This window comes from Flavobacterium sp., from assembly GCF_039595935.1.
Lineage (GTDB): Bacteria > Bacteroidota > Bacteroidia > Flavobacteriales > Flavobacteriaceae > Flavobacterium.
In genome coordinates this window covers 1,557,128-1,672,470 of the sequence record NZ_JBCNKR010000006.1, presented here as the reverse complement: position 1 = coordinate 1,672,470, position 115,343 = coordinate 1,557,128, and the positions used below count along the sequence as shown (strand labels likewise).

Below are 115,343 nucleotides of genomic sequence, written 5' to 3'. Positions count from 1 at the left end.
TATGTTCAGGATATTATGGGACCAATGTGTTTCGATTACGGATTTGGTCCTTTCCGCTGGGTTTGTACTTCTGGGAAACCGGAAGATTTACTAAAAACGGATGCGATTGCCTGCGAAGTTTTAGAAAAAATGGCTGAAACTGCTCCAAATGAAATTCAGCAGCAAATGCAGGATAATATCAAATGGATTAAAGGCGCACAGGAAAATAAATTAGTTGTAGGTTCTCAGGCAAGGATTCTTTATGCTGATGCAGAAGGAAGAATTAAAATTGCCGAAGCATTCAATCAAGCCATTGCAAAAGGTGAAATTGGTGCTGTGGTTTTAGGTCGCGATCATCATGACGTTTCTGGAACCGACTCACCTTACAGAGAAACTTCAAACATTTATGATGGATCTCGTTTTACGGCTGATATGGCGATTCATAACGTGATTGGAGACAGTTTTAGAGGAGCAACCTGGGTATCAATTCACAACGGCGGCGGAGTTGGCTGGGGAGAGGTTATAAACGGCGGATTTGGTATGGTTCTTGATGGTTCTAAAGAAGCTTCAAAGCGTTTAGCATCAATGCTTTTCTGGGATGTTAACAATGGAATTTCAAGAAGAAGCTGGGCTCGAAATGAAGGTGCTGTTTTTGCCATAAAAAGAGCAATGGAAGTTGAGCCTTTATTAAAAGTAACTTTGCCTAATTTAGTTGATGAAAATCTACTATAATTAAAAGTTACTCAGCAAAATAGAGAACATTAAATTTCTAATAATATGAAAACATTCAAGTTAGTTCCGTTTTTTCTGCTTTTGCTATTAGCATCATGCAGCACTGTTACTGTTTATTCTGATTACGACAAAAATGTCGATTTTGCGCCTTATAAAACTTACGCTTTCTTTAAGCCCGGAATTGACAAAGTTGAAATTTCTGATTTGGATAAAAGACGTATTCTTCACGCTATTGATAATGAAATGGCGGCAAAAGGTTTCACAAAAAGTGATAATCCGGATTTGCTCGTAAACATTTTTACTAAATCGAGAGAACAGGTAAACGTAAATCAATTTAGTGCCGGCTGGGGTTACGGCTGGGGCTGGGGTTGGAATCCTTACATGATGTACGGAGGACAAACTACCGTTTCGACTTCTACAGAAGGAACTTTGTACATTGATTTAATCGATGCTAAAAAGAAAGAAATGATCTGGCAAGGCGAAGGAATTGGTACTTTGACTAAAAACGTTGATAAAAAAGACGAAAAAATCGGCGAGTTCGTGAACAAAATTTTGGCTCAATATCCGCCGGTAAAAAAATAGTTTTCAGTCGCGGTTTTCAGTTTTCAGTTTTTTTACAAAACAGCTGTTCACTACTTCGAAAAAAATAAGTACATTTGTTACTCTATCAGTTAAAAATGAAAAACTATACTAACATTATTATCGCTATTATCAGCATTATTGCAATTCAGCAATGATGGCGAGGTGTTATATAAAAAAGTAAAATATAATTTATAAAAACCTCCCACAACGGGAGGTTTTTTATTTTAAAAAAGATTAAAAACAAAATATATTTTTGCCACAGATTAAATGGATTATAATGATTTTTTAATCTGTGGAAATCCTTTAAATCTGTGGCGAAAACAAAAAACAAAACCATCATGAGTTTATTTAACGAAGTACTTAATGCAAAAAAGCACCTTGAAGATGTCGTTGCGGCGACACCTCTAACCCAAAATTTAAATCTTTCAGACGAGTTTAAATCGACTATTTTATTAAAAAGAGAAGATTTACAAATTGTCCGGTCATACAAAATCAGAGGTGCTTATAATAAGATTTCTTCCTTAAATGAAAAAGAAAAAGCAAACGGAATTGTTTGTGCCAGCGCTGGAAATCATGCTCAGGGAGTTGCTTATTCCTGTAATCTACTGCATATAAAAGGCAAAATTTATATGCCGAAAACAACTCCAAAACAAAAAGTAAAACAAGTACAATTATTTGGAAAATCGTTTGTAGAAATTGTTTTAACGGGAGATACTTTTGATGACGCTTACGGATCGGCAACTGCTGATGCGATTAAAAATCATAAAACTTTTATTCATCCTTTTGATGATGAAAAAGTTATTGCCGGACAAGGAACTGTTGGTCTTGAAATTTTGGAAAGTTATACAAAACCAATTGATTATGTTTTTGTACCAATTGGCGGCGGCGGACTGGCTTCGGGTTTATCTGAAGTTTTCAGACATTTAAGTCCGAATACTAAAATCATCGGCGTTGAGCCAAAAGGCGCTCCTTCGATGAAAACTTCCATTTCAGAAAATAAAAATACACCGCTCAAAACAATCGACAAATTTGTTGACGGTGCGGCGGTAAAACAAGTTGGCGATAAAACTTTTGAAATCTGCCGATATAATCTTGAAGATATTATTCTGGTTCCCGAAGGAAAAGTCTGCACGACAATTTTGAGATTATACAATGAAGAAGCCATGGTTGTAGAACCTGCAGGTGCTTTGACCATTGCCGCTTTGGATTTTTATAAAGATAAAATTAAAGGCAAAACCGTAGTTTGCGTTGTCAGCGGAAGTAATAACGACATTGAAAGAACGGCTGAAATAAAAGAGCGTTCGTTACTTTACGAAGGTTTAATGCATTATTTTATGATTCAGTTTCCTCAGCGTCCGGGAGCTTTAAAAGAATTTGTAAATAATATTTTAGGTCCTGATGATGATATTACCTATTTTCAGTTTGCCAAGAAAAACAGTCGCGAAAAAGGTTCTGTTGTTGTTGGTTTAGAATTAAAAAAGAAAAAAGATATTCTGCCTATTAAAATGAAAATGACACAATATGGTTTTGAATTTCAATACCTAAATGACAATCACGATTTATTTACTCAATTAATTGGATAAAAATAAAAGGCTGCCAAAAAATCTGACAGCCTTTTAAACATCAATATAAAATTACTAATTGAATTCTCGATTTGTAATTATTGCTTTAATACTTTTTTAGAATAAGAACCTGTATTATCGGTTACTCTTACAATATAAACTCCTTTTGGCAATCTCGAAATTTCGATTTCAGATTGATTTCCTTTTACAAAATTGATATTCTTTTTCAGGATGCTTTGTCCTGCGATATTGTATACTGTTACATCAGCATTTCCTTCATGGTTTGTATCAATTTTTAAATAATCATTTGTTGAATTAATAAAAATTGCCATATCGTTTTTACTTTCAGCTTCGTCAGTTATTGTTAAAGCTTTTTTTGCTGTTGATTCAACCTGAACAAACTGCCATTGCTGATTTAATCCGCCTGTATAATCCCAAACCTGAATATTAGCTCCATTTGCTGTAGAAACATTTTCAACATCAAGAGATTTACCTGTATTTACATTGGTAATTTTATAATATCCTCCGCCAAGACTTGCAACTGTCCATTTAAATTCATTCGAATTAGAGAAGGTTCTTTGCTGAACTTTCAAACCATTTGCTGTTCCGTTATTTTCAACTGCAAGATACATTCCGGTCGATTTTACTATGATGTAATAATTTCCGGCTCCGTCCGAAACAAATTTCCAGCGCTGGTTGCTGCCTCCGCCGCCAGTAACATCATATTGTTGAATCCTTCCTCCGCTTACTGTTGAATTATCTGCAACATCAAGTCCTTTATTACTGTTTCTTGAAATGATATTATAATATCCCGGAAAACCTGTTGGAGGCGGCGTCCCTGCTCCCCATGTAAAAGTAACTGCTGATGAACCCGGAACTGTATAATTAAATGCAGAAGATCCTGAAACTACTTTGATAGTATTTTGCCCTCCTGAATTGTAGATTACAAGGGCAATAGATCCGTCAGGATTTTTAAATCCAACAGATAAAATACTTCCGCTTGTGCTTGAAGAACCAATTCTTACTGCTCCCGGTTTTACATATTTAGAAATCTGACCAATAATATAATATGCTACATTCTTGGTATAACTTGTACTATTATTAACCGTAATGGCCCCTAAACAAGTATTACATCCGCCCGGAGTACGAGGCCCTAAACTAGAATTATTTGCTGCATTCCATTCTAAAACTGTTTTAGACCAGTTGTTTGTACTTCCAATAACAACGTTTTGCATGTGCCAGCCAAAATCTCCTCCAAAGTTTCCACCAGAACCTGTATATTGTTCTGTAAAGTAAACATTTTTGTTTGTTTGGTTTTTTACAGTTGACATCGCTGAGATATTTCCTAAATACAAATGAAACGCAGCTCCGTCAACATAACCGCTGTTGTTTAAAACATCAATTGGGTATGCTGTATTATCGCAGTTATGGTCGAAAGCAATAATTTTTACACCACCAAAACCTGCCGCAGCCAATTGAGGTCCAAGCTGTTGATTGATAAAATTCTTTTGCTCTGTAGAATTCATTAACATACTTGGTTCATTGTTTGGATTTTCAGGTTCGTTTTGAGGTGTAATTGCCCAAATCGGAATGCCCTGTGCCTGCATCGCTTGTATATATTTTACAAAATATCTTGCATAAGCCGCATAATATTGTGTCTGCAGACTTCCGCCAACCCAAGATCCGTTTGTTTTCATCCAGCGTGGTGCTGTCCAAGGAGTTGCTAAAATTTTAATGTTTGGATTAATTTGCTGAATCTTTTTGATAATCGGAATCAGGTAGGTTAAATCCGGTCCGTTTAAACTAAAGTTATTCATATTAGTATCTCCGGAAGTTTCGTTATAACTATAAGAATAACTGCTTAAATCTGAAGCCGCAATACTAATACGAATTACACTTGCATTTAATCCTGTAGTTGGATTATACAAGTCGTTCAATAATTGATTTTGCTGCGTTGCCGCCATTCCGCTGATTACTTCAGCACTTCCTTCGGTAAGAGTATAACCAAATCCGTCCATAGTTTGGTAAGTCGTTCCTGCATTAACTGTAACTGTAGAAGGATTTGTTCCAGAGTTTGTTCCAAAACTTACAGTTCCCTGCTGTTGTAGTAATCTTGATTGATCGCCTGATGTTATATAAGGCGTAACCGTCTGTGCATTTGTTTTTGTAATACATAAAAGCATTAATACAATGATTTGTGTCATTAAAGCTTTTACTCTGTTTGTAGGTTTTTGAGTAGTTTTGTGCATAATTTTGTGGTTTTTGTGGTTTTTTGATAGTTAAAGTTTTCTCATTTTATTATGATTATTTTTATTAAAACACATCAAAAATATATCAAATTTCACGAAATCGATATAATTAGAACTTTACAAATACACATCATTTGTAAAATTTACCTTAACAAAAACTTATCTAATAAAAAATCAAATCATTGATTATCAAGTTACTAATTAAAATAAAAACACAAAAAATCTTACTTTTATTTTAAATCAACTACAACATTATAAAAAATCAGGTTTACCGCATTGTTATATTGATTTCGATTGAAATATCTTCTTGTTAAATGACAAATATCATGAGATGCACTTTGTGTTATGTTGTATTTTTGCTGATACATTTATTACTCTGAAAACATGGAAACACTTAAAGATATTTCAACCCTGGAAGATATTAAACAAATGGTCGACAGCTTTTATGCGAATGTTCGCAAAGACGATTTAATTGGTCCTATCTTTAATGATAAACTGCAGGACCGCTGGGAACCGCATTTGCAAAAAATGTATGGTTTTTGGCAGACTATTTTGTTTGATGTTAGAGCATATTCAGGAACTCCGTTTCCTCCGCATAAACAATTACCGGTAGATAAAACTCATTTTGACCGCTGGATCCAGATTTTTAATACGACAATCGACGCTCAGTTTGCCGGGGTAATTACAGATGAAGCTAAAATGCGTGCTGCAAATATGGCTTTTATGTTCAGCCATAAAATTGAATATTTTAGAAATGCTGAAAATGAATTAAGAAACTCAGCAAATAAATCTTAAATAATTTAGAAATTTACATTAGAAGATTTCACCTTTTATGTTTTATTTCCAAAAATCTATAAAAACGCAATAAAATTCAGTTTCGAATAAAAATTTTGTGATGAACAGCAAAAAATAGCGACCTAAATTCGTAATTTTACATTCTTAATCTACAACGTTTTCGAAATGAATGCATCTATAGAAACCAATCCGTTATTAGAACGATTGCCGAAACATTTACAGCAATTTATTAAACCTCAGGATTATAGTGATTACACTCCTATTAATCAGGCGGTTTGGCGATATGTTATGCGTAAAAATGTAGATTATCTTTCAAAAGTTGCGCATCATTCATATTTGGAAGGTTTACGCAAAACCGGAATCGAGATTGATTCTATTCCGAGTATGTACGGAATGAACCGAATTCTTACCGAAATTGGCTGGGCTGCAGTTGCCGTAGACGGATTTATTCCGCCAAATGCTTTTATGGAATTTCAGGCTTACAATGTTTTAGTTATTGCTTCGGATATACGACAACTGGAACACATTGAATATACGCCTGCTCCGGATATCATTCATGAAGGTGCCGGCCACGCTCCTATTATTGCCAATCCTGAATATGCTGAATATTTAAGACGTTTTGGTGAAATTGGCTGCAAAGCAATTTCTTCTCACAAAGATTATCAAATGTATGAAGCGATTCGTTTACTTTCTATTTTAAAAGAAGCCGAAGATACTCCGCAAGACAAAATCGACGAAGCAGAAAAAGCGGTTGCTGATTTGCAAAATGATATGGGCGAATTGTCTGAAATGGCGCAAATTCGTAACCTGCATTGGTGGACAGTTGAATACGGTTTGATTGGAACGGTAGAAAATCCTAAAATTTATGGTGCCGGATTACTTTCTTCTATTGGAGAAAGTGCACATTGTATGACCGATAATGTTAAGAAAATCCCTTATGATATTTCGGCTGCGAATCAAAATTTTGATATTACGCAGTTACAGCCGCAGCTTTATGTAACACCAACATTTTCTCATTTAAGTTTAATTCTGGAAGAATTTGCTAATAAAATGGCTTTAAGAACCGGAGGACTTTCGGGAATTAAAAAATTAATCCAGTCGAATGCTTTAGGAACTATTGAATTGAGTACTGGTTTACAAATTTCCGGAGTTTTTACGAATGTTATTGAAGAAGAAGGAAAACCGGTTTACATTCAGACAACCGGAAAAACAGCTTTGGCTTACCGTGAAAAAGAATTAGTTGGCCATGGAACTTTAACGCATCCGCACGGATTCGGAAGTCCGATTGGGAAACTTAAAGGTTTTAATCTGGCTATTGAAGATATGAGTCCGAAAGATTTACAGGCTTACAGCATTGTAGAAAATGAAACTGTAAAACTGGAATTTGAAGGTAATATTATTGTTGAAGGTGAAATTATTACCGGTTCGAGAAATTTACACGGAGAAATTATTCTGATTAGCTTTAGAAATTGTACCGTAACACACGGCGAAACAATTTTGTTCCAACCAGAATGGGGAAATTACGATATGGCTATTGGTAAAAAAGTAATTTCTGCTTTTTCAGGTCCTGCTGATGTGAATAGTTTTGATTTGATCAATATTGTTCCTTCAACTAAAACTATTAAAGCAAAACATACTGAAGAGCGCGACGAATTAGAAAATTTATACGCTTTAGTTAGAGAAATCAGAAAGAATAAAAGTTCTAAAAGTGAACTGAAATCTGTTTTTGAAAAACTAAAAAACAGTCATTCAAACGATTGGTTATTGTCTGTTGAAATTGTTGAGCTTTTAAATAATTCTGATGAAAAACAGCTTTTACAGGAAGTATTAGTTCATTTGGATCAATTGAAAGAAAAACGTCCTGAAGTGGGACATTTAATTTCTGGTGGTTTGGATTTGATTTTTAATAAAGAAAAGGTTTAAATTTTATTGCACACAGATTTTACAGATTTAAGCTGATGTACGGAGATTTTTAGTTATATTTTTAAATTGCCTCCTGCTTTAGCTGGAGGAAAATAAAATCAGCTAGAGAGGCTTTAGCCAAAAAAACATGTTTTGGCTAAAGCCTTTTTAAATTTCTTTATATATACCTCCAGCTAAAGCAGGAGGCAATTAAACAAATCATTTTAATCTTTTAATCTGCAAAAACATATACTTCATTTGAACCTTAAAACTAAAGCTTCAAATCCTGAGTCAATTCAGTTTCAGATTCAATTGTTTTTCCGTTGTACTGCAGTTTCCAGCCCATTGAGTTTGTCATAATTAAAATCTTAGATAACTCACTTATTAAACGGTTTTGGGCGTTTGTTTTTAGGGTTGATGTTTCGATTTTTTTAGCAAGATTCGCTTTTACCGATTTATTGATTTTATTGTAATCGTCTCCCGTAAACGGATTCAGTTTGCTTTGTTCTACGTCGTAAAACTGAATGTCCGGATTAATCGTGATTTCTTCTTTTGGAATATTTAGAATTGTGATGGTTTTGTTTTTTTCGTCGATATCGTATTTCATTTTATGCAAATCGTAGGCAACAGTAACATTTGCATTTACAACTATCAGCGCTTTTTTCTCAAAGGAAATCATATCCATTAAATATTTCTGCTGATTTTTATACGTAATAACTTCCGAGAAATGTCCTTCGGTGACCACTAGTTTTCCAACGTTTAGAATTTGCTGCTGAATTAAATTGGTATTGTAATCGATAGAAGAATCGTCGTCTTTTTTGAACTGACAGTATTTAAAAGCCAGAACAATAAGTAAAACAATAACACCAACGCCAATAATTCTTTTGATTAAGTTTTGCATTCCAATAAATTATTTAGACGAATTTACTTCTTTTTTTAGTTTTTTTCGCCACGAATTCACGGATTTTAATTTGTGAATTCGTGGCGAAAAAAATCGCAGCAAATACTAGAATGGATATCCAATCGCTATATTTAAAATCAGGTTATCTTTTCGCCAAGGACCGCTTCCGAAGTTAATATCGTCAATAACCCATCTTTGTCCGTCCGGTAATGCGGGATTTCGAAGCGGCATCGCCAAATCGGTTCTTAAAATTAAAAAAGACAAATCAAATCGTAATCCAACACCTGCGCCAACAGCTAGTTCTTTCATAAAATCTTTTGAGATTTCGGCTCCGGGTTTATTTGGATCGGCATGTAAAAGCCAAATGTTTCCGGCGTCTAAAAACACGGCTCCCCTTACAATACTAAATAGTTTAGCACGATATTCTGTATTGAATTCTAATTTTAAATCGGCAGACTGATCTGGTGTATAATTGTTGTTTGTCGTTGGCGGAATTACATAACTTCCCGGGCCTAAAGTTCTGGCTCTAAAGGCTCGAATACTATTAGTCCCTCCTACTACAAATTGTTTGGATGTTGGCAGTGTATTTGAATTTCCGTAAGCAAATCCTGCACCAACAATTAATCGGCTGGCTAGTTCGCTTTCTTTTCCTAATTTCAAATAATGCCTGAAATCTGACTTGATTTTTACATACTGACTAAACGGAACATCAAATATGGTTTTTACATTGTTTGGATAATCTGCACCGCTGACCAGTCCGGTAATATTTCCTGCCAAATCTAATTCACCATTAAAATAGATTGTATTTTTTCGGCGTTTCTGCATCGTGTTGGTATACGTATAGCTGTATGTCGGGCCAAAAATCAATTGTTTTTCAATTACTTTTTCTAATGCTGGATCTTGCTGAATATCTTCTAAATATTCTTCCGTAACATGGTTTGGACTGACATAAGTAATATCCATCACATTTAACTGATGTTCTTTTCGAATATTTTCTTTCCATAAATATCCAAAAGAAGCATTAAAAGAATTTAAGGCATACAATTGTGTTCTTTTTTGATATTCGTATCGAAGCGTTGCTTTTGTTCTCGGTACATATTCACTGTTTCCCTGAATATGAAACGGTGTTATAAATCTTGGCCAGGTCAAACTGACTTCTCCTCCAAGTTTATAAATATTTTTCCCTTTATTAACTCCTCCAAGCTGGAAATCGGCACCGCCAAAAACAGAAACCGTAAATAGTTCTGCACCTTTAAAAAAGTTTCTGTTATTCCAGTTTACATTGACTTCAGTTCCGGTATAACTGGCAGAATTTGTTTTTCCTAAAACCTCAACACGAATAAATTTTTTCGGCAGAAGCGTTAGAAAATAATACGAATCTAGCGTTTTTGGAATACTGTCTGAAGGTTTGAATTCGTTTTTTACAAAACTAAAAGTCCCCAGATTTACAAAACGGTTTAAGGTAAGATTATGGTCTTTTCGGTTATACAAATCTCCTTTTTTAAAATAGATAGTTCGATCATAAACTCTTGGTTTAAAGGTTTCTGTTGTATCTATGATAGTAAAATCTTTGTATTGCGTAATGTTTCTTTTTCTGTAAACCGCACTATCATTGGTAAGCGAATAATTTGGGTAAACAAATATCTTGTTGATTTTATAAGCTGTAAGCGCTTTTGGCGGCGTATCTGGTTTTATTACGATTCTCACTTTTACTTCATGATCGCCTTTGCTGCTGTCTACCTGAGCCAAAAGATAATCGGGATTAAAATAAAAATAGCCTTTTTCTTTTAGTCTGGCATCGATTCGTTCTCTCTCGGCTTTTATGACATCGAGATCATACGGTTTCCCTACTTTTAATAAACTTCTTCGGCTTGATCTTCCTATAATTCTTGACATTGCCAGAGAATCGTCCGGGAAAGTTACACTCTTTATAATGTATTGTTTTTTGGGTGTTACTGTATATTCTGCCGTAACTCTTTTGTTGCGAACAGTAGAATCGGCACTTACTCGGGTTTTAAAATAACCGCGATTTTCGGTAAAATTGCGCAGTACTGCCGCATTATAATCTAAATCAACCTGACTGAAAAGTACTGGCGGTTCTCCCACTTTATTTCTAAGCCAGTATCTTGTTCCTTTTTGTTTTTTAGGTTCTCCGGCAATATTATAAATCCATAATTTTGGTCGTAAACCCAGAAATTTTTTATTTGGTTTCGGGCGCAGTAAGCCTTCTAGTTCTGTTTCGAGTGCTTTTCTTTCTTTCTTTTTCATGATCGAATCTTTCACCGTTACAGAACCTCCTGTGTAAAGCAAATCGCCTTCCGGAAGATATTTTGTGTTACTGCATCCTAAAACAAAAAACAAGGAAAACAGCACCATACACTTTAAAGTAATTTTTATATGATTATGTTTTTTACTCATTTCCTTCAATTTGATTTTCCTGCTGTTCTTCTTCAAGTTTTTCCTTTTCTTTAGCCTCTTTCTTTTTTTGTTTTTCTTTTTCTTTTCGAATCTTTTCTTCTCTTATTAATTCTTTTTCTTGTTCTGTTCGATGAAAAAGTTCTCTGAATTTGTTGTAACTCATGGTAATAATAAAGGCAACTCCGGTTTCAATTACCTGACCTTCAACGGCAACCTGATACTGATTTTTTCTGTAAGCACGCACCATATAACGGCCATCCTTAGTAAGCTGATAATCAAGTGCAACGTCTCCGGCAATATTGGTACTTTCCTCATTGGCACGTTCCTGACCTTCAACGCCAAAACTGCTTCCAACAGTAACTTTCAAGCGGTCGTCGAGTAGTTTTTTAGAAACCTCAACGTTAAGATCGGTTCTGTTTTGCATGGTTCCTGTTGTATAATCTTCTGTAGATTCGAGGTCAAAATTGACTTCAAATCCGGTAATTAATTCGCCCGCCAGATTGTTTAATTGCTGCGAAAGTATTTTACTCACACTTTGTCTTGCCAAAGATTCGGGATTTGTACCGCCGCTTTCACTAGAAAAAGGATTTTCGCCCACAAATCGGTTTAATAATAAAAGGGCAAAAACCTGTTTATTTAATTCTGCAGGATCTTGTTCTAATTGTTTTAGCTTAGATTGTGTAAGTTCGACAACATCCGAAGAAACATCGTAATTTCCTTCAGGAAGCACGATTCCAAAAGAAATATCCGGTTTCAATAACTCTCCGTTCATTTTCAATAAAGTCTGAAACGGAAGTTTTTGTTTGTATCTGTTTCTTGTAGCTGAATCATCGCTTCCCAGCTGATTTCCAAGTAAATCAATTGGTGCTGCATTTACTTTATAAATTGCTGTAATATTTAAATTTGCCATTGTCGGCTCGCCATTCCAGGTTATGTAACTTCCTTTCTGGATATTGAATTTTCTTTTTATTCCGTTAAAATTCATTTCATACGCACCATCCGTAAACTCATATTTCCCGGTTAATGTTGTTTTACCAGATTTATCAATTCCGCCCACTAATTCTGCTTCGCCTTTTAAATTCAGATAATCGCCATTGGCTTTATCAATTAAAAGTGTCAATTCTGCTTCTTTATCAATCGAAATCGCGACATTAACGTCCATTCCTTTTACATCAGACTGATTAAGCTGATTCTGAAGTTCAACGGTTTGTCTTAAATACATATTGTCTTCATCCACAAACTCAACAATTCCTTCACGATCTGCGATGGAAGGATCTGACTGCGGCAGAACAACTGTAAATTTGGTTTCTTTATTGATTTTAATCGTTCCGTCGACAGAAGGGCTTTCGAGATCTCCTTTAATATTTAGTTTAGTGTCTAAAAACAAATCCCCATAAAACAAATCATTATCTGCCGCTTTTGAGTTTATTGCCCTGAAATCATTGGCTTCAACAAGCAAATCAAAATTGTATTTTCTAAAATCAGCCGATTTGATATTTCCGTTTACATACAATTCATTATCGTTTTCATCAAAAAGAGAGAATTTATCAAATGTGATGGTTTCGTTATCAAATGTGATTTTTTCTTTTTTGATTTTAAAATACGAATTGAGCTGCGTTACCCTAAAAGCTGCATCATTAAAGTTAAGTTCTCCGTTAATTTTTGGAGTCGAAGTATTTCCGGTAACTTTAAAGTTTCCTGATAAATATCCGGTTCCTTCTTTGATATTATCCATGCTAAAGCCCTGAATACTTTTGATATTCAACTTATTAATCAAAACATCAAAATCAAAATTTCCGGCTTTAATATTGTAATCTCCTGAAAGTTTTACGTCATTTCCATCGTCGCTTAGACTTACATTTGCTGCCAGAAGATCGGCTGTTTTGTTATCGACTTTTACTTCAAGATCTCCTACTTTTTCGCCTTTAAAAGTAAAATCATCCACTTTTATATCCGACGTAAAAGTTGGGTTTGTCATAACGTTTTCTACAACGGCATTTCCGTTAATTAAACCCTGCATTAAAAGTTTATCTTTTTTAACCATATTCATAATGGTTTCGATTTTGAAGTTTACAAAATCGATCTGCAAAGGCGCATTGTTTTGCGTTCCCTGCGACTGAACTTTTAATTCGTTTCCACTATTACTCAGGAAAAATTTATTGACATACAATCGTTTATCTCCAAATTCAACTGCATTTTCAGGATCAATTGTCCATCGGTCATAATTTAAAATGAAGTTCTCTGCATCAATTTTAAAAATGTTTTTAGAATCTTCTGTTTTAAATTCTCCTGCAATAAAATATTGTTGTTTGTCTTTTGCATCCTGAACTTCAAGTGCATAAGTCAAAATATTGTTCTGAACCTGTCCTGTTAAACTTGTAAAAGGAATTTTTAAAGATCCACTTTCAATCGTAGCAATAGAAATTGAATATTCTAAAGCATTTTCTTTGGCTTCGATATTAATTTTTCCATCGGCAATGGTGTTATCTGCGTAAACGATTCGCGGAATTGTTCCTCTTATTTCTAAAGAATCGGTTACGTTATTGTATTTTCCTGTGATTTTAATTGGTTCTAAACCTGTCAATTTCGGAATCAGTTTAAAAAGAATCGGATCGTTATCAACCGTTAAAGTAAAAGCTAATCTTTGCTCGTCTGATTCTCCATTTGCTTTTGGATTTTTTAAATCAATATATTTTGACAATGATTTTTTTATGGCCGCGGCTAAAGTTGTCAATTTATATTTTCCGTCAACTTCGGCTTTTAAAAACTGAGAAGAAATTTTTATATTATTTCTGGTATTGTCTGAAAATGCGATAACACGAACCGAATCCAGAACAATTGGTTCTTTATCCTGCAAAATCTGAATGTTTGAAAGAAATACTTTTCCGTTTAAAAAATCCGGATTACTATTAACAATATCAGCATCAACGTTTCCGCGAAGTTTCATTGGTCCGGCATGCAGGTTCAGTTTTTCGAGATCGGCAATATCAAGATTCAGTTTTAATTTTACTGCAGGATATTTCTCTTGTGTATTTCCGCTTGCTGTTAAATTAAAATTCAAATTTGGATCCTGCATTCCGGATTTTACTGCAAATGAGCCGTTTGCAATATTTCCTTTTAATGCTAAATCTCTGTAGGTATATCGGTTGAAAACTGCTTTCTGCACAATTCCGTCTAATTCTGCCTGTGCCGTTTTTGGGTCTAAACCCTTTCCTTTAACTTTCGCTTTAAGCGTAATTTTTCCGATTGAATCATTTTTGATTAATCTTCCTAAATCAAAATCAAGCAAATAAACTGTTGCATCGTATTTCTCTTTTTTCTTCACTCGCTGATCGAATAAAGCATCGACTTTTGCATTTCCGAAACTGCTGTTTAAAGCGAGATTGGTTTTAAAATTCTGAACCGAACCTTTGAATTTTCCCTGTAAATTAATCTGCGATGGAAGCTGAATATTTTTCGGAATTGTTCCGGCCGGCACGAACATATTTATATCTTTTGAAGTGCTTGATATTTTCTTGATATCTAAATCGTAATAGGCTTTTTGGGCATCAGGAAGTCCGATTATTTTCCCCGAAAGGGAAACTTTTGTGGTTCCTATTCCGCTCATTTCAAATTTAGGAATATTCAAATCTTTTACTTTTCCGTTTACACGGCTGTTTACATATACAATGGCGTTTGGGTTACTTTTAAACGGATTTGTTTTCTGTAAATCTGGAACAAACATTAAAATGTCTTTAAATCCTATTTTTGATTGTTTTAAATTGGCATCGACAGAAAGATTGACAATGTCTTTTTTAAGCGCAGCAAGTGATTTGTATTCTACTTTAATTTTATCTTGTACAAGTGTTTGCGGTGTTTTTAAATACAAATTTTCTAAAGATGCATTTTTGGGTCCGTAGAAAAAGTCTGTTTTTAGGGATTGAATGTTTAATCCTCTTTTTTCAGCTGCGGCCAGCGATTTTATATTTCCCGAAATGGTATCATTTGCATAATATAATTTCTCTGCTTCGAGATTAAATTTACTCAAATCCAGATGACTGTAATCGATTCCTTTTGCGGTTGGTTTCGACTGCATATCATCAAATTTGAAAGCGATATTTTGAATATTGACTTTGTTAAGTTTTGCTTTCCAGCCGGCTTGTTTTATGGCAGTTGTATCTAAATTTGGTGCATCGATTTGTTTGTCTTTTGCTCCTAATCTTAAATTTCCGCTCAGATTTTTTAATTCGAATGTGTCGAAATCTAAAAGCTGTTTGTTTATATCAACCTCATTAACAGATAAATTTAGATTTCCTAATCGAATGCCCGAATTTAATTTTGAGTCTTTATTGTCGTATAAAATATCGATTTTAGATAATGAGATTTTTTCTAATGCAAGTTTAAAATCCGGTCGTTTTGAAATAGTATCAACTGTTTTTACCGAAACTTCTGCAATTTTCTCTACAACATCCTGATCTAAAACCAGTTTTAATCCGTTTAAATTAATATTCGGAATATCAAAATCCATTTTATCCAAATCGAATTTATTGAATTTGGTATCAAAATGAGTCAGTTTAACGGCAATGTCATTTTTAGAATAATCGTCTTTAAAATTGAATTTAACGTTATCCAGATTTACTTTTACAACTGATATTTTAAATGGTTTAGCATCGGGATCTTCAACTTTTGGTTCTTTTGATTCGAATGCTTTTATAATATAATCGAAATTGAAAACACCTTCTTTATTTCTGGAAATATTGGCTTTTACGTTTTCAAGTTTTACAGAATTGATTTCGAGTTCGCTGCTTACGAGTTTAAAAAGGTCAACATCTACTTCTAAACGATTACCGGCCAGTAGTGTATCTTTTTTTTGGTCTTCAAAATAAAAACCTTCCAGAACTACATCTTTTGGGAATTTTATGGCAATTCTGTTTAAAGTAACTTTGGTTTTTATTTTTTTATGAAGATAGGTTATCGCTTTGTCTTTGGCGAAATTCTGAACTGACGGAACCTGAATTAATATAACAAAAAGTAATAAAAGTGCAACTATAGAAACCACGCACCATAACAGTACACGAAGTGTTTTTTTTACGTAATGAATGGTTTTCTTATTCATAGGTCAATAAAATACAGGATTTAATTGCTTCTGAAAAAAGCAGGGTTACACATCTTACAAAAATGTAAAATTTAAACCCTTAACAATTTACATAATTATTGGGAAATATTCTAAAATTACACTGTTAAATAGTTAATTTCTTACTTTATTTATTTCGTGTTTTTGAGATGATTTATAACGCAAAGTGCGCTAAGATTTTCTAAAAGTAAATGCGAAGTTTATTTTAAGATGTTATGGAAGAAAGTTCGCAAAGCTATCGTTTTATAAATAAGACAAAACCAATATCGAAGGAATTTTAGAATTTAATGTGGGGTAATTTTTCTCCTAAAAGATTTATTTTCTGCTGAAGTTTGGCTAAGAATTTTTGGTGCTGTTCAGATTCTGGATTGAAACTTCTGTGACGCAGACTTTTTTGTATTTCGTCTACTTCCTGCATTGTTGAAATGCTTTCCTGTGAAATGTAATTTTCACTGAACAATTTCCAGATATAATCAATCGCAATTTGGTTAGGATGCAGCATATCTTCATTGTAAAAACGATAATCACGAAGTTCGTCCATCATGATTTCGTATGAGGGAAAGTAATTATGAGTTATAAGTTTTGAATTATGAGTTTTTATTACTTGATGTAATGCTGAAAATAGATGTGATTTGCTTAATTGATTTTCTACAAAACCGTCTTTTATATGACGAACGGGAGAAATCGTGAAAATGAAATTTATGTTTGGATTTAAAGTCTGAATTAAATCTATTGTATTTTGAATACTTTTTTGAATTACTTCAATTGGTAATAATTCTTTTGAGAATTGCTTTTGAGGAACTTTGTGACAATTGGCAGCGACTTCAGCACTTTGTAAATTTCTATAGATCCATGAAGTCCCAAAAGTGATAATGATATGTGTTGCTTCTTTGATTTTTTTATTTGTTTCTGAAATGGCTTTATTAAGCGTTTCCAATAATTCTTGTCGGTCAGCATTGCTTAAATCTGAATGAACTTCAAAACTATGCCAGCGTTCATTATGAAAAAAAACATCTTTTTCCTGAAACCATTCTTCTTTACAAACTCTGCCAAATAATTTTTCAATTGAAACCGGATTAAATATTATTCCAAACGGATTCGTTTCATTTTGGAACTTAAAATAGTCAAATTTCTCCGCCATATTTTCTGCAAAACAAGACCCTACAGAAAGTATTTTCGAACTATAGTCGATTGGGTTATTACTTTTTGAAATCGGAATTTGGGTTCTGAATTGCATGAAATTGTTTTTTTGTAAATTTCGGTTATTTTTCAAAAACAAAAAAGCCAGAAGTTTTTGCTCCTGACTTTTGATTAACAATTGTAATTTATTTTAGTTAGTAGAAATATTCTGAAGTATAATGAAGTCCTTCCGTATCATCTACACTTGTTTGAGGGTATCCGTCTGCATTATAAGTATATGTATAAGTCGACCACGTTTCTCCTTCTGAAATATCAGAAAGTTCATTGTGAAAAACTCCTACTCCTTCACCATCAACAAAAGCAATTTTATCAAGACCTAAAACATTTTTCGCTGCATTGTTTTTAGAATCATATGTATATTTATGATCTGGAGAATTTGTACTTGTTATTTCACTTACTTCACCATTAACGAATTTAATTATAGATGTATCAGATTCAAGAGTTTGAGTTTTGTCATCTCCACTATACAATTTCACTGAAATTGTTCCATCTGCATTATAAGTATAAACTTCTTTATGTCCTCTTAATTGATCGTCATCTAACTCAACTCTTAAAAAAGTGGCTAATTTTCCATCTGTTCCATATGTATATGTGTTTGTCTGCTCTACAGAACCATCAGGAAGTCTAAATTCTAGTTTAGTAATTAGATCTCCTGTATAGGTATAATGCATATTGATTTCTTTAGTATCATCAACAATACTTACGATTTTATTTCCATCGTATGTATAGTTTACTGTGGTTTTTCCGCCTTCTCCAGTCAAAATAACTTTCTTAAGTAAAACAGAATCCGAAGAATTATCATCGCTGGAACAAGATGCTAAAGTAAGAGCTAAAGCTCCGAAAAGAAGTAAAAGTTTTTTCATTTTTTTGGATTAAAATATTAATAGTTCAGAATAAATGTAATTGAAACATTATTTATTTTCCAACTAATTTTTAACCTATTTTATTACAAAAAAAACTTATTGTGGATACATGACAATTTTATTTCACTTTTGAAAAATACAAATATCTAAAAACCAAAGTTGTAAGTAAATTATAGCACTTTAAAACAAAAATGAATAAAATTGAAGAGTACCGTATAAATACCTAGCTCTTTTCTTAAAGTTTATGATTGCATTATCTAAAAAAAACCGATGTGGCAATAATGTAAAACTGCAATGTTCGCAAATGCATTTTTATTTGTATTGTATTCATATTTAGAAATACTAATAACATCATAATTACTCTTTTTAAGTTCTAAGCGGGAAGGAAACATTTTCATAAAAATGTTTTTCCACTAAAAGTTTTAATTATATCAGAATAAGACATACTTACAAACAAGATGTATTGTCTTACTTTTTTTTAACTTAAAATTGTATTCTCTAATTATGAATTATGAAAAAAATACTCTTTTTGTTAAATAGTATGATCCTGGTTTTATCATCTTGTAACTCTGATGAAGGCAATAACTCAAAATCGCTTTCACCTGAAAATATAGTATGCACTTTTGATTTCATAAAGAATACTTCAATTCCGAAACCCGGATCAGTAATCATAAATTCACCTCGCTGGGAAACAGGCCAAACTATAAAAATCAAATTTTTGGACGGAACTGCAGCTGAACAGGAAATAGTAAAAAAATATGCTGATGAGTGGACTATTTATGCAAATCTTAAATTTGAATATGTTTCTAAAGAACAAGACGCTCATATTAAAATTGCTATAAATATGGGAAACCCCGGAGCCTGGTCTCAATTAGGATCTATAATAATGTATCCCAGTCCGCTTTATACTACTGTTCAAAATACGCCTACAATGCGCTTAGGAGCTATTACCGATACAGAAAGTTCAAAAAGAACTATATTACATGAGTTTGGGCATGCTTTAGGTCTTAAACATGAAATGACAAATCCTGATACAAACATTAAATGGGATTTACCAAAAGTATACAGCTACTATTATGACTTAATGGATTTATCGAAAGAAGAAGTAGACAGGCAAATAATTAATAAACCAAGTGTAACCAATTATAGTCAATATGATCCGCTCTCTATTATGCATTATTATGTCCCAGCATATCTCACAACTGACCGAGTTGCTGTGTACCAAATGAGCGTTTTATCAAAAACAGATAAAGAATCAATTACAAAGTGGTATCCATTTCCTGTAAGATCGATTATAGAAACCGGAGAAAGAATTGATATAGCCGCTTATCGAAAATGCATAAAATCTCCTAATGGTCGATATTCTTTAGAATTTGATTCGGGCTGCTTATTTATTCTCGACAGCACAAACAATCAAAAAGTATGGTCAGTGGGAGCTCCAATTTATAATAATGCTATGTGCTTTTTTCAAAAAAGCAGTGGAGAAATTATAATTTCCGGTTCACTTCCGGACGGTTTTTTAATGACGGAAGTTGTATGGAGAAATCACGTTTCTAAAGTCAGCGGAGCACAACTTCATTTACAGGATAATGGAAATCTGGAACTTATTCAAAATGGCATTGTAAAATGGTCTTCTAAAAACGGAAAAATATAATTAAAGTTATATTTTAAAACTTTCAAAAATCCGGTACATTTTTAAATATACCGGATTTTTATTTTTTTAAGACACTTCACCCTAAGCAAAAAATTTACATTTTTAATAACAAAAATCAACTTCACAAACTAAAACATTTGCTTACTTTTGCATCTTCCATTTTTTTATTATACTTATATGAAATTACTATATACCTATATAATCAAACATAAACTTTTACTGTTTTTTGCTTTGATTATGGCTACTATCAACATTTGTTTCAGCTTGTCAGACTCTGTTATTACCGGAAAACTTATGCAGGATTGCGGAGTTGGTCTGCACAAATATGACGGAAACGTAACTGGCTTTATTAAATCTTTATCTTTCTGGCTTGGTCTTTCTCTTGGCGCAGCAATGGTTTCAAGAATTACCAAAAATTTTCAGGATTATTTTACCAATGTTGTTATTCAAAGAACCGGTGCACAAATGTATACCGATGGAATTAAAAAATCTCTTGATCTTCCTTACGCAGAATTCGAAGATCAGCGAAGTGGTGAAACTTTAAGCAAACTGACGAAAGTGAGAATTGATTCTGAAAAATTAATAACGCTATCCATTTCTTTAATCTTTCAGACTATCATCGGATTTATATTCGTAATTGTTTACGTTGCCCGAATTGATTTGAGGATCTCAATTATTTTCCTGATTACAGCACCAATTATTGCTTTGGTGAGTTTATATTTAGGAAAAAAGATCAAGATTGTTTCTCGAAAAATCGTTAACCAGACCAATGCACTGGCGGGTTCTACAACTGAGAGTCTACGAAATATTGAACTTGTAAAAAGTCTTGGTTTGACATATCAGGAAGAAAAACGTTTGAATTTAAATACGTTTAAAATCCTACAGTTAGAATTAGAAAAAATTCGTTTTATCAGAAGTTTAAGCTTCATTCAGGGAACAACGGTTCACTTTTTAAGAACCTGTGTTGTTTTTGCTCTTTATTACTTCTTATTTGGCGGAAAAATTATCGTTGGAGATTTATTGACAATGGTATTTTTTACTTTCTTTATTTTTGGACCTTTACAGGAATTAGGAAATTTTATTATTGCTTTGAATGAAACGAAAGTTTCTATGGAGAATTTCAAAAACCTTTTGAATGCTCCAAAAGAATTTCGTCCAAAAACGCCAAAACACGTTGGTGCAATTCAGAAATTACTTTTTTCGAATGTTAGTTTCCAGCATAAAACAGCTAAATTTAAAGCTGTTGAAAATATTAATTTTGAAATCAAACAAGGACAAACCGTTGCCTTTGTCGGGCCTTCTGGTTCCGGGAAAACGACTTTGGTAAAACTTTTAGTTGGTTTGTATACTCCCGCAGAAGGAGAAATTTTATACAACGATATTGACTCTACAGAAATAGATTTACTGGATCTTAGAAAACAATTAGGTTTTGTTACTCAGGATGCACAGTTATTCTCCGGAACAATCCGTGAAAATTTATTGTTTGTAAAACCAAATGCAACTGATGAAGAGTTATATGATGCTTTAAAACGTGCGAGCTGCGATAAACTTCTTAAACGTGCCGAAGATGGTTTAAACACCACAATTGGCGAAGGCGGAATTAAAGTTTCAGGTGGAGAAAAACAACGTTTATCTATCGCAAGAGCCATTTTAAGAAATCCGAATTTATTAATCTTCGACGAAGCAACTTCTGCATTAGACTCGATTACAGAAGAAGAAATCAACGATACGATTCGAAATATTTCAGATAAAAACAGAATCACGGTTTTAATCGCTCATAGATTATCTACTGTAATGCACGCTGACAGAATATTTGTTCTGGAACAAGGTAAAATCATCGAACAAGGTAAACATGAAGATTTAATTGTTGAAAAAGGATTGTATTATGCGATGTGGCGCCAGCAGATTGGAGAACGTAAATAAGTACACATAAAGAATCTCGCAAAGTCGCAGAGTCGCAAAGTTTTATTTTTATAAGCTTTGCGACTTTTTTATTCTAAGTTTTTAATAAAGATTTGAAACTACTCTTTTTATACCAAACTTAATTATTGGCACATTAAAATTTATAAGTAGACCCAATTTCATTTTTGTTATTTTTAAATAAGTTAAAACTTGTTTCGCATGAACATCTGTTAGTTGTTCAATTGATTTAATTTCTAGAATTACTTTGTTTTCAACTATCAAATCTGCTCTAAAGCCAATATCTAAGTTTATTTGATCCCAAATAACAGGTAACGTTTTTTGTCTTTCTACACTCAATCCTCTCTTTGTCAATTCATGATACAAAATAGCTTCATAAACTGATTCTAATAAACCTGGACCGAGTTTGACGTGTATTTTATAACAAGTATCAACTACTATAGCCGAAATTTCATTTTCAGTCATATTTAATAATTTAAAGTAAAAACTTACAAAATTAAAATTATAAAACAAAAAAAAAGTCGCAAAGCTTAAAAAAACTTTGCGACTCTGCGTCTTTGCGAGATTAAAAAAACTACTGTATAAACTCAACTGCGTGAGCCAAAGCCTCAGCAATTCCGTTTGCATTTTTACCTTTTCCAGAAGCGAAGAAAGGCTGTCCTCCTCCATTTCCTTCAATATATTTACCTAATTCTTTAATTACAGCATTAGAATTTAAACCTTTACTCGCAACCAATTCTTTAGTAATATAACAGTGAATATTTGGCTGACCATCTTCTACAGAAGCTAAAAACACAAACGAATCTGGTTTAGAACTTCCTAAAGCCTGAGCTAAATCTTTTGTAGAAGCCATGCTTAAATCTACTTGTTTTGCAAGGAAATTTACTCCGTTTACTTCTTGGAAATCTTTCTCTAATTCCGTTTTTAACGAACCTACTTTTTCTTTCAGTAACTGCTCTACTTGTTTTTTCAACTTAGCATTATCATCCTGAAGTGAAGCAACCGATTTTAAAATATCCTGTGGATTTTTAAGTGTTTCTTTTATCTCTGCCAATGTATTTTCCTGGTTTAGATAGAAGTTTTTCACCGCATCGCCAGTAATTGCTTCAATACGACGAATTCCAGCTGCAACAGCACCTTCAGAAATAATTTTGAAATGCCAGATATCAGCTGTATTTTTTACGTGAATACCTCCACATAATTCTCGGCTTTCTCCAAACTCAATCATGCGAACATTATCGCCGTATTTCTCACCAAATAAAGCCATTGCGCCTTTATCTAATGCTTCCTGAATTGGAATATTTCTGTGTTCAACCAACTGTAATTGTGCTTCAATCTGAGCATTTACAAAAGCTTCAACTTGTTTAATTTCTTCATCAGAAACTTTACTGAAATGAGAAAAGTCAAAACGCAGGTAATTCGGGTTTACCAATGATCCTTTTTGTTCAACATGCGTTCCTAAAATGTTTCTCAAAGCCAAATGCATTAAATGCGTAGCAGAGTGATTTTTTGAAGTCGATGTTCTTAAATCTGTATTTACTTTTGCCACAAAACCTGCTTCTACGTTTTCAGGAAGCTGTTTTGCAAAATGCAAAATCAAATTATTCTCTTTTTTGGTATCGATAATTTCAATTGTTTCGTTTGCAGAAACCAATGTTCCTTTATCTCCAACTTGTCCTCCACCTTCTGGATAAAAAGGTGTATTATCTAAAACGATTTGGTACAAAATACCATCTTTTTTAGAATCAACTTTTCTGATGCGAGTAATTTTTACTTCGTTTTCTGTTTTATCATAGCCCACAAATGTTTCTACATTTCCGGGAATCAAAACATTCCAGTCTTCTGTTGAAACTTCAGAAGCTGCACGAGAACGTGTTTTCTGTTTTTGCAATTCAACTTCAAATTCAGCTTCATTATAAGAGAAACCTTTTTCTTTTAGAATTAAAGCAGTTAAATCTTTTGGGAAACCAAATGTATCATACAATTCAAAAACCTTTGCTCCTGAAACTTCTTTTCCACTAGTTTCAGCTACAACATTTTCTAACAATTGTAATCCCTGTTCTAAAGTTCTTAAGAAAGAAGCTTCTTCTTCACGGATTACATTATTTACTAATTGCTGCTGCGATTTAATTTCAGGAAAAAATTCTCCCATTTGATTTGCTAAAACTTCTACCAATTTATTGATAAAAGGCTCTTTTGTATTTAAGAATGTAAATCCGTAACGAATTGCACGACGCAAAATTCTACGAATAACATATCCAGCCCCAGTGTTTGATGGCAATTGTCCGTCAGCAATGGCAAAAGCAACCGCACGAACGTGATCTACAACAACACGAATTGCAATATTAGTTTTACTTTGTTCTTCTGAGATATTTTTAACCTCGTCAGATGTATATTTTAAACCTGTAATTTGTTCTACTTTTTCAATAAGCGGTGTAAAAACATCTGTATCATAATTTGATGTTTTTCCTTGTAACGCCATACATAAACGCTCAAATCCCATTCCGGTATCAACGTGCTGTGCAGGAAGTTTTTCAAGAGATCCATCAGCTTTACGGTTGAATTCCATGAATACATTATTCCAGATTTCAACAACTTGCGGATGATCATTGTTTACCAAACTTTTTCCTGTAACAAGAGCTTTTTCAGCTTCCGGACGTAAATCAACGTGAATTTCAGAACAAGGTCCGCATGGTCCCTGATCTCCCATTTCCCAGAAATTATCTTTTTTATTACCAAGAATAATTCGGTCTTCGTCAATTAATGTTTTCCAGATATCCCAAGCTTCTTGGTCAAAAGGAACATTATCTTCTTTACTCCCTTCAAAAACAGAAACATAAAGATTTTCTTTTGGAATTTTATACACTTCTGTCAAAAGCTGCCAAGCCCAGTTGATTGCTTCTTTTTTGAAATAATCACCAAATGACCAGTTTCCAAGCATCTCAAACATAGTATGATGATACGTATCAAAACCTACATCTTCAAGATCATTATGTTTTCCCGAAACACGAAGACATTTTTGCGTATCGGCTATTCTAGGACTTTTTGGAGTTCCGTTCCCTAAGAAAAATTCTTTAAACTGGGCCATTCCAGAATTATTGAACATTAGGGTTGGATCGTCTTTAAGAACGATAGGAGCCGATGGAACAATTAAGTGTCCATTGCTTTTAAAAAAGTCTAAAAATTGTTTACGTACGTCTTGTGATTTCATATTAAAATTAGAAAAATGTGTCTGTTTACAAATGTGTCAATTTGAAAATTAGATAATTAAGTAATTCTCAATTTGATAATGCCTGAATTTAATTTAAAAAACTTCTGTTTTAAACAATAAATTACCTATTTTGCGCATTATCTAATGATAAAATAGCCCCAATATCTAATCATTAATTCTTGTAAAAAAAGCCACAGACAAATGAAACAATTAATCGTTTTGTTCGTCTAACTTATTTTACAGGGAGCAAAAATAGCGTATTTTAAAATATGGCGAAAGTAAAATATTATTACGACTCAGAAAATCTGGCTTATACAAAAATAAAAACCAGAAAAAGAATAAAAATAGGTTACGCATTACTGTTTTTACTAGCCTCGGCATTATTTGGTTTTTTAGTTTTCGTTCTTTTAATTAATACGCCTTATTTTGAAACTCCTAAAGATCGTTTACAGGCACGTGAAATAGAAAATTTAAAACTGCAATATGCCATTTTAAATAAAAAACTAGATGAGATTGATGATGCTGCAGATGCTTTAGAAGAACGTGACAATAATATTTACAGAATTTATTTTAATAAGGCAGAAATTCCGGATTCAATTAGAAAAGCAGGTTTTAGAAATCCTGACCGATATAAAACATTAGAAGGTTACAACAACTCGCAATTGGTTTTAAACACCACAAAACGCATTGATAAACTTTCGAAACAATTAGCCATTCAGTCTAAATCGCTGGATGAAATATTAAAATTAGCCGGAGCCAAAAAAAGTCTGTTATCAGCGATTCCGGCAATACAGCCTGTTCGAAATGAAAATTTAAAACGGGTTGCTTCTGGTTTTGGATACAGAATTGATCCTTTCACGAAAGTGCGAAAAATGCACAACGGAATGGATTTTACAGCCAACACAGGTGCACCGGTTTATGCCACCGGAGATGGCATTGTGGCACGAGCTGACAACACCGCATCGGGCTTTGGGAATCATGTCGTGATCAGGCACGGTTTTGGATATGAGAGTTTGTACGCGCATTTAAGCAAATACAACTGCAGACCCGGACAACATGTCAAACGCGGTGACGTAATTGGTTACGTAGGAAGTACAGGAAGATCTGAAGGTCCGCATTGTCATTATGAAGTTCATAAAGATGGAAAAGTGGTAAATCCGCTTAATTTCTATTACGGAAATATATCAGCTGCAGAATATGTGGCAATTTCTCAAATGGCAAATCAGGAAAATCAATCATTAGATTAATACTACAAAAAGTAGTATTTTTGAAATAAATTAGAAACAAAAACACATGCATATTGAGCTTTCAAAAGATAAAAGATATTACAGCATTGGCGAAGTAGCCAAAGCCTTTAATGTCAATGCATCCTTGATACGATTTTGGGACAGCGAATTTGACATTCTAAAACCCAAAAAGAACGCCAAAGGCAACAGAATGTTTACGCCCGAAGATGTAACCAACCTGCAACTGATTTATCATTTGGTAAAAGAAAGAGGTTTTACACTTGAAGGAGCCAAAACGCATCTAAAAGAAGGTCAGAAGAAAACGTTAGATAAATTCGAAATAATACGTAAATTAGAGACCATCAAAACACAATTAAACGATATCAAAAACGAATTGTAATTAAAAATAGAAATAAACTTAAATCAAAACAAATATGAAAAAGTGGTTAATCCCTGTAGGGCTTATTATTGTATTTATCGCTATTATCGCATTTTGGTCGATTGGAATTAAAAATACTGCTTTACAGCACAGTCAGGCTGTAAATAAAGAATGGGGAAATGTTCAAACGGCTTACCAAAGACGTAATGACCTTATCGGGAATTTAGTAAACACTGTAAAAGGTGCTGCTGATTTTGAAAAATCAACTTTAACAGCTGTAATTGAAGCTCGTGCAAAAGCTACTTCTGTAACTATTGACCCAAGTAATGTAACTCCTGAGCAACTGGCACAATTCAACCAGGCACAAAGTGGTGTAACTTCATCATTATCAAAATTATTAGTTTCTGTTGAGCAGTATCCAACTTTAAAAGCTAATGAAAACTTCTTGAAATTACAAGATGAATTAGCAAGTACAGAAAACCAAATTTTAACAGCAAGAACTCGTTTCAACGAATCGGTACAAACATACAACGGATATGTTTTAAAAATTCCAAACAACTGGTTCTTGAGCGAATACAAAGAAAAACCATACTTTGAAGCTTCTACGGGTGCTGATAAACCAGTTGAAGTAAAATTCTAAAGAATTCAATACTTTTAGAAAAAATCTAAATTCTAAAATCTAAACTCTAAAATTATCGACATGTCAAAAGTAGAAGATTTTTTAACCAAAGAAGAAGAGCAGGAAATTGTTGAAGCTATTCGTACGGCCGAAAATAATACTTCTGGCGAAATTAGAGTTCATATAGAAAAAACTACTTCTAAAGCTCATTATGATAGAGCTTTAGAAGTTTTTCATGAATTGCGAATGGATGAAACCAAACTAAAAAATGGTGTTTTGCTTTATTTTGCAGTTGATGATAAAAACTTCGTGATTTGCGGCGACAAAGGAATTAATGATCTTGTTGCTGATGATTTTTGGGATTGCACCAAAGATGTCATGGTAAATCACTTTAAATCAGGAAATTTTAAGCAGGGAATTGTTGATGGTATTTTGAATGCCGGCGAACAGCTAAAAAAATATTTCCCATCTCAGGAAGACGATATTAACGAATTATCTAACGAAATTTCAAAAGGATAAATGATGAAAAATTTCAAAAACCAAATCTCAAATTCCAATAGAATTTTTCAGTTTACTTTTTTGTTTGTCGCTTTTTTTACTGTCAACTGTATTTTTGCTCAATTTAAAATTCCTGAAATTCCAAGCAAACAAACCTCAGTTTACGATTATGCTAATGTTTTAAGTGCTTCTGAAAAAGCACAATTAGAAGAAAAACTAATTCGTTATTCTGATTCTACTACGACACAAATTGTTGTAATTACTATAGAAAGTCTTCAAAACGAAAACATTAATATTCTTGCTACAAATTGGGGACAAAAATGGGGAGTTGGAGGAACTGCAAAAGATGATAATGGTGTCATTATTCTACTTGCCAAAAACGAAAGAAAAATTGCCATTAATCCTGGTTACGGTTTAGAAGATCGTTTAACGGCTGGAATTGGTGGAGAAATTATTAGAAATATCATTATTCCAGAATTTAAAGCCGGAAGTTATTATAACGGACTTGACAAAGGAACAGATGCCCTTTTTGATGTTTTTAAAGGAAAATATAAAGGAGAACGAAAACAATCTAAAGGAAAAGATTTTCCTGTTCTTCCGTTTATCATTATTGTAGTGATTGTTTTAATTTTACTTTCCCGAGGCAAAAGAGGCGGCGGAAATTCTGGCAGCAGTGGCGGCGGTCCAAGTTTAATGGATGTAATTCTTTTAAGCAGTCTTGGCAGAAGCAGCGGCGGCGGTTTTGGAGGTTTCGGCGGTGGATCATCTGGCGGAGGCGGCTTTGGTGGAGGATTTGGCGGAGGCGGGTTCTCAGGTGGAGGATCTAGTGGAAGTTGGTAGAGTTATTTTGTTTTATTTTTTTTAGTTTTGTTTTAAAATCATCTATGAAAATTAATCTCTTTTTATTCATTTTTAGCTGTTGTTTGTCTTGTTATTCTCAAGAGTTTTTTGACAATGAAAAAATAGAAAACACTAAAAATTTAAAAGTACTGGATAGCTTAATACAAAAATTCCCTGATGTCGATAATTATTACTATAGAGGATATTATAATTATGACCTCGGCAATTATTCTGAAGCCCTTTCTGACTATAATAAATCATTATCTTTAAATCCAAATGACTTTAAAACTTATTTTAGTCGTGGAAATTTATATATTAAATTAAAAGATTATAAAGATGCTATCGATGATTTCTCACAATCTATTTCCATAGATAAAAATTCATATAAAGCTTATTTTAACAGAGCATATTCAAAATCAAAGATTGGTGATTTAAATGGAGCGTTAGATGATTATTCACATTGTATAAAAATTAATCCAGAATATATTCTCGCATATGAAAATAGGGGATTAATAGAAAAAGAACTAAATTTACACAAAGAAGCAATACTTGATTTTGACAAAGTAATAAAAGCAAATCCAAAATCTGCAGAATGCTTTCAAAATAGAGCAGTTTCTAAAGCTATGATAAATGCTAAAGATGCCCTAAATGATTTTGATACAGCTGTAGCTTTAGCTCCAAAAAATCCAGAGGGATATTACAACAGAGCTTTATATTATATTAATTTCAAAATAAAAAAAGATTATTGCTCTGATCTTAAAGCAGCTCTTAACCTAGGTTATTTGCCCGCAAAAGAATTAATAACCGAAGTTTGTAAAAAATAATACATATTATAGATGTTATCACATAAAGCAAAATACGCCCTTAAGGCCTTACTTTATTTAGCAGAACAAGATGAAAATCACATTTCCAGAACTGTGGAAATTGCTGATGGTGCTAATATTCCGAAAAAGTTTTTAGAACAGATTTTATTAGATCTAAAACGAGGTCGTTTTGTGAGCAGTAAGCAGGGAAAATTTGGCGGATATTATCTAATTAAATCAAAAAATGACATCACTTTGGCAGAAATTCACCGATTATTTGACGGTGCAATTGCACTTTTGCCATGCGCTTCTTTAAATTTTTACGAGCCTTGCTCTGATTGCAAAACCGAGTCTGAATGCAACCTGCGTCACGGTTTGATGCTCATTAGAGACAAAACTTTGAAGGCTATGGAAGGCATCACAATCGCCTCATTAGTAAATAAATAAAAAAATATTTTCTAATTCCTAGTAAATCGATAGAATTTATGTATATATTTGCCAAAAATAATTAACAAACCATTTACAAAATTCTAACTCATGAAAGTACATTCTAGTTCATCAGGTGTAACAAATTTTTTAAACGTAAATAAAAACAAGCGATTTACAGCTGACAATAGCAATTCATTTTGTATGTGTATATGTTGATTTAAAAAAAATTTATTTTAAATTCTACTAATCACATATACTTAATATAAAAATGAAAACATCTATACAAAATATCATTACAATTTTATTCTTTTTTACATTCTCTATTTCATTCGCACAAAATATTGAAGGTGTAGTTACAACAAGCGAAAATATTCCATTAGAAGCTGTTAACGTAGTAATTAAAGGAACAACTTACAGCGCTCTTACAGATAACAGCGGTAAATTTACAATCGATTCAAACGGAAGACTTCCACTAACCCTTTTAGTTCAATATGTAGGATATACAACCGCTGAAATTGAACTAACTTCTATTCCTGTAAACCCTATTCAGGTGGCTCTTAAAGAAGAAAACGAGCTTATTGAAGTTGTTGTTTCTTCAAGACGAAGAATTGAAAAAGTTCAGGATGTGCCAATTGCTATTTCTGTAATTACAGGAAAACAAGCAGAGCAAACAGGAGCTTTTAACGTTAACCGTATTAAAGAATTGGTTCCTTCTGTACAGCTTTATTCTTCTAACCCAAGAAATACAGGAATCAATATTCGTAGTTTAGGTTCGCCTTTCGGATTAACTAATGACGGAATTGACCCGGGTGTTGGTTTTTATGTTGATGGAGTTTATTACGCTCGTCCGGCTGCCACTACTCTTGATTTTATAGATGTAGAACAAATTGAGGTTTTACGTGGCCCGCAAGGATCTTTATTTGGAAAAAATACTACTTCAGGAGCATTTAACATTACAACCCGTAAACCTAGTTTTACTTCTGGTGCTGATTTTGAAGTTAGCTATGGAAATTATTCTTTCCTTCAGGCTAAAGCTTCTTTAACTGGTGCTTTAGGTAAAAAAGTAGCAGGTAGAATATCTTTCTCAGGTACATCTCGTGACGGTTTAATTGACAATGTGGTAACTGGAAGACCTACAAATACGTTAAGCAACCAAGGAATTAGAGGACAATTACTTTGGACTCCTACCGTAAATACTAATGTTATTTTTGCGGCTGATATTACAACACAGCGCCCTGACGGATATGCACAGGTTGTTGCTGGTGTTGCGCCAACGCAAAGAGCAGCTTACCGTCAGTTTAATGCTATTATTGCCGATTTAAATTATCAGTTGCCAAGTCAAAATGCTTTTGATCGTAAAATAGATCAGGATACACCTTGGCGTTCTAATCAGGATATGGGAGGTTTCTCTTTAAATGTGGATACAAAAATTGGAGGTGGAACACTTACTTCTACAACGGCATGGCGCTTCTGGAACTGGGATCCGTCAAATGACAGAGATTTTACAGGTTTACAAGTATTGGCAAAATCACAAAACCCAACAAGACAAACGCAGATTACTCAGGAGGTTCGTTATGCAGGACAGCTTACGTCTAAAATAAGCGGTGTTGCCGGAGTATTCTTTATCGATCAAACATCACAAACTGACGGAACTGAAGAATCAGGAAATGCTCAATGGAGATTTTCTCAAAGTACAACAAGTAATTTATGGAAAACTCCAGGTTTATTTGAAGGATACGGAATTAAAACGGATGCAAGAATCAGAGCTTCGAGTGCTGCCGTATTTGGACAAATTGACTGGGCAATTACAGATTGGTTACACGTTTTACCAGGTTTAAGATACAACTTCGATAAAAAAGATGCACACTATGCACGTACAACATACGGAGGTTTACAAACAACTGACCCACAATTATTGGCTTTGAAAAAACTGGTTTATTCTGATCAGGCATTTGATTCAAGCACTGATAATACTGACTTTTCTGGAAATATTACAGTTACGGTTAAAGCTTCTGACAAAATCAATGCTTACGGAACTTTTGCAAAAAGCTACAAACCGGTTGGTGTAAACGTTGCGGGACTTCCAACTGATTCTAAAGGTGCGCCTTTATTAGATCTTGCGGTTATTAGACCAGAAAAAGTATATCATTATGAAGTTGGAGTAAAAACTTCTCCTTTCAGAAACTCAATCTTTAACGTTGCTTTATTTAAAACAGATATTAAAGATTTCCAAACTAACGTTCAGGCAGCTGAACTGGGTGTAAACCGTGGTTATCTTGCAAATGCTGATAAAGTACGTGTACAAGGTGTTGAAGTAGATGGAAGCTTTGTTATAAGTCCAAATTTAACTATAAACGGTGCCGTAACTTATACTGATGCTATTTATGAAAAATTCACTAACGCGCCGCTCCCTTTAGAAGAGACTGGAGCTCCGGTATCTTTCAAAGATGTTTCGGGATCTGCTCTTCCGGGTGCTTCAAGATGGGCTGGATCTTTGGGTGGAGAACTTTCTGAATATGCCAAATTCTTTGGAAACGCTGGAAAAGTTTTTCTTGCTGTAGATTCTTACGCTCGTTCTGAATTTTCATCAAGCCCTTCTGCTTCAAAATATTTAGTTGTTCAGGGATATGCGATTTTTAATGCTCGTTTAGGTTTCCGTGCAACACAAGGTTTATCCGTTCACTTCTGGGGACGTAACCTTTTGAACAAAGATTACTATGAGCAATTATTGCCTGCAGGAGGAAATGCCGGACAATATGCAGGTGTTTTGGGAGATCAAAGAACTTACGGTATTACATTAAAATACAGCTTATAATGATCAATTAAAAATTGAGAATTAAAAATTAAAACTAAAAACTAAATTAACGGGATGCGTTTTATACGTGTCTCGTTTTTTTTTTTGATTAAAATCAAATCACAAATTAATATTTAAAACAGATTTTATTCTTCTGCAAATCAATTCTTGTTTGCATATATTCGCTGCCTGAATTTAATGGTTGAATGAATATTTTCAAATTAGTAATTGTTTTAGGATTAGTAAGTCCGTTTTTATCGGCACAAAAGAAAACGGATCAGCAAACGCTGACCTGGATTCGTTATTATAATATCTTTCCTTTAACTGAAAAATGGGCTATTCATTCTGAATTTGACAACCGAAGTTTTGTAAACCCTGTTCACCAAAATTTATTTGTAATAAGAGCTCAAGGTCGATATCGGGCAACAAAAATGGTCGATTTGGGCGGAGGTTTTGCTTACTTTAATGTCAATACGCAAGATCCTAATAATGATCCTGATTTTTCGGTTCCAGAATATCGTATCCAGCAAGATGTTACACTCATAAATGATATTGCAAAAATCACTTTCCATAATCGTTTTCAGCTGGAAGAGCGTTTTATTCAAAAAGCAACCAAAACGGAATTACTTGATGATTTTTCTTTTGCTTACCGATTTCGTTATAGATTACAATCTACTTTTGATCTTTGGAAAAAAGACAAAAGAAGCCTAAAAGGAACTATTTCTGATGAAGTCATGTTCAACTTTGGAAAAGACAATAAACGAAACACTTTCGATCAAAATCGCCTTTATATGGCACTTCGATATCATATAAATCCTAATATCGGACTAGAATTAGGATATCTAAAAAGTTTTCAAAGACGTACAAGTGGTGTAGATTTTTATGATCGCGATATTATTCGTTTTACTTTTTATCATAGAATTGATCGTAAGATTTGATTTTAGATTTTAGATTTTAGATTTTAGATTTTAGATTTTAGATTTTAGATTTTAGATTTTAGATTTTAGATTTTAGATTTTAGATTTTAGATTTTAGATTTTAGATTTTAGATTTTAGATTTTAGATTTTAGATTTTAGATTTTAGATTTTAGATTTTAGATTTTAGATTTTAGATTTTAGATTTTAGATTTTAGATTTTAGATTTTAGATTTTAGATTTTAGATTTTAGATTTTAGAAAAAAAACCTAGATCAAATTAAAAATTTGATCTAGGTTTTTTTTCTATTTCTTTGAACCTTTGTCTCTTTGTCTCTTTGTCTCTTTGTCCCTTTGCCCTCTGAACCTTAAAAAAACTATTCTCTCGGTCTTCTCTTTCCTCCTTTTTCAGATCCTGTAAAGTTTCCAATTTTATAAGCTAGCGAAAACATTACATAACGTCGTAAAACCGTATTTTCTTCATCGCGAATTGCGGTTGCCGAAATAGTTCTGGTGGCACTTAAATTCTGGTTTAACACGTCATAAACTTTCACTTTTGCATATAGTTTTTTATCTAAAAATCCATATGAAATACTTGTATTCCACAGATAAAAATCCTTTTTAAAATCGCCAGAAATATTACAATTATAGGTATATCCAAAGTCATTTCCGAAAATTAAATTTTCCGGCCAGTACGTTGTAGTCTGCAAATTGATTCGATGTACAACATTTGAAGTCGCATCTCTCGAATAGTTTTCATATTTGGATTGGTTGTATGATAAATTATATGACGGCGCAATTGTCAAAATTTCTCCATAATCGTAAGACAAATATACTTTTGGACTTATCGATGTTGATTTTGCATTATACAAAACCGCATTTGTAAATCCCTTATCAAAAGTATAACCGGCATTTAAACCTAAACCGTAACGCAAAGTATGCGCGCCGGATTTTATCGATTGGTTCCAGTTTGCTCCAATAGAAGCATTATAAACTCCTGAAATGTTTACATACGTTGTTGTTCTTTTTCCGCTGTCGTCATAAATAGAAGTCGATACAATATCATTATCATAATAATCTCCTTTTAAATATACACTGTAACCGGAACGTGAACGAAAATCATAATTTTTGAAATTAAAATTAATGCTGTTTTTTTCAACCGGATGTAAATCAGGATTTCCCACAATTGTATTCAGCGGATTATTAAGATTTACCACAGGCATTAACTGTGTTGCCGAAGGCAGAGCATTAGAATAATCGTACTTAAATGATAAATTTTTAGAACGACTGAACTTATATCTTAATATTGCTGTTGCAAATGGCAATGCATATTTTTTGTTTAAATCTGTTGCATTATTGAGATACAATGAATGATTCTCAAAATTTACGATTGAAGTTCTGCTGTCTAAATTAAGCGTAAACTTGTTTTTTTGAAGTGTAACTCCAACTTTTGGCGTAACCGAGTTTTGTACCGAACTTGTATAATTTGTTAAAGATAAATTCAAATCAGAATATTCTTGTGTAGCCGGGTCGAAATTAAACGTTTTTTCATCGTTCACCGAGCTATTCCAGTCAAAATCAGATCCAAATCTCACTCGAAGTGAATCGGTTATCGGTTCTGTATATTCAATATCTGCAGAATAAGAATCGCTCGTGTTTTTCTTTTTTGTTGTTTGATTTCTTTCGTCGTTTGGTTTATTATCCTGATAAAAAATGGTTTCAGACACATTTAAACCATTTGAATCACTGCTTGTGTTATTATTGGTAAAAACGAAACTTAAATTTCTGGATTTCTTTTTAAAAGTTTTATTGAAGTTAATTGTGTTTCCAAAATTAAAATTATCACTTTCAGAATACGATTTTGCTGTACTTTCGTTTAAAGCGTTTCCGTTTTCATCTTCAGAAAAACTTGATGAAGTCGAATTGCTGTTTGTTCTGGACTGATTTAATTTTGGTGCGACTACAATTCGCATTGTAGGATCAATTCTGTATTCTAACTCAAAATTAACGTTGTTTCCAGTGCTTTCATTTCTGGTTTTAGATTCTGCTTCGGTAACAATATTTCCAGTTGGCAAAAAGCTAAGCTGATTTGACTTGCTGTCGTTGTTGTTAATGGTATTTGAGAAATTATAACTTCCCATTGCAAGCAAATCTTTTGTCCAGTCATCCGAATAGTTTACACCAACTAAATTCGACTGCGTAATTCCTTTTCCGCTGCTGCCCGATCCAGAATTCCCGCCTCTCCCACTGCTATTTCTTCCTCCTGACATATTATCAAAAACATCATCCATCGAAAATCCAGTTGAATTAATATTGTTTGAAGAAGCCAGCAGACTTATTTTTTGTTTATTATTAAAATAATTCAGGTTTACATTGGCTTCATAACGATCATCGGTTCCATAACCCCCCATTACTTTACCAAAATACCCTTTGTTTTTCTTTTCGTCGATGGTAATATTAATACTCGAAAAATCTGAAGTCGATTCTTGTTTCGCCAGTTCTTCTTTTTTAGTTTTAAAATCAGAAACTTGTATTTTTTTGATAATATCGGCTGGTAAATTTTTGATGGCAATTGCTCCATCTTTATCAAAAAAGGTTTTACCATTTACCAAAACCTGATTAACCTCTCGCCCGTTTACCGTAATTTTTCCGTCGTTGTCGACATCAAATCCGGGTAATTGTTTCAAAAGAGTTTCTACATTAGAATCCGGACGGACTTTATACGAAGCTGCATTAAATTCTAAAGTATCTTTTTTTATGGTTATGGGGGCAGCTTCTGACTTGATTACAACATCATTAAGCGCATTGACATTTTCTAATAAATATATTTTGCCGAAATCTTTACTTTCTGTAAGTGCTTTATATTCTTCAAAATAAGTTTGATATCCCATATAACTTACCTTGAGGAAAACTGGTTTTTCATATTTTTTAATATCCATTCTAAAAGCACCGTTTTTATCTGTAGTAGCATATTCAATTACGGTAGAATCTTTTACAGTAGTAAAATAAACGGTTGCCATTTCTAAAGGCAATTGGGTATTAACATCGACAATAGTTCCGAGCAGGGTTATGTCGTTTTGAGCGTTGGCACTCAATAAAAAAAGGAAGAAAAACGATAAAAATGAATAAATTCTGGTCATAAAAATTTGGTTAGTTAGATGGTTAGACTACAAAAAACCAAAAAGGTTTAATTGTATTTTTTACATTTATTCAAATAACATGCCATTAAAAATTTTACTTATAAAAAAAGTCCCCATTTCTGAGGACTTTTGTCTTATTTTTCTCTGATATAAATATCGATTGGAACTCCTGAGAAATCCCAATTGTCACGAATTTTATTTTCCAGATATCTCTTGTACGGTTCTTTTACGTATTGCGGAAGATTGGCAAAGAAAACAAACTGAGGCGTTTGAGTTGGCAGCTGCATGCAATATTTAATTTTTACATATTTACCTTTCATTGCCGGCGGCGGATATGCTTCGATAACTTTTAGCATATATTCATTGAATTTTGAAGTCGGAATTCTTTGTTTTCTGCTTTCAAAAACCTGAACAGTTGCTTCTAATGCTTTTAATAAACGCTGTTTAGTTAAAGCCGAAACGAATAAAATTGGCACATCTGTAAATGGCATTAATTCTTTACGGATTTTTTCTTCGTAATCACGGCTCGACATAGTATCTTTTTCTACTAAATCCCATTTGTTTACTAAGATCACTACACCTTTACGGTTTTTCTCTGCAAGCCAAAAAATACTTTGATCCTGGCCTTCAAAACCACGAGTGGCATCGATTACCAATATACAAACATCTGCATGCTCAATCGCTCTTACAGAACGCATTACAGAATAAAACTCTAAATCTTCTTTAACTTTTGCTTTACGACGGATTCCGGCAGTATCAACCAGATTAAATTCGAAACCAAAACGGTCAAATTTAGTATCAATGGCATCACGAGTAGTTCCTGCAATATCGGTTACAATGTAACGATCCTGACCAATAAGTGCATTGATAAAACTCGATTTTCCAGCATTCGGGCGACCTACAACTGCAAAACGAGGTAATTCTTCTGCAACTTGTACTGGTTCTGGTTTTTCAGGAAATGCTTCAATTAAAGCGTCTAATAAATCTCCCGTTCCACTTCCTGAAATACTGGCGAAAGTATAATAATCTCCTAAACCAAGATTATAAAACTCTACAGCGTCTTTTTCGCGCATTGCGTTGTCTACCTTATTTACAGCCAACAAAACTGGTTTTGTTACTTTACGAAGTAATTTTGCAACCGTTTCATCCATTGGTGTAATACCTTCTTCAACATCTACAACAAAAATAATAACATCGGCTTCGTCGATAGCAAGTTCTACCTGTTTACGGATTTCTCCTTCGAATATATCATCGGATCCGCGCACGTATCCTCCGGTATCAATGACGGAAAACTCTTTTCCGTTCCACTCGCTTTTACCATAGTTTCTATCACGGGTAACCCCAGATACTGAATCTACAATAGCTTCTCTTCTTTGTATCAGCCTATTGAAAAGGGTTGATTTCCCTACATTAGGTCTTCCTACTATCGCAACAATGTTATTCATTTTTTTTGAATTTTAGATTCTGGATTTCAACTTTTAGATTTCGTTTTTGACTAAATCACAATAAATTATAAATCCAAAATGCCTTATTTAAATTTTTTGCAAAGGTAGTTAAAAAAAGTTGCTAATTGCTATCCCGATAATTATCGGGACTAAGTACCTAAGCTTTTTATTTTTTTCACACGAGCGCCAACGAACTGACGAAGTAATCTTGTATGTTCTAAAGAAGCGTCGCAAAAGGTTTTCTACTTTTATTTAGTTTCAAGAACATTTTATTTTACTATTTCTCTTTTCTTAACCAGCCTAATAGTCTTTCATTATCCACTTTATAACTTTCATTTTGAAATTTAAAAGCAATTGTTTCTCTGGAACTGCTAAAAGGTCCGGGATTTTGCTGAATAATCTCGATTTCATTTTCGGAAACTTTAGAAATTATGGCAACATGCCCAAATCTATTAAATAGTGAACCTGAGAATATCACTAAATCGCCAACTTCAGGCTTCTTTTCACTTGGATTTGTAAATTGAACCAAACCTCGTTTGGAATTCCATTCGCCGTCTTTGATTTCAGGATTAAAAAAATCTTTTGCGTGACCATAAGCATCTGGCATTTTATGATTGTAATGCTCATAATAATATCGTTTTACAAATTCAACACATTGATATTTGAGCCCTAAATTGTAATTATCTTTTGTAACATTTCTTCCTGAAACATGATCAACTCCTCCATTATAATAGACATTCACTCCATTAAAATTATCTATTGGCTGTCCTATTTTATAATCTGAATTTAGATTTATTTTCTTTACTACTTTTAATCCCGCATAACTCAAAACTAAAACTGAAAGTATGATGAAAGCAAGTTTTTTAAATTTCATTTATTCTCTTTTAAAAATCAATTTTCATTTTAGTCTGTCTGCGTGAGGGATAGATGTAAAGACCACAGCCTGACGAAGGAATTGCGAGGACTTGAAACGAATAACCCAATCCGGAGGGACACGCCCAAAACATATTACTGATTGTAACCGAATCGTTTCAGCATATTGGCGTTGCTTCTCCAATTTTTATTCACTTTTACATACAGTTCGATGTGAATTTGTTTTCCGAAGAATTTCTCTAAATCGGCACGTGCATCTGTTCCTACTTTTTTAAGAGCAGCGCCTTTATGTCCGATGATAATCCCTTTTTGAGTATCGCGTTCTACCATAATTACAGAACGGATTCTGATAATATCATCTGTTTCTATAAATTCTTCTGTTACAATTTCTACTGCGTATGGAATTTCTTTGGCGTAATTTAAAAGGATTTTTTCACGAATGGTTTCATTTACAAAGAAACGTTCCGGTTTATCTGTTAATTGATCTTTAGGATAATAAGCCGGAGATTCTGGCAGCAATTGAATAATTCTGTCAAAAACTTCGGGAACATTAAAATTTTGAAGTGCCGAAATTGGGAAAATTTCTGCATTTGGTACTTTTTCTTTCCAAAAAGCAACCTGCTCTTCTAATTGTTCCTGATTTGAGTTGTCGATTTTGTTTAGTAATAACAGAACGGGAATTTTAGCGTAAAAGATTTTCTTGAAGAAATCTTCGTCTTTTAAGTTCTGCTCTCCTATTTCGACCATGTAGATTAAAATATCAGCATCTTCAAAAGCCGATTTTACGAAGTTCATCATCGACTCCTGCATTTCGTATGCCGGTTTTATAATCCCGGGAGTGTCTGAAAGTACCAGTTGGAAATCATCGCCATTTACGATTCCTAAGATTCTATGACGTGTTGTTTGCGCTTTTGAAGTAATGATTGATAATCTTTCTCCAACAAAGGCGTTCATTAGTGTCGATTTTCCAACATTTGGATTTCCGATGATGTTTACAAAACCTGCTTTATGTGACATTTGCGTAATATTTATTTTGCAAAGGTAGTCATATCAAGTTAATACGGAAAATAAAACTTTTTTTTAAATTTTCGTTGGAATTCTCAAAAATCGGCGTATCTTTGCACCCGAAACATCGCGGGATAGAGCAGTAGGCAGCTCGTCGGGCTCATAACCCGAAGGTCACAGGTTCGAGTCCTGTTCCCGCTACTAAGTAAAGCTTCAGAGAAATCTGGAGCTTTTTTTGTTTAACTATCTTTAAATCCCCGCTCCTCTAAGTTTTCGAATAATATAAAAAGTTGCTCAATCCTGAAAGATTTCAGAATTAAGCAACTTTTCTTCAATTACTTGCCGATTGTGAGTTATATCACTTTTTTAACAACAAACCAAAAACACTATTATGTGTTCTAATTTTCTTTTAAAGAAAGAATCATTGAAGCGATACTTTGATCATTTTTTAACTCTAAATCTGTTGATTGAGTAATTATTTGATATACATAAGTATCATTTCCAACTGGAATTATAGAAGCTGATTTATCGTAATCATTACCAATCGTAAACTTAGAAACAACAGAGTTAAAATTAGAATCTACTCTAAATAACATAGCATCTTCATCATTTCCATATCCTAAATCTCCAATTACAATTATTCCGTTATCTTTAGATTCGATAATTCTATTTGCAGAAGGCTGTTTTTTCTTTGGATCATTCAATGTAATACTTTTTTGCTGTTTGATATTTCCGGTATTAATATCTAATTTGTATAAACTTAAATTTGTAAAATTGCTATTTGCTACTAAAACGTCTCCACTTTCAGTTGATCCCAATGTACCTCCGTTCAGATCGTTTAGTTGTTTCTTCCAAATAAAATTTCCAATCTCACTAAATCCAAAAATCCATTGTCCTTTTCCTGTAAAATCTTTATCGGTTGATTGAGCACCAACAGACATGACGTAATTGTTTTTAACCTTAATTAGTTTAATTCCGTAATCATCTATGCTTCCGCCGATATTTTTTTGATTTTCAATAACACCGATTGCGCTTATTTTTACTAGCCAAGCGTCCATGCCCCCTTGGTTATTTGTAATATCATGGTCTTTAGAGCTAGAATAACCTACAAACATAAATCCACCTTCACTTGTTTGTATCATTGCATGATCTTTATTAATACCTTCGTATCCAGATCCTCCATAATTTTTTTGCCATAGCAGGTTACCGCTGCCATCAATTTTGCAAAGCCAAATATCAAAGTTCCCAAAATTGTTTGTTACATCTCCATCTGATGACTCAGAGTGTCCTATTACAAAAAAATTACCATCTTTATCCTGAAGGATTGACTGTGCATAATCATTTTTACTTCCACCATAAGTTTTATCCCAGACAATATTAAATTCAGAATCAAATTTAATTACCTCATAATCTTCAGAGAAAACAATACCAATAAATCCATTATCATTTGTTTTGATCAGCTGTGTTATTTCTTTACCATTTATAACTTTTTTATATGAAAGATCCAGCGTGTGTTCCGTATCTGGTTTTGGTTCTACTGCCGGATCTGGTTTTGGTTGTACTGTAGTATCCCCTTGGTTATCATCACTTGCACAATTTGACAATGTTAATTGAAGAATTGTTAAAATAGTAAACGTTAAATAAAATTTAAATTTCATAATTAAATTGATTGAGTAAAAAAAGTTGAATTAGTATTATTTTACAAATAAAATATTAATCGCTGGCAAATATATAATAAAAACCTTCCTGCTTTTGCTAATATTTTCCTTGTTTTACATGATTGATTAAATTTCCACATCCAAAAAAAATGAAAATTTTTCAACATAAAAAATACACCCGTCAGAAACATTTTTTTCTATCTTCCCAAAATAAAACATCTCCAAAATGAACCATCTGTTTTCAATAAAAAAATCATTTTTATTCAGCTTAATTTTACTGACAAGTTATTTTCTGGTTTCTTTCCACTTAAAAAACACAGAACAAACCTCAAATTATAAAATCAAAAAAGTACTGATTTTTTCTAAAACTAACGGTTTCAGACATGAAAGCATTTCTGCCGGAATCGCAGCGATAAAAAAACTGGGAGAAGAAAATCATTTTACGGTAGATGCTACTGAAGACTCTCTGGCAATTAATTCAAAAAACTTAAAGCAATACAAAGCTGTTATATTTTTAAGCGCCTCAGGGCATGTTTTAGGCGAAAATCAAAAAATGGCTTTGCAAAAATTTATACAAAAAGGGAATGGTTTTATGGGTATTCATTCGGCTACAAACTGCGAACCAGACTGGTCTTGGTACACAGAAATGATCGGCGGAATTTTCGAAGGACATCCTGAACCGCAAAATGCTAAACTTATTATTGTGAATCACGAACATCCATCTACAAAACATCTTCCGGCGATTTGGGAACGAAAAGATGAATGGTACAATTTTAAATATTTAAACCCAAACGTAAATGTGCTTATAAAAATTGATGAATCTTCGTATAAAGGTGGTAAACATGGCGATAATCATCCTTTGGCGTGGTATCACGAATATGATGGCGGAAGAGCATTTTATACTGCTTTAGGACACAGTTCTGAAAGTTACAATGATCCTCTTTTTACGCAGCATTTGCTTGGTGGAATCATGTACGCTATAGGTAAATAAATTTGAGATTTTATTATTAAAAAGAGAGGAAATAAATTCCTCTCTTCTTAAAAAATATAAATCATTTTTTGAAGATCGTATATCATTATACAATCAACAAAGTAAGAGTTTTGGTTTATGCTTTTCGTTTAAAATTTAGATACGTTTTATGGGGTACGTAATCTCTTAAATTTTCTCGCTCTTACAATAAATATTTTTTTTGTAAAATTAATTCTTAAGCTAAAAAGCAACATCCTCCACCTGCTAACGGATATTCTGGCGGACATGGTTGTCCATTTTTTAAAATAGCTTCTCCGCTTGCAAGTGCTTTAGCGCAAATTTCTGTTACTCCGCCATTTACTGCTTTTAGTTCTTCTTTTGTTAATTCTTCAGCTCCGCCTAGTTTTAAAATATTTTTTATCATAATATAAAGTTTTAAAAAATTAGTTAATATCCCAATCATTTAAAGACACTTGGGATTTTTGTCTATCCTCGCGCAAGAATTTTTTTATATTTTATAATTGAAAATAAATCTCTTTTTCTAAACAATTCTTTTTTGTGAAAAATCATTTTAGGAAATATTTAATTTAATTAATGCTATTTCTTAGGAACGATTTGCTTTGTACGAATATACTTTGTTCAAATATTAAATTTTTACGGTTTATCCATTTTGAAACTTTTTTTAATTATTTAAATTAAACACCTTCATAAAAATGCATTTATTTAAATGAACTGAAACATTTTATATTTGAGAGAAATCTGTAGCTTTTTTTAGTTTAAATCATAAAATTGAAGGCTCATAAATTTTACAAAACAAAAAAAATGCGCAATCCTGAAAATCTTCGGGATTGCGCATTTTTTATGAGAAGTCTTTGGCAAAATTATTACCAAATAGTTATTCTGTCTTTCTTTGGTAAAAACATTTTATCTCCAGGTTTTACATTAAATGCATCGTAAAATGGCGTTGTATTCATTAGAGGGCCATTCACACGCCAATTTGGCGGCGAATGCGGATTATTATTAATCCACAAACGCAGGAATTCGTCTTTCATTTTTACTCTCCATATTTTGGCTATCGAAATAAAGAAACGCTGATCTGGCGTAAAACCGTCGATTTTTTCGTTTCCTTTTCCTTGTTCGGTCATTTTAAAAGCATCATAAGCAACTGCTATTCCGGCAATATCTGCCGTATTTTCGCCAACAGTCATTTCGCCATTTACATGTAGATTGCCTAAAACAGTATAAGTACTGTACATATTGATAACCTGCTGTATTCTTGATTTAAACTGTGCATAGTCTTCTTTTGTCCACCAGTTTTTCAGATTGCCATCTTTGTCATATTGAGCGCCTTGGTCATCAAAAGTATGCGTTATTTCGTGACCTATAACCATTCCGATACCACCATAATTAAGCGCATCATCTGCATTATTGTCAAAATAAGGAGGCTGTAAAATTCCGGCAGGAAAAACAATTTCATTTGCAGTAGGATTATTATAAGCCGTAACGGTTGGAGTTGTCGTAAACCATTGTGATTTGTCGACCGGTTTGTCCAATTTTGCTAATTGAAACTGATACGCAGCTGTTGCCGCCGAAACCATATTTTCAAAAAAGGTATTTCTGGAAATATGTACATTGCTGTAATCTCTCCATTTATCCGGATATCCTATTTTTTTGGTAATGGCGAATAATTTTTCTTTAGCTTTTTGCTTTGTAACCGGACTCATCCAGTCTAATTTATCAATTCTTTTAGCGTATGCTTTTTGCAGATTATTTACTAGAACTAACATACGTTTTTTGGCATCTTCTGAAAAGTATTTCTTGACATACAATTCACCCAATGCTTCACCTAAATAAGTATCAATAACATTGGCCATTTTTTCGCCACGTGTTTTTTGAACAGCCTGACCAGAAAGCACTTTAGTGTATTCGAATGAAGCATCAACAAAAGGTTTACTTAAATAATCGGCATATCTCTCTAAAGAATTTGCTTTCAGATAAATTTTCCAATTAGCAATAGGAATGGATTTTAAAAGCTTATTCAACGCATCGTAATAAGCTGGCTGACATACATTAATTGAATCTGTTTTGGCTCCTAAATTATTTAAAAAAGTTGTCCAGTTTATGTTGGGATGTCTTTTTACAAGATCTGTCACAGCTATTTTATTATAATTTGCGTGTACATCTCTCAGTTCGACTTTTGTTTTATGCGAAGCTGCGAGTTGTTTGTCAATATTGTAAACCAAATCAGCATTCTTTTTAGCTTCATTGGCATCGCTGCCTGTTTGCTGAAATAATGCAGTAAGGTATTTTTTGTATGCTTGCTGTATGGCAACAGTTGACGAATCTGATTTGAAATAATAGTCTCTGTCTGGCAAACCAATACCTGTTTGATAGATTTGGGCAATGTTCATACTGCTGTTTTTATCATCAGTAAATACATTGAGACTAATAATAGAAGAATTGTCTCCTTTTACTTCATTAACTACAAAGTTCATTAATGACGGTAAATCGCTAATTGCTTCAATTTTAGCCAGAAGAGGTTTGATTGGTGTATAACCGCGTTTGTCGATGGTTACTGTATCCATTCCGGATGCATAAAAATCTCCAACCTTTTGCGCTACGCTTCCTTCTGGGTTTTTACTTTTTGAGATACTGTCTAATATTCCCTGTAGACGAATTCGTTGCGGAAAATTCATAAACATATAAGCCCCTACTCCAGATTGAGATGCCGGTATTGATACAGAATCATACCATTTGCCATTTACATATCTAAAAAAATCATTCCCAGGACGCAATGTGGAATCTATTCCAGTGATAGCAACATTCTTTTTATCCTGATGTTTTGAACATGCTGTAAAAGCTAAAATTGCAATAAAGAGCATTATTGTTTTTTTCATAAACTAGATTATTTCTATTAAAATGAATTGAAAAAAGTTTGAAACCAGATTTCTTTTAATGTATTCTGTTTAGCAGACAATATACGAATTCGGTTTTTAATTTACGAATGAAGTTTCTGTTTTCCATCGATTGTATTCAAGTATTTCTGTCAAAGTTTCATTTTCAATTTTAAATATCTTTGAGCTGCCTTCTCCGTTATTTTCCCTGCCTTTATAAATTGTAATTCTGAAGTATTTTTTATTTTCAGAAAAAACAGGAATTGAAAAGCTGAAATAAAATTTATCTTCGGTGTTTTCTTCTACATGTTTTATTTTTTCAGTCGCTTTTCTTATTTCTAATTTTTTTTTATGTTTCCCCCATTTAGGATTTATTATTACAACATTTGTATTTAGAATATTTAGTTTTATAATGCTGTCATATTCTGATTTGTTTTTGACTTCGATTAAAAATCTTGAATTTCTCACTACATTAATACAATCGTTTTCAGAGTATATTTTGCATTTTTTCAATTTTAAAGTTTTCCAGTTTATTCTTTTTTTTTCCACTTTTGGTGTCGTAATTAATTCAATTGGAAAAAGTGAATCTTTAATGAATATTTCTCTTTTTTGATAATTCTGAATGCTATAATCAAATTCTTTTTCAATTAAGTTTTCGTCTGCAAGATTTATATATTTAAAATTACTTGGTGTAATTTCTGCTATTATTAAATTTATAGTTTTTTCCAAATCAATATTCTGCCCATACATTTGATACGAGCATAAAAAAACAAACAAAATGAGTTTTTTCATTTTAGCAGTTATTTTCTTTGTTGTAATTTTATTATTTGCTCTTTATTTCCACAAATAAATTTAATTGTGTTATTTCCCCAGCCATTTGAAATTATAGTATGCTCATTTTTAAAGCTATATTTTTTAATTCCATCGTTTTGGTTTTCGTTTTCACTTACTGAGACAATAGGAGTAATTTCAATTATTCGAGTTTGTAAACTATCTTTTTCTATTCTTTCAGATAAATGAACATTTTCTATTTTCGGTTCCCAATGTCCGTCATATTTCATTTTCCCATAAACTGAATAAGAAATCAATGATCTTGAGTTGAACAAATTAAGTTTGCTTTCTATTATTTCAATTTTTAAGCTATCAATTGTTAAATCATCTTGATATGCCCACCAACCAATGTTATATGTTATTGGAATTTCAATTTTTGGTTTTCTCGGCTCATTTGAAAGAATTCCCTTTTGACCAAAATTAGTAAGATATAAATATGAACAGATGAAGAATACAATTATGGTTAAGATTGTTATAATAAATATTTTTGATATTTTCTTCATTCAGTATTCTTTTCGTTTTTTTTAAAGTCTTGTTTTTTAAATATAATGCTTTATATGCTATAAAATCATCTAAATGAGATAATATACATTATAGTTATTCTCAAATATATAATTTTTTCATTATAAATTTATCAGATAGAGTTTTTACTACTGTAAACTTTTTACCTATTAGTTTAGTTGCTATTTATTGTAAAGATTTATCAAATCTCAAATAAAGCTGTTGAAGAAGTACTCTGTTAGTATAATAAAGGAAAAGCTTTAGGTTTCTCTGAAGCTTTTCCTTTGTTTTTGGATTATCCTGAAATTACTATAAATTCACACTGAGATAGAAATCTTTAAAAAAATATTTTTACATACACTTAATCGTACCGCCATCTACTCTAATAGTAGCACCACTAATGTAATTAGCATAAGTACTGCACAGATAAGCAACTGCTCCTGCAATTTCTTCTGGTTCTCCAAATCTTCCTGTATCATTTGGAATTAACTGCTGTACAGCCTTAGATTTTATCTCATCTAAATCAGTTCCCCAGTTAAATTTAGGTGCCGCATTTACAAGCCAGTCTTCTACCATAGGATTTATGATTGCCCCGGGAGATACTACATTTGAAGTTATTCCGGTTTCTTGCAATGATCTCGCAAGTGAAATTGAAAGGTTGTGTCTTGCTGCGAGAGTCGCGTTATAATGTGGCTGCTCTTTAATAGGCTGTATACCAAGACCTCCACCTATATGAATTACTCTACCCCAGCCTAATGTTTTCATTTGTGGCACTATACGCTGAATCATCCTTACGTATGAAACGACATTATTATTATAAATTTCACTCCAATCTGATGTTGTTGCTTCACCCCATGATTTATGTGATGTAGCGCCTGCGTTATTAATTAAAATATCGATCTGTCCATTTTTAAGCGCTGCAGAAGCAACCTCATCAGCTCCGTTATCTGTACTAAGATCACCTATCGCTATTTCAGCCATTCCGCCATTGCTAATAATTTCCTCATATATAGCTTTGGCACGTTCTTCATTTCTACCATGAACTATAACAGTCGCGCCTTCATTTGCCAGCATTTTTACTATTGATTCTCCAAGCCCAGAACTTGAACCGGTTACTAGTGCTCTTTTTCCTTTTAATTTTAAATCCATTTTATCTGTAATTAGTTATTCTTTTTTTTTGTAATGGTGATGCACCAAATTCTTTTTTATACGCATATGAAAAATGAGACATATTAGTAAAACCTATTTCTAAATAGAATTCACTTGGACGCTGCCTGCAGCTTTCTATTAAATATTTTGCTTCAGAAAGTCGTTTTTTGGTAAGCCATCTGCTTGGAGTAATCTTAAATAATCTTGCAAAATCTCTTTTAAAACCTGATAAACTGCGTCCTGTAAGAAAAGCAAATTTTTCTAATGGGACATTATATCGGTAATGACCATTCATAAATCCTTCTAAATCCAGTTTTCCGGGATCACTAAATTCAAATAGCATTTGCTTAATTTCGGAATCAATATCTGCCAGTATTAAAACGAGTTCCTTAATTTTAATTCGTAAAGTTTCAGTATCAATATCTTTTTTTTGAGCATATTCACTTAGTGCTGCTGTTGCTTTTTTCAAAACATTATTGGCTTTAACAGACTTAACACCTTCTCCATGAAATCGCTCTGATTTGAAGTCGATTTTTTCCGAAATTTCCATAAGCGTATTTTGGTCAAAATGAACTGCTACAGACTTAAATCCATCCGATTCAGTGTGTTTAACAGACTTTGTCAATTGATTTCTTTTGAAGAAGCGATAATCACCTGCGGTAAAAATATATTTCTTATGTCCTATCCATACCTCGTGCCGGCCGCTTATGATATAGCTAAATATGTGATCAGACACAAAGGCTTCACTTTCAACATTATCTTCAAAATAGAAGTTTTGTACGAGCTTTGGTTTTGAAAGAGTTTGATCTTTTTTTGATTCCATTTTTTCCCTCATTTTTATCTGGTACAAATTTCTGAAATATCTAAATCCGTAAGTTTGTTCAAACGTCCAAATTCATTTTTTAGCTAAAAAACAATCACTAAACATTTTTTAACTAATTGATTTAGAAGTTTAAATATTTAAGCTAATAAAAAAAGCTCCAGATTTCTCTGAAGCTTTTTGTTCTGATTATGCCCATTACAAAGCGAAAAGAATACTGAATTACATCAACGAAAAGATGCTCCAGCCACAAAGAATTGAAGAGAGTATCATTAACCACTTAGATACATTTTTCAAATAACCTGTCGTTTTAGATTCCAAAAAGATAATTACTGCTATTCCCGAAACAACTATATCCATAATAGTTAAGAAAAAAGCATTAGCCATAAACTTAGAAAATAAATCAAGATAGGCATTTTTAGTTTCTTCAAATTCAGTGTATTTTGTACATAAATAAATCCAGTATATTTTGTTCAATACACTAACTGTAAGCATCATAATACCTATAATATAAATAAATGATCTGTATTTAGATTTCATATCCGTATTTTTTAAGAGTTAGAAAAACCTCAAAACTGGACACAATTGTGTAACAGTAATGAGGCCCGCTAAACTTATATATTAGCCGATTCAAATTGCTTAAGATCTCTTGTGTTTTTTTGGACGGCAAGAGCAGAAAACAATCCTAATACAAATGACATTCCGAAAAATCCTTTTTCACTCAGTAATAACTCAGCATTCCAAAGACCAATTATTAACAATACTATAGATGCAATAGTACTAAACCAGCTTATACTGTAATACAAATCAGTTACAGGTATACCTTCTAATCTGTCTCGTACGCTTTTTTGTACCGATATTACAGAGAAAAGTCCGAAAAGGAGAATTGTAAAATAATACCCTTTTTCATTGTAAGCCATGCCCGAATTATATAGACCAATACAATAAGAAGCCATTCCTATAATTAAGGTCATCCAGGATGCGCCTACGAAAGCGGCGCTCGGCTTTAAAGGACTATATCCATTATTTAATCTTGTGTTGTTTGATTCTGAATTGTTGTTTAATTCATTTGATTTTAGCGGTTCCATAATTTTTTATGTTTTATAATTATGAGGCAAATGTCAGCATGAATCAGGACTTACAAAAATCAATTTATTAAAAAAACTGACGATATAAAAATACATTTTATTATTTTTATCCCGACAAAACCATAATTATGAATGCACTTCAGGAAATAGCAAATATGATGAATGAGGCTGAAAAAAAAGCATTCATACATTATTTATCAAAAAAGAATAAGCGAAAGGATACCGGCAACATAGATTTATTCAATTCGTTAAAAACTGATGATATAAAAAATAAAAAAAATAACTTAAGCAATAAAAAAAGTACGGATGCTTATCATGCTCTTCGAAAAAGACTTTATGATAACATGATTGATTTCATGGCCAATCGAAGTTTTGAAAATAATACGTCACAAGAAAACACCATACTTCGGCTTATTGTAGTAAGTCGTTTATTTTTTGAACACAACCTTACAAAAACAGCTTTTAAATGTCTGGCAAAAGCCGAAGAGATTGCATTGAACATTGAAGGTTTTAATCTTCTCAATGAAATTTATCTCACTCAAATACAATTTGCTCATTTCAATTTGTCTGAACCTATTGAAAAAATAATAACAAAGTTTAAAGTAAACAAAAAACAACTTGAATATGAAGAACAGCTTAATTTAGGCTATGCTGTTTTACGTCGAGAACTTGCCGCAATTTATCACGAAGGCCGAATAGTAGACTTTCAGGCGCTTATAAAAAACACAATCGAAACACACGGAATATCACTAAAGAAAGGATTAACTTTTAAATCTTTATACCAAATATTATTTATTGCCAATGAATATGCTTCCATAAACAACAATTATTCGATCATACAGCCTTTTGTTGTTAAAAGCTACCGATTCATTAGTAAAAAAAATAATCAGACAGACAGGCATTTATATTACCATATATACATATTGTATTTTATAGCTAACTTTTATTTCCGTAATGGCCAATTTATTGAGTCTATGAACTATCTTAATTTGATGTTTACAGAACTTCAGAAACAATCCGGTAAATACTATCAACGTTTTTGCCTTAGGTATTTCATTTTATTAGCCTTTAATGAAAATTACCTCGGAAATCCTCAAAAAGCAATAGAAATTGCCGAAAAATCTCTTTTATCAAATAAAAAAGCAGATCCTAATGACAGTAACGATCTTCGTCTTATGCTGATTGTTTTTTATATACAGCAAAATGCAGGGCGCAATGCTGTAAAAGAAATGGCAAAATTGAATCATACCGACAGCTGGTACGAAAAAAAAATGAGTATGGACTGGGCAATAAAAAAGTGTCTTGTAGAAATCCTTCTGCATGCGCAACAAGAAAATATTGAGCTGGCTATGTCCCGAATAAAAAGCTTTAAACGACGCTATAAAAAATATCTTTTAACGGTAAACGAAGAACGAGTTGTAGAATATCTTTTGTTTATTGAGCAGTATGTTATGAAACCTGAGATTATACAAATAGAAAAATTTCAAAAAGCAATAGACGATTTTATAATTAGAGCTCAAAATGGTCCTAAAGATATTTTAATTGTGAGTTTTTTATCTTGGTTACTTGCAAAAGTTAGGCGAAAAGCAATTTATGAAACAACATTAAATCTTCTCACAGCATATTTCTCTTAAGCAAAACAACACAAAAAACCAAAAGAATATTCTTTCAAAAACAAAAAACATTAATAATATTTAAAATTTTAATCATAACAAAAATGAAGACGCAGAATTACTAATCACCTTTTTTCTGTAAAAACAACCAATTATTAATCAAACAAATACAGCTTGTTTAGTATTTTAATTTTGTGTTTCATGATCCCTAAACAGGAAATATTTTGAGTAAATTGTAAAATATTTTTTTAAAATCTCTTTGTATATCTCAAAAATAGTTGCACTTTTGCACCCGCAATAACAAAGCAGGTCCGTTCGTCTATCGGTTAGGACGCCAGGTTTTCATCCTGGTAAGGGGGGTTCGATTCCCCCACGGACTACTTAAAGAAAGCTTCAGAGAAATCTGGAGCTTTTTCTTTTTATATTTCACACTATAATAGGTCTTTTTTTAGATAATACACATTCTGTGGTTCTATATGCAGGATATTTCAAACCTAAATATTGCTTACATTAAAATTTAGTAAAAAATCATACCTCTTCTTTTTTCTTCAAACAAATTATCGGATTTTTGCAAAATTATATACAGATATGAATGTTATAATAATTTTCAACAAACAAGTTTGATTTTTCCTGATGCTTTCTGCTAATAATACAAAAAACCAGAGAAATCTGAATTTTTTATTTCAGAAGTAAAAGCATTTCGCAAAGAACTCCGTTTGCTAGATTTATTCTCATTTCATGTCAACATATTTAAGGAAAACAAATAACTATATCATATTACAAACACAATGCTTAAAAAAAACAAATACCCCATTTTATTTTTTATCCTTTTAAATTTATTTTTTTCCATCAATTCATTCGCTCAGAAAAATATTTTTGCTGGAATTGAAATAGGCCGAAGAGCTATTAAAGTTTCGGTTCTGGATGTAAGCAACATTAGAAAGGCTGATTACAAAATTCTTTATTTCTGGACTGAGAGAATCCCATTTGCAGATCATATTGCTGCTACTGGCGAACTTACTCAGGATGACATCAACAAAACCAGTATTACGGTTGTCGATCAATTAAAAAAAATTAGAGAAGAACACAAGATTCTTGAAGAAAACATTTTTATTGTTGCTGCTCCTGTTTTTTCCGGCGCTCGTAATGCTGATGTTTTAAAAAATAAAATTAGTACTCTAACTAGTAAAAATCTTGATATTCTTAATGTTAATGAAGAAGCTAAAACATTGGTAAAAGGTGCTATGCCTCCTGTTGACTACTCTAATGCTTTTCTTCTTGATATTGGAGCTCAAACTACAAAAGGCGGATACATCGATGAACTTGAAGATGATAAATTAGAATTTATTCCTTTGTCTCTTGATTTTGGTACAATGACGCTTACTGACGCTGTACAAAAAACCGTTTTAAATAAAAGTGAGGTTAACGATATGACTACGTATCAGGAAAAGTCTTTTGACTATAATCCAATTTTGCGTAAGAAAACAAAAGAAATGTTTGATGCTAATCCTCCTTTGGCTAAAAAAGATAAATTATACTTATCTGGAGGTGCTGTGTGGGCATTTGCAACTCTTTATTATGATGAAAATGTTAAAGAACACTATATTCCTTTAAACTTACAAGACGTTGTGGATTACGATGCTATTCTAAAAAACAATTTTATCAAGTTTACTACCCTTGCTAAAACAAACAAAGAAGCTGCGAGAGTTTTAAGCACTTATGACCAAAAATACCTTATTTCGGCTAACAACATTCTTGTAACTTGTTTGGAAAGTATTCCGAATCTGGCTTCAAAGAAAATTTTGTTTGTAAAAGAAGGACAAGTTACGTGGCTTATCTCATACATTGCAGACCGTTCTAAAAAAGTAAATACTAATTTTTAGAACCTCTTTTTATTCATATTATCAAAGAGAACTTAGAAATAAGTTCTCTTTTTTTATGCCCTAAAATCAATACTTCCGCGTTTGATTGAGCACAAAAAAACAATCAAACAAAATACTGAATACCAGTTATTTAAACAGTAAAAATACGCTCAAAAAAGGGGAAAATTCCCCTTTTACAGTACCTTCACCTTTTTCTAATTTAGCCAAACTATAAGCCTTGTTCCTGTTACAAGTTTTTGACTAAAGCCCCCCAACTCTCTTTTTTCAATCTGCGCCCTGAATTTGATTCCTATCAATACAATTTCATTTTCATATTAATAAAGTTTATCAAAAGATGATTTATGAAGTAATACAAATAATTTCAGAACAAGTAAACAGCTATCTCGATGAAATTGGGTTAGACAAATCTGTTGTACCCGAAAATATTGCTTTTTTGGAGTCTCAAAATGAAGAGGTTGCGACAAATTTAAAAGATGCTGTAGCACTTACGCTAATTAATTTAGATGAAGAAATTACTTTAAAAAACTTTCCAAATCATACAATACAAAACACCAAAACGATCTATAAAAACAGTGTTGTCAATTTAAATCTATATCTGCTTTTTAGTGCCAATAGAGATAAATATGTCAACTCTCTTAAGGATATTTCAAAAATCATAGAATTTTTTCAGGGTAAAAAACTTTTTACTCAAGCCAATACGATCTTCAACAGAAACAGCAGCGCGATGAGCAGTGTAGACAATTTCAGGTTTACGGTCGAACTCTATACTCCCACTTTTGAAGAACTGAATTATATCTGGGGAACACTTGGCGGCAAGCAGTTTCCATCGGCTTTATATAAAGTGAGCCTGATACAAATTGAACGCAATATTGCACAGGCAGAAGGACTGCTTATAGGCGAGTTCAAAGGAACAACTAAAAGAAAAGAACAGTCATGAGTTTTTCTAATACATACGGATTATTATTTGAAGTAACATTCCTTCATAATTATTTTTTGAATAATGGAGAAGAAACTTTTGCAAGTATGGCAGATGCTGATAAGGAAAAAATGCTGCAGCAATTTAATACCGATGCTTTTACGGAAATAACACCAACGCTGGAAACCAATATTGTAATCAGAAACCACAGAATGCTGTTCAAAAAAACAAAAACTGGTTTTGGAGTTTACATTCGGGTGAAAGCGACAGATGAATCCGATCCATTTATAAAAGTTCCTATTGATTTGAACTTAAAGTTTTTAATTAAAATTAATGATTATCAATTTGAAAATTATACTAATCTTGATTTTGCTTTTACTCAGGCATATCTTTTCAGTAATGTCAAACCATTGACTGAACCGGTCTCATTTAAATATCTTCCTCTAATAAATGATAACAAGTTAATTTCAAACGATTATTTAGTATCTGAAGAAACTACAGTCGATTTGATTTCAACGCTTAGGCCGTCAGAGCAGCAAAATGTCTTCGGCATTATTTCTTTAAATCTACAGGGCGACAACAGTTCGGGAAATATTATTGACAATTTGGGGAAAATGACCAGTCCAAATTTTAAAATTCATTTCGACAATCGAAAAACACTTTGGAAATACATCAACCGTAAAGCAGGAACTGAAATTAAAACCAATGCTGTAAAACCATTAACACGCTCCGGTTTTGTAGAAATTGATCCCCTTACCGATTTTACGCCTTCACAACCGGCAGAAAGTCAATATCCAAATCCATCTGTAAAATCAATAACAAAAATCAATAGTGATTACTATTCGGAAATATTTATTTAATAATTAAAAAACAAATCAATTATGGCAACAACTTACAAAACGCCTGGAGTATATGTTGAGGAAATCGTAAAGTTTCCTCCTTCTGTTGCCCAGGTAGAGACTGCGATTCCCTGTTTTATTGGCTATACTGAAAAAGCCACAAACAAGATTAATGGAGATTTAAAATTGATTCCAACAAGAATAACATCTCTTTTAGAATACGAGCGCTTTTTTGGCTTTGCAAAACCAGAAACAACAATTAGTGTTACCATTAATGATGTTTCAACTGATAATGGAGACATAAGATCTATTGTTGTAGATCAGCCAACTTCAAAACAGCCTTTTTTAATGTATTATTCATTGCAATTGTTCTTTGCAAACGGCGGTGGTCCTTGCTACATTATTTCGGTTGGACGTTATGGAAATGATTTAGATGAGAATGACACTCCGGTTACAGCGATCAATAACAGCGATGCTTTAAACGACGGATTAGCAGAATTAGAAAAGGTAGACGAACCAACTTTAATTTTATTTCCTGATGCAACAAAAGTAAGCGGCATAACTATAACGGATTTCTACGGACTATACAATAATGCCTTAATGCAATGTCAAAATCTTCAGGACAGATTTACTTTAATTGATACTTTAGATTATGATGAATCAAGTCCAACAGACTCTAACATAGGTGATTTGAGAGATAAAATTAGTTCTGAAAAAGACACTATTAAATACGGAGCGGCTTATTATCCGCATCTTGAAACTATACTCGACTATGCTTTTGACAGCAGTAAAATTATCTTAAAACATTACTCCTATACAGCAAAAGCGTATGATCAAATCGCTGAGGGATTAATCTCTATCGAAAATCCAACTTTAGGAATTGATGCAACTGTAGCCAAATTGGTTGACGTTACTACTACTCCCGGAGATATTTCGGGTCAAATAAGTGATTTATTTTTACAGATGTACAGTAACGACGCAACCGGTTTTGATCTAGGCGGAACTTTTGTTAGCAACCCTGCTAAAAAAACAGCTTTCCTGAATAAACTGAATGTTGTGCTTACTTCATTAGAAAGTTTGTCTCTTTTAAGAAATTCACTAAATGACGAAGCAAATGCTGCAATAAGCACAATATCTGATGAAGATATGGTTATTGCAAACACCATCACCAGTACTTTGGCTACTTTTAATTCGAATTTTACTGTCGCAAATAAAATTGATTCTGTATATAAAAATTTAAAAACATTAAAGAAAAAAATACAGGACGAAAACGCAACTGCGAAACTGCTTAAAATTGTATCAACTGATCCTGTAAGTTTTGATAAAGAACTAAAAAAATTGGTAGACTATTCTCCGTTAACCACTAAAACCGGAATTACAGTAGCTACCAATAATTTTTCTGCTATTAAAGCAGACCTTCTTGCACTTTTAAATGCTATTAAATCGGTTAGCGGAAAAGATGTAAACAACGGAGCATTAAACGGAAGAAAACTAAGCACTTTAGAATCTATCGACAATGCGACTTTCAACAAAATCCTTACTGAAATTTACAATCTGCCTATAACACTTCCTCCAAGCTCAGCTATTGCCGGGGTTTATGCCAGAGTTGATAAAGACAGAGGCGTATGGAAAGCACCGGCAAACGTAAGTTTGAACTATGTAATAAAACCAACTGTAAAAATAACAAATACCATTCAGGACAACTTAAATGTTGATACTGTTGCTGGTAAATCTATCAACGCTATCAGAACCTTTACCGGTAAAGGAACCTTGGTTTGGGGATCAAGAACCTTAGCCGGTAACGATAGTGAATGGCGTTATGTACCAGTTCGACGCTTTTTTAACATGGCCGAAGAATCCATTAAAAAAGCAACCGAACAGTTTGTTTTTGAACCTAACGATGCCAATACCTGGATAAGAGTAAGAGCTATGATTGAGAATTTCTTAATTCTTCAATGGAGAGCCGGAGCTTTGGCAGGAGCAAAACCAGAACAAGCTTTTTATGTTAGAATCGGATTGGGACAAACCATGTCTGCAATGGATATTTTAGACGGTAAAATGATAATCGAAATCGGTATGGCAGTAGTTCGTCCGGCTGAATTTATCATCCTTCGTTTCTCTCACAAAATGCAGGAATCTTAATTAAATCATCATTAAAAAATATAGATCATGAGTTATCCGTTACCAAAGTTTCATTTCTCAGTTGACTGGGGTGGAACAAAAATAGGTTTTACAGAAGTTTCCGGATTAGATGTCGAAACTGAAGTTATCGAGTACCGTCAGGGCGCAAGTCCGGAATACAGCAAAATTAAAATGCCGGGAATGCAGAAGTACTCTAACATTACAATGAAAAGAGGTACTTTTAAAAGCGATAATGAATATTACGCATGGTGGAATACCGTAAAACTAAACACCATCGAAAGAAGGGATATTACCATCAAATTACTTAATGAGGAGCACGAACCAGTGATTACCTGGAAAGTAAAAAATGCATGGCCGACTAAAGTACAATCGACTGATTTAAAAGCCGACGGAAACGAAGTTGCTATCGAGTCTATCGAATTGGTTCATGAAGGTTTATCTATTCAAAATGACTAGTCATGTCTAACTATTATCCACCCGTAGGCTTTCACTTTCTGGTTGAATTCGATCAGCTGGGCACAAAAGAAAAAGACCATCAATTTCAATCCGTATCAGGACTTTCTGTAGATCTTGAAACGGAAGAAATTGTTGAGGGTGGAGAAAACAGATTCAAACACAAACTTCCCGTTAAAACCAAATATCCCAATTTGGTTTTAAAAAGGGGGATACTAATTGATTCTGATGTTATTGAATGGTGCAGAAAAGCATTAGAAAATTTTGAATTTAAACCCGTTGATTTAACTGTAAAACTCTTGAATCAGGACCACGAGCCTTTAATGCACTGGAAAGTGGTACATGCCTATCCTGTAAAATGGGCTGTTGAAGATTTTAGTGCCTTAGAAAGCAAAATCGTTGTTGAAAGCTTTGAGCTTGCTTATAATTATTTCACTCTTCATAAAAAATAATTTTATCATGCCAATTGAAATCAAAGAGCTTCACATTAAAATAAACGTGAGCGAAAGTGCAAATTCGGGTGCAAAACCAGCCTCTTCATCATCTTCCTCTGGTAATGAAAAAGATACTGTGGCTGAGTGCGTCGAACAGGTAATGAAAATTATAGAACGAAAAAAAGAACGCTGATATGACAACTGGCGAATTAAAAAAACTAAAAATCATTGCTTACAGCGATCCTCAATTCAACAATCCCATTTCTGATATTGAAGAGTTCGTTACTTTGATGAATCCGGAAAAGTATACCTTTCATTACAAGATAGAGCAAGATACAACTCAGGCCGCCGGTACGAGCAGTCCCGCACCAAGATTTAGTGCGATTGCTCCGGAGGAATTAGAACTGGATTTTGTTTTTGACCGAACTGGTGTTATTGCCGGTAAGGAAAGTACAGAAAATGGTGTTATCGAAGACATTGAACATTTTAGAAAAGTAATTTTAGAATATAATGGTACCGAACATAAACCAAACTATTTAAAAATTGCCTGGGGAAGTCTGCTTTTTAAAGGATCTCTCACTGAAATGACCATTGAGTACAAACTTTTCAGACCAGACGGAACACCTATTAGAGCCATTGCAAAAGGAAAATTTAAAGGTGTTGTTGAGGATGAGTTAAGAGCGAAACAGCAAAACAATCAATCTCCTGATTTAACACATACCAGAATTGTAAAAGCTGGCGATACACTTCCGTTAATGTCTTTTAAAATCTATGGCGATTCAAAATATTATCTCGAAGTAGCAAGAGCCAACAAGCTTATCAATTTTAGAAAATTAAAAATTGGTCAAAAAATCTTTTTCCCTCCAATACAAAAACAACAATAGATGAACAATAGCGGCGTCATACAAACCAGTAAAAGTGCAGATTTAATAACGCACAAATTGCTCATTGAGGGAACTGAGCTGTCTGGCGTTTACCAGGTTATGAGCATTGTTGTTCATAATGAGGTAAACAGAATACCTATGGCGCAAATTGTTTTGACCGATGGAGATGCTGCTTCTCAAGATTTTAAATTAAGCAATGAAGATTTGCTCATTCCGGGGAAAAAATTGAAATAAAAGCAGGTTATCACAGTGACGAAGAAACTATTTACAAAGGAATAGTGATAAAACATTCCATAAAAATAAAAGACAAATCATCTTTGTTGATTGTAGAATGCAAAGACGAAGCCGTAAAAATGACTATCGGCAGAAAAAGCAAATACTTTTATGATGTAAAAGACAGTGATGCTTTTGAAGACATTATAGGCACTTACGGATTGCAAAAAGATGTAGAAAGTACTAATTATAGCCACAAAGAGTTAGTGCAATACAATACGTCTGATTGGGATTTTATTGTTTCCCGTGCGCAGGCTAATGGAAAATTATGTTTTGTTGAAAACGGCAAAATCTCGATTAAAAAACCAGATTTGGCTTCTGAACCAGTTGAAACGGTTGCTTTTGGCTCAAGCATGCTCGATTTTGATGCCGAAATGGATGCCCGTAATCAGTTTGCCAAAGTTTCATCCTACAGCTGGAACGCATCCAATCAGGAATTATTAGAAATTGAGGCCAAAGACCCCAGCGTAAGTCTAAACGGAAATTTAGCTTCTTCAGATTTATCTGATGTTGTAAAACTGGAAAATTTAGAATTGCGTCACGGCGGTCATGTTACCGATACTGAACTGCAAGATTGGGCCGATGCAAAACTATTATTTCAGCAGCTGTCAAAAGTTCGCGGAAGAGTAAAATTTCAAGGTATTCCCGCTGTTAAACCCAATACCATTATTACGCTTGAAGGTGTTGGAGATCGCTTTAATGGCAAAGCATACGTTACTGGAGTTTTCCATGAAATAGCGAATGGTAACTGGACTGTAAATGTGCAGTTTGGATTAAATCCCGAATGGTTTTCTGAAACGTATGATATTAATACGCCATCGGCTTCAGGAATAATTCCATCCATAAAAGGACTTCATATTGGTATTGTAACGCAGCTTCAGGACGATCCGGACAGCGAAGACCGAATTTTGGTCAAAATCCCAATCATCAATAACGAAGAACAGGGAATTTGGTGCAGAGTGGCTGCCTTAGATGCTGGTGACAACAGAGGTACTTTTTTTAGGCCTGAAATTGAAGACGAAGTTATTATTGGCTTCATCAACGAAGATCCAAATGATGCTATTGTATTGGGAATGCTTCACAGCAGCGCAAAACCCGCCCCATTAAAAGCTTCTGACGATAATCATCAAAAAGGGATTTTTACAAGAAGCGAAATGAAAGTCTTGTTTGATGACGAAAAAAAATCAATAGCCATTGAAACTCCGGCAGGAAAAAAAATAACGCTGGACGAAGACAAAGGATCTATAGTTGTTGAAGACGAAAATTCAAACATAATTACAATTGACAGCGCCGGAATTAAAATGGAAAGTGCCGGCGATATTTCAATCAAAGCAACCGGAGATGTAAAAATTGAAGGCACGAATGTAAATCTAAAAGCAACCGCCCAATTTAAAGCCGAAGGAAGCGCAGGCGCAGAAATGTCATCTGCAGCGGTGGCAATTGTAAAAGGCAGTATTGTACAGATAAATTAACAATGCAATTTCAATAGCAATTTCAAATAAATAATTATGGGAGCACCAGCCGCAAGAATTAACGATATGCATGTTTGCCCAATGGTAACAGCAACTGTCCCTCATGTTGGCGGACCAATATTACCGCCGGGTGCACCTACTGTAATGATAGGCGGTCAGCCGGCAGCCTGTCTGGGAGATATGATCACTTGTACAGGTCCTCCGGACAGCATTATAGCTGGCTCAGCCACAGTGCTCATTGGAGGAAAACCAGCCGCAAGAATGGGAGATTCAACAGCCCATGGCGGAACAATCATAATAGGATGCCCAACCGTTTTAATAGGTTAATTATGGAAAGTAAAGAAGCTTTTTTAGGTACTGGATGGAGTTTTCCGCCAGAGTTTAAAAAAAACAATAAAGCAGTCGTAATGACATCTGATGAGGCAGATATTAAAAGCAGTCTGGAAATATTGCTTTCTACCAAAATCGGCGAACGCATTATGCTGCCCAGATATGGTTGTAATATGGACGAATTACTTTTTGAAACATTAGACAGAACACTTAAAACTTATGTTTCAGAGCTCATAAAAACGGCCATTTTATATTACGAACCCCGAATTGATGTTGAAAAAATTGACATCACACAAGGCGATGATTTAGAAGGAGAATTATTGGTTATAATCGATTATAAAATAAGAAGCACAAACTCAAGAAGCAATCTTGTTTATCCATTTTACAAAGGAGAAGGCACTAATATTTAAAGCTATTACCCATGAGTACCGAAAGCAGTCATATAGACAATGTAATTTTTAAAAGAAATGGAGTTAACCAGGAAGAACGTTTTAGCGATGCGTTAGAGCCTGGTAACTTAAAACTTCATGATTTTACTATTGAAGACTGGCTGTTGTTTGCTTATAATTTTGCAAAGCAAGTCAACTTTTTCGATACCAATAATGATAAAACCCCAGATGGCGACTGGCAGGAATTTTTCAGCTATTTCGGTTTTTCAAAAGATAATCTTCCAGACGGCATTCCAAAAAGAACAGATAAAGAATATACTGCTTTAAAAGAAAGTATTACCAAAACATTATCTAATGCTAATATAAATCAGGACCTTACCCCTCACATGACATTGTTTGTGTGTTTCCTGAAATTATTGGAACTATCTCAAAACAAACTTAATCTCATCACAAAAAAGCATTTAGACTTTTTTTATAAAGACATACTGCAAATTGAAAAACTGCCTGCAAAAGCAGATAAAGTCAGTATCATTTTTGAACTGGCAAAAAAAATAGCCGAAGAAAAAATCGCTGCAAACACAGAACTTGACGCAGGCAAAGATTCCGATGGCAAAAAATTAATATACAAAACGACAGAAGAATTTATTGCCAACAAAGCCAATATCGCTTATCTAAAAAGTGTGTATAATGATATTGAGTTAGGCGAAATTAAATACAGTGATATTGCCAATTCTCTGGATGGAAAAGGAGAACCTTTAAAAGAAGAATCTCCTTATTGGTTTCCTTTTGGATATACATCCAATGAAAAAAAATACCCTGAATTGAGCGATGCCAAATTAGGTTTTGCAATAGCTTCAGAATTATTTAATCTTAAAGAAGGCGAAAGAAACATTGCAGTGACGATTACTTTTGGTCAAAATTTAACTTTTAAGAATCCATTTAATGTTGATGATCTTCTAGACAATATCAGTATTTTATATAGTGGCAAAAAAGGATGGGTTGGCGGTTTTAAACTTAGCAGCGGCCTTCCTTTTAAAGCTGTAAATGTATCTTCAACCATTACCGGCAACCAGTTAAAACTGGTTTTTCAGATACCTAAAGATGATCCGGCAATTGTTAACTACGATCAGAAAGTTTTGGGCGAGTTTTTCTCTACAGAACTTCCTGTAATTCGATTTTTAATCAACACACAAAATAAAAAAGGACATACTCTTTTTAGAGCTTTAGTTATCAATACAGTAACTGCTATTACTGCAAAAGTTGAGGTTAAGGATGTAAAATCTTTATTATTAGAAAGCGATACAGGGCTGCTTAATGCTGCAAAACCCTTTTTCCCTTTTACAACTCAACCTGAAAAAAACAGTTCGTTTATCATAAACTATCCTGAAATTTTTTCTAAAAAATGGACAGATGCCTATATTAACATAAAGTGGAAAAACACTCCTTTATCATTTGTAACTCATTATGCTGCTTACAAAAATAGTTTTCTTGAAACTATAAGTAAACAGGGTTTTATTGATGCCATTTTCAAAAAGGACACCGTTAACAACTTAATGAATGCCAACCAGCCTGAAGATGGAATTGCTAAAAAAAACAATTCGGAAATAAAAGCTCCTGTAGAAATAAACGATTCAATAGAAGCTGTTGCAGAAAAAACCGAATCACGTGAAATAAACCCAGACGATGGAATTGTTATAGACGATTATTTTAAAGCAACCTTATCTGTTTTAAACAAAGAAGTTTGGGACGAACAAGATAAAGCGGTTAATTTATTCGATGATGATGATGAGAAAGATAAAGCATTCGAATCTAACATCAATGTAAAAGGCGGTTATGAACTTGGCAAAAGCGGTCCTATAAGATTGACATTGAATCAATCCTTTTTACATTCACTATTTCCAAAAGTATATACTTTGGCTATAATGAATGTGGCGACTGACCCAAACACTCCTATTCCAAATGAGCCTTACACACCAGTTGTAGAAAGTATAAGTTTGAATTATTCTGCTGAAGAAAGTATTGATTTTACGGTTTCTGGCTACGAGTCTAACCGAATAAAATTGTTTCACGAAGCTCCGTTTGGTCAGCAGGAAGAGCATTCTTATTTGAAACAACAAGCTATTAATAAAGAAATTTTAGATGCTGCTACACCTATTACCAATTGTCTGGTTCCGGATTATTGCAATGGAGGCGAATTTTACGTTGGTCTTCAGGATGCCGAAATATCGCAGACAAATTTCATTATTATTTCAAATACTGGAAGGAAGCGAAAACATTAACGTAGCCACTTTTACAGGAAAACAAAAAGTTGAATGGTACATATTATGCGATAATTACTGGAAAAATCTTGACAAAGATCTTTTGGCAAACGGCATAGATAACTTTTTAAAATCAGGTATCATAAAATTTAGCATTCCGAAACAGGCTACAAATGACAATACACTTTTTCCAGCCAATACTATTTGGGTGAAAGCAAAAATGCACAAACATTATGATGCGGTTTGCAAAGTTATCGATGTGAAAACACAGGTTGTTACCGCTCAATTTTTTGACAACAACAATAATTTAGCGCATTTAGACAGTACATTGCCTGCTAAAACCATCTCTAAATTAATTACCAGAGTTCCGCAGATTAAAAGCGTTGAACAGCCTTTTAATTCATTTGATGGAAAACCCTTAGAGTCAGATCCCTCCTACTATCTGCGTGTAAGCGAACGCCTTCGTCACAAAAACAGAGCGATAACTCTTTGGGATTATGAGCATCTTATTTTACAGGAATTTCCAAATGTTTTTAGAGTAAAATGCCTTAACCATACTTTTATTTCGGGTACAGACACCTCGTTTTTATCTCCGGGAAAAGTAACAGTGGTTGTAATTCCGGATATCGTAGACAAAAATGTATTCGATATTTATGAGCCAAGAGTAAGCACTGCTGCATTAAACAGCATAGAGAGTTTTATTAATTCTAAAAACTCAATGTTAGTATCTGCAAAAGTAATTAATCCTGATTATGAAAAAGTTATTATCAAACTGGATGTAAAGTTTTATCCAGAGTATGATGAGAATTTTTATAAAAAACAGCTTAATGAAGATCTTATAAAATTTTTATCTCCCTGGGCATTTGATACTTCAAAGCAAATCATATTTGGGGTCGAACTGCAGCGCAGCGTTGTTATAGAATATATCGAAAATTTATATTACGTCGATTTTTTATCTAAACTGGAAATGGCCATTTATATAGATAAAAAAACAGATAAAGAACATCCTAAACCATTAGAAGATACAGAAAACAACGATAAAAATGTAAATCTTTTAGACTTTCAAACCACACTGTCTCCATCAAGCCCAAAAAACATTTTAGTTTCTGTTAAAAACCACATTATCAGCACCAAAATAGACACTTGTAAAAAAATAACTCAAGAAGAACCTGAAAAATGTCAATACTAAACCAACATATCACCATTCCTAAAAATTCAGCTACCGAGGATGATTTGGATTTCTTTTACTTAAGAAAAAAAGGAATTGAATATATCGAGTCTTTTGGCAGCAAATTTTGGACCGATTTTAATGAGCATGATCCGGGTATCACGATGCTGGAAATGCTTTCTTATGCTATTTCAGATCTTGGCATGAGACTCAATCTTCCTATAGAAAATATATTAGCATCTGATGATAGTAATAAAGGTATTCCAAAACAATTTTTTAAAGCTTCAGAAGTATTATCATCAAGCCCTGTAACGCAAAATGATTACCGAAAACTATTTATAGACATAAAAGGAGTTCGAAACTGCTGGCTTGCCAAACATGAGAAAAAAGTATATGTAGACTGCAAAAAAAATCAGCTTTCTTATGATATTAAGGATTATAATAATTTACCAGAAAATTTAAGAAAATCCTTTGACCTTAATGGTTTGTATGATTTGTATGTAGATTTTGAAAGCTCTAAACCTTCAGAAATAGAAATCGTTAAAGAAGAAATAAGAAAGCAGTATCATGCCAACAGAAACCTTTGCGAAGATCTTGTTGATATAAGAAAAGTGGTAGACTACCCTATAAAAATATGTGCTGATATTGAAGTAAATACGGAGGCCGATGAAGAACTGGTACATGCCAATGTTATTCATGCTCTTGAAAGTTACTTATCGACAACCGTCAATTTTTATTCGCTAAAGCAAATGATTGACAAAGGATATTCGACTTTGGAAATTTTTGACGGTCCATCTTTAGAAAACGGATTTATTGATACAAAAGAATTACTTACCGCCGATTTGAGAAACGAAGTGCGCCTTTCTGATATTATGAGAATAATAATGTCTGTACCGGATGTCGTACTCATAAAAGATATTTCGTTAGGAAATTGCGGAGGCGATGATTTAGAAAACAAATGGCTAATCTGCCTTGCTCCTTACCAAAAACCTGTTATTTGTGTTAAAAGTGTTTTCAATTACAACAAAGGATTATTGCCTTTGAATATCAATCAGGCTCAGGTAAAAATTTATTTAGATGCCATAAAAGCCGAAAAAGACAAAGCCACAACCAACGCCAGCCAGGATAAAGAATTAGATATTCCAAATGGCGAATATCTTAATACGGACATTTATACAACCATACAAAATGATTTTCCTGAAACCTATGGTATTGGCGAAGTGGGGCTTCCATCGAGAGCATCTGTTGAGCGTAAAGCTAAAGCAAAACAACTAAAAGGATATCTTTTATTTTTTGATCAGATCTTAGGAAGTTATTTTAAACAATTAGGTCAGGTAAGCGAATTGCTTTCTGTGAGCGGAAATTTAACCCGAACTCTTTTTACTCAAGTCGTTAAAGACATTGAAAGTGCAGATGATATTGTAAACGGATATGAAAATTACACGGATGATTCTATTACCGAACTGCTTTTTGACCAGCAGGACAATAATATTGAACGTAGAAATAAAATTTTAGACCACCTTTTGTCTCGTTTTGCAGAAAATTTTTCAGAATATGTTTTTGTCAACAAAACCATTTATGGCAATACTACGGATCAGGTCGTATTGCGTGACAAAGAAAACTTCTTAAAAGATTATAAAGTAGTAAGCAAAGATCGTGGCAATGCTTTTGATTATTACAAACAGCCCATTGCCAATTTATGGAATACGAATAATGTTTCGGGAGCCGAAAAAAGAATCTCGAGACTCATAGGTATTAAAGATTACAGCCGCCGAAATCTTTCAAACTCATTTGTCGAAATGTACAATTTTATTGACTCAGACAATCAATCTGTGTACAGATGGCGTATTCTGGACACTAATAATGAAATTGTACTTTCTTCAACAGTAGAATATTTCGATACCTCAGCAGCGAATAAGGAACTTTATTTTGCCGTATTGCAAATTATTCAGACCAGGGAATATAAAATTAAAGAGGCTTTTAAAAATGGAACTGTAAAAGATTTATCCATCATCGATAATATTTTAATACAACAGTCAGACGCAGGCAAATATTCTTACGATATTATAAATCAAGCCATTAAAGACAAGAAAAATCCGGACCGCATTATTGCCCGCAGATATGAATATTATAATAACCTGCAGGATTTAGAAAAATCGATTCTGGACTTGATAAAATTCATGAAAGAAGATTTTACCGAAGAAGGAATGTTTTTGGTAGAACATATGATGCTACGCCCGGATGTAAACCAGATAACTGTAAATCCTGATACGTTCATGCCTGTCTGCGCCGAAGAATGCGGTGACTGCGAACCCATAGATCCCTACTCTTACCGCGTGAGCGTAGTGCTGCCGGGATATACGCTGCGATTTGCCAATACCGATTTTAGAAATTATATCGAAAAAATAATTAAGGAAGAATTGCCGGCTCACGTTCTGGCAAAAGTTTGCTGGATTGGATATAGGGAAAAAGATGTAAAAGACCCCGCAGAAAACCAGCTTGTTCAGTTTGAAAAAACATATAAAGACTACTTAATCGCCAAAACCGATTTGAATCAAGAGCAGCCTGAACCGCAATTAATCAGTTTTATTAAATCACTTACCAGTCTGGACAATGTTTACCCAACAGGACGACTATTTGACTGCAGTGATGAAAACGAGCGATTGTCAGATAAAATTATACTAGGAAAAACGAATTTAGGATCATTATAAAAACTATTACAATGTCAGTTAAACTTTCAACAATAACAACACAATACCGACGATTCACAAAGAATCAGGTACTTACAGAAGGAAACCTTAATGAGGTTGTCGATTTTTTTGACGATCAGGATCGCCTGTCACGCATTTACCTGAGTGGCGTTGGTATAGTTTGCGGACTTTATCCAGCTTATAATGAGGCTCAAAAAACAATTTCAATAACGCAGGGAACTGGTATAACTACTGATGGTGATCTTTTTAAATTATATCAGGCAGATGTATTGGGAAACAAAAAAATCGATTTTGACTCCAAAACCTATACGCACTGCAAAATTTATGATAATACAAAAGCGGCATACAAACCTTTTTTCTATGGTGGCGCAAACCAACAATTGCCTCTTTTTGAACTCTTGACAGAAGAACAGCAAAAAAAAGAAAAAGACCCTTATTTTGCTTTAACAGAATTTTCGGCCAATACAAAATTTGAGCTTAAAGAAGCCGTAATTCTTTTGTATCTGGAGTCTTATGAAAAAGAATCTGATCTCTGTGTAAGTCTTTCGTGTGACAATCAGGGATTAGAAATTGTCGGCAATTATAAAGTTTTAATTGTAAGCAAAGACGTTGCCGCAAAAATAATGAATTATGACAGCATGATTGGCAAAATCAATTATGTCAATTTATATCATACATTACCAGACCTAAAATCAAACAGAATTGTATTAAAAAAAGACGATTTTGCTCATCTGGAAGTATTAAAACAAACTTTTACCAAAGGAATTTTCAAAAACAATGTTGTTAAAAAATTGCAGGAAGGCTACAATCAGCTGCTGACAGGTTTAAACATGCCGGTCGTTTTAGAATCAATTCTAAAAAATATAGACGAATTATTTAATTTTGAAGGAGACCCGCTGCTTCCCTCAGATTTTCAATATCGATATGATCTGCTTAACGATCTTGTTGATACTTACAACGAAACCAAAGCACTTCTGCTTAACATAGACGACACCTATTGTTATCCGGATATTAATGCTTTTCCAAAACACTTAATGCTGGGTGAACTAATAAAAACGAAACCTTGTTTTGAATTCCGTCATGCTTTTTACAAATCGCCTTTACTTTCAGGAGAAAATTTAAACACTTGCAATGACTGCCTTGCAGATGACAATGCTCCTGTTAAAGATTTGAAAGAAAAGAAAAAGGTAAAAGCAGATGAAATAAAAGCAGATGAGATAAAAGTTTGCTATGGCGAAAACACAGCCATACAAAAAATGTACAGTCTTATTCTGCGAAGTGCGCAATTATTAGAAAACTACAATCCTGCTTATGATTTTATAAAAGTTACACCTTCTTTACAATTGGGTAAATTGGGCAAAAAAGCCATTCCTTTTTACAATGATGTAAACGATTCGCTTATTAAAGCCTGGGATTTTGATAAAACTATTTTAGGGTTAGAAAAAAACAATGTTAGTTACCATGATGATTTATTAAATACTAAATACCCGCTCGAAATACACCTTGACAGTGATTTTTATAGAATTGAAGGTCATCAGGGACGTAATTACAAAGAAGCACTAAAAGCTATTCAGCAAATTAGATTAGAAAACGGACTCGGATTTAATATCATGATTCTGGCTGTAAATTCAAATGAATTAGATAAAACCATCCAGAAATTCACCGAGTATTACCTCAACAAAAACCACGGTTACGAGCATAAAGCAGGTGTAGTTCCAGGAGGCACTTTCATAATGATATATCTGGAAGAAAAAGTACCTTATTATTACTATTACAACAGCCGTAAACCATCATTAACTGGTGATTTTGAAAAATTTACAGAAGGTATTCCTATTTTGAATCCCGTAGTGGCTGATTTTTCGATACCGTATTTATGTTGTGATGAAAACAACATTGGACTTACTTTACCAGTAGATAAAATTTGTTTTGACAGTAAAACACCTCCTCTGCCTTTTAAAGTAACTCCATCCGGAGGTTTTGTAAAAGCCAATGTTAGACCTGATCAAAACGGTGGAATAAAAGTAAATGAATTTGGAGCGCTTGTTTTTGATCCAAATTTAGTAAGCAAAGAATTGATAGGTCAGCCTATAACCTTTACAGTTAATAATTTTGATACGGATTGTAAGATAACCATTTTTGAAAAACCAAAATTCGATTTTACTGCAGTTCCTACAAAACCATCAGGAGTTAATGAAACCGAAGTGACTTTTACCGTAACCGGAGAAAATATCGAAGGCAATAAATATACCTGGGATTTTGGCGACAAAACCGATCTTGTAACAGACAAAACCGAAATAAAACACATCTACAAGTATAATAGCGAATCCCAAAAGAAATTTACATTTGATGTCACTGTTAGTGCCGACAATGGAAATTGCGGTTTCCAAATCACACATCCTGTGAGTTTTGAAATTGAAGATCCAAAAGTGCTCGTAGATGGCAAATTAGTAAACAAAATCTCTTTTTGCCGAAACGATAAACCAGTAGAGCTTACTCTGGAACCTAATGTAAAAGGGGTACAAATTTTAGGAGAAGGAGTTCAGGTTACATTCGGAGAAAAATATATGTTTGTTCCAGGTGAGGTATCTAAGGATGTTCAAACTGTAACCATTTTTATAGACGATAAACCATCCAATCTTACCATTACACTTTTAGATCTGCCTACTGCCAGTTTCAATTTTGTTATAGATCCAACCGGAATGTTGACTTTAAATAACAACTCTGTAAATGCGGCAACTTATGTCTGGGATATTAATGGAGAAATAGTAAAAACAGATAAAAAAGAACCCGTAACAAGACCCGTTTCTATATTTAAAGACCCATCTATTTCAGTTTCATTAACGGCAGAAGGAAAATGCGGTTCTGTAACCGATGGTCCAAAAGTAATAGAAATTAGAAAACCCGCTGAAGAAAATACTTGTCTTAACAATGCTGATTCATTTATAAAAAATGCCATGGAAACTATTTCTGTTTTCAAAGAAACTTCCACTTTAAATAAATTCAGCAGAGATACTGTGAACTTCATCACTCAAACTGAAAACAAATTGGCCGACGTTCAAAAAAGCCTTGAGAGTTATATCGGCGGTAAGGAAAATGCTAAAATATCTGAATTATTTACACAGGAATATTTCAATTTCATATCTTCTGTTGTTGCGTCTTCTATTAAACTGCAAAATCTTGAACAGATTGCTGCCGTACAAACACTCATATCACTAAATACTTCGCTGTATTATACAATTTTGAGATGTCAGGATCCGGAAGTGCTTAAAGCGTCTGAAAAACAAATTTTCCCGGCAGGATTACTTTTTAATAATTTATTTCAAAGTTTCATCGAAATAAAATTCAATGCTGATACTGACGGATCATTGAAAAAGTTTTTATCCAGCATGCTAAAAGTATTTCCAAAAATCGATTTTATAATTGCCAATTTGAATATACAAATAGAAGCCCTTACACCGGATGCAAGAATTAAATAAACATATTATCAATAAAGTTTTCCTTGAGATAAATACCAATTCTAAAGAAAAAGGGTATTATCTCAAGGACAATATTGATGCGTTTTTGCAAAAGGAAATATTCTCTTTTTTAGAAAATTATTTTAATGAAATCGCTTCAAAAAAACCTTCACACAGCATACAATTAGACAAACTCGACATTGATATTGCTATAAATCAAAATTTGGATTTCGAAAATATCAAAGATCAAATTCTCAAAAAAGTGACTAAACAAGTTGAAGAAGTTTTTGAAAAAGAAGATAAAAACACAGAAGGATATAAACTAATTAATGCACAGGAAAAAGAAATAGAAAGCTTTTTTCATTTCCTAGAAACAGGCACAAATACCTGGTGGACAACCTTAAATCAGGATTTTAAAATAGTCAATGATACTACATTTAATGAAATCCTAAATGATGAAACGTTTTCTTTAAAATGGAAAAATGCAATTCAAAAACCAATTGTAAGAACACGATTTATCAAACAATTTAGCGACAGCCAAATTGTAACCATTCTTAAAAAAGGAATATTGTTAAAACAAAACAATACTGAAAGCAGTGCCAAAATAATCAGGATTGAAACAATAAAAAAACACATTGAAAAGTCTATTTCTAAAAATCAATTGGCTTCAAATCAAAGATTTTTAACGTGGGAAATAGTTGTTTTAAACCTTTTGAAAACGAGTACAACAATTGTAAAACAAAAGCTTTTTAAATTAATTTTCAGTGTATTTGAATTCCATAAAAAGAAAATCTTTTTAGAACACAAAGAACTTTTTCTAAAGGAAATTCAAACCCAGACAGCAAACCAAAACGAACTAGAATTACTGGCTAATCTTGATTCTATTGTTTCGATTATCGAAAACAAAATAGAATCAATTATTTTAAAAGAAAAAGAAACGAAAACAGAAACAGTTTCAAAAACACAAGAATCAGTAAAAACTGAGACTGAGACAAAGTCAATGACAAAACCAGAAACTGAAGCTAAGACTGAAACAGAAATAAAAGCTGAGACAAAAGGAAAAACAAAAACAGAAAAAGGAACTGAAAATAAAACTGAAATAAAAACAAAAAGAATTCAGGAAAGTAATGAAAAGGAAGTGTCCAATTCTGATTTGATTTCGTCAAAAAACAAAGATGTAAACACTAACAACAACGCTGAAAACATCGAATCAGTATCAAATAATTCAATAGAAAAAACGCCCAACACTCAAGAAGAAGTATTGGATAAAAAAGATTTTTCTATTGAAAAAGAAGAAAAAGAAAATACGGAAGAAGTTATACTAGATACAGAAGAAAGCCTAACTGATGCCAATATTTACATAGATACAAATGTCAACGATTTATATGTTCAAAATGCAGGTTTAGTATTGATTCATCCGTTTATGAAATTTCTTTTTGAAAATTGCAAACTGCTCAACAAAGACGACAATACTATAAATAATCCGGAAGTTGCCGCGCATCTTTTGCATTATATAGCCACCGGGCAGGAACAGGATTATGAAAACACCATGGCTTTCGAAAAATTCTTATGCAATATTCCAATCGCACAACCAATTGAAAGAAACATTGTTCTCTCTGAAGAAATGAAAAAAGAAGCAGCTGCAATGCTGCAGGCGGTATTGAGCAATTGGGATATAATGAAAACATCATCGGCAGAATTGCTTCAAAACGAATTTTTGCAGCGTCCCGGAAAACTAAATGTTAATGGAGACGAAAGTCCTGTAATACTTATAGAGCGAAAAACACAAGATGTTTTATTAGATAAATTAAGCTGGAATTTAAGCATCGTAAAATTGGCCTGGAAAAAACGAATCATATATGTAAACTGGTAAAAATTAAAAGTATGAATATTGAAAATACCTCTTTTTTAGAATACGATAAAAAAAATATTCGCAGTCTTCAGCAAATGGCTTTAGAATTTTTATTCAATAATGTAAACCTGTCTAAAGTCGTTTTTTGCGGAGGTATTGCAGACTATCTAAATCTGCGTCAATATTATGACATTACAATTAATGATATAGATCTGCTTTTTGAAAACGAACAAGATTTACAGCCCATGATGAACAAATTGGAAACCAAAAGATATAGGTCAAAATTCTATAAAACAAAAAATGGCGAAGCTTTAGTACATATATTCAGAATTGGAGAAAATTCAATTAATATAGACACTTTTCCAAGAGATTTTTCTCATTCAGCCTTTATACAATCACCTTTGTTGGGCAAAATGGTCTGGCATACCTCATTTGAAGAAAGTAAAAAAAATCATAATAACGAAATACATCTCAATACCTCAGCAGCAAAAGGTATCGATTATCAATGGAGACGATTGTATAAACACAGTCGAAAAGCTTCTTTATACAACAATGTAACTTTCCTTGAAGAAAAAAACTTAATTCATACTATTAAAAAAAATATTTTATGAAGGGAGAGCCTAGAATAATTTACAGCTTAGATGCATATCCCATTAGTAATAATCGATGGAATGAAGGCAATAAATTTAAAGAAACGATTTATTCGACTGCTTTAAGTATACTGTACAGCCATTTATGGTATCAGGATATCGAACTTTATGCTGATGAAACTGCCTATAAGTTTCTTTATATGCTCCCGTGCAGAGTTACTAAAATCAGCAGTAATAAAGACGCTGTGATTTGGATGAAATCGAAAATTGATGTTATGGAAAAACAAACCAAACCGTTTGTTCATCTTGACAATGATGTTTTTATAAAGAAAAAAATACATTTTGATTTTGATAAAGTAATCGTCGAACAAAATGATTACGAATTATACGGCATGTACCAATATCGTTTAGATTTTTTTAATCAATATACTCAGGATTTAGACTATTGGAAACCCGATTTAGGATACGCATTTAACTGTGGAGTATTGGGTTTTAGAGATCTTGAACTTCGGGATGAGTTTTTAAAAGTGTATTATGATTTAGAAGAAATTTTTATAAAATATAATAATCCGGAAATAGCACGAATAGAACCTTGTATCGTTTTAGAACAATATAATCTGGCCGCTTTATTACATCACAAAAATATTAAACCAACATTATTACTCTGGAAAAAAAACTTGTTCGAAAACAGCCAGTTGGCAGATAAAATTGGTTACACACACATTGCCGGTCAAAAAAAATACAGAATAGATATTGTTCAGGAAATAGAAAACAGGCTTTTTAAAGTGTTTCCGTATTGGTACAAAGAAGTAAAAAGTGCTTTAGAGAAAGAAGGTATCGTTTAAAACTATAAATGTCTATATATGAAACAAAAACACAAGATAATTTATAGCCTTGATGTACTCCCGATAATAAATAACAGATGGAATATGGGAGACAAACTAAAGGAAACGATCTACATGACGGCTCTAAGTATATTATACAGCCATATGTGGTACGATGAAATTGAACTTTATGTAGATGAAACAGGCTTTAAGTTCCTGTACATGCTTCCTTGTGCCGTTACTAAAGTAAATAATGACAACAGAATAGAGCTTTGGATGAAATCTAAAATTAAGGCAATGGAACTGCAGACAAAACCATTTGTTCATTTAGACACTGACATATTTATTAAGAAAAAAATAGATTTTATTTTCGACGATGTAATAGTAGAACGCAAGGAAGATACTTATGAAATTCATTACAGGAAACAGGTAGAATTTTTTAATAAATACACCCAAAATCTGCCTTACTGGCACACACATTTAGGCTATTCTTATAATTGCGGGATATTTGGTTTTAATGATCTCAAGCTCCGTGATGAATTTATAAAAAGCTATTATGATCTGGAGAAAATATATATTGAAAACCAACAAAACTTTACAGTTTTAAAAGAAGAAGGTTATGAAACCTGCATTTTAATCGAACAATATACTCTTGCATCATTATTAAACTATAAAAACAATAATCCTACGATGTTGTTAAAAGGAGAAAACATAACAGAGCATGGAAAACATGCAGATCGTATTGGGTATTCTCATTTTTTTGGAATGAAAAAATATGACAAATATGTTGTTGACGAAATTGAACTTCGGCTCTCTAAAATATTTCCGTATTGGTATAAGCAAATAAAAAATGCATTAGAGAAAGAAGGTTTAATCGCGAATAATCCACAGTTTGTTTAGTTAAAGAAATTATTAACCTAAAACGGTAAAATAATCATGAGAGAATTTGAACAAAAAAAAGCAGCCAGTCATTCCCCTTCTCCTTTTTTTGGGCCAAAAGTTCAAAAAAAAATAACTACAGGCACTGTAGGAGATAAATATGAAGTAGAAGCCGATAATGTTGCTGATAAAGTAGTAAACAAAAGCAAAACGGGAGGTTTATTGCAATCAAAAAAAGAAGAAGGCGTTCAGCAAAAACCTATTTCACAAACCATATCAACAGTTCAAAAACAAGATCTGGCACAAGAACAGCCTGTGCAAAAAAAGGGAGAAAAAGAAGAGGATAAAAAAGTACAAAAGAAATCTGACAAGGAAGAGGATAAAAAAGTTCAGAAGAAAGGCGAAAAAGAGGAAGACAAGAAAGTTCAGAAAAAGGGCGAAAAGGAAGAGGATAAAAAGGTACAAAAGAAATCCGATAAGGAAGAAGACAAAAAAGTACAGAAAAAAGGAGAAAAAGAGGAAGACAAGAAAGTGCAAAAAAAATGTGCTGATTGTGAAAAAGAAGAAAAGGTTCAGAAGAAAGGAACTAAGGAAGAAGAAAAGCCTGTTCAGAAAAAAACTCAAAATCCAGAAACTGAAATCCAAAATAATGAATTAGAGGGAAAACTCAACAGCTCAAAAGGAAACGGAAATAGTTTAGACAAAAATACAAAACACGAAATGGAGTCTGGTTTTGGTGCCGATTTCAGTAACGTAAAAATTCATACCGACTCACGCGCCGTGCAAATGAGTCAGGAATTAGGCGCACAAGCTTTTACCAATGGTAATGATGTTTATTTTAACGAAGGAAAATATAACCCAGGTTCAAAAGAAGGCAAGCATTTATTGGCACACGAATTAACGCATACCGTTCAGCAGACTGGAATGGTGCAAAAATCTATGGAAGACCATCCTGAGAATCTTCAAAATCCTTCAAATCCGCAATTCAAAGGCAATCCTCCACTTGAAAAAGCAAATGATAATGAAATGCTCATTTCAACCGGACATAAAGGAGGATATGTTTCAGAAATACAAAAAGGTTTATTGCTATGGAACAGCAATGCACTACCAAAATTTGGAGCAGATGGTGATTTTGGAAACGAAACCCGAAATGCTGTACTCGGCTTTCAAATCGATAATGAATTGAATGGTCAGGAAGGTATTGTGGGTCCGGAAACCATGGGGACATTAGATAATGTCGTTATGGAGCAAAAAGGCGGAAAAAAAACAGGTGGCTGCGAGAGTACGGTTAATTTCAAAAAAGGGCCATTTCAGAGTGAAACAAGTGCCGGATTTTTTAGTACTGCAAAATGTCCAAATGTTACCATTACCATTGATGCTGTTGCACAAATAGTTGAATTTCACCATTGTTCTACTTTAGAAATTAGCATAGATCATATTGGAAGAACAAAAAGGATAATAAAAATTGACAACAGCGGAAAAGGACATTTTGAAGAAACATTTACAATGAAAAATCATAAAGACATTCATAAATTATTTTTCACCATGCCCGAGGAATGTAAAGGAATGGGCGATTCATTTACAGTAAGCGGAAGCATTAAACGTCATTAATAAATTTAATTAAATGCCAGCATTCAAACAAATATCAAAATCAAATCCTTCTGCCCCTTCTTCTATTAATGCAAGCAAGGGAACGGATTTTTTTGGTGTACAGGCAAAATTGAATATTGGAAAATCTAATGATAAATTTGAAGTAGAAGCTGATAGAGTTGCAGACCAGGTTGTGGCCAATAAACAAACGGCAAACACAGACGCTTTCTTTTCGCCATCGCCGGTAGTGCAAAAGAAATTGGCGCGCAATGTTCAAAAGCAAGAAGAACAAAATAAAGAAGTGCAGCAAAAAACGGCTGCCGAAACCATAACACCTGTTGTACAGCTTAAAAAAGAATTGATCCAAAATAAACTCGATTCAAGAACAACAGAAAAAAAAGAAATCAATCCGGCTTTTTCCAGATCAAAAACGTTAATTCAGCATAAGTTAGAAGATAAAACTCAGAAAAAAGAGGAAGCAATTCAGAAAAAAGAAGAGCCAATTCAGAATAAGACAGAAGTCAAAAAACCAGAAGCTGCCCCAAAAAGTAAGCTGCCCATCAAACCTTTAATTCAAAATAAAGCAGAAGAGGAAAATGTACAGCAGAAAAAAGAAGAAGAGAAACAAACATCAGACGAGGAAAAACAATTACAAAAAAGTGCTGCCAGCGATGCTAACCCAAGCGATAATTCTAATATAGAAAGCACTTTAAATAGTACAAAAGGCGGAGGTTCTCCACTAACAGGAAAAATCAAAACCGAAATGGAATCTGGTATTGGAGCCGATTTCAGTAATGTGCGTATACACAACAATTCAACTGCTGTTCAAATGAATAAGCAATTGGGTGCTCAGGCTTTTGCTACCGGAAATAATATTTATTTTAACGAAGGAAAATACAATCCAAATTCGAAAGAAGGCAAGCATTTACTCGCCCACGAATTAACACATACTGTACAACAGGGAGCGGCCATTAGAAAAAAACCAGAACCAGAAGCGGTCTCTCCTGCTCCCGAAATGATTCAGGGTTCATTCCTTGATTACGTTCCCGACTGGATTATCAATCAGGCGAGACATATTCCGGGCTACACACTATTTACTGTAATTATTGGTTACGACCCGTTACGACAAATTGATGTAGAACGAACTCCAATTAATCTGATAGAAGGTTTAATGGGACTTATTCCTTTTGGAACCGCAATTTTTGATAAACTTCAGGAATACGGAATCTTAGAGAAAGTTTTTGACTGGGTTGAAGGAAAATTGAGCGAAGTTGGTTTAACGGTCGACAGCATTTTAGATTTAGTAGAACAAGTTTGGGATGAAATATCATTTCCTTACACAGGCATAATTGATTTAGTTACCGAAAAATTTAATGAAGTAGTTAACAGAATTACTTCTTTCGTAAGTGCAACGGTAGATCAGGTAATTACCTGGATAAAAGAAGCTTTGGTTGATGTGGCCGAGCCTATTTTAGCCGAAAACAAAGCCTGGTCATTAATCAAAAAAATAATCAAATACGATCCGCTTCGCGATGAAGAAGTTACAGCAACAACAGTCGAAATTTTAGAAGATTTCTTAATACTTATAGACAAGCAAACAGAGCTTGAACAAATGCGTGAAAAAGGCACGCTGCAAAAAACGGCCGACTGGCTTGATACTCAGGTTGGAACTTTCACTTCACTTTTAGGCGAACTCCGCGGACTTATTACGGCTGCATGGGATGCTATTCAGCCTGCTAATCTTGTCAATATCGCCGATAATCTTACCGCACTTGCCGCTCAGGCTGGAGGATTCCTGCAAAGAGTCTGGGATTTTGCTTCGGGCGTAGCACTCAAAGTATTAGAACTTGTTAAGGAATCATTATTAGGATGGCTTTCTGCTCAGGCAGCGACTGTTAGAGGTTATTCATTGGTAAAAGTAATTATAGGACGAGATCCTTTCACCAACGAAACTGTCGAAAGATCGATTCCAAATGTCATTCGAGGTTTCATGAGTCTAATGGATGGCGGAGAAGAACAATATGCACAAATGGTCGAAACGGGTGCCATCGCCCGAATCACAGGTCAGATAGAAGCCGCTGTTGCTACTTTAAACATGACCCCTGCCTCTATCATTCAGCTTTTTACTGATTTATGGAACTCATTTACAATTGATGATTTAATTCATCCGCTGGATGCTTTTATCAGAATTATTGAAAAATTCGGAGAACCAATCGGACGCCTTATTGCTTTTGTGGCAGAAATTATCCGAATCGTAATTGTGGCAATACTCGAAATTATGAATTTCCCATTTGACTTAATCGGAAATATCATAACACGAGCATTAGAAGCCATTGATGACATTAAGAGAGATCCTATTGGTTTCTTAAAAAATATCCTTAGAGCTCTAAAACAAGGATTTGTTCAGTTTTTTGACAATATCGTAACCCATTTAATAAATGGTGTAACCGGCTGGCTGATGAGCGAGTTAAAAGATGCTAATATTCCGGTTCTTACCGATTTCTCTCTTCGAGGTGTCATTACCTGGGTTATGGAAGTACTGAACATCTCAATGGAAAGAATTTGGGAAAAACTAGCCGCTCATCCTCGCATTGGGCCAGCAAGAGTTGCCAGAATTCGCAGCATGATTAATACGCTTGAAGGTATTTGGACATTCATTAAAGATGTTCAGGAACGAGGCATGGCTGCTATTTGGGATAAAATTCAGGAACAGCTCAGTAATTTGTGGAATTCTGTTCTTGATGCTGTGAAAAACTTTGTCATGGAACGCATTGTCAATAGAATTACAGCCAGACTTTTAAGCATGTTGGATCCAACCGGAATCATGGCTGTGATAAACGGCGCAATGGCGTTCTTCAATGCAATACAAAGTTTTATCAAATACCTGCGCGAAATGCTCGAAGTTGTCAATTCGTTTGTTAATGGTGTAGCTGATATTGCCAGAGGAAATGTTGCCACAGCTGCAGATTACCTCGAAAGAACGATGGGACAAGCTATGCCGGTCGTAATAGGTTTCTTGGCAAATCAGGTAGGTTTAACCGGTATTGGTACAAGAATTGGCGAAATGATTATTTCTGTTCGTCAAATGGTTGATGAGGCATTAACTTGGTTAGTAAATAAAGCTGTAGATACAGGAATGGCTTTATTAGATAGAGCTATGGCTATGGGTGCAAGTGTAAGAGATGCTATTTTGGGGTGGCTAGGATTAAGAAAACCTTTTAGCACACGAGATGGTGAAAGTCATAACTTATACTTTCAACCCGGAAGTACAAATGGTGTTTTAATGGTAGCTTCTACCCCTAAAACTATTGAACAATTAGTCATTGACAGAAGAGCAGAAATACAACAAGAAAACACAGCTACTCCTGCTAAGGTAACCGAGAACCAGCCAAAATTAGAGGCATTAAATAGAATTACAACAAAACGAACCGAAGTTCTTACTTTAGTTACTCAATATAATGCAGCGGTAGACAATAGCAGCAGTAGACAGCCAGATGATTTACAAAGAATGATCGATCAGAAAATGACTGAAATTATTGGTGATTTAATTATTGCAGAAATCAGTTCCGCTGGTTCCAATAATGTTCAAACAAGAGTAGTTCATACTTCAGATACTGGCAGACCAAAATCTGTTATTGCTGAACCTCTAACTACAATTCCGGGAAATACTGCAGGTTCTACTCCACAACAAGACCCTGTCGGATGGGATGATATTTTAATTGCAAATGGAAATAATGTTACCGCCAGAAGTAACTATTGGGTAAGAGCACATTTATTAAACCATCATTTACATGGACCAGGATTATCTTGGAATCTTGTTTGCGGCACCACAGAAACAAATAATAATATGAAAACTGAAGTTGAAAATTTTGCAAAAGACGAAGTTGCAGCAAATCCAACTAAGCAGTATTTTTATGAAACAACGGTTTCATATTTAGCTGAACAGCCTCATAAAACTTATTTAAAAAATTTCCCTTATCAAATTAATGTACAATATGGTGAATTAACTGGAAATCCTGGCAATTTTACAAGAGGAACTGCAAGAGGAAGATCTTTTACTCAGGATATACCTGCATTAACGAATATATCCATAGCATCGTTTAACGAGTCTTCGGCTGGAAGTCTAAAAGAAACTTCTGATTCTGTTACTTTAGTCGGAGGAACTATACCAGGCAGCGTATTTCAAAATATTGTTGCAGCAAGAAGAGAAATTCCTTCACAATCATTTGGAGATTCAATAGAGGGGTTGATAAGTCATATGGATAATTATTATACAACAAATGGTCTGAGAACTCCTTTTGCAGCAACATATGGACCACGTTTAAGAGTATTAGCTGCCAATTATATTTTTATGCATTACTAAATAAAAAATCATGGAGGAACAAATAATAAAAGAATTCATCTCATTTGTAAATGAATTAAATAAACCGCCAATTAGAATAATAAAATCAGATATAAAATATGGAAACTATTCTATCTCTGATAATGTAACATCAAACTTTCCAGAAACAATTAAAGATTTCTACTCCAGAATAGAAATTATGAATTGCAAATGGCAATTATCCGATAAAAATAATTCAATAGATTATTTAGATAAAGAAATAGATTTGGTTTTTGGAGAAGTTAATATTGCTGCAATATCTTTTTTAACTGAAATTTATAATCAAAAATCGATACTGGACTACCTTGATCCAAATAAAATTATGGAAAATAACAAGTTAGTCGATTATATTCCTTTTGATTATTTAGAAGGTGAACTTGCTGTATGTTATAAAATAAAAACCGACAATGTAGATTCTGATAACTTATTTTTAATTGATTTTAGTGAAACTGGAACAATCATCCCTATTAATGTAGGAATCTATGAATATTTGTCTGTTGGAATTGAAAATTATTTCTTTTACGGATGGCAAAAAGCAGCCTTTCTAAATAATTTAAAAAACAAAGAAGTTATAGATTTTTATTGTAATCAGTTATTTAGAAAAATCTAAATTCTATATTCTTAAAATATTATTTCTAAAAAGGTTTTCTAGATCTCTATTCAGATTGAGATCGAAATTTACTTTATAAAAATTAAAAGATAAAAATGGAAACAATTTTCACATACCTAAAAAAACAATTCATATTTCAACTCGATACACTTTTTCAAGTTGAAAATCCGATGGAAAAACCTGTTTTAAATCAGCCTAATTCTAATGATTTTGTAGATGAATTTATCATCGAAAATAATCTCACTGAAACTGATATTCTTATTTTGGGATTAGCTCTGGTTCCGCATATGAAACCTGATTTTTTAAGTTCGATTATTGCCGAATATTTACCAAATGGCGGTGAATTACCTGAGTTTGGCGGAATCAAAACCAAAAACCACCGCGGGATTTTACCAACAGGTGAAACGGCTCAGTTTTTAATTGCAGGAAATGATCTCGAAGAACGAATTTCGTTTTACAACTACCTGCATAACGGCTCTTTTCTTTATAAAAAAAGAATTATCAAATTAGAATCAGTTCCAAATGGTGAACCTAAACTGAGTGGTTTATTGATTTTAGAAGATGAATATATTGAGAAATTCATAACCGGAAAAATTCTGAAACCTCAGCTTAGCAGTAATTTCCCTGCTCAGTTAATCGAAACTCAATTAGACTGGGAAGATTTGGTACTCAATTCCAACACCTTAAATCAGATTAAGGAAATAGAAACCTGGCTCAAATTCAATGAAATTCTGCTTCATGAATGGAACATGAAAACCAAAATAAAACCTGGTTTTAGAGTTATGTTTTACGGCGCACCGGGAACCGGAAAAACGCTTACGGCTTCACTTTTGGGAAAATATACCCAAAGAGATGTCTACCGAATTGATTTATCGATGGTGATTTCGAAATACATTGGCGAAACCGAAAAAAATCTTTCCTCACTTTTTGACAAAGCAGCAGATAAAGACTGGATTTTATTTTTTGATGAAGCCGATGCCGTTTTTGGAAAAAGAACCAATGTTAGAGATGCTCACGATAAATATGCTAATCAGGAAGTTTCATATTTGTTACAGCGTATAGAAAATCATCCCGGATTGGTTATTCTGGCTTCTAATTTTAAGGCCAATATTGACGCGGCTTTTACACGAAGATTTCAATCTATAATTGAATTTGAAGTGCCAACTTATAATGAACGTTTACAGCTTTGGAAAAATAATCTGCCGCAGGGAATTAAAATTGCCGAAGATGTAAACCTCAACGAACTCTCAAAAAAATATGATATTACCGGTGCTAATATTGTAAACATTATTCAATATGCATGTTTGAGAACTTTAGAAGATAAAAACGAAAGTATTAACTTAAATCATCTGCTTCAGGGAATTAAAAAGGAATATGCTAAAGAAGGTAAAATGATGTAAATATTATTCGGTAGTACTATATTCTCTTGTATTTACAACTTTACCATTGACAATTTTTTCATAATTGTTTTTATAATGTGCAACCGAATCGTTTTCACTAATATCTGATTTAGTTATAATTTCAGAATATTTTATTGTCCCATTTTTATTAAAATAATGCTTCTTGATAATTTCATTATCGAGAGTAGATGAACTTGTCGAAAGTATTCTACTCGCATTATCTATTTCTTCTATTACATTGTCAGACAGTTCTTCTGAAAATTCAAATGATTTTGTTTTTTTATTAAACAAATATATATTCACCTTGTCTGTCGCAGCGTTACTTCCCTGGCTTGTGATCAAAAAATCTTTAAAACCATCAAAATTTAAATCCTGAAAATGTTCGTTAAAATAATCTTCTTCGTTAAAATCATTTCCCGATTTAAAATAATCAGAATAGCTTAATAAAATCCGCTGTGTTTTATAATCCCTTAATTCTATTGTTGTTGCTCCAGAAACAGAATCGATTTGTTTCCAGTTACATTTTATATCATTAATACTAAAAGGTGTACTTATTTTTACAGAAGTATCTATTTGGGTTTGGGAAAGTTCTTTAACTGAAACCTTATCTTTACGATCTTTTTTTAAAGAAACATTTTCTGCCGTATTTCTACAGCTCATTAAAAGTAAAATAATAAATATCGAAATAAGATTTTTCATTTTTAGATGTTTTTAAAATTGAATCTAATAAATGATAAATCTAATTGATTTTTGAGTACAAATCTTCATTTTAAAATTATATCTGCTCTTATTTTTACTCAAACTGGCACGAGCAAGATGCTCGTGCTAGCGGGAGAATTGTATTTTCTAGTAAGCATTTCTTCAATTGCCTCTAGTTTTAACTAGAGGAATCTTGGAAAGTTCTAAAAAGGGCTTTAGCCAAATGCGTTTTTAGGCTAAAGCCATGTTGAATTAATTTGTGTCCCTCTAGTTAAAACTAGAGGCTATTGATATTCAATTGATCTGCAATTGCTGCAACATGTTCTTCATCAGTTCCGCAGCAGCCGCCAAAAACATTTAAATGCGGAAAAGAATCTTTTAAATCACGATATTCTTTTCCCAATTCATTTGGAATTCCTCTATCTAATTCGGCAGCATCATCCAGCTCAGCGTGGCTTTTACACGAGGCATTGGCTCTGATTGCTCTTATGCGTTTTACCCAATTTTCGTTTTGATTTTCTTTAAGTTCGTTTAAAAAATGAGTGGGATGCGCGCAATTAATCATATAATATATGGGCAGAATATTTACATTTTGATCTACTTTTTCGATAGCTTCTTTTAAACTCATGCCTGTTGGGAGTTTTCCATCGGTTTCGACCGTAAAAGAAATAACAACGGATAGATTAAATGTTTCAGCCGCTTTTACAATTCCGATAGCCTCTTCGACATAATTCATCGTCATTGCCGAAACTAAATCAATTTTAGTGTGACTTAAAACTTCAATTTGTTTAGAATGATAAATTTGTGCTTCTTCAACATTCATACAATTTTCGGGAACATATCCATCGCCGCGCGGACCTATGCAGGCACTTATTAAAATCGAGTTGATATCATTTTTAAATTCAGCTTTTAAATCGGTCAAAAGTGCGACTGCTTTTTTATTTATTTCAGCTAAGTCATTTTTAGAATAACCAATTTTTTCAATCCAATCCGGATTGGCGCGCCAAGTTGGAGCTTCTAAAATAAAATTGGTTTTGTACTTTTTGGCGATTTCTAAATATCGGATATAGTAATTTTTAATCGCATTATATCCTTCTTCATTCTTTAATAAATCAAAAGCGGCAAAACAAGGAAGATCAAATCCTTCCAGAAAAACCAATGTTGTTTCGAGTCCGCCATCTGTTAAAAAAAGATCATTCGATTCATGGGGCAAAATAGTTCCGCTCTCTTTCATTTTCTTTAGATTTTAAAAATTAAACAACTAAAAATCAATTGAATACATGTATAAAATTACAAAAAAAACGTTCTAAAAAACAATAAAACCATTCAAATTGAATGGTTTTATTGTTTTTAGTTTTTCAGGTTTTACCAACCCAAATAATATTTTGGACTCAACCATTTCGGACGTTTTAATCCAAAATGCTGCTGCAACATTTTTTCGGCTTCGCAAAAAGCACCTTCCACCCAGCCCTGCTGATCTGAATAGGCTTCTCCACAAATATGAATTTGTTCGCTTACGACTGGTTTTCGCATATATGGCATAACATTTTTTACCGAATATCCGGCTTTCCATGCATGATATCCAGCTCCAAAAGGATCATCTGTCCAGTCTTTAAAATAAGTTACGTAAGGGTCCGGAATGGTTATTTTATCACCATGAAGTTCACGAAGCTGATTCATTAATTCGCCAACCATTAATTTAGTTGCCTGAACGTCATTTAGTTGGTGCAATTCTTTTAACGATGCCGATTTAGCCGATTTCACTTCAAAAAGTACTTTATCATCAGAAAGTGCTTTCCAGAATGTCTCGGTTTCCATATCTCCGTAACTTCCTAAAAGCATGGAGTTATCGGTTTTAGGATCGGTTCCGAAATAGTAACATTGTCTCATTGGCAAATCAGTAATCGAATGTCCGGAATCAATTCCGAGTTCTTTCCACCACGGATATTTAAAGCCCATTAATATTTTAAAAGCCGGCTCCATAATTACAGAGCGAATGTTTTTATTTAAAACCGAATTTTCGTTAACATCAAAAAAGAAATTATTCTGATCTAAAAGTTCAAGCGATTTTCTCGGCATTGCCAAAACTAATGAGTTAGCATACACTCTCCATTCTGAATTGGTTTTTAGGTTCAGAAAAGTCAATTCGTATTTATGCGTCTTTTTTGAAGAATGCTCTTTCGTAAAAGTCAGCAGTTTATTTTCTGACCAAATTGTAGCACCTTCATGTTCCATATATGAGTTGGCAACGGCGTAAGCAATACTATCATAACCTTCTTCGATAGTTTTGTAAATGGTTCCTGCAGAGAAATCTCCCACCATATATGGAAATGCTTCGGCAGAATTCCAGTTGATTGTGTTAGAATAATATCCGCCCGCATTGGCCAAAAACTCATATCCTTCCTGAGAAACCTGATCTTTAATTAAATTCCAGAATCCCAGATCGTTTACTTTACGTTTGTTATAAGGCGATTTTGGGAAATTGTAAACCAGTTTCGGTTTGATATCGTCCCAGTCTCTGCTGGTTAATTCAAACGAATAGTCGTAAATCGTATCGCCTTTTATAATTTTGCTTTTGTATTTTTTTTTCACCCACGGATCGGCCATTAAAACATCATAAATAATTTTATTAAAAAGCTGATCTGAACTAAAACCGAAATCTTCATCATTCAAATAATATCTCGTTGGCAGTTTTTTACCATCGGCCTGAGCCACATTCCAGGCATCTTGTTTAAAACGTTCTTTTCGAAGATACATTAAGAGTTTTGATGAATCTCCCATCGGAAACGGAACCGGAGTCATTTTATCCTGCAAAACCGGTTTACGTTTTGTTGGGTCTTTTTCTGTTAATGGATAACCTTCGATTAAGGTGGTAACAATTTGCTGTGAGGTCAGGTAGCGCATTCCGCCCAGTTCTCCCCAGAAATTCATACCCGGCATAATTACAGATTCAAGCCTTCCGCCCAGTTTACTGTTCATATCAAAAATTTGTACTTCGCTGGCTTTGTATTTTTTATCTGTAACCAAACGATAAGCGGTATAAAGTCCTGAAGTTCCGGCGCCAATTATGGCAACTTCTATTTTTAAATCAGGATGTTTTCCTGTGTTTAAAGGTGTATTTTTATTCATAGTTTTTATGTTTTTTAGATTGCTTTAAAGTATTTGCGTCCTAATTGGAAAGGTGAAATATCAAAATCCGTATGTCCGTATAAGGCCAGATCCGACATGATTTTTCCTAAAAACGGAGTAAACTTTGCGGCCCAACCCGTGGCGTATAAAACAATGTTTTTGTGATTTGGAACATAATTGGGCGCAAAATCTATCAGTAACTCTTTGTTTGGTATTTTACTCAAAGCGATAAGGCAGGTTGAGGTATATTCTGGTTCTGCGGCTAATCCGGTCATGTGATTTTGTACCCAGTCTGAAGTATAATCCAGTTCCTGCGAATTTGGAATTAAAGTCCTGTCGCCCGGTTCTTCAAGCGGATTGATGACAAAGTCCGGCGCTACGCGAATGTAATCCGGATGATCCCAATCGACTGATGGAAAACCATAAAATTGATTTCCGTTTTCGCCAACTGCATTTTGAAATACAAACCAGGTTGGATATTGAATATTCGGATCGGTTTTTCTAAAATAAGCCGATGACATATTCCAGTAAGTCGCTTCTATTTTAAAATCTAAAAGGTTGATTACACTATTAATGTACGGTCCCGGAATAATGGCTAGTTTTTTGGCAATGTAAATTCCGTTTGGCGTTTCGAGTTCAAAAAGAGCTCCAATTTGGTTTATTTTAAGAACCGGAGAATTCTCTTGTAACTGAACGGTTTCTTCTTTTTGACAAAGATTTAAAAGCGCTTCATTTGTTGCCTTGAAATTTATGCTGGCGCCGTCTGGCTGAAATAATCCGGTGTAAGTTTCAGGCAGGTTTTTAAAATGGTATTTATCTTCGATTTCTTTTGCTGTAAGCGTTGTATAAGGAATATTTAAAGCTTTTAGTGATTCTTCGGCTTCGGCAATATTCCCTTCTGTAGAATGCACCTGAGGATCTCCAAACCAAAGTGTGCCGACTTTATCAAGTAATTGTGTATTGCTTGCTTTTTCCAGTTCGTCCCAATAGGGCTGTGCGTCTAACGCCATCTGCACCATATATTCCTCAGGATACGGAATCCTGAATTGACGCGAAACTCCTGCTGAACTTCCTAATTGATTTACAAATGTAAATTGTTCCAGTACTAAAGTTTTTGCTTTTCGTTTACCGGGATGATACGCAGTTGCCAACCCTATTGGTCCGCCACCAATAACGATTACATCATAGTTTTCTTTTTCCATTCTGTTTTGTGGTTAAGTAGTCTATAGTTGTTTTGGATTTCAACTCTAAATTACTTGAGATATAAAATGAACTTTAAAAAAATGACACCAAACGGGGATTTTTGGTTATGAAACGTGTGTTATGGGATTGAAGATTCTATTCATTGTAAAAGATTAAAACCAGCATCTAAAGTCGGTAAGGTGGGAATTAGAGAAGTATAAAAAAGAATTATATAAATCATCTGTAAGACTAAGTTGTAATTTTAAGTTATCCGAGAATGTGAAATTCGGAAATTGACTTAATTATTAATATAAACTGATTTATATGACATTCGAAAATTACTCTTATATACCTGAAGATTTTACAGATAACATAACATCTTACGAAGAACAATTGTTATTGAATTATGATGATTATTTAGAAGGTGGTTTTTCAAATGCGATGGCAGTTCATAACCACTACAACTTAGAATTAGAAGACCTGGAAGATGATTTCGAGTCTGAATATGATGAAAATGACTGGGAAGAAGAAGATCCTAATGAAAACCTTTCAGGGGAATATGATGAGAATGAGGAACAACCCGGAACTTTTGAAATGATAAACTAAAGCAGTTAAACATCTATATTTTCATATTTTATTTTTTTCAGAAAAGGAATGTAAATAATTTATATGTTAAATTTTATTTAGATAAAAGCATTTAGAATATTTGTTAAACACAATTAAACCAAACATTTACAAAAAGCAAACACAAATTGTGAATATCTATTTCTAAAATTCCAATTATAATTTGACAGCAAAATCTATCTTTGGCATCCTTATAAAAAATAGAAAGAATGAGCGCAATTTGGTACGAATGCAAAGTAAAATATAGAAAAACAGATGAAACCGGAGGCCAAAAAGTTTTAACAGAACCTTATTTGGTAGATGCAATATCCTATACAGAAGCTGAAAAAAGAATTAATGAAGAAATGGCAGCTTATATTAGTGAAGAATTTAAAATCACCAATATAAAAGTGGCAAATTATGCTGAGATTCACCCTTTTGAAAATGCTGACCGCTGGTTTAAATCTAAAGTCTCTTTGATTGCTTATGATGAAGAAAGCGGAAAAGAAAGAAAATCAAACATGTATATGCTGGTTCAGGCAAATGATGTTAGAGAAGCTTTTGACAACACAATTCATGTCATGAAAAACACTATGGGCGAATATTCGATTCCTGCTATTTCAGAATCGCCAATTATGGATGTTTTCCCATATTTCAGCGGTGAAGAGGAAGAAACAGAAATGCTGGAAAGATTTAATGCGCTTAAAGCCTCAAAACCTGTAAAAGCAGACGAAGAAATAATAGACCACATGGAATTTGAAACCGTAGAGGAATAAGTTTTGTTAGATTCCAAAAATTAAAATTCCAAATTCCAAAAAGGAACTTTAATACTCTATATTTAAATAAATTAGCTTCAGATAAATCTGGAGCTTTTTTATTTTATATCTTCAAGATTTTCAGGCATTTTTCAAATCAAAATAAATCCTATCTTCGTTATACAAAACCATTTACAACCAAACCAAAAACTCCATGAATAAAAAAACACTTATTTTAATTGGGTTTATCATTTTAAAATTTGTACTTCAATATGTTTTAATAAGTCCCGAATATGATTTACAGCGCGATGAATATTTACATCTCGATCAGGTAAATCATTTGGCCTGGGGTTATTTATCTGTTCCTCCTGTAACTTCTTGGTTTTCTTATATCATATTATTACTTGGAAATTCAGTATTTTGGGTAAAGTTCTTCCCGGCCCTTTTTGGAGCTTTGACACTTTTAATTGTCTGGAAAACTATCGAATTTTTAAAAGGAAACTTGTATGCTTTGGTTTTAGGCGCACTTTGTATTTTGTTTTCTGCATTATTAAGAATCAACATGTTGTATCAGCCCAATTCATTTGATGTTTTGTCCTGGACATTATTTTATTATATTTTGATCCAATATTTTGCTGCCGAAAAACCAAAATGGCTTTACATTGGAGCCGTTGTTTTTGCCTTCGGATTTTTAAATAAATACAATATTCTGTTTCTTTTAATTGGTCTTTTGCCTGCAATTTTAATTTCTAAACAAAGAAAAATATTTGCAGAGAAACAATTATACTTCGCCTTAATTTTAGGATTATTATTGATTTTACCAAATTTATTATGGCAGTACAATAATCATTTCCCGATTGTACATCATATGAAAGAATTGGCCGAAACACAATTGGTAAACGTAAATCGTGGTGATTTCTTAAAAGAGCAGATTTTATTTTTTATTGGTGCATTCTTCGTTATTCTTTCGTCTTTTTATGCTTTACTTTTTTATAAACCATTCGAAAAATATAAGTTCTTTTTTGCTTCGATAGTTTTTACAATACTGGTATTTATGTATTTCAAGGCAAAAGATTATTATGCTATTGGCTTATACCCAATTTACATTGCTTTTGGTTCGGTTTTTCTTTCGGATGTTTTGCAAAATGGATGGAAACGTTTTTTAAAACCTGTTTTTATTGTACTTCCATTATTATTTTTTATTCCGATGTATTTCTTAGCGTTTCCAAATAAAAGTCCAGAAAAAATAGTGGCAGAAAAACTGGAAACCCATCGTTGGGAAGACGGGAAAGAACATGATTTATCACAGGATTTTGCCGATATGCTGGGCTGGAGAGAACTTGCCAGAAAAACAGATTCGGTTTATGCTTTATTTCCAAAATCTGAAAACACTTTAGTGCTTTGTGACAATTATGGTCAGGCCGGAGCTATAAATTATTATACAAAAAAAGGAATTAAAGCCGTTTCTTTTAATGCCGATTATGTGAATTGGTTTAATCTGAATCTGTATTATACAAACTTAATTCGGGTGAAGGAATTTGAAGAAAACAGCAATGAATTTAAAGAAACAAGGCCGTTTTTTCAATCAGCTTTTAAAGTAGACGGAATCACAAATAAATACGCACGCGAATTCGGAACGACTATTTTTGTTTTTACCAAAGCCAAAGTCAACATCAATAAAAGGCTTGAACAGGAAATCAAAGAAGAAAAAAACTACGAAGATTAATGATCGATTTTACCAATATTGGATATCTAAAAACCGGAAATGTAAAGCAAATTCGGGCTTATGAAACCTTAACTCAAAATAATGTTTTAGAAACTCTTTCTGAATTTGATCCTATTTTAGTTGGTACAATTCCGATTAATATTGATATTGAAAACAGTGATCTTGATATTATCTGTTATTGGAAAAATAAAGCTGAATTTATTTCCAAAGTTTCTTCTTCTTTCAGGAATAAAATTGGATTTGAAATTCGGGAAATTAATATTAATTATCATGAATCTATAGTCTCCAATTTTAAGATAGATGATTTTGAAATAGAAATCTTCGGACAAAATATTCCAACCAAAGATCAAAACGGATACAGACACATGATGATTGAATATGAAATTCTGAAATCAAAAGACGAAAATTTCCGTTTAGAAATTATAAAATTCAAACAAAATGGATACAAAACCGAACCCGCTTTTGGCGAATTATTAGGTTTAAAAACCAATCCGTATTTAGAATTATTGAATTATAAAATTTAATTAAGCAAAAACAAAAAGCACAATCACTTAAATTCCAACACCTTACCATTAACAATAGTTTAATAAAAATATTTCATTAATTTCTTTGGATAACCGTATTTAGTCCTTATCTTTGCACCCGAAACATCGCGGGATAGAGCAGTAGGCAGCTCGTCGGGCTCATAACCCGAAGGTCACAGGTTCGAGTCCTGTTCCCGCTACTAAGAAAAGCTTCAGAGAAATCTGAGGCTTTTTTTGTTTTACAATTAATCAAAAAATAATACTATATATTTTTTGTGCTCCTATTATTTTTTTCTATAACTGAAAAAAAATATTTTATTCACTTATAATATACTAAAATAATTTAAGATGAATAAATCAAATTCATTTAAAACATATTTTATCATGTAACAAATTGATAATAAGAGAGTAAAACTTACTAACTGTAAAAAAAGGGAAAAGCGTAATAAAATAAAAAACTACCATAATTTAACATGTTAACGAATAATAATTGCCTTTTAACATAAATAACTAAAATATATTTAAAATTTAAACACAAATCACTTTTGCAAGTCAAAAAATAAATTAATTTTACCAAAAAATTAACAGATTTATTCAGTGAAAAACAATACCACAGCTGGATTAACAATATTTAACTCATTGTTAATTATAGCATTAACACTATTTATTACGTTAAAATTCATTAAAAACGAAAATAAAATTGTATATATAAATAATATTAAGGTATTCGAGAACTTTAATATGACGAAAGAATTAAAAAAAATTGGCGAAAAAGAATTCGCCAATAGAAAGTCAAATCTTGATTCTTTATATTCAAAACTACAATCTTCAAACGTATCAAGTTCTGATAAAAAGAACTTAATGCAGGAGTTCATTCAGAAAAAAGAAGAACTAAATCAATTCAATGATTATTTTGGAGCAGAACAGTCATCTAAAATATGGACAAGAATTAAAAGTTATTCAACTGAATTTGCAAAAGAAAACAATTATCAAATAATTTTAGGTTCTGATGACAAAGGAAATGTTTTGTTTGCAGGTGAATCTATTGATATTACCGATAATTTCCTTACCTATATAAACAAGAAGTATGAAGGACTTAAATAAAATTATTTTTGTCTTTGTATTTCTTGCTTTGTTTTCTTGTAAAAAAGACCCACAATCATTAAATTCAGACGATTCAGAAATTAGAGATCGTTACTTCAACCTTGAAAAAATAGGCTGGAAATCCCGTGTCTATACTCAAAAAATAGAAGATATTGGATTTATTGCTACCGAAGTGCCTATTCAATATTATTTGCTTAAAGATTTAGGAAAAGAAGATCTAAAAACTGTAGATTCTCTTTATGAAGAAAACAAAAGAGAACGTGTTCTTGAATTTACTTTTCAACAAGAAGAAGAAAAAGATTTATTATCAAAAGATTTTACAGGCATGGAATATACCGATGCTGTAAAATATATGTCGTTTGGTCTTCAGAATGATTTTTACGTTGTTACCTCAAAAAATGATACCATTCCGTGTTCAGGTGTTACTTATGAGCGCAGTTATAAAATTGCACCTTACCAAAGAGTTCTTCTATTCTTCTCTGGAATAGACCCTAATGAAAAAATACAACTTATATATAATGATTTCCTTTTTAGAAAAGGAATTTTAAAATTTCAATTCAAAGACACCTATACTCCAATAGCCTTATGATTAAGCAAAAAAAAGTAAGCAAATTAAAAAAAACCGTGGCTATCTATTTGTCCATGATGATCTTATTAGAAACCTTACAGCCAATGCAGATTTATGCATTAACCGGAGGTCCGTCACAACCCGAATTTGAAGCCTTTACTCCTATCGGTACATCTGATATGGTAGATTTAGCTAGTGGAGATTTTAATTACAACATTCCTATTATGGATGTTGGTGGTTATCCTTTAAACTTAGCTTACAATTCTGGAGTTACTATGGACCAAGAAGCTTCATGGGTCGGTCTTGGATGGAATCTGGATGTTGGACAAATCAACAGACAAGTTCGAGGTATCCCTGATGACTTTAATGGTGATGAGATGATCTATGAAAATAGTTTAAAGCCAAACGTTACGATTGGAGCCGATTTTAATGTTTTCGGAACCGCTTTTGGAGTAAAAGAATCTAAGGCAAAAGCTAGCGTTGGTTTAGGTATTAAGTATAATAATTATGATGGAGTTGGAGTAACTTCAAGTGCCGGTCTCAGTTATCAAATTAGTAACAATCTATCTGTAGGAATGAATATATCATCTTCTGCATCTGAGGGAGTTTCGGTATCCCCAAGTGTTTCTTTTTCTAAAAAATTTCAGGAAAATAACGATCTTGAGTCTAATATGGGAGCTAACTTAGGAGTAAGTTATAATAGTCGAAAGGGTGTTCAAAATGTAACTATTTCAAATTCGTTTTCATTTGAAAACCTACCTGTATCAGTACCTACTCAATCAGCATCATTATCATTTTTAAATACTTCATATACCCCAACAAAAAGAGTTGGTATGTCTTCTTCTAACTATATGTTTAGTGTCAATGTAGAAGGAGAAGTTTGGGGTATTGAGCCTGGAGTAAAGTTTTCTGGATATGTTACAAGTCAAGGAGTTAAAGATTCTGAAAAATATAAAGTCGAAAAAGCTTATGGTTTTGAAAACACTTATAATGCCGGAAGATCGGATGTGTTAGATTTTAATAGAGAAAAGGACAGGACTTTTAATAAAAATACTACCTCTTTACCTATTACAAACAACACATATGACCTTTATAATATACAGGGGCAAGGAATTTCAGGAATGTATCGTCCATATAAATCACAAGTTGGTTATGTTTATGACAATGAAACTACAGATGCAAGTTCAGGAGGAAGCTTAGGATTAGAATTTGGAGCCGGCGGCGGGGTTCACGTAGGAGTTGATGCAACAGTAACTTTGGGAGATAGTAAAACTACAGTATGGGAAAATTCAAATCCCGCTTTAGGAAGATTTAGAGAAAAAAAGAGTGGCAATCGACCTGACTATGAAAAAGTATATTTTAAAAATATTGGAGGTAACCATGTTGATCAGGAATTAAATCTTTTATATAATAATTTAGGAGGATATAGTCCTGTAAAGTTAAACATACAGGGAGACAAGTTTTCAAGAAGCACTAGTACAAATTATTATACAGATGCTAATACAAATCCTATGGTACAAGGTACCGGATCTATTGTAAGAACTAAACGTTTATCAAGAAATCAATCTATAGAAAAATTAACAAGATTAGAAGCATCACAATTTGGTTTTACAAAATATGAGCGAACTAATCAATTCAGTCCTTATTCACTTAAAGGAAAACAAGATCATCACACTTCAGAAATAAAAATAACAAAAGAAGGTGGTGAGCGTTACATTTATGGAAGAGCAGCATATAATTCAATCAAAAAAGAAGTAACATTTGATGTAGGAAATTCTAATGCTGATTATCAAAATGGTTTAGTTCAATACAATCCTGGTGTAGATAATTCGGCACAAAATAATCGTGGTGGGGATGAATATTTTAATCGTGTCACAACTCCTGCTTATGCGCATTCCTATTTATTAACTTCAGTTTTGTCAGCAGATTACCAAGATCTAACTAATGATGGTCCCTCTGATGACGATTTAGGAACTTACACCAAATTTGAATATGAGAATAAAAGCAAAGCTAATGGTATTTATAAGTGGAGAGTCCCTTTCAAAGCTAATCTGGCCAATTATGATGAAGGACTTCGTTCAAGTAAAAAAGACAACAAAGGAAATTATATATATGGCGAAAAAGAGCTACTTTATATTAAGCAAATAACAACGAAAACCCACATTGCTATTTTTTATCTTTCAGAAAGAAATGACGGTTATGGTGTAGCGGGTGAAAATGGAGGTAAAGGAGAAAATTCTAAAATGTATAAGCTTGATAAAATCTCTTTGTATTCTAAACCAGAATATATATCAAAAGGTCAAGATGCTATACCAATAAAAGAAGCTCATTTTGAATATGATTACAGCTTATGTCAAGGTATTGACAATAATAAGGACGCTAATAACGCCCAATCTAGTCAACGAGGAAAATTAACTTTAACAAAGGTTTACTTTACCTATAAAAACTCAAATATGGGGAAGTTTACTCCCTATGTTTTTAAATATGCTCCTAAAGCCCTTACGTATGATAGTAATGGATTAGAAAAACAATATAATATTGCTGAAGATCTTGTTAACAATCCTCAATATGATATGAAATCATATGATGCTTGGGGAGATTATAAGCCATCTGAGAAAAATTTAGATGGAAAAACTTTGGGTAAATTATCAAATGCTGAGTATCCTTTTGTAGATCAAACTAATCGTGAAGAAGCTGATATAAATGCTTCTGTCTGGCTTTTAAGATCAATCAAACTTCCCTCAGGAGGTTTAATCGAAGTTAACTTTGAAGCTGATGATTATGCGTTCGTTCAAGATAAACAAGCAATGCAGATGTTTAAAGTAGTTGGCAGTGGAAATGATATTCCTGATGATGTAAACTCTATTGATAATTCAATTAAAAAAGCCAATATTGGGAAATATATTTATGTTGAAATAGATAAGGATTTTGATATATCGGCTGGTAATGCTAATGAAATTTTTCAGAATACTTACATGAAATCAGTTGGAACCCAAGATAATCCTATGTATTTCAGATTCTTACTTAACATGGTAAGCCCAAACCCTATAGCAGGCGGCGATACTGATAAATACGATTATGTTACAGGTTATATAAGAAAAGATGGTAATTGCAGTTTCTTTCAAAAAGATGGAAAAAAATACGCATCCATTCCTATGGAATATGTTAGAAAAGATGATGGATTCAATGGAAATAAAGAAGTAAATCCAATATCTAAAGCAGGATGGAATTTTGGAAGACAATATCTAAATCGTTTGGTTTATAGCATGAATAATGAGGAAGATACCAAAGATGTAAAAGGTGTAGTTATGCAATTAATCGGTTGGATGCCTACATTATTAGATATTTTCACAAGTCCAAATGGTAAATTAGAACAAACAGGAATTGCGAGTAAATTTATTACAGGAAAATCATGGATTCGTCTTATGAATAGTAATGGACATAAGATAGGTGGGGGAAGCAGAGTAAAAAACATTGAACTTCACGATCAATGGAATATTATGACTAATAATCTTTCAAATAAAGATTATCAACAAGCTTATGGTCAAGTTTACAGCTATACTGATAAGGATGGAAACTCTTCGGGAGTTGCAACTTATGAACCATTAGGATGCAAAGAAAATCCTTTTATTAAGCCTCTTTATGATAAAAATAAAAAAGAACTTTTATTAGGTCCTGATAGTGATAATTATGTCGAAGAACCGTTAGGAGAATCATTTTTTCCATCTCCAAAAGTGACTTACAGTAGAGTAACTGTAGCCAACTTACCAAGAACAAAGACAGAAGGCAATATAGAAATGGTGGTCAAAAAACACGCTACCGGTTCTGTTGTGACTGAATTCTATACCTCTAAAGATTTCCCAACAATTGTTGACAGAACATCATTATCATCAAATTTTGATTCTTCAACTGCTTTAGCAAGTCTCTTGAATTTGAATGTTAAAAATCATATCACAATGTCTCAAGGGTTTTCTGTTCATACTAATGACATGGATGGAAAAATAAAAACTCAAATAGTGTATGGTGAGGGACAAAAAAATGAGGTTTCAGGAGTTGAATATAAATATAGTACCATATCTGACGAGCAAAGTTTAAATAATGGAAGACTTAATAATAATATAGAAACTATTGATTCTAAAGGAAATATATTCAAAAAACTTGTAGGTGTTGATTACGACATTATTAATGATTTTAGAGAAAGTACGACAACTACCACTACAGCTGGTATACATTTTAATATTGCGACACTTCCTATAACAATTTTTGTTATAGTTGTTCCTACTCCTATTCCTAGTTATTCTAAACACGAAGATCAGATTAGGACCGCAACAACAACAAAAGTTATTCATAGCAGCGGAATTTTAATTGAAAAAATAGCGTCAGATTCTGGAGCGAAAGTATCTACCACAAACTTAGCATGGGATGCAGATACAGGGGAAGTATTATTAACCGAAACCGGTAATGAATATAATGACAAATACTACAGCTTTAATTTCCCTGCATACTGGAATTACAAAGGGATGGGTCAAGCTGCAAAAAACACAGGTTTTACATCTGACATAACAGCTTCGAACGATGGATATAAATTTAACACATCTGACAAACCATCTGATTATTTATTTGATGGAGATGAAGTTTTTATAACAGGTCGAGATAGCGAAGGAACAAAACAATATATAAAAGGCTGGGTTGTAAAAGTTTCTGATACTGGTTTCAAATTAATTGATTCAGAAGGGAAATTGATTAAAAGCGTTTCATCAGAGGGAAAAATGAAAATAATTCGTTCAGGATATCGAAATCTACAAACTGCTTCAATGGCGAGTATAACTTCTATGAGAAATCCATTATATCAATATGATATAAACAATAATATCACTTCAATAAAATCTAATATTGGTGATGAACCTTTTAAATCTACTGATGCAAGCAATAGAATTGTAAATGCTTCTGCTGTAGAATATAATAATATTTGGCCAGCACAATGCGAATGCAATTTACCTAAAATGTCATTTAATGCAGAGGGAAATCTACAATTTGGATATGAAAATGCATCAGTTTCTGAAGATGATGGAAATACAGATCTTTATTATAATCCATACTTATATAATGTCCTTGGAAACTGGAGAGCAAACAAGTCTTATGCATTTTTAACAGGAAGAAATTACACTGTTGATCCAACTCCACGTAAAACTGGTTTCTTTGCGGATTATTATCCTTTTTATATTATGGCCAATAACAATTGGGGAATTTCTGAAACATACAAAAAACAGAAATGGACTTCAGCTTCGGAGGTTACTCAATACAATCCATATGGTCAGGAAATTGAAAATATGGATGCTTTGAAAAGATATTCATCTGCCTTATATGGCTACAATAATCGTTTTCCGGTTGCAGTAGCATCAAATACAAAATACAGTCAGCTGGCATCTGATGGATTTGAAGATTACGACGATACAAAATGTGAAAAAGATACTCATTTTGACTATAAAGCACAACTTAAACAGAATAATGTAAGTATTACTTCGTCTCAATCTCATACGGGAAGAAAGAGTTTGAGAATAGCTCCAAGCCAAAAAGCTATTGTAAAAAAACAAGTGATTTCTTGTCCTCCAATTGGATCAACTAATTAATAACTCAGCCAAAAACAACTTTTTATTAAAATCATATTAATTGTTAATCAATTAATTATAGAAATTAAAAATATGTCAAAAAGTTTTAAAATAAAGAAGCCTCTAATTGCAGCTCTTGTAATGGTATTTTTCAGTATTACATCATATGCTGGAGAATTCAATCCGATTCTCACTTCTAAAAACAAAGACACAATAAATAATATCGGTCAAAAAAAGATATTTTTTGGTCCAGTAACTTATACCAAATGCTTTGATGGGGTTTTTGACGAAAATGATGAAACTACAGGAGCAAATGGTATTAGACCTAAACCAGGACAAATAACATATGTTAATACAAGCGGGCAAACTGTATCTTTAAATAACATTTGGTCAGGAAACCCTATCACAATCACCTATAGATCAATTACTTCCCAAGCAAACCTTGCCGCATGTTGTACTGGCAATACTATTACTGCTCAACTTACTTCTTCTGCAGGCACTGATTCTCAGACTAAATGCAACAATACAGCAATAACAAATATTACTTACAGTAGTTCTGGTGGCACTGGTGCAACTTTTTCAGGATTACCAACAGGTGTTACAGGTAGTTATACTTCTAATATTATCACCATAAGTGGTACACCAACTGCATCTGGAACATATAATTATAATGTAACTGTTTATAATGATTGTATGCAGGCTAATCTTACTGGTACAATTATAGTAACGTCTGCTAAATCTGCCGGAGCAGCTTCATCTTCACCTTCTGTTTGTGTCAATACAGCTATCACTGCTATTACGCACACAACTAGTGGTGCTACCGGAATAGATCCGTCTTCAGTTAATTATAATTTGCCGGAGGGTGTAAGTGCCGTATGGGCTTCCAATACCATCACAATCAGCGGAACGCCTACAGCAAGCGGAACTTTTAACTATTCGATTCCTCTGACAGGAACATGCGGACCTAATGCTAATGCTACGGGAACCATCATTGTAAGTCCTGCCAAAACGGTAAGTACAGCTTCTTCTTCGCCGACTATATGTATCAATACTGCTTTAACAGCTATTACCCATACAACAACAAATGCCACTGGAATCGGTACGGCAGCGGGACTTCCGACTGGGGTTACAGCCGCTTGGGCTTCGAATACCATCACTATCAGCGGAACACCTACGGCTTCGGGGACTTTTAACTATTCTATTCCGATTTCCGGGCCATGCGGAACTGCAAACGCAACGGGGACTATTATTGTAACGTCAAATAAAACAGCTGGGGCGGCTTCCTCTTCTCCTACACTTTGTATCAATACTGCCTTAACTGCCATTACACATACAACTTCCGGAGCTACTGGAATAACAACTACCGGAGCACCAGATAATTATAACCTACCAACCGGCGTAAGTGCTGCATGGGCTTCTAACACGATTACCATCAGCGGAACACCTACCGCTTCAGGGACTTTTAACTATACTATTCCTTTAACAGGGACATGCGGAACTGCAAATGCAACAGGAACTATTATTGTAAGTTCTGCTAAATCTGCAGGAGCGGCTTCTTCTTCACCAACACTTTGTATCAATACCGCTTTAACGGCTATTACTCATACAACAACAGGGGTAACAGCTATCGGAACAGCTACGGGGCTTCCGGCTGGTGTAACTGCCGCATGGGCTTCTAATACAATCACAATCAGCGGAACACCAACTGCTTCAGGTACTTTTAACTATTCGATTCCTCTAACCGGAACATGCGGACCTAATGCTAATGCTACAGGAACCATCATTGTAAATCCTGCCAAAACGGTAAGTGCAGCTTCTTCTTCACCTACACTTTGTATTAATACAGCCTTAACAGCTATTACACATACTACAACCGGGGCAACGGCTATCGGAACACCAACAGGACTTCCGGCTGGGGTATCTGCTGCATGGGCTTCAAATACTATTACCATCAGCGGAACCCCGACAGCAGCAGGAACCTTTAACTACTCCATCCCTTTAACAGGCGGATGCGGAACCGTGAATGCAACGGGGACGATTACCGTGACACCAAATAAAACAGTAACGGCAGCTTCGTCTACCCCAACTTTATGTATCAATACGGCTTTAACAGCCATTACTCATACAACTGTTAGTGCAACAGGCATTGGAACGGCAACGGGATTACCGGCTGGGGTATCTGCAGCATGGGCTTCAAATACTATTACCATCAGCGGAACCCCGACAGCAGCAGGAACTTTTAACTATTCGATTCCTCTTTCTGGCGGATGCGGAACCGTGAATGCAACGGGGACGATTACCGTGACACCTGCAAATACAGCAAGTGCAGCATCATCGTCGCCAACACTTTGTATCAATACAGCCTTAACAGCTATTACACATACTACAACCGGGGCAACGGCTATCGGAACAGCAACCGGACTTCCGGCTGGGGTATCTGCGGCATGGGCTTCAAATACTATTACCATCAGCGGAACCCCGACAGCAGCAGGAACCTTTAACTACTCCATCCCTTTAACAGGCGGATGCGGAACCGTGAATGCAACAGGGACGATTACCGTGACACCAAATAAAACAGTAACGGCAGCTTCGTCTACCCCAACTTTATGTATCAATACGGCTTTAACAGCCATTACTCATACAACTGTTAGTGCAACAGGCATTGGAACGGCAACGGGATTACCGGCTGGGGTATCTGCAGCATGGGCTTCAAATACTATTACCATCAGCGGAACGCCGACAGCAGCAGGAACTTTTAACTATTCGATTCCTCTTTCTGGCGGATGCGGAACCGTGAATGCAACGGGGACGATTACCGTGACACCTGCAAATACAGCAAGTGCAGCATCATCGTCGCCAACACTTTGTATCAATACAGCCTTAACAGCTATTACACATACTACAACCGGGGCAACGGCTATCGGAACAGCAACCGGACTTCCGGCTGGGGTATCTGCAGCATGGGCTTCAAATACTATTACCATCAGCGGAACGCCGACAGCAGCAGGAACTTTTAACTATTCGATTCCTCTTTCTGGCGGATGCGGAACCGTGAATGCAACAGGGACGATTACCGTGACACCAAATAAAACAGTAACGGCAGCTTCGTCTACCCCAACTTTATGTATCAATACGGCTTTAACAGCCATTACTCATACAACTGTTAGTGCAACAGGCATTGGAACGGCAACGGGATTACCGGCTGGGGTATCTGCAGCATGGGCTTCAAATACTATTACCATCAGCGGAACCCCGACAGCAGCAGGAACTTTTAACTATTCGATTCCTCTTTCTGGCGGATGCGGAACCGTGAATGCAACAGGAACGATTACCGTGACACCTGCAAATACAGCAAGTGCAGCATCATCGTCGCCAACACTTTGTATCAATACAGCCTTAACAGCTATTACACATACTACAACCGGGGCAACGGCTATCGGAACAGCAACCGGACTTCCGGCTGGGGTATCTGCAGCATGGGCTTCAAATACTATTACCATCAGCGGAACCCCGACAGCAGCAGGAACCTTTAACTACTCCATCCCTTTAACAGGCGGATGCGGAACCGTGAATGCAACAGGGACGATTACCGTGACACCAAATAAAACAGTAACGGCAGCTTCGTCTACCCCAACTTTATGTATCAATACGGCTTTAACAGCCATTACTCATACAACTGTTAGTGCAACAGGCATTGGAACGGCAACGGGATTACCGGCTGGGGTATCTGCAGCATGGGCTTCTAATACTATTACCATCAGCGGAACTCCTACTGCTGCAGGAACTTTTAACTATTCGATTCCTCTTTCTGGCGGATGCGGAACCGTGAATGCAACAGGAACGATTACCGTGACACCTGCAAATACAGCAAGTGCAGCATCATCGTCGCCAACACTTTGTATCAATACAGCCTTAACAGCTATTACACATACTACAACCGGGGCAACGGCTATCGGAACAGCAACCGGACTTCCGGCTGGGGTATCTGCAGCATGGGCTTCAAATACTATTACCATCAGCGGAACCCCGACAGCAGCAGGAACCTTTAACTACTCCATCCCTTTAACAGGCGGATGCGGAACCGTGAATGCAACAGGGACGATTACCGTGACACCAAATAAAACAGTAACGGCAGCTTCGTCTACCCCAACTTTATGTATCAATACGGCTTTAACAGCCATTACTCATACAACTGTTAGTGCAACAGGCATTGGAACGGCAACGGGATTACCGGCTGGGGTATCTGCAGCATGGGCTTCTAATACTATTACCATCAGCGGAACTCCTACTGCTGCAGGAACTTTTAACTATTCGATTCCTCTTTCTGGCGGATGCGGAACCGTGAATGCAACAGGAACGATTACCGTGACACCTGCAAATACAGCAAGTGCAGCATCATCGTCGCCAACACTTTGTATCAATACGGCTTTAACAGCCATTACTCATACAACTGTTAGTGCAACAGGCATTGGAACGGCAACGGGATTACCGGCTGGGGTATCTGCAGCATGGGCTTCAAATACTATTACCATCAGCGGAACGCCGACAGCAGCAGGAACTTTTAACTATTCGATTCCTCTTTCTGGCGGATGCGGAACCGTGAATGCAACGGGGACGATTACCGTGACACCTGCAAATACAGCAAGTGCAGCATCATCGTCGCCAACACTTTGTATCAATACAGCCTTAACAGCTATTACACATACTACAACCGGGGCAACGGCTATCGGAACAGCAACCGGACTTCCGGCTGGGGTATCTGCAGCATGGGCTTCGAATACTATTACCATCAGCGGAACCCCGACAGCAGCAGGAACCTTTAACTACTCCATCCCTTTAACAGGCGGATGCGGAACCGTGAATGCAACGGGGACGATTACCGTGACACCAAATAAAACAGTAACGGCAGCTTCGTCTACCCCAACTTTATGTATCAATACGGCTTTAACAGCCATTACTCATACAACTGTTAGTGCAACAGGCATTGGAACGGCAACGGGATTACCGGCTGGGGTATCTGCAGCATGGGCTTCAAATACTATTACCATCAGCGGAACCCCGACAGCAGCAGGAACTTTTAACTATTCGATTCCTCTTTCTGGCGGATGCGGAACCGTGAATGCAACGGGGACGATTACCGTGACACCTGCAAATACAGCAAGTGCAGCATCATCGTCGCCAACACTTTGTATCAATACAGCCTTAACAGCTATTACACATACTACAACCGGGGCAACGGCTATCGGAACAGCAACCGGACTTCCGGCTGGGGTATCTGCTGCATGGGCTTCAAATACTATTACCATCAGCGGAACCCCGACAGCAGCAGGAACCTTTAACTACTCCATCCCTTTAACAGGCGGATGCGGAACCGTGAATGCAACGGGGACGATTACCGTGACACCAAATAAAACAGTAACGGCAGCTTCGTCTACCCCAACTTTATGTATCAATACGGCTTTAACAGCCATTACTCATACAACTGTTAGTGCAACAGGCATTGGAACGGCAACGGGATTACCGGCTGGGGTATCTGCAGCATGGGCTTCAAATACTATTACCATCAGCGGAACCCCGACAGCAGCAGGAACTTTTAACTATTCGATTCCTCTTTCTGGCGGATGCGGAACCGTGAATGCAACGGGGACGATTACCGTGACACCTGCAAATACAGCAAGTGCAGCATCATCGTCGCCAACACTTTGTATCAATACAGCCTTAACAGCTATTACACATACTACAACCGGGGCAACGGCTATCGGAACAGCAACCGGACTTCCGGCTGGGGTATCTGCGGCATGGGCTTCAAATACTATTACCATCAGCGGAACCCCGACAGCAGCAGGAACCTTTAACTACTCCATCCCTTTAACAGGCGGATGCGGAACCGTGAATGCAACGGGGACGATTACCGTGACACCAAATAAAACAGTAACGGCAGCTTCGTCTACCCCAACTTTATGTATCAATACGGCTTTAACAGCCATTACTCATACAACTGTTAGTGCAACAGGCATTGGAACGGCAACGGGATTACCGGCTGGGGTATCTGCAGCATGGGCTTCAAATACTATTACCATCAGCGGAACGCCGACAGCAGCAGGAACTTTTAACTATTCGATTCCTCTTTCTGGCGGATGCGGAACCGTGAATGCAACGGGGACGATTACCGTGACACCTGCAAATACAGCAAGTGCAGCATCATCGTCGCCAACACTTTGTATCAATACAGCCTTAACAGCTATTACACATACTACAACCGGGGCAACGGCTATCGGAACAGCAACCGGACTTCCGGCTGGGGTATCTGCAGCATGGGCTTCAAATACTATTACCATCAGCGGAACGCCGACAGCAGCAGGAACTTTTAACTATTCGATTCCTCTTTCTGGCGGATGCGGAACCGTGAATGCAACAGGGACGATTACCGTGACACCAAATAAAACAGTAACGGCAGCTTCGTCTACCCCAACTTTATGTATCAATACGGCTTTAACAGCCATTACTCATACAACTGTTAGTGCAACAGGCATTGGAACGGCAACGGGATTACCGGCTGGGGTATCTGCAGCATGGGCTTCAAATACTATTACCATCAGCGGAACCCCGACAGCAGCAGGAACTTTTAACTATTCGATTCCTCTTTCTGGCGGATGCGGAACCGTGAATGCAACAGGAACGATTACCGTGACACCTGCAAATACAGCAAGTGCAGCATCATCGTCGCCAACACTTTGTATCAATACAGCCTTAACAGCTATTACACATACTACAACCGGGGCAACGGCTATCGGAACAGCAACCGGACTTCCGGCTGGGGTATCTGCAGCATGGGCTTCAAATACTATTACCATCAGCGGAACCCCGACAGCAGCAGGAACCTTTAACTACTCCATCCCTTTAACAGGCGGATGCGGAACCGTGAATGCAACAGGGACGATTACCGTGACACCAAATAAAACAGTAACGGCAGCTTCGTCTACCCCAACTTTATGTATCAATACGGCTTTAACAGCCATTACTCATACAACTGTTAGTGCAACAGGCATTGGAACGGCAACGGGATTACCGGCTGGGGTATCTGCAGCATGGGCTTCTAATACTATTACCATCAGCGGAACTCCTACTGCTGCAGGAACTTTTAACTATTCGATTCCTCTTTCTGGCGGATGCGGAACCGTGAATGCAACAGGAACGATTACCGTGACACCTGCAAATACAGCAAGTGCAGCATCATCGTCGCCAACACTTTGTATCAATACAGCCTTAACAGCTATTACACATACTACAACCGGGGCAACGGCTATCGGAACAGCAACCGGACTTCCGGCTGGGGTATCTGCAGCATGGGCTTCAAATACTATTACCATCAGCGGAACCCCGACAGCAGCAGGAACCTTTAACTACTCCATCCCTTTAACAGGCGGATGCGGAACCGTGAATGCAACAGGGACGATTACCGTGACACCAAATAAAACAGTAACGGCAGCTTCGTCTACCCCAACTTTATGTATCAATACGGCTTTAACAGCCATTACTCATACAACTGTTAGTGCAACAGGCATTGGAACGGCAACGGGATTACCGGCTGGGGTATCTGCAGCATGGGCTTCTAATACTATTACCATCAGCGGAACTCCTACTGCTGCAGGAACTTTTAACTATTCGATTCCTCTTTCTGGCGGATGCGGAACCGTGAATGCAACAGGAACGATTACCGTGACACCTGCAAATACAGCAAGTGCAGCATCATCGTCGCCAACACTTTGTATCAATACAGCCTTAACAGCTATTACACATACTACAACCGGGGCAACGGCTATCGGAACAGCAACCGGACTTCCGGCTGGGGTATCTGCAGCATGGGCTTCAAATACTATTACCATCAGCGGAACGCCGACAGCAGCAGGAACTTTTAACTATTCGATTCCTCTTTCTGGCGGATGCGGAACCGTGAATGCAACAGGGACGATTACCGTGACACCAAATAAAACAGTAACGGCAGCTTCGTCTACCCCAACTTTATGTATCAATACGGCTTTAACAGCCATTACTCATACAACAACTAATGCAACGGGAATTGAAGCAACTTCCGTAAATTATAATTTACCAAATGGAGTAAGTGCTCTGTGGGCTTCAAATGCAATTACCATCAGCGGAACTCCTACTGAGACTGGGACTTTTAATTATTCAATTCCGCTTTCTGGTAACTGCGGAACAGTAAATGCTGTAGGAACTATTATCGTTAATCCTGCAAATACAATTGCCTTAACTTCTACAACAGGAACTGATGCTCAAACAAGAAATGTTAACACATCTATCACTTCAATTGTCTACACTACAAATGGAGCAACATCTGCAGCTGTTTCTGGGTTACCATTGGGTACTAATGGAAATTTTAGCGGAAATACAGTAACAATTAGTGGTACTCCAACTGAATCTGGAATTTTCAATTATACAGTAACTCTTCAAGGAGGCTGTGGTCCTTTAACAGCACAAGGAACAATTACTGTAATAGACTGTTCACCAATTACAGGAGTTATTAAAATCATTAAAACAACAAGTTATCCTTTCCAATTTTCAAATCCTGGAAAAACTTCTTCAGCACTTGCATGTAGTGAAACAGCATTTCCAATTAAATTTTATGCTGCAACAAATACATTAGTACTGAATACTCAACTTTATACTGATGCTGATTTGACTAGTCCAGTAAGTAATGGAAATTTATGGTATCAAAACCAAACTAATGCAATTTCATACAAACTTGATGCTTCAGGAAAAGTAACTGAAATTTCATCTTGCAACACTCCTACTGTATATGGCTTTAATTTTTCAAATCCAGGAAGATCTTCTTCTTCTCTAGCTTGTGCTCAGACTAGTTTCACAAATACATTTTATGCAGCGACATCAAGTTTAGGAATTGGAACACAATTATATACAAATTCATCATTAACTACTCCGGTAGGAAGTGGAAATTTATGGTATCAATATGGCATTGAGGGTATCTCATATAGAATTGATAATACTGGTAAAGTGGCAGAAAGTATTGAATGTTTACCTCCCTCTACGCAAAATTATTCATTTAGAGCAGTACATCCTGAAGGGCATAATGGAACTGATTATGTCACTTATATTGATCGTAATGGTGTACAGCGAACCAGGACTTTACCAAGATCTGGTGATAGTAATCCTGCAGATTGTATAGACATTGAAGCTCAACGCATTGTTCAAACTGTTGGCGCAGTTTCATGTTATGAGGAGTAAAATAAAGTAAACAAAAATGAAGAGAGAATTTGTTATTGAAAGCAAATTGTCACTAACTAAATAAAATATGGCAAACATTTTTAAAATACAGAAATATTGGATTGTTACTTTTGCCTTGGTGTTATTTTCATTAACATCTTTTGCTCAAGAGACTTCATGTATAAACAAACCAATTAATTTTTCATTTGAAACAACATCAACAAATGTAAATTACAATTGGTATGTTTTAAAGAACGGAAGCTCACAACATCTTAATCCTGTCACAAATACAACAGGACTATATACTTTTACACCTGCAATTCCTGGAAAATATACTGTTTATTTGGATGCTTACACCGGAACTGAATGTAGTTTTGAATTTAGTAAAGTAATAGAAATTGAATCTTGTGAACCTTTTGTTTCATGTACAAAAGACAATATTAATACTCCAAAAATTAAAGCGATCTTTAAAACATTAGTTAATAAACTTCTTAGTCTTCCTGCTGAAACAATTGTAAATGGATATACTTGTGATGAATTAGGGGCATTAAAATTCTATATTGATAATCAAAATCCTGCCATTTATAATTTTGTACACGACACTCAAGAAGGATTTGTTGCTTTTTCATTTTCTAATTATCCTGATTATGATGTCAAGATTGCAACGAATGGAAATGTTGTTTCTGACTTTAATTTAGATAATTATAGATCATATGAAGAAGTTACAGAAGTAACTACAACACCTAGCAGTAATGTTAGCAGTTATGTCAACCATATTAACTTCTGCTCTGAATTATATTGCGTATCACATATTGCAATTGTAGTTGATGAATCCGGTTCAATCGATCCTGCTATTGAAGGCGCAAAAATTAAAAAACAATTAAGAAATTACATTCAACAGCAGGCTGATGATAATGATAAATTACAATCAAACATTTACGTCTCATTAATTGGAATGTCAGATAGCGATAATATTGTTAGAACAGATAATATTCCAGCTATTAGAGTATCTAATGAAAATCCTTCAGATTTACAAAGATTTTATCAATGGCTAGAGGATTATGGAAATCGAAGCGGAAAAGTTACAGGTGTAAGTCCTTCTTCAGATTATTGGAAAAGTGGTTTAGATGTTGCTTTAAATTCTCCAGTTAAGCCAAGTTTGGTTATGATGATTACTGATGGATGCGAAACGAGTAATGTTGAAGCATTAAGAACTACTATGTCGAAATTCAGTAATTCAAAAGATACCAGCGACACTAGTACAGATAAACCACACTTATATGTTATTGGTATAGAAAATGGATTCTATGTTGATGGAGGCATTAGCAGTCAGCCATTAGCAAGAAATGAAGATCCTAACTATGTTCAAACATTAACAGCCGGAAATGGAGAAACAAGAGTAGTTCCGCTTTTAACAACTTCGTTAAAATATCTATTGACTCTTCCGGAAACAGAATTTCCTCGATCTAAAATTGATGATTTTAAATATGATTACTATGGTTACGAAAGCTTTGAATCTTTCGGAGAAAATGCAGCGTTCTTATCAGACAATTTAAAACTAAGCAAATTCACCTGCGGTGATCCGACAGACAAAAATTATTGTTCAGACTGTCTTACTTTTCAACCAGAACCTAACAGAGAATACCTTCTTAGTGCATGGGTGAAAGAAGAGTCAGCCATACAGGTAAAAACTTATGAAAATGCCGTAATAAATTTAATTTATTACAACAATGTTAATACAACTGATGACCGATATAAAATTAAAACCGATGTATTATTTGCTAAAGGAGACATTATAGATGGGTGGCAGAGAATTACTTATAAATTTTTAATTCCAGCAGAAACCAGAACTATAGGAATTGAGCTTGAAAACAAAAGCGGCGGAATACCGGTTTACTTTGATGACATTAGAATTCATCCTATTGACGGAAGTGTAAAAACATTCGTTTATGATCCTGAAACCTTCAAACTTATGTCTGAATTGGATGAAAACAATTATTCTACATTCTATGAATATGATAATGAAGGAGGCTTAGTGAGAGTCAAAAAAGAAACAGCCAAAGGAATAAAAACAATTCAGGAAACCCGTTCAGGTAATTTTATCAATAATTAATTTTTATGCTTAATAAAGTACTATTATTTATCAGCTTTTTAGCATTTACCTCTTTTGCATATTGTCAAACTGCGAGTGAAGTTTTGCAGCAAATGGGGAAAGAATACAGTTCAGCCAAACCATTACAGTATAATTCAAGTTATGCCTTGTATAAAACTGCCGATTCTAAAAAAGTTGAACAAGCCTACAAAGGTGTTTTTAACAAAAATGAATCGAATGAGGTTTATATGAAAATTGATCAGACTGAGATATTAAATTCAAAAACGATAAATTTAAAAATAAGTCATTCGGAGAAGGCTATACAAATTGCAGATCCGCTGAAGAATTATATGGGTAGTTTTGATATCAAACCGTTATTTGAGCTTTGTAAAATAGAATCGTTTAAAGATTTAAAAACATACTGGGAAATAACTTTAACGGCCAAAAATTATTCGAGCCTGCCCTACTCAAAAATTATTCTGCAAGTCTCCAAAAAGTATTTCTTACAAAAATCTACTTTTTATTATAGCACAGCAGTTAATTTTTCAAAAGATTATCGGGCTCCAAAACCTTATCATCCAAGATTAGAAGTTATCAATACTAATTTTAATCGAAGAGCCGTAAATTCTTCTCTTTTTGCAACAAAAACATATTTCACAGTATTAGCTAAAAACAAATCTGTGCCAGTTGAAAGATTGAAGAATTATGAAGTTATTGACCAAAGAACCATTTCCAATAAATAAAATCAGATATATGTATATCAACAAATATTTAATAGCATTTGCATTTACTCTTATTTCATTGTTGTCGTTTGCACAACAGGAAACGCATTCAGAGAATAAAATAATTGGAAATCAATTACAAGGTCAGCCTATACTTCATATTAAAGATCCAAAATATGATGATATTAAGAAACAGAATATTTTTACATCTGTAAATCCAATAGTATCAATACATTTTGGGTTTGAAGATGACAAAAATAATTCCGCTGAATATTCAAAAATTTATTCAGCTGAAGTTCAGTTAAAGATAACACCTTATGATAATTCGAATGCAATCAAAACGGATTACAAAGATGCAAATGGAAATACCATTAATTATCCAAATCCTTATACTGTAACTTTAAAAATTAAACATGATAATGTTACAAAAGGACTTCAGTTTGATGATTACGCTGTTTATAATCTTCCTGGAATTCACAGAGCAGATGTACAGATATTATCAATTACATATTACAATGAAGCAGATACGGTAACAACAATAAATAATTCATTAGCTTATGTTCAATTAAAATTCAGTACAGATCGTTATTATAATTTACAATTAAGCAGTACACAATCGAGTTCAGTTCTTCCACTGGAACATCATTTTATAAAATACGATGGCATTCTGGAACAACCAGTAAATAGTGTTAGTGCCGGTGCTGAAGAAATTCTTTTTACCTGGAAAAAAGATCTAATTGCACCTGCTGTAGAATATGAATTAGAGTGGACATGGATTGATAACTTTGGTGCAGATGGAACAGATTTAACGCCACAGCAATTAACATTGACTGATCAGGATTTTAAATTAAACAGCACGAGAATACAAACTAAAGATACCTTTTATAGAATTCCAATAATATATTCAAAAGGTTATATTGTTTACAGAGTTAGACCTGTAGGTCGATTTTTAGATGATATTTCTAAAAACTATTATGGTAACTGGACATCTGGATTTGCCGAATCTCATAAGTTGGTGAGTAGTTGGTCACATTATTTATTAATTGATAAAAATCACGAATCTGGGAATAAAAACTGGCAGTATCAATCTTCTTTTGCTGAAGATGGAAAGAAAAAAGAAGTAGTGAGTTATTTTGACGGTTCGTTAAGAAATCGCCAGACTGTAACTAAAATAAACTCAAACAACAAAGCTGTTGTGGGTGAGGTTATCTATGATAACCAGGGAAGACCAGCAATTGAAGTTTTACCTGTTCCTGTTGAATCTTCTGGTATTCATTTTTATTCTGAATTGAATAAAAATGAAGCTGGTACTTCTATTTTTACGCATAATAATTTTGACTGGGATGAGAAAAACTCTAAAGATTGTGATCCAACTGTAATCGCAGGAATGTCAAACACTGCCGGGGCAAGTAAATATTACTCTTCAAACAATGAAGTAAAATCTAATTTTCAGGATTTAGTACCAATTGCAGAGTCACTTCCTTTTTCTCAAACCATTTATACTCCAGATAATACAGGACGTATTAAAAGTAAAGGTGGGGTTGGAAAAGACCATCAAATAGGATCTGGACATGAAATGAAGTATTTCTATGGAACTCCAGATCAAAAAGAACTTAACAGGTTATTTGGCTATAAAGTTGGAAATGTAAAGCGATACAAAAAAAATACAGTTATTGATCCAAACGGTCAAATTAGTGTAACCTATTTAGATCCTCAGGGAAGAACAATTGCAACTGCTCTTGCTGGCGATAAGCAAGGGAGCTTTCTTTCATTAGACGATGAAACCAATCAAAGTTTGCATCTTCGTGAAACTGAAAATTTATTAGTTAACAATGATAAATATGCTTCTGGGAACAATGGCATAACTGAAGATGGTATTCGATTAAATAAATCAATTAACATTGTCAAAGAAGATCAGATAACTTTTAGTTATGATCTTGAAAAAACGATTGGAAGTTTTAACGATTCATGTCTTCCAAATAAATATTACCCTTTCGTATACAATTGGTCAATTAGTATGACTAATGATTGTGCAAATGAATTATTAGTTCCAACAAATGGTTCTGAATTATCTTCACAAATAGGCACATATAGCTTAAGTTCTTATTCTCCAACAACATTAAATATTAATGAAAAATTATTCGACGGAAAAATAAAGAATGCCCAGAATAATTATGAGTTTTTAAAAGTAGGAAATTACAACCTTAGCAAGAATCTTCAGATTGATACAGTAACTTTAAATAAATATGCAGACGATTATGTAGCTCAATTACAAAACGGTACTACCTGTAAACCTGTTATCACTCAGTTTACAGAAGTAATTCAGGAAACAGATTGTAATGTTACCTGTATAAGCTGTGAAGAAGCTTTAGTTACATCGAATTTAGATAATCAATCAGACAGAACTGCTTACAAAGCATTATTACCAATAGATCAAAGCACACTGGGTAATACTTCAGGCAGAGAACAGTATATCACAACAGCTGAAAATAAATACGTTAATACCAACCTTTTAAATATTGCTCCTGAAGAAATAGCAGTATATACTGAACATTATAAAAAAGAATTTAGAGCATTACTGGCTAATTGTAGAGAATTATGCCAGCAGCCGGTAAATGTTTGTAACTTAAACGAGCAGATTTTATTGGCAGATGTCAGCCCGAATGGTCAATATGGCTCAGTTTCAGGTCTGGAAAGAACATCTAATACTGATCCTGTAAATGCTGAAATAGATCTTTTAAGTGTTTTCAATGAAAACAATCAATTACTATACGGCGGTTATAAAAATACAACAGACGTTGACCCTGATACTAATCAGGACATAGCAGTAAAAGCTGGAAAATACAATTGGAAATATCCTGTAGGAGGCTACAAAGATGAAAGTGGTGCAATTTCTAGAATTTCAGTCGTAAAAAATGAAGATGGAACTTACTCTCCTGACCTGAGACCTCTTGTAGACAATGGAACTATTCCAACGATCGATGATCCAAACAGTGACGACGAAAATTACCTTTTGGTAGAACCTCAATATTTAAGTAATGCTGCTGACTTTTTAAAGAACTGGCAGTCAAGCTGGGCTAAAGCATTATTACCTTATCACCCTGAATATCAATATTACTTATATAGTTTAGCTGTATGTAACAAAACTATAGCAGGAGAAAACTCAGATGGTTTTGATGAAAAATTAAGAAATTCTGAATATTATAGTACTGAAACCAATCAAATTGTAGATAATACTATTTTCCAATCAAATGGAATTATCGGACAATTGATTAATAATTATACTTCGATCGATCCTTATTATAATAGTCAACTTACAGTAACCGATCCTTATAGTAATAATGTACTAAATATAGAAACCTCAGATGAATTTGACAAACGTAAAAAAGTCATTAAAGAAGGTTTAGAAACCAATTTTGATGGTATTAGTTTTACAAATTCACAAGGAAGTGTTATAAAGATGAATATGCTGCAGGCTGCTTACTTTTTCGCTGCCTACTCAAATGGTATTACTCCGGTTTCAGTTTATCAACCTGTACTTGACAAAACGAATTCAAATTTATTAAGTGATATCAATAATCTTTCTGATAATTACTTAAAACAACGAATCTGGGCAAATTTTAAAGGGTATTATATTGCCTTAAAAGAAAAAACAAGGACTGTTTTTGCACATATTTATGCCAACAAAAAATTATCTAATAATGATTGTATTGGAAATAAAGAAAGTAATGAAACCTATAAAACTTTATTAAAAAAATATAATACAACTACACCAAGTAATTTTGATGATATTACTGCTCTAATTGAAGCAAGTTTAACAACTGCTCCTCAAATACCAAGTGGTTTAGATAATATATTACCAATTTGCTCAGACGAAACTACTCCATATTTTGTAACAAAGGAAAAACGTTTTGTTCCTGCTGATTACAGTTATGATTCTGGTTTAAGTGACGAGCAGGCTATGGCCGCTGCAAATGCACAAGCTAAAGCTAACTTATATCTTGAAACAGGTCAATGTCCGCTGGCATTAGACATGGAAAACTTCTTAAAAGGATTAGTAGATTCTAATATTCAGCCTAATGGT

At 34.1% G+C, this 115,343-nt stretch carries 78 protein-coding genes and 3 tRNA genes (2 of these 81 running past the window's edge); 56 read left to right on the top strand and 25 right to left on the bottom strand.

Going from position 1 to position 115,343, the window contains the following annotated elements; all coding sequences use genetic code 11:
• From ABDW27_RS17005 to ilvA, 3 genes are all read left to right on the top strand, one after another.
• Window positions 1–711, top strand: partial view of a urocanate hydratase gene (locus ABDW27_RS17005; protein WP_343696979.1) — the 3' end only. It extends 1,266 nt beyond the left edge of the window; 711 of the gene's 1,977 nt are visible here — the last part of the coding sequence; the start codon falls outside the window, past its left edge; it ends in the stop codon at window positions 709–711.
• A 45-nt stretch (window positions 712–756) separates the two neighbouring features.
• Complete coding sequence (locus tag ABDW27_RS17000) at window positions 757–1,293, top strand: DUF4136 domain-containing protein (protein ID WP_073418074.1); 537 nt, start codon at window positions 757–759, stop codon at window positions 1,291–1,293.
• Window positions 1,294–1,631: 338 nt separating this feature from the next.
• Window positions 1,632–2,876 carry a threonine ammonia-lyase IlvA gene (ilvA, locus tag ABDW27_RS16995; protein WP_343696978.1) on the top strand — a complete coding sequence of 415 codons (1,245 nt, stop codon included), beginning with the start codon at window positions 1,632–1,634 and terminating at the stop codon, window positions 2,874–2,876.
• Window positions 2,877–2,953: 77 nt separating this feature from the next.
• Here ilvA and ABDW27_RS16990 read toward each other — a convergent pair whose 3' ends face one another.
• Window positions 2,954–5,104 (bottom strand): RICIN domain-containing protein, encoded by a 2,151-nt coding sequence (locus ABDW27_RS16990; protein WP_343696977.1) that lies wholly within the window; start codon window positions 5,102–5,104, stop codon window positions 2,954–2,956.
• Between the two features lie 384 nt (window positions 5,105–5,488).
• Between ABDW27_RS16990 and ABDW27_RS16985 the strand changes: the two genes are divergently transcribed.
• Window positions 5,489–5,899, top strand: coding sequence for a group III truncated hemoglobin (locus ABDW27_RS16985; protein ID WP_343696976.1), 411 nt, complete (start codon window positions 5,489–5,491; stop codon window positions 5,897–5,899).
• Between the two features lie 165 nt (window positions 5,900–6,064).
• Complete coding sequence (locus ABDW27_RS16980; RefSeq protein ID WP_343696975.1) at window positions 6,065–7,822, top strand: aromatic amino acid hydroxylase; 1,758 nt, start codon at window positions 6,065–6,067, stop codon at window positions 7,820–7,822.
• A gap of 250 nt (window positions 7,823–8,072) precedes the next feature.
• Here the strand turns inward: ABDW27_RS16980 and ABDW27_RS16975 are convergent, their stop codons facing one another.
• From ABDW27_RS16975 to ABDW27_RS16955, 5 genes are all read right to left on the bottom strand, one after another.
• Window positions 8,073–8,702 carry a DUF4230 domain-containing protein gene (locus tag ABDW27_RS16975; protein ID WP_343696974.1) on the bottom strand — a complete coding sequence of 210 codons (630 nt, stop codon included), beginning with the start codon at window positions 8,700–8,702 and terminating at the stop codon, window positions 8,073–8,075.
• A 105-nt stretch (window positions 8,703–8,807) separates the two neighbouring features.
• Window positions 8,808–11,120, bottom strand: a complete 2,313-nt coding sequence (locus ABDW27_RS16970; RefSeq protein WP_343696973.1) for a BamA/TamA family outer membrane protein — start codon at window positions 11,118–11,120, stop codon at window positions 8,808–8,810.
• Entirely contained in the window at window positions 11,113–16,215 is a 5,103-nt protein-coding gene (locus tag ABDW27_RS16965; RefSeq protein ID WP_343696972.1) for a translocation/assembly module TamB domain-containing protein, read from the bottom strand. The genes ABDW27_RS16970 and ABDW27_RS16965 overlap by 8 nt, the downstream gene beginning before the upstream one ends.
• Before the next feature lie 295 nt (window positions 16,216–16,510).
• Window positions 16,511–17,470 (bottom strand): GSCFA domain-containing protein, encoded by a 960-nt coding sequence (locus ABDW27_RS16960; RefSeq protein WP_343696971.1) that lies wholly within the window; start codon window positions 17,468–17,470, stop codon window positions 16,511–16,513.
• A 97-nt stretch (window positions 17,471–17,567) separates the two neighbouring features.
• Window positions 17,568–18,296 (bottom strand): hypothetical protein, encoded by a 729-nt coding sequence (locus tag ABDW27_RS16955; protein WP_343696970.1) that lies wholly within the window; start codon window positions 18,294–18,296, stop codon window positions 17,568–17,570.
• A gap of 511 nt (window positions 18,297–18,807) precedes the next feature.
• Between ABDW27_RS16955 and ABDW27_RS16950 the strand changes: the two genes are divergently transcribed.
• Window positions 18,808–19,950 carry a hypothetical protein gene (locus ABDW27_RS16950; protein ID WP_343696969.1) on the top strand — a complete coding sequence of 381 codons (1,143 nt, stop codon included), beginning with the start codon at window positions 18,808–18,810 and terminating at the stop codon, window positions 19,948–19,950.
• Between the two features lie 177 nt (window positions 19,951–20,127).
• Window positions 20,128–21,873 carry an ABC transporter ATP-binding protein gene (locus ABDW27_RS16945; RefSeq protein WP_343696968.1) on the top strand — a complete coding sequence of 582 codons (1,746 nt, stop codon included), beginning with the start codon at window positions 20,128–20,130 and terminating at the stop codon, window positions 21,871–21,873.
• A gap of 81 nt (window positions 21,874–21,954) precedes the next feature.
• Here ABDW27_RS16945 and ABDW27_RS16940 read toward each other — a convergent pair whose 3' ends face one another.
• Together ABDW27_RS16940 and alaS are read right to left on the bottom strand one after the other, a co-directional pair.
• On the bottom strand, window positions 21,955–22,335 hold the full coding sequence (locus ABDW27_RS16940) for a GxxExxY protein (RefSeq protein ID WP_073418054.1): 381 nt from the start codon (window positions 22,333–22,335) through the stop codon (window positions 21,955–21,957).
• Between the two features lie 109 nt (window positions 22,336–22,444).
• On the bottom strand, window positions 22,445–25,081 hold the full coding sequence (gene alaS / locus ABDW27_RS16935) for an alanine--tRNA ligase (RefSeq protein ID WP_343696967.1): 2,637 nt from the start codon (window positions 25,079–25,081) through the stop codon (window positions 22,445–22,447).
• Window positions 25,082–25,350: 269 nt separating this feature from the next.
• Here alaS and ABDW27_RS16930 point away from each other — a divergent pair, with 269 nt between their 5' ends.
• The 9 genes from ABDW27_RS16930 to ABDW27_RS16890 all read left to right on the top strand — a co-directional run bounded on the left by ABDW27_RS16930 (window position 25,351) and on the right by ABDW27_RS16890 (window position 33,607).
• A complete protein-coding gene (locus tag ABDW27_RS16930; protein WP_343696966.1) occupies window positions 25,351–26,328 on the top strand; it encodes a peptidoglycan DD-metalloendopeptidase family protein in 978 nt (325 codons plus the stop codon).
• Window positions 26,329–26,374: 46 nt separating this feature from the next.
• The gene (locus ABDW27_RS16925; protein ID WP_053470537.1) at window positions 26,375–26,707 is read left to right on the top strand and encodes a MerR family transcriptional regulator; all 333 of its coding nucleotides are present in this window, start codon (window positions 26,375–26,377) and stop codon (window positions 26,705–26,707) included.
• A gap of 34 nt (window positions 26,708–26,741) precedes the next feature.
• Window positions 26,742–27,326: a LemA family protein gene (locus ABDW27_RS16920; protein ID WP_343696965.1), complete on the top strand. Its 585-nt coding sequence runs from the start codon at window positions 26,742–26,744 to the stop codon at window positions 27,324–27,326.
• Window positions 27,327–27,386: 60 nt separating this feature from the next.
• Window positions 27,387–27,824, top strand: a complete 438-nt coding sequence (locus tag ABDW27_RS16915) for a TPM domain-containing protein (protein ID WP_343696964.1) — start codon at window positions 27,387–27,389, stop codon at window positions 27,822–27,824.
• A gap of 3 nt (window positions 27,825–27,827) precedes the next feature.
• Window positions 27,828–28,643, top strand: coding sequence for a TPM domain-containing protein (locus tag ABDW27_RS16910; RefSeq protein ID WP_343696963.1), 816 nt, complete (start codon window positions 27,828–27,830; stop codon window positions 28,641–28,643).
• Window positions 28,644–28,687: 44 nt separating this feature from the next.
• Window positions 28,688–29,467 carry a tetratricopeptide repeat protein gene (locus ABDW27_RS16905; RefSeq protein WP_343696962.1) on the top strand — a complete coding sequence of 260 codons (780 nt, stop codon included), beginning with the start codon at window positions 28,688–28,690 and terminating at the stop codon, window positions 29,465–29,467.
• Between the two features lie 12 nt (window positions 29,468–29,479).
• Complete coding sequence (locus ABDW27_RS16900; RefSeq protein WP_343696961.1) at window positions 29,480–29,893, top strand: Rrf2 family transcriptional regulator; 414 nt, start codon at window positions 29,480–29,482, stop codon at window positions 29,891–29,893.
• 250 nt (window positions 29,894–30,143) lie between these two features.
• Complete coding sequence (locus tag ABDW27_RS16895; RefSeq protein WP_343696960.1) at window positions 30,144–32,690, top strand: TonB-dependent receptor; 2,547 nt, start codon at window positions 30,144–30,146, stop codon at window positions 32,688–32,690.
• A gap of 185 nt (window positions 32,691–32,875) precedes the next feature.
• Window positions 32,876–33,607 carry a DUF2490 domain-containing protein gene (locus ABDW27_RS16890; RefSeq protein WP_343696959.1) on the top strand — a complete coding sequence of 244 codons (732 nt, stop codon included), beginning with the start codon at window positions 32,876–32,878 and terminating at the stop codon, window positions 33,605–33,607.
• A gap of 353 nt (window positions 33,608–33,960) precedes the next feature.
• Here ABDW27_RS16890 and ABDW27_RS16885 read toward each other — a convergent pair whose 3' ends face one another.
• The 4 genes from ABDW27_RS16885 to era all read right to left on the bottom strand — a co-directional run bounded on the left by ABDW27_RS16885 (window position 33,961) and on the right by era (window position 40,058).
• Entirely contained in the window at window positions 33,961–36,723 is a 2,763-nt protein-coding gene (locus ABDW27_RS16885; RefSeq protein WP_343696958.1) for an outer membrane beta-barrel protein, read from the bottom strand.
• A gap of 134 nt (window positions 36,724–36,857) precedes the next feature.
• Window positions 36,858–38,168 carry a ribosome biogenesis GTPase Der gene (der, locus tag ABDW27_RS16880; RefSeq protein WP_343696957.1) on the bottom strand — a complete coding sequence of 437 codons (1,311 nt, stop codon included), beginning with the start codon at window positions 38,166–38,168 and terminating at the stop codon, window positions 36,858–36,860.
• Between the two features lie 277 nt (window positions 38,169–38,445).
• On the bottom strand, window positions 38,446–39,042 hold the full coding sequence (locus tag ABDW27_RS16875; protein WP_343696956.1) for a CHAP domain-containing protein: 597 nt from the start codon (window positions 39,040–39,042) through the stop codon (window positions 38,446–38,448).
• 134 nt (window positions 39,043–39,176) lie between these two features.
• Window positions 39,177–40,058: a GTPase Era gene (gene era / locus ABDW27_RS16870; RefSeq protein WP_343696955.1), complete on the bottom strand. Its 882-nt coding sequence runs from the start codon at window positions 40,056–40,058 to the stop codon at window positions 39,177–39,179.
• 116 nt (window positions 40,059–40,174) lie between these two features.
• Between era and ABDW27_RS16865 the strand changes: the two genes are divergently transcribed.
• Window positions 40,175–40,247: transfer RNA gene (locus tag ABDW27_RS16865), tRNA-Met, on the top strand.
• A gap of 197 nt (window positions 40,248–40,444) precedes the next feature.
• Here ABDW27_RS16865 and ABDW27_RS16860 read toward each other — a convergent pair.
• Window positions 40,445–41,704: a hypothetical protein gene (locus tag ABDW27_RS16860; RefSeq protein WP_343696954.1), complete on the bottom strand. Its 1,260-nt coding sequence runs from the start codon at window positions 41,702–41,704 to the stop codon at window positions 40,445–40,447.
• A gap of 226 nt (window positions 41,705–41,930) precedes the next feature.
• Between ABDW27_RS16860 and ABDW27_RS16855 the strand changes: the two genes are divergently transcribed.
• Window positions 41,931–42,695: a ThuA domain-containing protein gene (locus ABDW27_RS16855; RefSeq protein ID WP_343696953.1), complete on the top strand. Its 765-nt coding sequence runs from the start codon at window positions 41,931–41,933 to the stop codon at window positions 42,693–42,695.
• Window positions 42,696–42,909: 214 nt separating this feature from the next.
• Here ABDW27_RS16855 and ABDW27_RS16850 read toward each other — a convergent pair whose 3' ends face one another.
• From ABDW27_RS16850 to yiaA, 8 genes are all read right to left on the bottom strand, one after another.
• The gene (locus tag ABDW27_RS16850; protein WP_343696952.1) at window positions 42,910–43,098 is read right to left on the bottom strand and encodes a class IIb bacteriocin, lactobin A/cerein 7B family; all 189 of its coding nucleotides are present in this window, start codon (window positions 43,096–43,098) and stop codon (window positions 42,910–42,912) included.
• 460 nt (window positions 43,099–43,558) lie between these two features.
• Complete coding sequence (locus tag ABDW27_RS16845) at window positions 43,559–45,571, bottom strand: M13 family metallopeptidase (RefSeq protein WP_343696951.1); 2,013 nt, start codon at window positions 45,569–45,571, stop codon at window positions 43,559–43,561.
• 96 nt (window positions 45,572–45,667) lie between these two features.
• Complete coding sequence (locus tag ABDW27_RS16840; protein ID WP_343696950.1) at window positions 45,668–46,360, bottom strand: hypothetical protein; 693 nt, start codon at window positions 46,358–46,360, stop codon at window positions 45,668–45,670.
• An 8-nt stretch (window positions 46,361–46,368) separates the two neighbouring features.
• Window positions 46,369–46,902 (bottom strand): hypothetical protein, encoded by a 534-nt coding sequence (locus ABDW27_RS16835; protein ID WP_343696949.1) that lies wholly within the window; start codon window positions 46,900–46,902, stop codon window positions 46,369–46,371.
• Between the two features lie 349 nt (window positions 46,903–47,251).
• Window positions 47,252–48,049: an SDR family NAD(P)-dependent oxidoreductase gene (locus ABDW27_RS16830; protein ID WP_343696948.1), complete on the bottom strand. Its 798-nt coding sequence runs from the start codon at window positions 48,047–48,049 to the stop codon at window positions 47,252–47,254.
• A gap of 1 nt (window position 48,050) precedes the next feature.
• The gene (locus tag ABDW27_RS16825; RefSeq protein ID WP_343696947.1) at window positions 48,051–48,872 is read right to left on the bottom strand and encodes an AraC family transcriptional regulator; all 822 of its coding nucleotides are present in this window, start codon (window positions 48,870–48,872) and stop codon (window positions 48,051–48,053) included.
• Between the two features lie 219 nt (window positions 48,873–49,091).
• On the bottom strand, window positions 49,092–49,409 hold the full coding sequence (locus tag ABDW27_RS16820; protein WP_343696946.1) for a hypothetical protein: 318 nt from the start codon (window positions 49,407–49,409) through the stop codon (window positions 49,092–49,094).
• A 74-nt stretch (window positions 49,410–49,483) separates the two neighbouring features.
• Window positions 49,484–49,957 carry an inner membrane protein YiaA gene (yiaA, locus tag ABDW27_RS16815; RefSeq protein ID WP_343696945.1) on the bottom strand — a complete coding sequence of 158 codons (474 nt, stop codon included), beginning with the start codon at window positions 49,955–49,957 and terminating at the stop codon, window positions 49,484–49,486.
• Window positions 49,958–50,085: 128 nt separating this feature from the next.
• On the opposite strand from yiaA, the gene ABDW27_RS16810 reads away from it, so the two are divergent.
• From ABDW27_RS16810 to ABDW27_RS16685, 26 genes are all read left to right on the top strand, one after another.
• Window positions 50,086–51,591 carry a hypothetical protein gene (locus ABDW27_RS16810; protein WP_343696944.1) on the top strand — a complete coding sequence of 502 codons (1,506 nt, stop codon included), beginning with the start codon at window positions 50,086–50,088 and terminating at the stop codon, window positions 51,589–51,591.
• Between the two features lie 287 nt (window positions 51,592–51,878).
• Window positions 51,879–51,950 (top strand) — tRNA-Glu (locus ABDW27_RS16805).
• Between the two features lie 408 nt (window positions 51,951–52,358).
• Window positions 52,359–53,453, top strand: coding sequence for an exopolyphosphatase (locus ABDW27_RS16800; protein WP_343696943.1), 1,095 nt, complete (start codon window positions 52,359–52,361; stop codon window positions 53,451–53,453).
• A gap of 334 nt (window positions 53,454–53,787) precedes the next feature.
• On the top strand, window positions 53,788–54,390 hold the full coding sequence (locus tag ABDW27_RS16795; RefSeq protein WP_343696942.1) for a DUF4255 domain-containing protein: 603 nt from the start codon (window positions 53,788–53,790) through the stop codon (window positions 54,388–54,390).
• Complete coding sequence (locus tag ABDW27_RS16790) at window positions 54,387–55,229, top strand: hypothetical protein (protein ID WP_343696941.1); 843 nt, start codon at window positions 54,387–54,389, stop codon at window positions 55,227–55,229. Before ABDW27_RS16795 ends, ABDW27_RS16790 begins: the two co-directional genes overlap by 4 nt.
• Before the next feature lie 21 nt (window positions 55,230–55,250).
• Complete coding sequence (locus ABDW27_RS16785; protein ID WP_343696940.1) at window positions 55,251–57,350, top strand: phage tail sheath C-terminal domain-containing protein; 2,100 nt, start codon at window positions 55,251–55,253, stop codon at window positions 57,348–57,350.
• Between the two features lie 27 nt (window positions 57,351–57,377).
• Window positions 57,378–57,806 carry a phage tail protein gene (locus ABDW27_RS16780; protein ID WP_007806487.1) on the top strand — a complete coding sequence of 143 codons (429 nt, stop codon included), beginning with the start codon at window positions 57,378–57,380 and terminating at the stop codon, window positions 57,804–57,806.
• A 2-nt stretch (window positions 57,807–57,808) separates the two neighbouring features.
• Entirely contained in the window at window positions 57,809–58,255 is a 447-nt protein-coding gene (locus ABDW27_RS16775; RefSeq protein ID WP_343696939.1) for a phage tail protein, read from the top strand.
• A 7-nt stretch (window positions 58,256–58,262) separates the two neighbouring features.
• Complete coding sequence (locus tag ABDW27_RS16770) at window positions 58,263–58,430, top strand: DUF5908 family protein (RefSeq protein ID WP_343696938.1); 168 nt, start codon at window positions 58,263–58,265, stop codon at window positions 58,428–58,430.
• Between the two features lies 1 nt (window position 58,431).
• Window positions 58,432–59,121 carry a LysM peptidoglycan-binding domain-containing protein gene (locus ABDW27_RS16765; RefSeq protein WP_343696937.1) on the top strand — a complete coding sequence of 230 codons (690 nt, stop codon included), beginning with the start codon at window positions 58,432–58,434 and terminating at the stop codon, window positions 59,119–59,121.
• Window positions 59,122–59,355, top strand: coding sequence for a hypothetical protein (locus ABDW27_RS16760; RefSeq protein ID WP_343696936.1), 234 nt, complete (start codon window positions 59,122–59,124; stop codon window positions 59,353–59,355).
• 44 nt (window positions 59,356–59,399) lie between these two features.
• Complete coding sequence (gene vgrG, locus ABDW27_RS16755) at window positions 59,400–60,866, top strand: type VI secretion system tip protein VgrG (protein ID WP_343696935.1); 1,467 nt, start codon at window positions 59,400–59,402, stop codon at window positions 60,864–60,866.
• Window positions 60,867–60,902: 36 nt separating this feature from the next.
• On the top strand, window positions 60,903–61,193 hold the full coding sequence (locus ABDW27_RS16750; RefSeq protein WP_343696934.1) for a PAAR domain-containing protein: 291 nt from the start codon (window positions 60,903–60,905) through the stop codon (window positions 61,191–61,193).
• A 2-nt stretch (window positions 61,194–61,195) separates the two neighbouring features.
• Window positions 61,196–61,606, top strand: a complete 411-nt coding sequence (locus ABDW27_RS16745) for a GPW/gp25 family protein (protein ID WP_343696933.1) — start codon at window positions 61,196–61,198, stop codon at window positions 61,604–61,606.
• A gap of 11 nt (window positions 61,607–61,617) precedes the next feature.
• Window positions 61,618–63,864: a hypothetical protein gene (locus ABDW27_RS16740; protein ID WP_343696932.1), complete on the top strand. Its 2,247-nt coding sequence runs from the start codon at window positions 61,618–61,620 to the stop codon at window positions 63,862–63,864.
• On the top strand, window positions 63,800–65,032 hold the full coding sequence (locus ABDW27_RS16735; RefSeq protein ID WP_343696931.1) for a baseplate J/gp47 family protein: 1,233 nt from the start codon (window positions 63,800–63,802) through the stop codon (window positions 65,030–65,032). Before ABDW27_RS16740 ends, ABDW27_RS16735 begins: the two co-directional genes overlap by 65 nt.
• Window positions 65,020–67,722 (top strand): hypothetical protein, encoded by a 2,703-nt coding sequence (locus ABDW27_RS16730; RefSeq protein WP_343696930.1) that lies wholly within the window; start codon window positions 65,020–65,022, stop codon window positions 67,720–67,722. The genes ABDW27_RS16735 and ABDW27_RS16730 overlap by 13 nt, the downstream gene beginning before the upstream one ends.
• A gap of 11 nt (window positions 67,723–67,733) precedes the next feature.
• A complete protein-coding gene (locus ABDW27_RS16725) occupies window positions 67,734–71,198 on the top strand; it encodes a PKD domain-containing protein (protein WP_343696929.1) in 3,465 nt (1,154 codons plus the stop codon).
• Window positions 71,182–73,050, top strand: a complete 1,869-nt coding sequence (locus ABDW27_RS16720) for a contractile injection system tape measure protein (protein ID WP_343696928.1) — start codon at window positions 71,182–71,184, stop codon at window positions 73,048–73,050. The genes ABDW27_RS16725 and ABDW27_RS16720 overlap by 17 nt, the downstream gene beginning before the upstream one ends.
• 11 nt (window positions 73,051–73,061) lie before the next feature.
• The gene (locus tag ABDW27_RS16715; RefSeq protein WP_343696927.1) at window positions 73,062–73,640 is read left to right on the top strand and encodes a hypothetical protein; all 579 of its coding nucleotides are present in this window, start codon (window positions 73,062–73,064) and stop codon (window positions 73,638–73,640) included.
• On the top strand, window positions 73,637–74,464 hold the full coding sequence (locus ABDW27_RS16710; RefSeq protein WP_343696926.1) for a DUF6734 family protein: 828 nt from the start codon (window positions 73,637–73,639) through the stop codon (window positions 74,462–74,464). Before ABDW27_RS16715 ends, ABDW27_RS16710 begins: the two co-directional genes overlap by 4 nt.
• A gap of 18 nt (window positions 74,465–74,482) precedes the next feature.
• Entirely contained in the window at window positions 74,483–75,343 is an 861-nt protein-coding gene (locus ABDW27_RS16705) for a DUF6734 family protein (protein WP_343696925.1), read from the top strand.
• Window positions 75,344–75,379: 36 nt separating this feature from the next.
• A complete protein-coding gene (locus tag ABDW27_RS16700; protein WP_343696924.1) occupies window positions 75,380–76,933 on the top strand; it encodes a DUF4157 domain-containing protein in 1,554 nt (517 codons plus the stop codon).
• 13 nt (window positions 76,934–76,946) lie between these two features.
• Entirely contained in the window at window positions 76,947–81,275 is a 4,329-nt protein-coding gene (locus tag ABDW27_RS16695) for a DUF4157 domain-containing protein (RefSeq protein ID WP_343696923.1), read from the top strand.
• A 10-nt stretch (window positions 81,276–81,285) separates the two neighbouring features.
• The gene (locus ABDW27_RS16690; RefSeq protein ID WP_343696922.1) at window positions 81,286–81,903 is read left to right on the top strand and encodes a hypothetical protein; all 618 of its coding nucleotides are present in this window, start codon (window positions 81,286–81,288) and stop codon (window positions 81,901–81,903) included.
• A 95-nt stretch (window positions 81,904–81,998) separates the two neighbouring features.
• Entirely contained in the window at window positions 81,999–83,303 is a 1,305-nt protein-coding gene (locus ABDW27_RS16685; protein WP_343696921.1) for an ATP-binding protein, read from the top strand.
• Window positions 83,304–83,306: 3 nt separating this feature from the next.
• On the opposite strand, the gene ABDW27_RS16680 is transcribed toward ABDW27_RS16685, so the two are convergent.
• The 4 genes from ABDW27_RS16680 to ABDW27_RS16665 form a co-directional block, all read right to left on the bottom strand.
• Window positions 83,307–84,002: a hypothetical protein gene (locus ABDW27_RS16680; RefSeq protein ID WP_343696920.1), complete on the bottom strand. Its 696-nt coding sequence runs from the start codon at window positions 84,000–84,002 to the stop codon at window positions 83,307–83,309.
• Between the two features lie 277 nt (window positions 84,003–84,279).
• Window positions 84,280–85,236: a homocysteine S-methyltransferase family protein gene (locus ABDW27_RS16675; protein WP_343696919.1), complete on the bottom strand. Its 957-nt coding sequence runs from the start codon at window positions 85,234–85,236 to the stop codon at window positions 84,280–84,282.
• Window positions 85,237–85,367: 131 nt separating this feature from the next.
• Window positions 85,368–87,131 (bottom strand): FAD-dependent oxidoreductase, encoded by a 1,764-nt coding sequence (locus ABDW27_RS16670; protein ID WP_343696918.1) that lies wholly within the window; start codon window positions 87,129–87,131, stop codon window positions 85,368–85,370.
• A gap of 14 nt (window positions 87,132–87,145) precedes the next feature.
• Window positions 87,146–88,333, bottom strand: coding sequence for an FAD-dependent oxidoreductase (locus ABDW27_RS16665; protein ID WP_343696917.1), 1,188 nt, complete (start codon window positions 88,331–88,333; stop codon window positions 87,146–87,148).
• Between the two features lie 304 nt (window positions 88,334–88,637).
• Between ABDW27_RS16665 and ABDW27_RS16660 the strand changes: the two genes are divergently transcribed.
• The 12 genes from ABDW27_RS16660 to ABDW27_RS16605 form a co-directional block, all read left to right on the top strand.
• Window positions 88,638–88,919: a hypothetical protein gene (locus ABDW27_RS16660; RefSeq protein WP_073412267.1), complete on the top strand. Its 282-nt coding sequence runs from the start codon at window positions 88,638–88,640 to the stop codon at window positions 88,917–88,919.
• A 227-nt stretch (window positions 88,920–89,146) separates the two neighbouring features.
• Window positions 89,147–89,692 (top strand): DUF4494 domain-containing protein, encoded by a 546-nt coding sequence (locus ABDW27_RS16655; protein ID WP_073412276.1) that lies wholly within the window; start codon window positions 89,147–89,149, stop codon window positions 89,690–89,692.
• 193 nt (window positions 89,693–89,885) lie between these two features.
• Complete coding sequence (locus ABDW27_RS16650; protein ID WP_343696916.1) at window positions 89,886–91,397, top strand: glycosyltransferase family 39 protein; 1,512 nt, start codon at window positions 89,886–89,888, stop codon at window positions 91,395–91,397.
• The gene (locus ABDW27_RS16645) at window positions 91,397–91,921 is read left to right on the top strand and encodes a DUF4269 domain-containing protein (RefSeq protein WP_343696915.1); all 525 of its coding nucleotides are present in this window, start codon (window positions 91,397–91,399) and stop codon (window positions 91,919–91,921) included. The genes ABDW27_RS16650 and ABDW27_RS16645 overlap by 1 nt, the downstream gene beginning before the upstream one ends.
• A gap of 127 nt (window positions 91,922–92,048) precedes the next feature.
• Window positions 92,049–92,121, top strand: a tRNA-Met gene (locus ABDW27_RS16640).
• Between the two features lie 397 nt (window positions 92,122–92,518).
• Window positions 92,519–93,025 (top strand): OmpH family outer membrane protein, encoded by a 507-nt coding sequence (locus ABDW27_RS16635; RefSeq protein ID WP_343696914.1) that lies wholly within the window; start codon window positions 92,519–92,521, stop codon window positions 93,023–93,025.
• Window positions 93,009–93,614, top strand: a complete 606-nt coding sequence (locus ABDW27_RS16630; protein WP_343696913.1) for a hypothetical protein — start codon at window positions 93,009–93,011, stop codon at window positions 93,612–93,614. The genes ABDW27_RS16635 and ABDW27_RS16630 overlap by 17 nt, the downstream gene beginning before the upstream one ends.
• Window positions 93,611–99,223 carry a hypothetical protein gene (locus tag ABDW27_RS16625; protein ID WP_343696912.1) on the top strand — a complete coding sequence of 1,871 codons (5,613 nt, stop codon included), beginning with the start codon at window positions 93,611–93,613 and terminating at the stop codon, window positions 99,221–99,223. Before ABDW27_RS16630 ends, ABDW27_RS16625 begins: the two co-directional genes overlap by 4 nt.
• Before the next feature lie 72 nt (window positions 99,224–99,295).
• A complete protein-coding gene (locus tag ABDW27_RS16620; RefSeq protein WP_343696911.1) occupies window positions 99,296–108,466 on the top strand; it encodes a hypothetical protein in 9,171 nt (3,056 codons plus the stop codon).
• A 67-nt stretch (window positions 108,467–108,533) separates the two neighbouring features.
• Window positions 108,534–110,558 (top strand): hypothetical protein, encoded by a 2,025-nt coding sequence (locus ABDW27_RS16615; RefSeq protein ID WP_343696910.1) that lies wholly within the window; start codon window positions 108,534–108,536, stop codon window positions 110,556–110,558.
• 5 nt (window positions 110,559–110,563) lie between these two features.
• Window positions 110,564–111,280 (top strand): hypothetical protein, encoded by a 717-nt coding sequence (locus ABDW27_RS16610; protein WP_343696909.1) that lies wholly within the window; start codon window positions 110,564–110,566, stop codon window positions 111,278–111,280.
• Between the two features lie 10 nt (window positions 111,281–111,290).
• Window positions 111,291–115,343, top strand: partial view of a thrombospondin type 3 repeat-containing protein gene (locus ABDW27_RS16605; RefSeq protein WP_343696908.1) — the start only. The gene runs 7,221 nt beyond the window's last position; 4,053 of the gene's 11,274 nt are visible here — the first part of the coding sequence; it begins with the start codon at window positions 111,291–111,293; the stop codon falls past the right edge of the window.

Coding starts and splice junctions, on each gene's coding strand:
- ABDW27_RS16955 (WP_343696970.1), bottom strand. CDS start 18,296: ATGAAAAAACTTTTACTTCTTTTCGGAGCTTTAGCTCTTACTTTAGCA.
- ABDW27_RS16895 (WP_343696960.1), top strand. CDS start 30,144: ATGAAAACATCTATACAAAATATCATTACAATTTTATTCTTTTTTACA.
- ABDW27_RS16875 (WP_343696956.1), bottom strand. CDS start 39,042: ATGAAATTTAAAAAACTTGCTTTCATCATACTTTCAGTTTTAGTTTTG.
- ABDW27_RS16840 (WP_343696950.1), bottom strand. CDS start 46,360: ATGAAAAAACTCATTTTGTTTGTTTTTTTATGCTCGTATCAAATGTAT.
- ABDW27_RS16630 (WP_343696913.1), top strand. CDS start 93,009: ATGAAGGACTTAAATAAAATTATTTTTGTCTTTGTATTTCTTGCTTTG.
- ABDW27_RS16890 (WP_343696959.1), top strand. CDS start 32,876: ATGAATATTTTCAAATTAGTAATTGTTTTAGGATTAGTAAGTCCGTTT.
- ABDW27_RS16860 (WP_343696954.1), bottom strand. CDS start 41,704: ATGAAATTTAAATTTTATTTAACGTTTACTATTTTAACAATTCTTCAA.
- ABDW27_RS16670 (WP_343696918.1), bottom strand. CDS start 87,131: ATGAATAAAAATACACCTTTAAACACAGGAAAACATCCTGATTTAAAA.
- alaS (WP_343696967.1), bottom strand. CDS start 25,081: ATGAAATCACAAGACGTACGTAAACAATTTTTAGACTTTTTTAAAAGC.
- ABDW27_RS16810 (WP_343696944.1), top strand. CDS start 50,086: ATGAATGCACTTCAGGAAATAGCAAATATGATGAATGAGGCTGAAAAA.
- ABDW27_RS16615 (WP_343696910.1), top strand. CDS start 108,534: ATGGCAAACATTTTTAAAATACAGAAATATTGGATTGTTACTTTTGCC.
- ABDW27_RS16770 (WP_343696938.1), top strand. CDS start 58,263: ATGCCAATTGAAATCAAAGAGCTTCACATTAAAATAAACGTGAGCGAA.
- ABDW27_RS16695 (WP_343696923.1), top strand. CDS start 76,947: ATGCCAGCATTCAAACAAATATCAAAATCAAATCCTTCTGCCCCTTCT.
- ABDW27_RS16940 (WP_073418054.1), bottom strand. CDS start 22,335: ATGACTGAAAATGAAATTTCGGCTATAGTAGTTGATACTTGTTATAAA.
- ABDW27_RS16705 (WP_343696925.1), top strand. CDS start 74,483: ATGAAACAAAAACACAAGATAATTTATAGCCTTGATGTACTCCCGATA.
- ABDW27_RS16620 (WP_343696911.1), top strand. CDS start 99,296: ATGTCAAAAAGTTTTAAAATAAAGAAGCCTCTAATTGCAGCTCTTGTA.
- ABDW27_RS16905 (WP_343696962.1), top strand. CDS start 28,688: ATGAAAATTAATCTCTTTTTATTCATTTTTAGCTGTTGTTTGTCTTGT.
- ABDW27_RS16950 (WP_343696969.1), top strand. CDS start 18,808: ATGAAAAAAATACTCTTTTTGTTAAATAGTATGATCCTGGTTTTATCA.
- ABDW27_RS16730 (WP_343696930.1), top strand. CDS start 65,020: ATGTCAATACTAAACCAACATATCACCATTCCTAAAAATTCAGCTACC.
- ABDW27_RS16920 (WP_343696965.1), top strand. CDS start 26,742: ATGAAAAAGTGGTTAATCCCTGTAGGGCTTATTATTGTATTTATCGCT.
- ABDW27_RS16900 (WP_343696961.1), top strand. CDS start 29,480: ATGTTATCACATAAAGCAAAATACGCCCTTAAGGCCTTACTTTATTTA.
- ABDW27_RS16855 (WP_343696953.1), top strand. CDS start 41,931: ATGAACCATCTGTTTTCAATAAAAAAATCATTTTTATTCAGCTTAATT.
- ABDW27_RS16775 (WP_343696939.1), top strand. CDS start 57,809: ATGTCTAACTATTATCCACCCGTAGGCTTTCACTTTCTGGTTGAATTC.
- ABDW27_RS16790 (WP_343696941.1), top strand. CDS start 54,387: ATGAGTTTTTCTAATACATACGGATTATTATTTGAAGTAACATTCCTT.
- era (WP_343696955.1), bottom strand. CDS start 40,058: ATGTCACATAAAGCAGGTTTTGTAAACATCATCGGAAATCCAAATGTT.
- ABDW27_RS16660 (WP_073412267.1), top strand. CDS start 88,638: ATGACATTCGAAAATTACTCTTATATACCTGAAGATTTTACAGATAAC.
- ABDW27_RS16675 (WP_343696919.1), bottom strand. CDS start 85,236: ATGAAAGAGAGCGGAACTATTTTGCCCCATGAATCGAATGATCTTTTT.
- ABDW27_RS16650 (WP_343696916.1), top strand. CDS start 89,886: ATGAATAAAAAAACACTTATTTTAATTGGGTTTATCATTTTAAAATTT.
- ABDW27_RS17000 (WP_073418074.1), top strand. CDS start 757: ATGAAAACATTCAAGTTAGTTCCGTTTTTTCTGCTTTTGCTATTAGCA.
- ABDW27_RS16800 (WP_343696943.1), top strand. CDS start 52,359: ATGCTTAAAAAAAACAAATACCCCATTTTATTTTTTATCCTTTTAAAT.
- ABDW27_RS16960 (WP_343696971.1), bottom strand. CDS start 17,470: ATGCAATTCAGAACCCAAATTCCGATTTCAAAAAGTAATAACCCAATC.
- ilvA (WP_343696978.1), top strand. CDS start 1,632: ATGAGTTTATTTAACGAAGTACTTAATGCAAAAAAGCACCTTGAAGAT.
- ABDW27_RS16820 (WP_343696946.1), bottom strand. CDS start 49,409: ATGAAATCTAAATACAGATCATTTATTTATATTATAGGTATTATGATG.
- ABDW27_RS16745 (WP_343696933.1), top strand. CDS start 61,196: ATGGAAAGTAAAGAAGCTTTTTTAGGTACTGGATGGAGTTTTCCGCCA.
- ABDW27_RS16965 (WP_343696972.1), bottom strand. CDS start 16,215: ATGAATAAGAAAACCATTCATTACGTAAAAAAAACACTTCGTGTACTG.
- yiaA (WP_343696945.1), bottom strand. CDS start 49,957: ATGGAACCGCTAAAATCAAATGAATTAAACAACAATTCAGAATCAAAC.
- ABDW27_RS16990 (WP_343696977.1), bottom strand. CDS start 5,104: ATGCACAAAACTACTCAAAAACCTACAAACAGAGTAAAAGCTTTAATG.
- ABDW27_RS16925 (WP_053470537.1), top strand. CDS start 26,375: ATGCATATTGAGCTTTCAAAAGATAAAAGATATTACAGCATTGGCGAA.
- ABDW27_RS16655 (WP_073412276.1), top strand. CDS start 89,147: ATGAGCGCAATTTGGTACGAATGCAAAGTAAAATATAGAAAAACAGAT.
- ABDW27_RS16735 (WP_343696931.1), top strand. CDS start 63,800: ATGCCGAAATATCGCAGACAAATTTCATTATTATTTCAAATACTGGAA.
- ABDW27_RS16715 (WP_343696927.1), top strand. CDS start 73,062: ATGAATATTGAAAATACCTCTTTTTTAGAATACGATAAAAAAAATATT.
- ABDW27_RS16930 (WP_343696966.1), top strand. CDS start 25,351: ATGGCGAAAGTAAAATATTATTACGACTCAGAAAATCTGGCTTATACA.
- ABDW27_RS16980 (WP_343696975.1), top strand. CDS start 6,065: ATGAATGCATCTATAGAAACCAATCCGTTATTAGAACGATTGCCGAAA.
- ABDW27_RS16625 (WP_343696912.1), top strand. CDS start 93,611: ATGATTAAGCAAAAAAAAGTAAGCAAATTAAAAAAAACCGTGGCTATC.
- ABDW27_RS16685 (WP_343696921.1), top strand. CDS start 81,999: ATGGAAACAATTTTCACATACCTAAAAAAACAATTCATATTTCAACTC.
- ABDW27_RS16785 (WP_343696940.1), top strand. CDS start 55,251: ATGGCAACAACTTACAAAACGCCTGGAGTATATGTTGAGGAAATCGTA.
- ABDW27_RS16795 (WP_343696942.1), top strand. CDS start 53,788: ATGATTTATGAAGTAATACAAATAATTTCAGAACAAGTAAACAGCTAT.
- ABDW27_RS16845 (WP_343696951.1), bottom strand. CDS start 45,571: ATGAAAAAAACAATAATGCTCTTTATTGCAATTTTAGCTTTTACAGCA.
- ABDW27_RS16740 (WP_343696932.1), top strand. CDS start 61,618: ATGAGTACCGAAAGCAGTCATATAGACAATGTAATTTTTAAAAGAAAT.
- ABDW27_RS16780 (WP_007806487.1), top strand. CDS start 57,378: ATGAGTTATCCGTTACCAAAGTTTCATTTCTCAGTTGACTGGGGTGGA.
- ABDW27_RS16610 (WP_343696909.1), top strand. CDS start 110,564: ATGCTTAATAAAGTACTATTATTTATCAGCTTTTTAGCATTTACCTCT.
- ABDW27_RS16665 (WP_343696917.1), bottom strand. CDS start 88,333: ATGGAAAAAGAAAACTATGATGTAATCGTTATTGGTGGCGGACCAATA.
- ABDW27_RS16725 (WP_343696929.1), top strand. CDS start 67,734: ATGTCAGTTAAACTTTCAACAATAACAACACAATACCGACGATTCACA.
- ABDW27_RS16985 (WP_343696976.1), top strand. CDS start 5,489: ATGGAAACACTTAAAGATATTTCAACCCTGGAAGATATTAAACAAATG.
- ABDW27_RS16710 (WP_343696926.1), top strand. CDS start 73,637: ATGAAGGGAGAGCCTAGAATAATTTACAGCTTAGATGCATATCCCATT.
- ABDW27_RS16975 (WP_343696974.1), bottom strand. CDS start 8,702: ATGCAAAACTTAATCAAAAGAATTATTGGCGTTGGTGTTATTGTTTTA.
- ABDW27_RS16910 (WP_343696963.1), top strand. CDS start 27,828: ATGAAAAATTTCAAAAACCAAATCTCAAATTCCAATAGAATTTTTCAG.
- der (WP_343696957.1), bottom strand. CDS start 38,168: ATGAATAACATTGTTGCGATAGTAGGAAGACCTAATGTAGGGAAATCA.
- ABDW27_RS16690 (WP_343696922.1), top strand. CDS start 81,286: ATGGAGGAACAAATAATAAAAGAATTCATCTCATTTGTAAATGAATTA.
- ABDW27_RS16680 (WP_343696920.1), bottom strand. CDS start 84,002: ATGAAAAATCTTATTTCGATATTTATTATTTTACTTTTAATGAGCTGT.
- ABDW27_RS16825 (WP_343696947.1), bottom strand. CDS start 48,872: ATGGAATCAAAAAAAGATCAAACTCTTTCAAAACCAAAGCTCGTACAA.
- ABDW27_RS16970 (WP_343696973.1), bottom strand. CDS start 11,120: ATGAGTAAAAAACATAATCATATAAAAATTACTTTAAAGTGTATGGTG.
- ABDW27_RS16750 (WP_343696934.1), top strand. CDS start 60,903: ATGGGAGCACCAGCCGCAAGAATTAACGATATGCATGTTTGCCCAATG.
- ABDW27_RS16720 (WP_343696928.1), top strand. CDS start 71,182: ATGCAAGAATTAAATAAACATATTATCAATAAAGTTTTCCTTGAGATA.
- ABDW27_RS16700 (WP_343696924.1), top strand. CDS start 75,380: ATGAGAGAATTTGAACAAAAAAAAGCAGCCAGTCATTCCCCTTCTCCT.
- ABDW27_RS16945 (WP_343696968.1), top strand. CDS start 20,128: ATGAAATTACTATATACCTATATAATCAAACATAAACTTTTACTGTTT.
- ABDW27_RS16835 (WP_343696949.1), bottom strand. CDS start 46,902: ATGAAGAAAATATCAAAAATATTTATTATAACAATCTTAACCATAATT.
- ABDW27_RS16885 (WP_343696958.1), bottom strand. CDS start 36,723: ATGACCAGAATTTATTCATTTTTATCGTTTTTCTTCCTTTTTTTATTG.
- ABDW27_RS16765 (WP_343696937.1), top strand. CDS start 58,432: ATGACAACTGGCGAATTAAAAAAACTAAAAATCATTGCTTACAGCGAT.
- ABDW27_RS16915 (WP_343696964.1), top strand. CDS start 27,387: ATGTCAAAAGTAGAAGATTTTTTAACCAAAGAAGAAGAGCAGGAAATT.
- ABDW27_RS16760 (WP_343696936.1), top strand. CDS start 59,122: ATGAACAATAGCGGCGTCATACAAACCAGTAAAAGTGCAGATTTAATA.
- ABDW27_RS16830 (WP_343696948.1), bottom strand. CDS start 48,049: ATGGATTTAAAATTAAAAGGAAAAAGAGCACTAGTAACCGGTTCAAGT.
- ABDW27_RS16645 (WP_343696915.1), top strand. CDS start 91,397: ATGATCGATTTTACCAATATTGGATATCTAAAAACCGGAAATGTAAAG.
- ABDW27_RS16850 (WP_343696952.1), bottom strand. CDS start 43,098: ATGATAAAAAATATTTTAAAACTAGGCGGAGCTGAAGAATTAACAAAA.